This window comes from Streptomyces sp. NPDC055099 (assembly GCF_053607685.1).
In genome coordinates this window covers 639,099-754,441 of the sequence record NZ_JBSGUA010000003.1, presented here as the reverse complement: position 1 = coordinate 754,441, position 115,343 = coordinate 639,099, and the positions used below count along the sequence as shown (strand labels likewise).

The window sequence follows — 115,343 nt, the reverse complement described above, 5'->3', positions numbered from 1 at the left end:
GGCCACGCCCGCGTGCGACCCGACGAGGTTGATGCCGGAGCCGCTGATCGCCGCCATGCGGACGAAGTCATGGGCGCGGGTGAGGAAGGCGGCGAACGTCGACGCGTACGGGACCCAGCCGCGGGCCGCCAACCCCACCGCCGCAGCCACGAGTTGCTGCTCGGCGATGTAGCACTCGAAGAAGCGGTCGGGGTGCTCCTTGGCGAAGTACTCGGTCCGCGTGGAGTCACCGACCTCCCCGTCGAGGGCCACGATGTCGCCGCGTGCGGCGCCGAGCGCGGTCAGCGCCTGGCCGAAGGCGGTGCGGGTGGCGACGGAGTCGCCCACCTCGTGGCGCGGCAGTTCCAGATGGCCGCTGCGTGTCGCGTGCAGCGCACGCGCGGCGGCGGGTTTGCGCACCTCCACGCGCACGTCCTCCCCGCCGCCGGCGCCGCCCAGCTCCTCGACCGCCGCTGCCGCATCGGCCAGGGGTTTGCCGTGCAGGCCCTCGCGGTCCTCGGCGGCGGCGACTCCCTTGCCCTTGACGGTGCGGGCGAGGACGACCGTGGGCTGGCGCGTGGTGGAGCAGGCCTCCTGGAAGGCGCGGTCGATCTCGTCGAGGTCGTGGCCGTCGGCCTCCACGACATGCCAGCCGAAGGCGGCGAACCTGCGGGCGTAGGCGTGCAGGTCCCAGGCGTGGCGGGTGGGGCCGCGCTGCCCGAGGCGGTTGACGTCGACGACGGCGGTCAGATTGTCCAGGTGCTCGTACCCCGCGTGCTCGACGGCCTCCCACACCGAGCCCTCGGCTAGTTCGCTGTCACCGCACAGCACCCAGACCCGGTAGGGAATCCGGTCGAGCCGCTTGCCCGAGAGGGCCATGCCCACGCCGACGGGCAGCCCCTGCCCCAGGGACCCCGTGGCGACCTCGACCCACGGGAGGCGGCGCGGCGTCGGGTGCCCTTCGAGGCGGCTGCCCTGGGCGCGGAAGGTCAGCAGCTCGTCGTCGGTGACGACGCCCGCCGCCTTGTACGTCGCGTAGAGGAGGGGCGAGGCATGCCCTTTGGAGAGGATGAAGCGGTCGTTGCCGGGATGGCCGGGCCGGTCGAAGTCGTACTGCAGGTGGCGCGCGACGAGCACCGCCATCAGATCGGCGGCGGACAGCGAGGAGGTGGGGTGCCCGGAGCCCGCGGCATCGGCGGCCCGGACGGAGTCGACGCGCAACTGCCGGGCGAGTGGGGCGAGTTCGCTGGTGGTCATGGCGGGCGCTCCTCGGGGGGGTGCGGTTGTGGCGGTCCGCCGGGCGCGTCGGCCTTCGGCCCCTGTCGGGCGTGGACCTGCCGACGGCACCGGCACGCGGGCCCTTCGGGTTGCCCTCGCGCCCCGCGGTCAAACACCGCGGGCACGCGGGACGGGTTCCGGGGCAGGTCCGGTTTGCCCGCCGGGCTTCGGGATACCCGTACGGAGCGCCGCCGCAGGTGTGGGGGGGTCGTGAACCGATCCCGCACCGCCCCGCGCCCCCCCCACTCCGCATGTGATCAGGACGGTCCCGATGAAGGACGCAGTGCCCATCGAAATGCCCGCCATGTCCGCCTACTCGATCCCCGCGGACGCCCCCGAGGCGGACGGCACCTTCGCCTGGGAGAGCACCACCATCGTGATCGTCGAGATCACGGCGGGCGACGCGACGGGCACGGGCTGGACCTACGGTCCCGCGTCCATCGTCTCCCTGCTGGCCGAGCAGCTCGTCCCGGTCGTCACGGGCCTCGACGCGCTCGACATCCCCGCGGCGCACACGGCGATGACCAAGGCGGTGCGCAACACCGGCCGCCCCGGTGCCGCCTCGTGCGCCGTCTCGGCGATCGACATCGCCCTGTGGGACCTGAAGGCGCGCCTCCTGGAGATCCCGCTCGTACGTCTCCTGGGCGCCGCCCGCGACGAGGTGCCCGTGTACGGGAGCGGGGGCTTCACGACGTACCACGACACGCATCTGGCGGCCCAGCTGAACGGCTGGGTGCACGGCCAGCGCATCCCCCGCGTGAAGATCAAGGTCGGCGAGGCCTGGGGCCGGGCCGCGGCCCGCGACGTGCTGCGGGTGCGCACCGCGCGCGATGTCATCGGCTCGCAGGCCGAGTTGTACGTCGACGCGAGCGGCGGCTACACCCGCAAGCAGGCGATCCGGGTGGGCCGGGTGCTCGCCGAGCACGGTGTGGGCTGGTTCGAGGAGCCGGTCCCCTCGGAGGATCTGCGGGGGCTCGCTCTGGTGCGGGACGCGCTGGTCTGCGACGTGACGGCCGGAGCGTACGGCTACGACCTCCCCTACTTCGCGCGGATGGTCCCCTCCGTGGACTGCCTTCAGCTGGACGCGACACGCTGCGGCGGTCTGACCGAGTGGCTGCGCGCCGCGGCCCTCGCGCAGGCGCACGGGATCGAGGTGTCGGCCCGCTGCGCGCCGCACGCGCATGCCGCGGTCGCCGCGTGTGTGCCGAATCTGCGGCACATCGAGTGGCTGCACGACCATGTGCGGATCGAGTCGATGTTCTTCGACGGCGCCCTCGATCCGACGGGCGGCGTCGTCCGCCCCGACGGCGGCGTGGGCCACGGCCTGGAGCTCCGGCGCACGGAAGAGGTCGAGGAGTACCGGGTCGCGTAGCCGCGCCCCCGGAAGTCCGCCGAAACGATCTCGGACGGCGGCCGGGCCAACTAGGCTCGCCCGTATGGAGATCCTGGGAGCCACGCTGCGTATCTGCGTCGAGGACCTGGAGTCCTCGGTCGCCTTCTACGAACGCCTCGCGGGCGGTACCGCGCAGCGTTTCGAGCGGGAGGGCGTGTCGGTCGCGGCGGTCGGCTGCTTTCTGCTGATGAGCGGGCCCGAGCGCGAGCTGGAGATCCTCAGGAAGGTCTCGGCGACGATCGCGGTACCGGACGTCGATGAGGCGTACGCCGTCCTGAACGCTTCCGGCGCCCGGGTCATCGCGGGCCCCGTCCCGACGCCCGTGGGCCGCAACATCATCGCGGTGCACCCGGACGGCACGGTGTTCGAGTACGCGGACCGGCGCGGCTCGTCCTGAACCGCGCCCGCGCGGCACTCGCCGTATCCTCCACGGCAGGCAGGCCGAGCAGGCAGGCCGAACGGAGGACGGTGCACGTGGCGGGCAGTACGGCGGACGGTACGGAACGGATCTCGTTGAGCGCCCAGGCGCGCGAGGCCGTCCGGCAGCGCATCGTGGACCGCCGCTACCCGCTGGGCTCGCGTCTGGTGGAGCGTGAGGTCGCCGAGGAGCTGCGGATGTCGCGGGTCCCGGTGCGGGAGGCGCTGCGCGCGCTGGTCGCCGAGGGGCTGCTCGAACTGCTGCCGCACAGCGGGGTGCGGGTGCGCCGCCTGGAACGCTCCGATGTGCGGCATCTGTACGAGGTGTGGGAGCCGCTCGCCGTGCAGGCGTCCCGGCTCGCGGCCCGCCGGGTGGCGCGGAGTGCGCCGGACGAGCCACAGGGTCTCGCCGCGCTGCGAGGCACGCTGCACCAGGCCGAGCAGGCGTCGGACGTGGACGACGGGCCCCGCGAGGTCGCCGCGCACACGGCCTTCCACGAGGGCATCGTGGCCCTCTCCGGCAATCCCCTGCTCGCCCGCACGATGGAGCAGCTGAGCTGGCAGCTCCAACTCCTGTTCGGCATGCGCGCGGAGCCGGACCACATGCGGGCCCAGCATGACCTGATCTACCGGCAGATCGCCTCGGGCGACGAGGAGACGGCCGCGGCGAGCACGCTGCTGCATGTGCGGGACAGCCAGGCGGTGGCGCTGAGGGCGCTTTTCGAGGAGAACGACTCCTAGGTCTTCTGTATACCAAGGCTCGCGGAGTGCCGCTTGGAGTCGTCTCGCCTGACTTGAGGTCTGCCTATACCCGCATATTTCACCGGGCTCCCTTGCGGGCCTCTCCAGCTTGGTATACAAACTGCGGACGCGTTCCCTCCGCCACCCGCCCTGGAGCAGCCCCATGTGCGTCGAGTCCATCCCTCCGCCCTCCTCCCGGCTCACCCGGCGCGGCGTCCTCGCGGGTGCGGCGGCGCTCGCCGGGACCACGGCCGCGCTGGCCGCCGCCGCGCCCCGGGCCGGCGCGAGCCCCGCAACCCCCGCGACCCGGCGGACCGGCGGTGATCTGGTCGTCGAGGGCGGCACCCTCCTGGACCCCGCGACCGGGGAGGTCACCGAGGACGCGGTGGTCGTCATCGTGGACGGGGTCGTGCGCGCGGCGGGCAGGCGCGGGCGTACGGAGGTGCCCGAGGGCGCCGAGGTGCTCGACGCGCACGGGCGCTGGATGCTGCCGGGGCTCGTCGACGCGCACATCCACCTCAACACCGCGGCCGAGGCACGCGACGCGGTGCTGCTCGGTGCGACGAGCGCGCGCAGCGGCTCGACCAACTTCTTCCAGGACATCGCCGTACGGGAACTGGCCCGCCAGGCCCCGGAGCAGGCTCCCCGTCTGCGCGCCGCCGGTGTCTTCGTCACGCCCGACCTGGGCGACACGATCCTCGCAGACCCGGAGCTGACCCCGCTGGCCAGGCTGCGTGACGGCGTGCGCTCGCCCGAGGCGCTGCGCCGTGTCGTCGAGGTCAACCTCGCCCGGGGCGCCGACGTCATCAAGACCCGGGTCAACGAGCGGGCGGGGCTTCCCGAGCAGGACCCGCTGGCCCAGGTGTACGACCGGGAGCAGCTGTCCGCCGTGGTCGCGGCGGCCCGGCGCGGCGGCAAGGGCGTGCTCTGCCACAGCTACAGCGAGAAGGGCTGCCACGACGCCGTCATGGCGGGCATCCGCTCGCTGGAGCACGGGGCGTTCGTCGGCGAGCGCACGCTGCACGAGATGCGGCGCAGGGGCACGTACTTCACGCCGACGCTCACCGCCATCGCGGGCCTCGCCGAGTCCTCGGACCCGGTGCTCGCCGAGCGCGGCCGCCAGTATCTGCCGGTCCTGAAGCGGGCCGTGCTCGCCGCGCACGAGCTGGGCGTGCCGCTGGCCGCGGGCACGGACTCCTCCGGCGGGAAGATCAAGCCCATCGGCCGCGAGGTGGAGCTGATGCGGGCGGCGGGCCTCTCCGCGCTCGACGCGATCCGTACGGCCACCACCGGCGCCGCCAAGCTGCTCGGCGTCGACGGCACGGCGGGCCGCCTCGCGCGTGGCTTCGCCGGTGACGTGCTTCTGGTGGACGGCGACCCGCTGGCCGACGTGACGGTCCTCAAGAAGCCGGTACGCGTGGTGCGTTCGGGCATCGCGGTCTGAACACCCCCGAGCCCCCGGTACTCCCCGCGCACCACTCCTCCGCACCACCCCTCTCGAAGGAGACCCCCATGACGCCTCTCTCCCGTCGCGGCATACTCGCCGGAGCCGCCGCCCTCGCGGGTGCCGGAGCCGCCCTCTCCGCCGCCACCCCCGCCGCCGCGGCGCCTCAGGGTGACAAGCACCGCCCCAAGGCCGTGGTGTTCCGCAACGTGCGCCCCTTCGGCGCGAAGACCCCCGTGGACCTCACGGTCGTCGACGGCCGCATCACGCAAGGCCGGGCGCCCAAGGGCGCCAAGGTGATCGACGGCGGCGGCCGGGTCGCCCTGCCCTCGCTCGTGGACGCCCACATCCACCCGGACAAGACGACGTGGGGCGGCGACTGGGTCACGCGCAAGCCCGCGAGCGGCATCGCCGACTACTGCGCCCAGGACGTGGAGCTGTTCAAGAGCCAGGCCCGGCCGGTCGGCGGGCGCGCCTATGGCCTGATGGCGCACGCCGTGACCCGCGGCACCCGCGCGATGCGCGCCCACGTGGACGTGGCGCCCGCCTACGACCTGGCCGGTGTCGAGGGCGTGAACGCGGCCCGCGAGCGGCTGCGGGACGCCCTGGACGTGCAGATCGTGGCCTTCCCGCAGCACGGCGTGATCCGGACCCCGGGCACGGCGGAGCTCCTGGAGGAAGCGGCCCGCTCCGGCGCCGTCGACCTGGTCGGCGGCATCGACCCGATCAGCTTCGACGACGCGATGGACGAACAGCTCGACCTGGTCTTCGGCCTCGCGGACCGCCACGGGGTCGGCGTGGACATCCACCTCCACGACCGCGACGAGAAGGGCACGAAGGTCCTGCGGGCGATCATCGACCGCACCCGCGCGCTGTCCCTGCGCGGCAAGGTCACGGTCAGCCACGTCTTCTGCCTGCCGAAGCTGTCCGACACCGACCTGGGCAAGATGGCGGCCGACCTGGGTGAGCAGGACATCTCCCTGACGACGGTGGCGCCGAACGAGTCGCTGGTCCTGCCGATCGCGAGGCTGCGTGAGCACGGGGTGCGGGTCGGGCTCGGCTCGGACGGGGTGCGCGACGCGTGGAGCCCGTTCGGCAACGCCGACATGCTGCACCGCGCGCACATCCTCGGCTGGGTCACCGACGTCCGTCTCGACGACGAGCTCACCGACTGCTACGACGTGGGCGCGCACGGCGGCGCCGACGTGATGGGCCTGGACCACGCCGACCTCAAGCCCGGCTCCCCCGCCGACTTCATCCTCGTGCGCGGCGAGTGCCTGCCGCAGGTCCTGGTGGACATGCCGCAGCGGGACATGGTGGTGCACGGCGGCAAGGTCGTCGCCAGGAACGGCGAGCTGGCGTAACCACGGGGTCGGGCGTCACTCCCGCGAAGCTGCCCGCATCCGGAAGTCGTACCGGGCGGGCAGCTCCTCGTCGGTCACCGCGCGCCACAGCTCGCCGAGCACCTCGGCGCCCTCACGCAGGTCGGCGACCTCGAAGCCCTCGTCGAACATCGCCCGCGCGGCGGCCTTCTCGCCCTCCGCCAGGAGCAGTTGAATCTCGACGAGGCGGAAGCGGCCCTCCGCCCGCGTGGCCGGATGCAGGCGCTCCCACACAGCGCGGGCCGCCTCCTTGCGCCCGGCCGCGAGCAGGACACCCATCACCTCCCTGCCGAGGGCGGCACTCGCGGACGTCCACAGGACACCGTCGTCGCGCCGCTCCTGGCACAGGTCGTCGAAGGCTTCCGCGTACCGGTCGGCGGCCCGCTCCAGGTTCCCCGCGTCCTCGTCGGCGACCGCGAGGCAGCGCAGGAACGGCCAGCGCGAGGGGGCGAGTTCGAGGCCGCGCTCCCAGCTGCGCACCGCCTGCGCCAGGTCGCCCGCGTGCCACTGCGCCACGCCCAGGTGGTACTCGGCGGCCGGCCGCGCGGGCGCCGTCTCCAGCATGTCCCGCCAGTGCGGGGCGACCAGGGTCGGGCCGGGCGGCGCCACCCGGCGCGGCTCGGGGACGGCGCCGGAGTGCAGGAGCTCCAGCCACGGTTCCTGATCGGGGCCGAGGGTGGACTCGGCGAACGGCGTGCCCGGCAGCTTGTAGCCCGCGCGCAGGACTTCGAGCGCGCCCCACCCGGACCCGGCGGCGAGCACCTCGCCCGGCTCGGTGTCCGCGCACGGCCGCCACGCGTCGTAGGCTTCCTCCACCGCGCCGCGCGGCAGCGCGTCCGCGAGCCGCGCCCGGGCCTCCTCGCGCGCGGCACGCCAGTCGGGTCCGTGCACGAGGCCCGGGTCAGCCGACAGCGGTCCGTACGACTCCAGCCAGCTGAACTCGCCCTCGGCGTCCAGGCGTACGTGCTCCAGCTGGGTCCGTGCGAGGCCGGCCTGGATCTCCGCGTACCCTCCCGTGCCGGGCTCCGTCAGCCACTCCTGCCAGCGCCGCCCGCCCGTGCCGGAACCCCACACGAAGAGTTTGCGGCCGCGCAGCAGGTCGGTCGACGTCTGGACGAGGCCGTGCCCGTCGTCGTCGAGCGCGGTTATCCAGCGCCGTGAGCGGTCCGGTACGTCGTAGAAGTAGTCGGCGGCGAACTCGCTGCGCGGCGGGTAGGTCCGGTCCACGCCGTCGGTCTCGGGCACCGGCACCTTGCGCAGCGCGCCCGTGTACCCGAAGTGCCAGGCCTCGTCGGCCGGGGCGAGGACCCGGCGCTCCTCGGGCACGGCGATGTTGGACCACCAGTAGACCGGGACCGCCTTCTCGTGCGGGTTGCGTATCCGCACGCCGACGTGGAGGAAGTCGGAGTCCCCGGGCAGCCACAGGTCCACCTGGAAGGGCACGTCGCGCAGCCGCTCCCATTCCCAGAGCCGCAGCATCTCGCCGCCGTCGGGCGCCGTCACGCGCGCGGCGTGCAGGGGTGCGCAGGACAGCGTCGTATGGCCGGTGGCGCCGATGTTCCACTCGATGCCGCCGGAGAACCAGGCGCCGTTCAGCGCGAAGGCGGCGGGTTGCAGCACCGGGTTGCGGTAGAGGAGTTCACGGCCGGTCGGCTTGTGGAAGAGGGAGTGGACGCGGCCGCCGAAGCCCGGCAGGACGGTGGCGCGCAACCGGTCGTTCTCGATGACCAGGGTGTCGAGGGTGGTGTCGGTCCGCTCGCGCCCGTACCCGTCGAGCACCCGCGTCGGCAGGACCCCGCGCAACGGCGCGTATCCGAGCTGGCGCGCCATGTCGCGCGGCAGGCCCTCTCTGTCGCGCTCGTCCAGCGTGTGCACCTCACGGAGCGGCCGCAGCGGCGGCAGCGGGTTCTCGGGGCCCAACGGGGCGGCGGGCAGCGTCAGTACGTCACGTCGCACGGTGGTCGTCACGATCACCATGGAACACGCTCGGCGCCGTCCCGACCAGGGTCTCTCCCGGTCGGGATTCCGCGAAGCCGCTACTTGCGCCGACGCATGAAGTACGCCCCGCACAGCGCGCCGATCAGGCCGGTGCCCAGGAGCGCCACCCACAGGGGCATGGTCACTTCCGGGATCAGAAGTCTGATCTTGGTGTGGCGGGTGTTCTCGAAGATGAAGACCAGGGTGAGGACGGCGATCGCGAGGACGGCGATCCTGCCGGGCGTCATGACGCCACCGCCACCGCCGCCCGAGCCGCCCTTCGGGCCGCCCGTCGAGCTGCTGGGACCCATGCGTGGACCTTCCGTCGGAGCTTCGGCCGGCATCCCCCGGTGACCAGCATGGGCATCTCGGCCGGGTTCGCGCGCGGTGGATGCTCCTCCAGGGTGGGGGCGTGGGCCAAACGGGTGAGGTGCGGCGCGTGCGGCGGGCCTCATGCCAGCGCGGGCGTCTCCAGCGTCAACGTCCCCTTGTCCGCGTCCAGTTCACCCGCCAGGCCGAACGGCACGGTCAGCGCCCCGTCGCAGTGCCCAAAACCGAACTCCTCGACGACCGGCACACCAAGACCGCCCAGCCGGTCGAGCAGCAGCGTCCGCACCGAGTCGTACGGATCGCAGTCCACCCACGAGCCGAGCGCCACCCCGCGCACCCCCTCGAACCAGCCCGCTCGCAGGAGTTGGGTGAGGTAGCGGTCGAGGCGGTACGTCTCCTCGCCGATGTCCTCCAGGAAGAGCAGCCCGCCGCGCGCCGACGCGCGCACCTGGGGGGCGCCGATGTCCGCGGCGAGCAGGGAGAGGCAGCCGCCGAGGGTCACACCTCGCGCGCGGCCCGGCACGAGCGCCGTCCCGCCCGAGGCGATCACCTGGACCTGCTCGGGTGCGAAGAGCGTGGCCCGCAAGTGCTCCTGCGCTCGGGCGTTCTTGAGGAAGTCCATGGCCGCGACCATCGGGCCGTGCAGCGTCGCGAGGCCGAGGCGCGCCGCGAACGCCTCGTGCAGTGTGGTGATGTCGCTGTAGCCGACGAACACCTTGGGGCCCGCGGCCCGCATCGCCGCCCAGTCCAGCGCCTCCACCATGCGCAGGGCTCCGTAGCCGCCACGCGCGCAGAGCACCGCGGAGACGGACGGGTCGCACCAGGCCTCCTGGAGGTCGCGGGCGCGGTCGGCGTCCGTGCCCGCGAGGTAGTCCAGCCCCGGGTGGCGGTCCAGGACGTGCGGGGCGACGACCGGATCGAGGTCCCAGCCCCGCAGGATGTCGAGGCCCGCCTGGAGCCGCTCCTCCGGGATGGGTCCGCTGGGCGCGACGACGGCGACCCGCGCGCCGGGGGTGAGCCGCGCGGGGCGTGTCAGGGGTATCACTTGGAGAGCTCCAGGGTGGGCGTGGTGCCCGACAGCTTCAGGCGGAACACCTGGGCGTACAGGGCGAGTTCGGCCTCCAGGGCCCGGATCAGTGTGTCCGCGCGGCGGAATCCGTGCCCCTCGCCCTCGAAGGCGATGTAGGCGTGCGGCACGCCGCGCCCCTGAAGTTCGGAGACGAACCGCTCGGCCTGTTCGGGCGGGCAGATCACGTCGTCGAGGCCCTGCAGCAGCAGGAAGGGCACGCCGACCCGGTCGGCGTGCTCCGCGGGGGAACGCTCCACGTACCGTGTCGGCACCTCGTCGAAGGGGCCGATCATCGAGTCCAGATAACGCGACTCGAAATCGTGGGTCCCGCCGGCGGCCCACTCCGTGAGGTCGAGAACGGGGTAGATGATCGTGCCGCAGGCGTACACGTCCGTCGTGGTCAGCGAGGCGGCCGTGGTCCAGCCGCCCGCGCTGCCGCCGCGGATCGCGAGGCGGTCGCGGTCGGCGGTGCCCTCGTCGGCCAGGGCCAGGGCGACGGCGGCGCAGTCCTCCACGTCGACGATGCCCCACTGTTCGCGCAGCCGGTTGCGGTACTCGCGGCCGTAGCCCGTCGAGCCGCCGTAGTTGACCTCGGCGACGCCGATGCCGCGCGAGGTGAAGTAGGCGATCTCCAGGTCGAGCACGAGCGGGGAGCGGCTGGTGGGCCCGCCGTGCACCCACACCACGTACGGCGGGAGTTCTTCGTCGGGGGCGACGCAGGCCGGGTGGTGCGGAGGGTAGACGTGCGCGTGGATCTCGCGGCCCGCCGGGCCGCTGAAGGTGCGGATGCGCGGCTCGGGGTAGTACGCGGTGTCCACCGGGTCGTCGTGCGCGGCGCCGATGACGCGGGCGCGGCCGGTGCTGGTGTCCAGCTCCACGACCTCGTACGCGCTGCGGGGGCTGGCCGCGACGCCGACGGCACGGGTGCCGTTCACCGCGACGGTCGCCGCCCACTCGGTCCAGGGGCCCGCCGCGTCGACGACCTCGCCGGTCTCCGGGTCGAGCACGCCGAGCGCGGTGGCACCCTTGCCGTGCACGACGACGACGAGGCCGCTGTCCAGGGGCGCGAACCAGCCGGAGCCGATCTGCCACAGGGGGCCGCCGAACTCCTCTTCGCGCGGACAGACGGGTGCGCCGTCGCCGCCCTCGGATACGTCACCGCGGTAGAGGTTCCACCAGCCCGTGCGGTCGCTCGCGAACAGCAGCCGTCCGTCGGGGGCCCACTCCGCCTGCGCGATGGACTCTTCGGGCCCGCCCGCGAACACCCGCGGGGCGCCGAACGTGCCGTCCGCGCGGACCTCTGCGACCAGGAGTTCCGTGCCGTCCCACGGCATCCGGGGGTGGTCCCAGGCGATCCACGCCGCACGGGCGCCGTCCGGCGAGAGGCGGGGCCCGGTGAGGAAGCGGTGCCGGTCGTCGGAGAGTTCCCGCACCGCCGCGCGGTCGTCGGCCGCCGAACCGTCGAGCGGCACGGCGACGGCGACTCTGCGCACATCGGTCGGCCCCTCCCCGGTGTACTCCTCCAGGACGCACCACACCTCGCCCCGGTCCAGGTGCACGCACGGGTCGATGTACCGCAGGCCGCCGCCCACGCGGGAGAGTGGCGTCAGGGGGCTCGGCTCAGCTCCGGGGACGTCGGGCGTGTACGCGTACAGGCGCTGGTCCGCGAAGTTCGCGAACACGATCAGCGGCCCCTCGGGCCCCGCTGCCCCGGCCCACGAACGCCCCCCGTACTCGATGACCCGGCTGCGCACGTTCCACGGCTGGGGCAGCACGGACTCCTCCGTGCCGTCCGGACGCCGTCGCACCAGGGCGCGCCTGCCGCCCTCGGCGGGCCTGGGCTCGGTCCACCACGCCTCGTCCCCGACGAAGCCCACGGTGGCCGGGGAGCCGTCGTGGGCCGCGGCGAGCGCCGCGTCGATGGGCGACGGCCATGATCCGTAAGCCTGGGTCTCCATCATGTCCTTCTCTTCCCCCATGATCGGTTGTGTTCCCTAGGCCGTTCTCAGATAGCGGTCGAGTACGCGGACGCCGAAGTGCAGCGCGTCGACCGGGACGCGCTCGTCGACCCCGTGGAAGAGCGCTTGGTAGTCGAAGCCCTCCGGTGTCCTCAGCGGCGAGAAGCCGTAGCCGGTGATGCCGAGTCGCGAGAACTGCTTGGCGTCCGTGCCGCCGGACATGCAGTACGGCACGACCTGTCCCTCGGGCGCGAATTCCTCGACGGCTGCCCGCATCTTCGCGTACGTCGACGAGTGGACCGGCGCCTGCAGCGCCACCTCGCGGTGGTGGAACTCCCAGTCGACGTCCAGTCCGGTGAGCCGGTCAAGGGTGGCGGCGAACTCTTCCTCGCCGCCCGGCAGATACCGGCCGTCCACATAGGCGACGGCTTCGCCCGGAATCACGTTCACCTTGTAACCGGCTTGCAGCATCGTCGGGTTGGCGCTGCCCCGCACGGTCGGCGCGACCAGGTCGGCGGCCGGGCCGAGCTTCTCCAGGAGCGCGTCCACGTCGAAGCCGGGCGCGTCCAGATCGGCCTGTTCCCCGTACAGCGCGGCCAGTTCGGTCAGGGAGGCGCGGACCGTCGGCGTGAGCCGCACCGGCCAGCGGTGCTCCCCGATGCGGGCGATCGCCGCTGCCAGCTTGCTCACGGCGTTGTCGGGGTTCACCTTCGAGCCGTGACCGGCCCTGCCGCGCGCGGTCAGTTTGAGCCAGCCGGTGCCGCGCTCCCCCGCCGCGATGGGATAGAGCTGATTGCCGCGGCCGTCGTGGAAGGTGAAGGCGCCGGACTCGCTGACGCCTTCCGTGCAGCCCTCGAAGAGGGACGCGTGCTGATCGGCGAGGAACCCGGACCCGTCCTCGGCGCTGGCCTCCTCGTCGGCGGTGAACGCGATCACGATGTCCCGCCGCGGCCGCACTCCCGCGCGCGCCCAGCCGCGCACCACGGCCAGGATCATCGCGTCCATGTTCTTCATGTCGATGGCGCCGCGGCCCCAGACCACGCCGTCGCGGATCTCCCCGGAGAAGGGGTCCACGCTCCAGTCGGCGGCCTCGGCGGGCACGACGTCCAGATGGCCGTGCACGAGCAGCGCGTCGGCGGAGGGGTCCGTGCCCTCGATGCGTGCCACCACGTTCGTACGGCCCGGTGTCCGCTCCAGGAGCTTCGGTTCGAGCCCGGCGCCTGCCAGGCGCTCGGCCGCGTACTCGGCGGCGGGCCGCTCCCGGCAGTCGCCGCTGCCCCGGTTCGTGGTGTCGATGCGGATGAGTTCGGAGGTGAACCGGACGACCTCGTCGAGCGCCTGCCCGTCGACGTGTCCGGCGCTCCGATGCCCCGGCTGCTCCTCAGCCATACTGCTCCTCCACGGCGGCCGATGCGATCGTCGTGACCGCCTTGAACGTACGAATGCCCTCGTACATGGTGTCGCTGGTGTACGCGATCTTCCGCTCGCCGGTGCGCCGCACGCCCGGCACCACGGTGGACGCCATGGACAGGTGCTCGGCGTCGAATTCGAGCTCCACGGTGAACGGGCCGCCCTGGACCGGTTCGTGCCGTACGGCGAGCGGGGCCGCCTCCTTGGCCGCGGCGCGGATGTCGGAGGCGGTCCGCCGGGGGGTGCGGCAGACCGCCGCGTACCGCGACACGTGGTCCTTCACTGCGACCTTCAGCGCGCCGGGCGCGTAGCCGAGGGCGTCCTCGCAGGCCAGGTCGTCACCGGTGACGAGGACGACGGGCACCCCGTACTCGGCGACGACGTGGGAGTTCAGCAGTCCCTCGCTGGCCCGGTCGCCGTTGACCCACACGCCGGTGATCGAGTTGGCGAGGTAGGTGTGCGCGAGCACACCCTCCATGCCGGCGCCCGCGTGGTAGCCGATGAAGGCGATGCCGTCCACGTCGTCGTGCTGGACGCCCTCGACCATGGAGAGGGCCTTGTGCCGCCCGGTGAGCATCTCGGCCCGCTCGTCCAGGTCCTCCAGGAGCAGGTTGCGCATGGTCCAGTGGGCTTCGTTGATGAGCACCTCGTCGGCGCCCCCGTCGAAGAAGCCGAGCACGGCGGCGTTGACGTCCGAGGTGAACATCGAACGGCACCGCTCCCACTGCGGCGTACCGGGCAGCACGTCGGCCGGCCACGTGACACCCGTGGCCCCCTCCATGTCTGCGCTGATCAGGATCTTCATGCCGCCTCACGCTACGCGTTCGCCAACTCCTGGACCAGATCCGTCGGTGACCGCGTCGCGTGCCGGTTGCCAGAGTGTGCTGCGCAGGTCCGATCCGCGCACCAGTTGGATGCGCCAGGGCTCGATGCGGATCACGTGGTACTCGGGGTCCTCCGGGCCGCCGCGCCAGTAGTGGACGGGGTCGTATCCCACGCCGGGCGGGCCGCCCCGGGTGTAGAGCTCCCAGGCGTGGCGTCTGGATGCCTCGTCCTCGGCCCAGGTGGAGAGGGCGTCGACGTGGACGGTGTTCTGGCGGGGGTTCCAGTAGGAGTAGGTGGTGTGCGGGTTGCCGGCCAGGTGGGCGGCCTTGACGGGGGTCTTGTACGCGGCGAGCCAGCCGACCGGGCGGCCGTCGACGAGCTCCCAGACGGGCAGCAGGACGCGGGCCCGGGGACGGTGCTTCCGGTCGACGGTGATCATCGTGGCGTACTTGATGTCGCGTACGTACGAGAAGAACGTGTCCCGAACCTCGGAGAAGTCGCTGACTTTGGTGGTGGGCATGTCGGGTGCTCCTTGCTGGGGTGGGGTGGCGGATCAGTGGGTCGCCGGAATCTCGGGGGTGTGCCCGGCAGCGGGTTCGCCGGAGGCCGTCACCGTGCCCGGTCGCGAGCGCAGTCCGAAGGCGCTGATCAGCGCGGCGAGCAGGGCCGCCGCGAGCGGGACCCAGAGGGCGGCGCGGTAGCCGTCCAGGAGCGCGGAGGGTGAACTCGACGTGGTGGCCCAGACGTTGACGGCGGTGACCGTGGAGAGGCCGAGGGCGGCTCCGAACTGGAAGGCGGTGTAGAGCAGCCCGCCGGCCAGGCCCTGCTCCTCCTCCTTGACGCCCTCGGTGGCGACGATGGTGAGCGGTCCGTAGGTGAGGGCGAAGCCGAGGCTGAGGATGATCAGGCTGGGGAACATCGCCAGGTACGTCCAGTCGGCGCCGACCGGCAGGAACAGGGCGTAGGAGAGCGCGGCGAGGAGAAGGCCGCCGAAGATGACACGGGCGTTGCCGAAGCGTTCGACCAGCTTGGGGGTGAGCGTGGGCGAGAGCACCGCGTCGGCGCCGATGACGATCATCGCGAGGCTGGTCTGGAGCGTGGACCAGTCCCGCAGCTCCTGGAGGTAGAGGACGACCAGGAACTGGAACCCGAAGAAGCCGCCAGCGAAGAAGAGGCCCGCGAGGTTGGCGCGGACCAGGGCGCCGCTGCGGAAGATCCCCAGGCGGACGAGCGGGGAGGCCGAGCGGCGCTCCACGGCGACGAAGACGGCGAGGAGGGCGAGGCCCGCGGCGAGCGTGCCGATCGTGGCGGCGGCGCTCGCGTGCGATGCGCGCTCCACGCCGAGGACGAGCAGCACGATGGCGCCGGTGACCGTGAGGGCGCCCGCCAGGTCGACGCTCTGCCCGGTGCGGTCGGGCCGCGGCGACTTGGGGACGTAGGCGAGCGCGGCGGCCAGGATCAGGGCGGAGAGCACCACGGGCACGAAGAACACCCAGCGCCAGCCGATCGCGGTGAGCAGACCGCCGACGACCAGGCCGATCGAGAAGCCGCCCGCGGCGGTGCCCGAGTAGAAGAGCAGCGCCTTGTTGCGGCGCGGGCCCTCCTCGAAGCCGGTGGTGATGATGGAGAGGCCCGCGGGGGTCATGAAGGCCGCGGCGACGCCGGTGACGAAACGGGCGACGATCAGTGTCCAGCCCTCGGTGGCGAATCCGCCGAGCCCGGAGAAGACCAGGAAGACGGAGAGCCAGAAGACGAACATCTGGCGGCGTCCGAAGAGGTCGGCGGCGCGTCCGCCGAGCAGCATGAAACCGCCGTAGCCGAGGACGTAGGCACTCATGACCCACTGCAGGGAGCCGGTGGACAGGCCCAGGTCGGCGCGGATGGACGGCAGGGCCACGTTGAGCATGGCGACGTCGATGCCCTCCAGGAAGATCGCGCCGCACAGGACGAGCAGGACGCCCCACTCACGGGGCTTGAACTGTGAACTCATGTCTCTTCTCCGCCAATTCATCGCTGGTGCGGGAGTGTTGCCGCGGGTGTTGCCGGGGAATTTCCCGGCTCACTCAGCCTCGGCCAGGGCGCGGGGACGGAACAACGGCGAAGATCGCAACGTTCGTTCAACCAGGCTTACCGATCCGAGCAGCCTGGGGGGACGTCGATGGAACGCGATGAACTGGAGTGTTTTCTGCTCCTGGCCGAGGAGTTGCACTTCGGCAGGACGGCCGAGCGCATGCGGCTGTCCCGGGCCCGGGTGAGCCAGCTGATCCAGCGCACCGAACGCCGCGTCGGCGCACCGCTGTTCGTCCGCACGAGCCGCCGTGTCGGCCTCACCGCGCTCGGCCGGCAGCTCCGTGCCGACCTGGAACCGCATCACCGGGCGATCGACGAGGCCGTCGAGCGGGCCGCGGCCACGGCGCGCGGCATCGACAGCGTGCTGCACGTCGGTTTCGCCAACCCGCTGGCCGGCGAGATCGTGATGCGGGCGACGGAGGCGCTGCGCGTGAGCCATCCGGGGCTTGCCGTGGAGATCTGCGAGGTGCCGCTCGGCGATCCGTACGGGCAGTTGCGCAAAGGCGAGTTCGACGTGCAGCTGACGGAGTTCCCGGTGCGCGAGGAGGACCTGGGCGGCGGTCCCGCGCTGCTCACGGAGGAGCGTGTCCTCGCGATCGCTTCGGCGCACCCGCTGGCGGCGCGGGACTCGGTCACGCTGGACGACCTGGCCGGTGTGCCGCTCCTGACGATCGCGGGCGAGGTGCCCGACTACTGGCTGGAGCACCACGTCCCCGCACGCACCCCCTCCGGCGAACCGATCGGCCGCGGACCCGGGGTGACCAACATGCAGGAGGCGCTGATGCTGGTCTCGGGCGGCAAGGGCGCCTTCCTGGCCCCCGCGCACACCGGGACGTACTTCACCCGCCCGGGAGTCGCCTACGTGCCCTTCGCCGACGCCGAGCCGGTCGGTTACGGCCTGGTGTGGCGGGCCGGGCACGGCACGGGCGCGGTCGCGGCCTTCGCGCGGACCGCGCGCGAGGTGGCCCACGAGGTGGCGCAGGGTGACCCCCGCAGCGTGGTGCCAAGAGCCGTCACGGCGGCGGGCTGACGGGAGCGGGGGCCGGGGCCCGGTGCGGCGCGCCGCACGGACCGCGCCGACGGCGGTCATGCCGAGGGTTCCCGCTCGTGAGCCTCACACGGCCCGGGGCCTCCCGGCCTGTCGGGGGCCGGCCCGCGCACGGCCTCACCGCCCCACCACCAGCCACTTCGACGGCAGTTCGATGCGTGTGCCGTCCGGTGTGAACTCGGTGGTGGTAAGCGGGAGTTCGCCCTTCGCGAGCACTGTCAGGCCCGCCGCGGTGACGTACTCCGGCACCGCGGCGTCGGCGACCTCGCCGGGCGCGATGCCGTGCGCGAAGACCGGCGCCAGCTTCGGCGGCGGGCCCTCGGGGCTCTGTGCGAGGCCTCGCAGGATCGGGCCCGCGGCCTCGGCGAGCTCCACCACGAACGCTCTGCCGCGCTCGCCGAGCAGCGTCGCGATGCCGTCGACGAGCGGCTGGCGGTCGTCGGGGTCGCACTGGTGGAGCACGCCGCGCATGTAGACGTTCGCGTCGCCGATCTCCGCGTGCAGTTGCTCCGCCTCCGTCTTCTCCGCGGCGTCGACCTGCCGGAACTCCACCTGTCCCGCCGGGTCGGCGTCCCGTGCGTGACGCAGCGCGGCGGCGGCCAGGTCGGCGCCCAGGACGCGCGGATAGCGGTCGGCGAGGAAGCGCGTCTGGGTGCCGTTGCCGCAGCCGAGGTCCAGGAGGGGCAGCCCCGCGGCCACCATGTGCGGTTCGAAGAGGGCGAGGTGGATGCCCGCCGTGAGCACGGGTTCCGCGTCCCAGAAAACGGCTCCCGCTTCGTCGGGGGCGTCCCGCCAGAACCCCTCCCAGGCCTCTCTGTACCGACGCGTGACGCTCATGCCCAGCTCCCCAGGATTGCGACGACGACCGCCGAAGATGACGGCAAGATCGGTCTATCGCGCCCGGGGTGCACGGACAAGTCACCGGCGCCATCAATTGCGCGGCGGCCCCAGCTCGAACCACACGGTCTTGCCGGAGGCCGTACGGCTGGTCCCCCACTCCTTGGCGAGCACGCTGACGATCCGCAGTCCGCGCCCGAACTCGTCGCCGGGGCCCGCGTTCAGCAAGGTGGGCAGGGTGTGGTCGTCGTCCTCGACCTCGCAGACCAGCGTGGCCCCCGAGCGGACCAGGCGGAGTTCGACCCGGCCACCGCGCGAGTGCCGTACGGCGTTGGTGACGAGTTCGCTGACCAGGAGCTCGGCGGTCTCGGCGAGGGCGTCGCGGGACCAGGTGCGCAGTTGGGCGCGGACCAGGTCGCGGGCCCTGCTCACCTCGCTCGGGTCGAGTGCGAGCCGCCAGCTCGCGACGTCCTCGTCCGCGATGCCGTTCAGGCGTGCCATCAGGAGGGCCACGTCGTCCTTGCGCCCGCCGCGGCCCGCGCTAGCAAATGTCACGGCGAGCGCGCGGATGATGGTGTCGCAGGCGGCGTCCATGGAGGCGGCTGGGTGGGCCGCGGACTCGGTGAGCGTGGCGAGGCCGACACCGATGTCCTCGCCGCGGACCTCGACGAGGCCGTCGGTGCACATCAGGAGCCGGTCGCCGGGCGCCACGCGTACGGTGACCGCCTCGAAGGGCACGCCTCCCACGCCGATGGGCGCCCCCGTCGGCAGGTCGAGGAGTTCACTGCGGCCGTCCTCGGCGCGCACGAGCACGGGCGGGATGTGGCCCGCGTTGGCGAGGTGCAGCTCGCTCGCGATGGGGTCGTAGACCGCGTACAGGCAGGTCGCGAGATAGTGCTCGCCGAGCCGCTGCGCCAGGTCGTCGAGGTTGCGCAGGAGCTGGGCGGGCGGCAGGTCCAGGGCGGCCATGGTCTGGACGGCCGTGCGCAACTGGCCCATCATCGCCGCCGAGTTGAGGCCGTGGCCCATCACGTCGCCGACGACGAGCGCGGTGCGCGAGCCGGGCAGCTTCACGGAGTCGAACCAGTCGCCGCCGACCCGGCCGAGGAGCGTGCCCGGCAGATAGCGCGTGGCGATGTCGCAGCCGGTCATGCGCGGCTCGATGTGCGGCAGCATGCTGTCCTGGAGGGTGTCGGCGACGCTCTCCTGGTAGGTGTACATGCGGGCGTTGTCGAGCACGAGGCCGGCGCGGGCAGCGAGTTCGGCGCCGGTGACGCGGTCCATGTCGTTGAAGACGGGCCGCTCCCGGTGGCGCAGCAGGATCATGAATCCGAGCACCACGTTGCGGGCCTTCAGCGGTACGACGAGCATCGAGCGATGGTTGATGAGCGGGCGGATGTCGCGCTTCTCGAACTGCGAGGCGATCGCGTTGCCCATCTCCTCGGTGATGCGCGGCACGAGGACCGGATCGCCGGAGGTCATGCACTGGAAGAACGGGGTGTGCGACGGGAAGGGCATGGACTCACCGACGGGCACGACGTCGTCCCAGCGGCCCGGCTCGTCCGTGTGCTCCACGGCGACCCGGTGCCACATCGTGGTCTCGTCCGGCGGCCCCTCGGGGAAGCCCTCGCCCGCGACGACCTGTTCGCGCAGGTAGGTGCCCGCGACGTCGGTGAAGCGCGGCACGACGGCGCGGCTCACCTCGATGATCGTCTGCGAGAGGTCGAGCGAGGAGCCGATGCGTCCGCTGACCTCGTTCAGGAACTCCAGGTGTTCGCGCACCGCCGCGTACTCGAGGTCCTCGCCCTCGTCGCGGGCGCCGGGCTCGGGTGCGCCGCCTTCCGCGGCGGCCTGCTGGGCGCGCAGCCTGCGCGCCTTGCGCTCGGCGCGCCGGGGCACGCCCCAGTCGGGCGTGACGGGCACGCGGTCGTGCTTGCTGAACTCCAGGACGGGATAGCCCAGTTCGAGGATCTGCGCCACGATGCGGGAGCTCTCGCCCACGCTCATGCTGGGCAGGATCTCGGGCAGCCGGTCGGCCAGCTCGTCCGCTCCGGGGAAGTCCGTGTGCAGGGCGAAGCCCGGCGCGATGCGCTCGACCTGCCCCGGCTCGGGGTCGTCCTCGTCGGCCAGCCGGTCGGCGTCCGCCGCGAGGACGAGCAGCCGCTCCGGCCCGGGGCCGACGAGAGGGTAGGCCCACCACAGGACGTCCACCCTGTGGTGTTCGCCGCCGGGCACGGAGAGTCGCGCGCGCCCGGCGGCGGGGTACGAGATGCGTCCGTCGAGGGAGGTCTCCAGGTCGGGCCCCAGGCCGTCGTACTCGCCGTAGTCGGCGTGGCTCTCGGGGATCGCGCCCGCCACGGGGAGCAGGTCGCCCGCCGGACTGCCGACCGCCGCCTCTTTCGCGTACCCGAACAGCTTGCGCGCGCCGGTGCTCCAGTGCGACACGAGGCCCGCGCCGTCGATGACGACCACGGCGAGTGGGATCCGGCCGGCCACGGCATGCTGCGCCACCGGCCCGTCCGGGGTGCCGTATTCCATGGCCAACGCTCCTTCCGGCGGCACCGCGAAGGCCTGCGCCGCCCCAACCACCGTACGACCGGCACAGGTTGCCGTGCGGTGCAATAAGGGAATTGGGCCCCACGGGGGCGCCTCCGGCGGGTATTTTCCCTCCCTGCCGTCAAATGGGCCCTAGTCCTCGTGGCCCAGCTGGAGATCCCGTTCCGTGCGGCCCCCGCCCGCGACCTGGAGCACGGTCGCCACCGGCGGGTAGCCCGCGGCGATGACGGTGTACTCGCCGGACGACAGGTCGATGAACCGGAAGGTGCCGTCCTCCTTGGTCGTGAGGGTGTCCACGACGTTGCCCGCCGCGTCGAGGAGCGTCACGCGGGCGTCCTCCACGGGCCGGCCGCCGTTGGCCCGCACGGTGCCGCGCAGGACGGCGCCGCCGGCGAGCTCGACGTCCTGCCGTGTCTCGCGGGAGGCCTGCACGCTGACGGGCAGGGCCGCCGGGCGGAAGGCGGGTGCGCTGGCGGCCAGGGTGTACTCGCCGGCCACCAACTCCGTGATCACATAGCCGCCTTCGCGCCCGCTGCGGGTGGTGGCGACGACCTCGCCGCGGACGTCGGTGAGGGTCACCGCGGCGTCCCTGACCGGGGTCCCGTCGGCGGTGACCACGCTGCCGGCCAGGCGTCCCGCGCCGCCGAGCACCACGTCGAGTTCCACCGGGCGCTCGCCGACGGTGACGGTGACCGCCTGCGGCTGGTGCCCTCCGGCGGCGGCGATCAGGACGAACGATCCCGAGCCCGGTGTGGAGAGCGCGTACCGCCCGTCGTCGCCGCTCGCACCGCGGCCGATCTGGCGGCCCGCGACGTCGATGAGGGTGAGGGCGGCGCGGGGCACGACGGTGCCGTCGGGGTGCTGCACGGTGCCGCAGACGGGCACACCGGCGGCGTAGGAGGTACGGGCCTGCGGGACGGGTGTGGCTTCGGCGGTGGGGGCGTCCTGGGACGCTGCGCTGGACAACAGGGGGGTCTCCTTGAGGAAGAAGGTGATCAGCATGCCGAGGACGAGGACCGGCACCAGGTAGAGGAAGATCCGGGGCATCGCGTCGGCGTACGCCTGGATGTAGCCCTCGCGCAGCGGGGCGGGCATCGCGTGGACGAGCTGCGGGGTGATGGCCTCGGGGTCCGGAAGCCCGGCCCCGGCCGGGATGCGGTCGGCGAGCGAGTCCGCGAGGCGGTCGGCGAAGAGCGTGCCGAAGATGGCGGCGCCGACACTGCCGCCGATCTGCCGGAAGTAGTTGTTGGCGCTGGTGGCCGTGCCCAGGTCGGAGGGGCGTACGGCGTTCTGCACCGCGAGGATGAGCACCGGCATGACGAGGCCGACGCCCGCGCCGAGCACGGCCATCCAGATGCTGTAGTGCAGCCGGGGCGTGTCGGCCTCCAGGCGGGAGAGCAGCCACATGCCGATGACGGACAGGATGCCGCCGAGCACCGGGTAGATCTTGTAGCGCCCGGTGTGGCTGATGAGCTGGCCGGAGAGGATCGAGGCGCCGACCACGCCGCCCATCATCGGCAGCATGAGCAGTCCGGACTCGGTGGCGCTCGCGCCGTCGACCATCTGCAGGAACGTCGGCAGATAACTGGCCGCCCCGAAGAGCGCGATGCCCACGACCATGCCGACCAGCGCGGTGATGTTGAAGACCGAGTCGCGGAACAGGCGCAGCGGGATGATCGGTTCTGCGGCGAAGCGTTCGGCGACCACGAAGAGCACGACCGAGACGACGGCCCCGGCCGCGAGCCCCAGGATGACGCGTGAGCCCCACGCGTGCTCGGTGCCGCCCCAACTGGTCAGGAGCACCAGGCAGGTGGAGGCGGAGGCGAGCAACAGCGCGCCCAGCACGTCGAGTCGGGCCTTGACCGCGCGCTTGGGGAGCTTGAGCCCGAAGCTGACGACGAGGAGGGTGACGAGCCCGAAGGGCACGTTGAAGTAGAAGCACCAGCGCCAGGTGACGTGGTCGGTGAAGAAGCCGCCGAGCAGGGGTCCGGCGACCGACGCGAGGCCGAAGGCGGCGCCGATCAGGCCCATGTAGCGGCCGCGTTCCCGGGGCGGGACGATGTCCGCGATGATCGCCTGCACGCCGATCATGAGGCCGCCCGCGCCGATGCCCTGGATGGCGCGGAAGGCGATGAGCTGGTCCATCGTGCGGGACCAGCCGGCGAGCGCGGAGCCGATGATGAAGATGAGAATCGCGAACTGGAAGACGCCCTTGCGGCCGAAGAGGTCGCCCAGCTTGCCGTAGATGGGCAGGCCGATCGTGGACGTCAGCAGGTAGGCGGTGATCGCCCAGGACATCTTGTCCAGGCCGTGCAGCTCACCGACGATCTTCGGGAGCGCGGTGGCGACGATCATCTGCTCGAGGGCGGCGAGCAGCAGGGCGAGCATGAGTCCGACGAACACCATCCGGACACGCCCGGGGCTGAGTCCCGCCGCCGCCGACACATGCTCTTGGGGTGGTGGCGGCTCCTCGACGCCCGCAGGCACCGCCACCACCGCCAAGTCCCCCTGCTCGGCGCCCTTCACCAGCGTCGTGCCGCCCACGTCCTGCTCCCCTCGTCTGCGCCTGCGCCGCATTTCTCGCATTACGCGACAACTGCGAGCAAGCGCGACGAGTCGCCCCTGTCGGGGGTCCGGCACACGTATCTGCCGGTGGGAGCCCTACGCCGTACAATTGGCCCGAACAGAAAACCACTCGAAACGGTGAGCGTGACAACAACCCTGTTGGGCTACCGGAGTTGAGGTCCGGCCGGGGGTCGGTCTACTTCTCGACCTCCGCGGCGAGCTTGCCGAGCACCTCGTCGTAGATCCGGCCGAGCCCCTTGGGGGCGAAGGTCTTCTCGAAGAAGCCGCCGATGCCGCCCGCGCCGTTCCACACGGTGGAGACGACGACGCGTGCCTTGCCCTCCCCCGCCGGGGTCACGGTCCACTTGGTGACCATGGAGGAGTTGCGGTCCTTCTCGACGAGCTCCCCGTCGGTCGGCTCGCTGACCTCCAGGAGGCAGTCCCGGATGCGCTTGCTGGTGGCCTGCAGCTTCCAGTGGACGAGCGTCCCCTCGCCGTCGCCGCCCTCGCGCACCTCGAACTCGCTGAAGTGCTCGGACAGGATCTTGGGACGCGTGCCTTCGTAGTCGGCGAGCGCGTCGAAGACGTCCTCCGGCTGCGCCGCGATGATCCGCTCCGTGGTCGCCTCGACCTGCGCCATGGCACTTCCTCCAGCACTCGGTTGTTCAGGGTGATCCCCGGAAGCCAACCACCCCGCCCGCCGGGCCCCCAAATCGGGGTCACCGAGGTATCCCCTCGCACGATCAAGGGAACATGTGTTCTATTCTGTGGTCAGTGCTACCGAGGAGGCGTCATGCGCTGGGAGAACCTCGCCGACGGGCCGTCACGGGGTGTCGCGGATGCCGCGCTGTTCGGCGCGGACGCGGTCACCACGAGGACCTTCGACACCCCTGAATTCGCCGGCATCACGTTTCACGAGATCCGGGCCAGAACGATCGTGAACCGGGTGCCCGGTGCGTCCCGCATGCCGTTCGAATGGACGGTCAACCCGTACCGGGGCTGCACGCACGCGTGCGTGTACTGCTTCGCGCGCAAGACGCACAGCTACCTGGACCTGGACACGGGGCTCGGCTTCGACAGCCAGATCGTGGTCAAGGTCAACGCCCCCGACCTGCTGCGGCGCCGGCTCGCCTCGCCCCGCTGGCACGGCGAGCACATAGCGATGGGCACGAACGTCGACTGCTATCAGCGGGCGGAGGGACGCTACGGCCTCATGCCCGGGATCATCGCCGCCCTGCGCGATCACGCGAACCCCTTCTCCATCCTCACGAAGGGCACGCTGATCCTGCGGGACCTCGACCTCCTGCGCCAGGCCGCCGACGTCACGGACGTCGGCGTCTCGGTCTCGGTGGGCTTCGTCGACCAGGAACTGTGGCGCACCGTGGAGCCGGGCACGCCCGCTCCCCAAAGGCGCCTCGACGTCGTACGGACGCTGACGGATCACGGCATCGGGTGCGGGGTGCTGATGGCGCCGGTGATCCCCTTCCTCGGGGACCGCCCCGAGCAACTGCTGGCGACCGTACGGGCCATCGCCGCCTCGGGGGCGACGTCCGTGACCCCGCTGGTGCTGCATCTGCGGCCCGGGGCACGCGAGTGGTTCATGACCTGGCTGCACCAGCACCACCCCCACCTCGTACGCCGCTACGAACGGCTGTACGCGGAGGGCGCGTACGCCCCCAAGTGGTACCAGCGCCGCATCACCGGTCAAGTACACGAACTGGCCGAGGAATTCGGCATAGGCCCTTCGCGCGCCGACACCCCCCGCCGCATCCGCACACCCCAGTCCCCCGAGCCCGCATCCCCCGCCGACACCCAGCTCACGCTGCTCTGACAGGGCCCAGGCCCTAGTCCGGCAGGCGGGCGAGGGCCGCCGAGGCTGCTGCTGCCAGGCGGGGGTAGCCGCAGGCCTGGGTCAGGACCGGGCGGGCCCGGGGGTCCCCCAGGGCGCCGAGGCCCTCGACGCAGGCCAGCGCGATCTTGCCGTACGGGTCGTGCGGGGCGAGCCTGCGTTTCAGCGTGGTGATGAGGGCGGGCGCGGATTCGGGCGCGCGCAGCTCGGTGAGCAGACGCACGGGGTACAGGGCGTAGGCGACGCGCAGCTCATTGGTGGCCAGGGCGGCTGCCGCGCGTGCCGTACGCGGATCGCCCAGCCTGGCCAGGGCGTACGCGGCGGCCGCGCAGCGTGAGGGGTCCCGGTGGTTGAGGAGCAGCACGAGGGACTCGAAGGCCCGGTTGTCCCCCGCGGTGCCGAGCCGCACCGCGGCAAGCTCCCGTGCCCACAGTGGCTGACCCGCCGCGGCGAGCACCTCCGCCAGTTCCTCCACATCGCCGGTCGCGACCAGCCTCTCGTAACTCTCCGAGACTCCTGCCTCGCGGCGTAAGCGTTCCGTCACCGTGCGCAACTCCACGTCCATGACGGGGAGCCTATCCGCGATGTAGATCACAAACCCTGGGGACTGGCGCGCTCGTTACTCGCCGGTTAATCTCATGTGAGCGGGGCACACTCCCCGTCAGCAGTAACTGAACCTCGCAGCGGCCTGGTGACGCAGCCGGTGCGAGCGAGTGTTTGTCGGTTCGGTGCTTCGCGCACCTCAGCTCCACCCAGTACGACGTGGCTCCGGGACAGAGCCGGTCGACTCCTCACGGGCGTGTGCTCCATGCCGCCCGGTCACGACACAGCAGCTCACCCTCCGTACGCCGCGCCGCCGTTGCCGCGCACCGTGCGCCCCTCAGTCGTCACTCACTTCCTGGAGTCCACGCATGGACACTCCCCTGAACACCGTCGCCGTGATCGGTCTCGGCACCATGGGCACCGGTATCGCCGAAGTCCTGGCCCGCGCGGGACGCGAGGTCATCGGCATCGACATCAGCGAGGCCGCCGGCGCCCAGGCCGTCGCCGCCATCGAGTCGTCCACCGCGCGGGCCGTGCGCCGTGAGCAGCTCACCGAGGACGAGCGGCGTGACGCGCTCGCCCGCATCCGCACCTTCACCGACCTGCAGGCCGCGGCCGACGCCGACCTGGTCATCGAGGTCGCCCCGGAGTCGTACGAGATCAAGCAGCAGATCATCCGTGAGCTCGACGGCGTCGTGCGCCCCGAGACGATCATCGCGACCGGCACGAACGCGCTGTCCGTGACCCGTCTGGCCGCCGAGTCGCAGCGCCCCGAGCGCGTGCTCGGCCTGCACTTCTTCAACCCGGCCCCGGCGATGAAGCTCGTCGAGGTGGTCTCCTCCGTGCTGACCGCGCCCGCGGCCGTCGCCTCCGTCACCGACCTGGCGTACGCCCTCGGCAAGGAGCCCGTCGCGGTCGGCGACCGCCCCGGTTTCGTCGCCGACGGCCTGCTCTTCGGCTACCTCAACCAGGCCGCGGCGATGTACGAGGCCAAGTACGCCTCACGCGAGGACATCGACGCCGCGATGAGGCTGGGCTGCGGTCTTCCCATGGGCCCCCTCGCCCTGCTCGACCTGATCGGCGTCGACACCGCCCGCACGGTCCTGGACGCGATGTACTCCGAGTCCCACGACCGCCTGCACGCGCCCGCCCCGATCCTCAAGCAGCTCAGCGAGGCGGGCCTGACCGGACGCAAGTCGGGCCGCGGCTTCTACTCGTACGAGGCGCCCGGCAGTTCGGTCGTCGTGCGGGACGCGCTGACGCCGCCGGAGGACGGGCGCCAGGGCGGCGGGCGCACCATCCGCTCGGTCGGTGTCGCGGGCTCCGGCACCATGGCCTCCGGGATCGCCGAGGTCTTCGCCAAGGCCGGCTACGACGTGGTGCTCGCCGCGCGCAGCGAGGAGAAGGCGGAGAAGGCCAAGTCCCGTATCGCCAAGTCGCTTTCGCGCTCCGTCGACAAGGGGCGGATGACGCAGGAGACCGCGGCCAAGACCCTGGACCGCATCACGCCGGCCGGTACGTACGACGCGTTCGCCGACGTCGATCTGGCCCTGGAGGCGGTCGCCGAGGACCTGGAGATCAAGCAGCAGCTCTTCGCGGCGTTCGACAAGGTCTGCAAGCCGGGCGCGATCCTGGCGACCACGACCTCGTCCCTGCCGGTCGTGGCCTGCGCCCGCGCCACCTCGCGCCCCGGCGACGTGATCGGCATGCACTTCTTCAACCCGGCACCGGCGATGAAGCTGGTCGAGGTGGTCCGCACGGTCCTCACGGACGACGACGTGCACGCGACCGTCCGCCAGGTCTGCTCGACGATCAAGAAGCACCCGGTGGACTGCGGCGACCGCGCCGGTTTCATCGTGAACGCGCTCCTGTTCCCGTACCTCAACAACGCGGTCAAGATGGTCCAGGAGCACTACGCGACGCTCGACGACATCGACGCCGCGATGAAGCTCGGCGGCGGCTACCCCATGGGCCCCTTCGAGCTCCTGGACGTCGTGGGCCTGGACGTCTCGCTGGCCATCGAGAAGGTCCTGCACCGCGAGTTCCGCGACCCGGGCCTGGCCCCCGCTCCCCTGCTCGAACACCTGGTGGCCGCGGGCTGCCTCGGCCGCAAGACCGGCCGCGGCTTCCGCGAATATGCCCGACGGTAGGCCGGAAGCGGACGGGAGCGCGCCTGACGGCAGACCACGCGCGGACTGGGGCGGGCTGCTCGAACCGTCGGGCGGCCCCGTCCCGCCGCCGCTCAGCCCCGTCCCGCGGGAGCACTCGGCTGCGCGTATGCAGTACGTTCGGGGCATGCCCAAGGCCGCCAAGTCCTCACGTACGCCCGCTACGCCCGACGCCCCCGAGAGCGCGGCCGGCAGTCGCGCCGCCGCCCAACGGCTCAAGATGCGCCGGGAGCTGGCGGCCGCCGCGATGGAGCTCTTCGCGTCCAAGGGGTACGAGGCGACGACGGTCGACGAGATCGCCGCACAGGCCGGTGTCGCGCGCCGGACCTTCTTCCGGCACTTCCGCTCCAAGGAAGAGGCGATCTTCCCGGACCACGACGACACGCTGACCCGGGCCGAGGCGGTGCTCAACGCGGCTCCGCCGCACGAGCACCCGCTCGACACGGTGTGCCGGGGCATCAAGGAAGTCATGAAGATGTACGCGGCGTCGCCCGCCGTGTCCGTCGAGCGCTACCGCCTGACACGCGAGGTACCCACGCTGCGCGAGCGGGAGATCGCCTCGGTGGCCCGCTACGAACGGCTCTTCACGCGCTATCTCCTGGGCCACTTCGACGAGCAGGCGCACCACGACGGGAACGACGACCCGCTCCTGGCGGAGGTGGCCGCGTCGGCGGTGGTGACGGCGCACAACCACGTCCTTCGCCGCTGGCTGCGCGCGGGCGGACAGGGCGACGTGATGACCCATCTCGACCACGCCTTCGCCATCGTCCGCAGGACCTTCGGGTCGGGCATCGGGGCGGGGCGTGACACCACCACCGCTCCGGCGGCCTCGGTGAGCACCGGGGGCGATGTGCTGGTCACCGTGGCCCGGACGGACGCACCGCTGGACGAGATCATGCGGACGATCGAGAAGGCTCTGCGGGAGTCGTAGATCCCGTTTTCCACCCATTTACCCTCGACTTTTGAAGGGGCGCTACCCACCGGTAGCGCCCCTTCTGTCATGCCGCCACACCCTCTGACCTGCACTGATCGATCATCTATCAAAAATTGCTGGCACTCAGTGTCTTGCCGACTGGCACGCGGTGTCATACGTTGATGTTGTCCGGGCGGCCGGCGTGCAGAGAACCTTCGTACGCCGGCTGTCCCCACAAGCCACGGCTCGTGCGCCCGGACGCCTGCGTCACAGGCAACCTCCCGCGCCACACCAAGCGCTGCCGAGCATCACCTTCGCCGAACCGACGGCACACCCTCCACCACCTGCACCAGCAGCACCCGACGTAACCCTCAAGAGCGTGCTCCCCTCAAAGGGGGCACGAACTTCGCCGGAGGCATCACCGTGAAGGAAATCCTGGACGCGATCCAGTCGCCGGACACCACGTCCGCCGACTTCGCCGCTCTCCCCCTGCCCGACTCGTACCGCGCGATCACCGTGCACAAGGACGAGGCGGAGATGTTCGCCGGGCTCGAGACCCGCGACAAGGACCCGCGCAAGTCGATCCACCTGGACGACGTGCCGGTCCCCGAACTCGGCCCGGGCGAGGCCCTGGTGGCCGTGATGGCCTCCTCGGTCAACTACAACTCCGTGTGGACCTCGATCTTCGAGCCCGTGTCCACCTTCAGCTTCCTGGAGCGCTACGGCCGGCTGAGCGAGCTCACCAAGCGCCACGACCTGCCGTACCACATCATCGGCTCCGACCTGGCGGGCGTCGTGCTGCGCACCGGACCCGGCGTGAACGCCTGGAACCCGGGCGACGAGGTCGTCGCGCACTGCCTGAGCGTCGAGCTGGAGTCCTCCGACGGCCACAACGACACGATGCTCGACCCCGAGCAGCGCATCTGGGGCTTCGAGACCAACTTCGGCGGGCTCGCCGAGATCGCCCTGGTCAAGTCCAACCAGCTCATGCCCAAGCCGGACCACCTGAGCTGGGAGGAGGCCGCTTCCCCCGGCCTGGTGAACTCCACCGCCTACCGCCAGCTCGTCTCGCGCAACGGCGCCGGCATGAAGCAGGGCGACAACGTGCTGATCTGGGGCGCGAGCGGCGGGCTCGGCTCGTACGCCACCCAGTTCGCCCTGGCCGGCGGCGCCAACCCGATCTGTGTCGTCTCCAGCGAGCAGAAGGCGGACATCTGCCGCGCGATGGGCGCCGAGGCGATCATCGACCGCAGCGCCGAGGGCTACAAGTTCTGGAAGGACGAGCGCACCCAGGACCCCAAGGAGTGGAAGCGCTTCGGCAAGCGCATCCGCGAGCTGACCGGCGGCGAGGACATCGACATCGTCTTCGAGCACCCCGGGCGCGAGACCTTCGGCGCCTCGGTCTACGTCACGCGCAAGGGCGGCACGATCACCACCTGCGCCTCGACCTCGGGCTACATGCACGAGTACGACAACCGCTACCTGTGGATGTCCCTGAAGCGGATCATCGGCTCGCACTTCGCGAACTACCGCGAGGCCTGGGAGGCCAACCGCCTCATCGCCAAGGGCAAGATCCACCCCACCCTCTCCCGCGTCTACTCCCTCGAGGACACCGGACAGGCCGCCTACGACGTGCACCGCAACCTCCACCAGGGCAAGGTCGGCGTCCTCGCCCTCGCGCCCCAGGAGGGGCTCGGCGTGCGCGACCCGGAGATGCGGGCCAAGCACATCGACGCGATCAACCGCTTCCGGAACGTCTGAGGGCTGAGGGTTCGCACATGACAGAGCGTCAGAAGGACCGGCCGTGGCTCATGCGGACCTATGCCGGTCACTCCACGGCCGAGGCGTCCAACGAGCTGTACCGGCGCAACCTCGCCAAGGGCCAGACGGGCCTTTCGGTCGCGTTCGACCTGCCCACGCAGACCGGCTACGACCCGGACCACATCCTCGCCCGCGGTGAGGTCGGCCGGGTCGGCGTCCCCGTCTCGCACGTCGGCGACATGCGGCGGCTGTTCCAGGACATCCCCCTGGACCAGATGAACACCTCGATGACGATCAACGCCACGGCCATGTGGCTTCTGGCGCTCTATCAGGTGGTCGCGGAGGAGCAGGGCGTGGACATCACGCAGCTCCAGGGGACGACACAGAACGACATCGTCAAGGAGTACCTCTCGCGCGGGACGCACGTCTTCCCGCCGGGGCCCTCCCTCCGCCTGACCACCGACATGATCACCTACACGGTGGCGAACATCCCCAAGTGGAACCCCATCAACATCTGCAGCTACCACCTGCAGGAGGCCGGGGCCACTCCGGTGCAGGAGATCGCGTACGCGATGTCCACCGCCGTCGCCGTGCTCGACGCCGTGCGCGACTCGGGGCAGGTCCCCGAGGAGAAGTTCGGTGACGTGGTCGCCCGTATCTCCTTCTTCGTGAACGCGGGCGTCCGCTTCGTCGAGGAGATGTGCAAGATGCGGGCGTTCGGCCGCATCTGGGACCGGATCACCCGCGAGCGGTACGGCATCACCAACCCCAAGCAGCGCCGGTTCCGCTACGGCGTGCAGGTCAACTCCCTCGGTCTGACCGAGGCGCAGCCCGAGAACAACGTCCAGCGCATCGTCCTGGAGATGCTGGCGGTCACGCTGTCCAAGGACGCACGCGCGCGTGCCGTGCAGCTGCCCGCCTGGAACGAGGCCCTCGGTCTGCCGCGGCCGTGGGACCAGCAGTGGTCGCTGCGCATCCAGCAGGTGCTCGCCCTGGAGAGCGACCTCCTGGAGTACGAGGACATCTTCGAGGGCAGCCACGTCATCGAGGCCAAGGTGGAGTCCCTCGTCGAGGAGTCGCTCGCCGAGATGGACCGCATCGAGCAGATGGGCGGCGCGATGGCCGCCGTCGAGTCCGGCTACCTGAAGTCGCAGCTCGTCTCCTCGCACGCCGAGCGCAGGGCACGCATCGAGTCGGGCGAGGAGAAGATCGTCGGCGTCAACGCCTACGAGTCGACCGAGCCGAACCCGCTCACCGCGGACCTGGACACCGCGATCATGACGGTGGACCCGGCGGTCGAGAACCGTGTCGTGAACGCCCTCAAGCACTGGCGCGACACCCGCTACCAGCCGCCGTTCAACCACCCGCGCCCCTGCAAGGCCCTGGAGCGGCTCAAGGAGGTCGCCGCGGGCACCGGCAACCTCATGGAGGCCACCCTGGAGTGCGCACGCGCCGGTGTGACGACCGGGGAGTGGGCCGGGGCCCTGCGGGAGGTCTTCGGGGAGTTCCGGGCGCCCACGGGCGTCTCCAGCGCTCCGGTGGCCGTCACCGCGGAGGCGGGCACGCCGCTCGCCCTCGTCCGCGACAAGGTCGCCAAGACCGCCGCCGACCTCGGCACCGGCAAGCTGCGCTTCCTGGTCGGCAAGCCGGGCCTGGACGGGCACTCCAACGGGGCCGAGCAGATCGCGGTGCGTGCGCGTGACGCCGGCTTCGAGGTCGTCTACCAGGGCATCAGGCTCACGCCCGAGCAGATCGTCGACGCGGCCCTCGCGGAGGACGTGCACGCCGTGGGCCTCTCGATCCTTTCCGGCTCGCACGCGCAGCTCGTGCCGGACGTCCTGGTGCGCCTGCGCGATGCGGGCGCGCCCGACATCCCCGTCATCGCGGGCGGCATCATCCCCAACAGCGACGCCGAGGACCTGAAGGCGGCGGGTGTGGCCGCCGTGTTCACCCCCAAGGACTTCGGCATCACCGAGATCATCGGCCGTATCGTCGACGAGATCCGGAAAGCGAACAAGCTCGACCCTCTGGAGGTCCCCGCATGACCGCGCCCATCAACCGTCTGCGCCCCCGCCGCTCGTGTCTGGCGGTACCGGGTTCGAACCCGCGCTTCCTGGAGAAGGCCCAGGGCCTCCCCGCCGACCAGGTCTTCCTGGACCTGGAGGACGCCTGCGCGCCGCTCGCCAAGCCCGAGGCACGGCACACCATCGTCAAGTTCCTCAACGAGGGCGACTGGACGGGCAAGACGCGGGTCGTGCGCGTCAACGACTGGACGACCGAGTGGACGTACCGCGACGTCGTCACCGTCGTCGAGGGCGCCGGCCAGAACCTCGACTGCATCATGCTGCCGAAGGTGCAGACGGCGGACCAGGTCGTGGCGCTGGACTTCCTGCTCACGCAGATCGAGAAGACGATGGGCTTCGAGGTCGGCAAGATCGGCATCGAGGCGCAGATCGAGAACGCGCAGGGCCTGAACAACGTCAACGCGATCGCGCAGGCGTCCCCGCGCGTCGAGACGATCATCTTCGGCCCGGCCGACTTCATGGCATCGATCAACATGAAGTCCCTGGTCGTCGGCGAGCAGCCGCCCGGCTATCCGGCGGACGCCTACCACTTCATCCTGATGAAGATCCTGATGGCCGCCCGCGCCAACAACCTCCAGGCGATCGACGGCCCCTACCTGCAGATCAAGAACGTGGACGGCTACCGCGAGGTCGCGAACCGCGCCGCCGCGCTCGGCTTCGACGGCAAGTGGGTCCTGCACCCCGGCCAGGTCGACGCCGCCAACGAGGTCTTCTCGCCCTCCCAGGAGGACTTCGACCACGCCGAGCTGATCCTCGACGCGTACGACTACTGCACCTCCGAGGCGGGCGGCAAGAAGGGCTCGGCGATGCTCGGCGACGAGATGATCGACGAGGCGAGCCGCAAGATGGCGCTCGTCATCTCCGGCAAGGGGCGCGCCGCGGGCATGACCCGTACCTCCAAGTTCGAGATCCCGGAGGCCTGAGACATGCAGTTCGGCCGCACCTACGAAGAGTTCACCGTCGGGGACGTCTACAAGCACTGGCCCGGAAAGACGGTCACCGAGTACGACGACCACCTCTTCTGCCTCCTGACGATGAACCACCACCCCCTCCACATGGACACGAACTATGCGGAGAAGACGACGGACTTCGGGAAGAACGTCGTCGTGGGGAACTACATCTACTCGCTGCTCCTGGGTATGTCCGTGCCGGACGTCTCGGGCAAGGCGATCGCCAACCTGGAGGTCGAGTCGCTCAAGCACGTGGCGCCGACCTTCCACGGCGACACGATCTACGGCGAGACCACAGTCCTGGACAAGACTCCGTCGAAGTCCAAGTCGGACCGCGGGATCGTCTACGTGGAGACCAAGGGCTACAAGCAGGACGGCACGCTGGTCTGCGTGTTCCGCCGCAAGGTGATGGTTCCCACCGAGACGTACATCAAGGAGCGCGGCGGCGAGCAGCCCGGCCGCCCGGAGCTGCGTGACAACCCCAAGAAGGGCCAGGAGAAGTAGCCATGAGCCGACTCGCGCAGACCGCAGGTCTCACCGACGTCCAGCAGGAGATCCTGTCCACGGTCCGGGACTTCGTCGACAAGGAGATCATCCCGGTCGCCACGGAGCTGGAGCACCGTGACGAGTACCCGCAGCAGATCGTGGACGGTCTCAAGGAGTTGGGCCTCTTCGGGCTCATGATCCCCGAGGAGTACGGCGGTCTGGGCGAGTCGCTGCTCACGTACGCCCTGTGCGTCGAGGAGATAGCGCGTGGCTGGATGTCGGTCTCCGGCATCATCAACACCCACTTCATCGTCGCCTACATGCTCAAGCAGCACGGGACGCAGGAGCAGAAGGACACCTTCCTGCCGCGCATGGCGGCCGGCGAGGTGCGCGGCGCGTTCTCCATGTCGGAGCCCGCTCTCGGCTCCGATGTGTCCGCGATCACGTCCAAGGGCGTCAAGGACGGCGACGAGTACGTCCTCAACGGTCAGAAGATGTGGTTGACGAACGGCGGCACGTCCACTCTGGTGGCCGTTCTGTGCCGGAGTGACGAAGGACACCCCGAGGGCACGGCCCCCCACAAGTCGATGACGACCTTCCTCGTCGAGAAGGAGCCGGGCTTCGGAGAGGTCCGCCCCGGCCTCACCATCCCGGGCAAGATCGACAAAATGGGTTACAAGGGGGTGGACACCACCGAACTCATCATGGATGGACTGCGAATTCCGGCCAATCGTGTGCTCGGCGGGACCACCGGCCGAGGGTTTTACCAAATGATGGACGGCGTCGAAGTCGGCCGTGTGAATGTCGCGGCTCGTGGTTGTGGTGTCGCTCAGCGTGCATTTGAGCTCGGTGTCTCTTATGCCCAGCAACGTCACACTTTCGGCAAGGCGATCGCTCAGCACCAGGCGATTCAGTTCAAGCTGGCCGAGATGGCTACCAAGGTCGAGGCCGCCCATGCGATGATGGTGAACGCAGCACGCAAAAAGGACTCCGGGGAACGAAACGACCTCGAAGCAGGGATGGCGAAGTACCTCGCCTCCGAATACTGCAAAGAAGTCGTAGAGGACGCGTTCCGAATTCATGGCGGTTACGGCTTCTCGAAGGAGTACGAGATCGAGCGTCTGTACCGTGAGGCGCCCATGCTGCTGATCGGCGAAGGTACCGCCGAGATCCAGAAAATGATCATTGGACGCCGACTGCTCGAAGAGTATCGATTCCAGGGCTGAATGTCTGGTTTGGGGCGGTTTCTTCGAGAAGAAGGTCACACCCTGTCAGCACTCTTCGGCCGTCGACTCCGCTTCCTGGCTTGCCCAGTTGTGGCTCGCAACCGATACCATCCGGAAAAAGCCGCCGTCCCCCGTTCACTGCGCGGCATCATCCGCTACGAAGGTCATCCATGCCCCACAGCCAAACCTCTGCACCACGCGACAGCCTCGCTGGCGTACGCCTTGCGCGCGGAGCATCGCCGTGGCTCCTGCCGACTGTCGCCACCGCGGCACTCAGCCTGGTGCGTGCGCGTCGCTCCAAGGGCGCCGCGGCCGTAGCCGTGCCCGCCACCGCCCTGGCGGCGGGCATGCTGTGGTTCTTCCGCGACCCCGAGCGCGACATCGCCCAGGGCCGGGTCATCTCCCCGGCCGACGGTGTGGTGCAGAGCATCATGCCGTGGAAGGACGGACGCACCCGCGTCGCGATCTTCATGAGCCCGCTGAACGTCCACGTCAACCGCGCGCCCCTGGCGGGCACGGTGACGTCCGTGGAGCACATCCCCGGCGGGTTCGTCCCGGCGTTCAACAAGGAGAGCGAGAACAACGAGCGCGTTGTCTGGCACTTCGACACCGAGCTCGGTGACATCGAGATGATCCAGATCGCGGGCGCGGTCGCGCGGCGCATCGTTCCTTACGTGCCCCAGGGCACGAAGGTCGAGCAGGGTGAACGGATCGGCCTGATCCGCTTCGGCTCCCGCGTCGACATCTACCTCCCCGAGGGTGTCGAGACGGACGTCGAGGTCGGTCAGAAGACCGTGGCTGGGGTGACTCGAATTGACCGTGGTTGATCCTGAGACACAAGCGGGCTGGGTGCCCGAGGCGGCCGAGGATGAGGCCGACGAGGAGATGCCTCTCTCACTCCGCCTCTCGATAGCGGACACCCTCACCCTCGGTAACGCCACGTGCGGATTCATGGCGGTGTACTTCACCACCACCGGCATCCTCATCCCGCACCTGCAGGGCAGCAACGAGAGCGGCATGGCCCGGCACTCCGCCGCCACCGCCGTGATCCTGATGCTCTGCGCGGCCGTCTTTGACCTCTTCGACGGGCTCGTGGCGCGCAAGCTGCGGTCCTCGCCGATGGGCGCCGAGCTCGACAACCTGTCGGACCTGATCAGCTTCGGTCTGGCCCCCGCGTACTTCGTGCTCGTCTACGGCATGGTCGCCGACGACGCGCACCAGAGAGTGGCCGCGGTCGGAGCGATCGTCGTGCTGTTGGCGGTGGTGCTGCGGCTTGCGCGGTTCAGCTGCGTGACCGTGAAGGACGGCACCTTCCAGGGCATGCCCTCGCCGTTCGGCGCGCTCACGGTCGTCTCGATCGTGCTCCTGGAGCTGCCCTTCGTGGCGACGCTCCTGGCGATCATCGGCACGGCGTGGCTCATGGTCAGCCGGGTCGAGTACCCGAAGCCGCGGGGTCCGCTCGCGGTGGCGATGCTCGCGTGGATCGTCGCGGCCATGGGGCTGCTCGCGGCCTGGGCCTTCGAGGCACCGGGCGGCCAGCTCCTGTTGCAGACCGGCTGCGCGCTGCAGCTGGTGCTCGGCGCGGTCATCCCGCTGTTCGCCACAGCCCGCCGGGTGAACAACTTCCGGGACAACCGGCGTGAGGCGCGTGCGGCGCAGTTGCCGTAGCGGCGCTTGAACGGTGTAAGAGGGGCCCGAACCTATTGGTTCGGGCCCCTCTTACGTGCCGTCTATCGTCCTCCGGGCTCGTTCTCAAGCGCCGGACGGGCTGAAACCCCTCAGCCCCCCGCGGTGAAGCCCTGCGTCGCGTCGGCGGCGCCCGGCTCGCGGACCACCTTCATGCCGCCCGTCACGCCCTTGTCGGGGCGCAGGATCACGCTCTCCTTCGAGGAGGGCGCCTTGGGGTCGCTGAAGTTCTGGGTGACGCCGAAGCCCGTGTCGTAGGAGTCGATGGTCAAAAGGGCCTTGTCGACGCCCTCACGGGTGAGGTCCTTGCTCTCGCAGGCCTTCTTGAGGGCCTCCCCGAAGATGGACGCCGCGGTCCAGCCGGCCGTCACGCCGTTGTCCAGGGAGTCCTTGGGGTAGGCCGCCTTGTAGTCGCTGACCAGCTTCTTCGCCGCGGGGGTGTCCGCGCCGATCGGGAGGGTCGGTGAGGCAACGTAGTAGTTCTTCGCCAGGGCCGGGCCCGCCTGCGTGCCCAGGAGCTGGGGCGCGAAAGCCGAGTTGTTGCCGATGATCGGGACGTTGAACTTGCCGGCCGCCGCGACACCCACGAGCGAGGCCGCCTGCCGCGGACCCGCGCTGATCACCACGGCCTTCACCCCGGCCTTCTTCAGGGCCGCGACCTGCGCCGTCATGTCGTTGTCGGTCGCCTTGATCTTCTGCTCCACGACGGTCAGGCCCGACTTCTTCGCCATGTACTGCGAGCCCGCCAGGGCGTTCTCGCCGTAGTCGCCCTCGAAGTAGACGTGACCGAGCTTGTCGCCCTTCTTGAGGCCCTTCTCCTTCATCAGGAAGTCGATCGCGTTGATCGTCTCCAGGTCGTACGTCGAGCCCACGACCCGCACGTACGGGCTGCCCAGGAGGTTCGCCGACCAGGCCTGCGGGAGCACGAGGCTCTTGTCCTTGTCGATCCGCTGCTTGACCGCGGCGACGAACGGGGAGCCGATGAACTGGGCGAAGCCGAGGACCTCCGGCTCCAGCTCGGTGTAGGCGGCGACCGCCTTCTGCGGGTCGTAGCCGTGGTCGCGGACCGTCAGCTTGAGCTTGCGGCCGCAGATGCCGCCGTCGGCGTTGGTCTGCTTGACGTAGAGCTGCTGGGCCTGCGTGACGCTCTTGCCGAGGGTCGCGTACACACCCGTCATGTCGGTGAGCACACCGAGCTCGATCTCCTTGGCGGAGACACCGACACCGGACTTGACCCCGCCCGCGCCCTCCTTGTCGCCCTCGTCGTCCCCCGCCTTGGAGCTGCAACCCGCCACCGCGAGCAGTGCGGCGAACGCCGTCGCCGTCGCGGTGGCCCTCTTGAACCTGCGTGAACTCATCGTTCCTCCCCTGGAGTGTGGCCTGACGTCGGCCTGGAGCGCCGGGCGGCAATGCTGGCCAGGCCGCCGGGCAGGAACAGCACCACCGCCACGACGGCGGCGCCGTACAGATACCGGGATGCCTCGCCCGGTGTGATCCCGCCACCGCCGGGGGCCGTGACCAGGGGCAGCGCGTCGCTGTACCGGGTCAGGAGCTGCGGCAGCAGGGACACCACGGCGGCACCGGCCACCGCGCCCGCGACCGAGCCGAGGCCGCCGATGACGATCATGGCGAGGTATTCGAGGGACAGCGTCATGCCGAAGTAGTCCGGCACGGTGCGCTGGAAGACAAGGGCGAGCAGGACGCCCGCGAGGCCCGCGTACATCGACGAGAGGACGAAGACCCCGGCGCGGTACCGGGCGACCGGCACCCCGATCACGCCCGCGGCGATGCGGTGGTCGCGGATGGCGTTCATGGCACGTCCGGGGCGTCCGCGCAGCACACCGCGGGCGAAGAGCCCGCAGCCGACGAGGAGGACGAGGCCCGCGTACCAGAGCTTCTCCGAGGCCCCGAACGGCACGGCCGCCACGACGAGCTCGCTGTCGTCGAAGGTGATGCCGAAGACGCTCAGGGGCGGCACGTCGCGTCCGTTGGAGCCGCCCGTCAGATCGTGCGCGTTGAACAGCACGTGCTGCCCGATGAAGATCAGCGCGAGGGTCGCGATGCCGAGGTAGGCGCCGCGCAGGCGTCCCGCGATGGGGCTGAAGAGCCCGCCCGCGATCCCCGCGACGACGACGGCCAGGGTGGCGGCGATCCAGGTGGGCAGGCCAAGTCCGGTCAGGCCGTCCTCGCCGTCCCCGGCGAAGACGCAGTAGCCGTACGCGCCGATCGCGAGGAAGAAGGCGTGCCCCATGGAGAGCTGGCCGGTCGCGCCGGTGAGGAGGTTCAGGCCGATCGCGCCGATCGCCGCGGCCATGGCGAACAGGCCGGCCTGGAGCCAGAAGCGGTCGAGGTAGAAGGGCAGGGCGAGCAGGATCACGGCGCCCGCGATCCACAGATACACGCGGGGGCGGGTCAGCCTCGTACGGCCTCGGGAGCGCAGCTCCCGTCCACGGGCCAGGACTTCAGACACGGGCGAGCTCCTTCGTGCCGAAGAGTCCGGCCGGCCGGATGAGGAGGATGACGGTCATCACGAGATAGGGCGCGAGGTCGCCGAGACCCCGTCCCAGGAAGGTCAGTTCGCTCTGGTACCCGGTGGCGAGGGACTCGGTGACCCCGACGACGAGCCCGCCGACGAGCGCGCCGGTGGTCGAGTCGAGGCCGCCGAGGATCGCGGCGGGGAACGCCTTCAGCGCGGCCAGGGAAGTGGCCCGTTCGAGCCCCGGCGTCGGGAAGACGGTGAGGAAGAGCGCCGCCACCGCGGCGAGGCCGCCCGCCACCGCCCACGCGCCGAGCGAGACCCGGCCCAGGCGCACGCCCATCAGGGCGGCGGTCTCCGGGCTCTCGGCGGCGGCCCGCATCGCCACGCCCCAGGAGGTGTAGCGGAAGGCGAGCAGGAACGTGGTGATCAGGAGCGCGGCGGCGACGAACGCGGCGATGCGCGTGTGGGCGATGGAGACCGACCCGATGGTGAGCACCGAGTCGCCCCAGGGGTCGCCGAGGGCGAGCACGTCGGTGCCGAGGCGGCGGGTGAGTTCGGTGGTGAGCAGGATGTCGACGCCGATCGTGACGATGGCGAGGACGCTGTGGTCCGATCCTCGGTACCGCCGCATGACGAGGAACTCGATGGCGGCGCCGACGACGGCGGCCCCGGCGATGCCGACGAGCACCGCGGGCCAGAAGCCGATGTCGTCGTGGAGGGACGCGATGAAGTAGCCGCCGGCCAGGAGCAGCGAGGCGTGCGCGAAGTTCACGACCTCGGTGGCCCGGAAGATGACGACGAAGCCGAGTGCGATGAGGGCGTAGACGGACCCCATCGAGAGGCCGTTGAGGAGAAGCTCGACGAAGGTGTTCACGAGGTTGCCCCCTCCCCCAGGTAGGCGCGCACGACCGCGGGGTCGTTCTGTACGGCCGCCGGGGCGCCGTCCGCTATGCGCCGGCCGAAGTCAAGTACGGTCACCGCGTCCGCGAGCCGCATCACCACCCCCATGTCGTGTTCCACCAGGACGATCGAGATTCCGAGGCTGTCGCGGACGCCCGCGATGACGGCGGCCGTGCGTTGCCGCTCGTCCGCGGTCATGCCCGCGACGGGCTCGTCGAGCAGGAGCAGCCGGGGCTCCATGCACAAGGCGCGGGCCAGTTCCGCGAGTTTCTGCTGGCCGTACGGCAAGGAGCCCGCCGGGGCGTGCAGTTGTTGTTCGATGCCGACGAACGCGGCGATCTCCCGCACCCGTTCGCGGTGACCGCGCTCCTCGCGTGCCGCCGAGGGGAGGCGCAGGCCCGCGGCCAGGAATCCGGTGCGGGTCAGCCGGTGGCGGCCGAGCATCAGGCTGTCGGCGACCGTCGCGCGCGGCGGCAGGGCGAGGTTCTGGAAGATCCTCGCGACGCCGAGGTCGGCGATGCGGTGCGGAGGCATCGTCGTCAGGTCGTGCTCACCGAAGTGGACACTGCCGCTGGTGGCGCGGTACACGCCGGACAGGACGTTGAAGCAGGTGGACTTCCCCGCGCCGTTGGGGCCGATGACGGCGTGCACGGTGCCTGGCCTGACGGTGAAACTGATGGCGTCGAGGGCGGTGAGGCCCGCGAAGCGGACGGTCAGATCCCGCACCTCCAGGGCGGGGACGTCGTCCGGCGGTGCCGGCTGCGTGGCCGGGTGGTCCTCGGTCATCGTCGGCCCGCCCATCGGTTGAGGACCGGCAGCGCGCTGACGCCGCGCGAGGCGTCGGCCGCGGCGGTCTCGTCGACCACGCCCAGGTAGCGGCGGCGTACCTCGTCGGACGCGGCCAGCTCGTCCGCGGGTCCCGCGAGTGCCACTTCGCCGACGTCCAGGACGTACGCCCGTGATGCGAGGCGCAGTGCCAGCGCGGCGTTCTGTTCGACGAGGAGGACCGCGGTGCCCTGGCCGTTGATCTCCTGGATGGTGTCGGCGATGCGTGCCGCCATCAACGGGGCCAGCCCCAGGGAGGGTTCGTCCAGGAGCAGCAGCTTCGGTGAGGCCATCAGCGCCCTGCCCACGGCGAGCATCTGCTGCTCGCCGCCCGACAGGAGCCCGGCCCGCTGGCCCGCGCGCTCGGCGAGCACGGGGAAGAGTTCATGGACGCGCTCCAGGGCCCTGGCCTTCGCGGCCCGGCTTCCGGTGGACCCGAGCGCGCCCGACCGGAGGTTGTCGGCGACGGTCATGCGGGCGAACACCCTTCTGCCTTCCGGCACTTGTGAGACTCCCGCGGCGACCACCCGGTCCGCGTGCAGATGGTCGATGCGCCGCCCGCCGAAGTGGATGGAGCCGGTGGTGAGCGCCCCCCGGTGAAAGGCGAGGGTGCGTGAAATGGCGCGCAGGAGCGTCGACTTGCCCGCGCCGTTGCCGCCGAGCACGGCGACCACGGCGCCGTCCGGTACTTCGAGCGACACCTGGCGCAGCGCGCGTACCGGTCCGTATCCGACCGACGCGTCCTCTACGACCAGTCCGGAACCACCCACCTGGGACCCCCTGTCCTCTGCCTGCCCTGTTCGTGTCGCTCGGCCGTCCGTGCCGCTCGGCCCTCCGCGTGGCGCTCAGCCCAGCACCGCCGCGCCCGCCCGTCCACGTCCTGTGTCCGAATCGCTGCGGGTGACCAGCGGGACCGGCCGCCGGTTGTGCACGGGCACAACACCCCGTGTCAGGGGCCTGCCAGGGGTGGCCGAGCGGTGGCATCCTCCCCAGCACCAGGGCACGGCGGGCAGCGGTGACGGGGGTAGGAAGCCATGAGCGGACGCAGGCCTCGGACGGGTCACGACTGGAAGGTGCTCGAGGAGGCGTGCGTGGCGCTCAAGCCCCGCATCCCCGAGCTGGTGGACGAACACCTGCGGCAGCTCTTCGAGCACTCGCCCGTGTACGCGCGGGTGCTGCCGTACGACCAGCAGTGGCGGGAGGCGGAGGACGCGATGCGCATCGGCATCGAGACGATCACCGCGCCGCGCGCGTCGCCGCGCCGCGATCTGGAGTACGCGGAGGAGGCAGGCAGACGCCGGGCCCAGCAGGGGCTGCCGCTGGACCTGGTGGTGCACTCGTACCGCAACGCGGGCTATCTGGTCTGGGACTCGCTGCTCGAAGGCTCCGTGGGGCAGGACCCGGAGAAGCTCGTGGTCCTGATGCGGTCGGCGACGATGGTGTGGGCGGCGGTCGACGCGCAGGCGGCTGCCGCGTCCGAGGCGTACCGGGCGGCGGAGGCGGAGCTTCGGCGCCGTACCGACGAGCAGTTGCAGGCGCTGCTTGACGCGCTCCTGGAGGGTCAGGCCGCTCCCGGCCTCGCCTCGCAGGTGGCCGCGGGGCTCGATCTGCCGGAGCGCGGGCCGTACGCGGTGGTGGTGCTGCGCGCCGAGCGGCGGGACGGGCGGGCCGCGTTCCACCGGCAGATCCAGCGGGCCGGGTTCCGTTTCGTCTGGCGGATGCGGACGGACCGGGAGGTGGGGGTGGTGGCGCTCGGCGCGGAGGAGGGCCTGGACGAGCTGGCCGCGGCGCTCGACGGGCGGTGCCCCGGGCCCGGTGGCATCAGCCCCGTGGTGGCGGGGCTCTCCGAACTCGGCCATGCGCGGCGGCTCGCCGAGCTGGCGCTGCGTACGTGTCCGCCGGACGCGACCGGGATCGTACGGCTGGACCAGCGGATGCCGACGGCGCTCGTGGTGAGCCAGCCGGAGCTGGCGGGGCGCCTTGTTTCGGACGTGTTCGGGGAGGTGCTGGCGCTGGAACCGGCGGACAGGGCGGTGCTCCTGGAGACGCTTGACGCGTGGCTGCTGTGCGAGGGTTCCGCCGGGCGGGCCGCGGGGCGGCTCTACTGCCACCGGAACACGGTGTTCAACCGCCTGCGGCGCCTGGAACAGCTGACCTCGCGGTCACTGGCCCGCCCCAGGGACCTGATGGAGATGACACTGGCCCTCGACGCGTATCGGCTGGCGCCGGGCTAGAGCGAATTTGCCTCGCCCCGTGGCCCGGGGGCGCGCGCCAAAAATCACCGGCTCCGCCGAGCTCGTCCTCAAACGCCGGACGGGCTGAAAACCCCCGGGCCCCGCAAGGCGGGCGGGGAACGACGCGAGCAACGCCCACCGGCCCCGTCAGGGGCGCGGGGAACTGCGCGGGCAACCCCCACCGGCCTCAGGTGTACGCGACCACCACTCGGGCCCCGTAAGGGGCGCGGGGAACTGCGCGACAAGCCCCCACCGGCCGCAGGTGAAGGACCACCGCACAGCCCCCTCAGGGCCCTCAGGGGCGCGGGGAACTGCGCGAATAACCCCCACCGCGCCCCCGGCGAGACACCGCCCCAGCAAAACCCCCTAGCTCAGGAAATCGCGGGCGATTCCCTCCGCCACCGTTTCCAGGATGGGCCCCGCCTCGGCAATGCAGCGGGCCACGTCCGGCTCCACGTCGGTGAGGGCGTAGGCGCGGCGGATGCCTGACTTGCCCAGGGCCTCCGCCGGAAGGGCGAGACGGCCGCAGACCGCCACCACCTCGACGCCCGCCGCGCGAGCCGCCGCCGCGACGCCCGCGGGGGCCTTGCCGTGGAGGGTCTGCTCGTCCAGAGACCCCTCCCCCGTGATCACCAGCGAGGCCCGCGCAAGCGCCGGCGCGAAGCCGAGGACGTCCAGCATGACCTCGATCCCGGGGCGGAAGCTCGCGCCGAGCCCGACCAGGGCCCCGTAGCCGATGCCGCCGGCCGCGCCCGCTCCCGGGGACTCCGCGTGCTCAAGGGCGGCGGAACCCACCGATTCGGCCAGCACCTGCGCGAAGTGCGCGAGGGCCGCGTCCAGCTCGGCGACGTCCTCCGGCGTGGCCCCCTTCTGCGGGCCGTACACCGCCGAAGCGCCCTTTGGGCCGGTCAGCGGGTTGTCCACGTCGCTGGCGAGGACCAGGTCGACCGAGGCGAAGCGCTTGTCGAGCCCCGAGAGATCCGCCGAGGCCAGCGTGGCGAGCGGGCCGCCCCCCGGCGCCACCGGCGCCCCTGCCGCGTCCAGGAAGACCGCGCCCAGCGCGGCCAGCATGCCGGCCCCGCCGTCCGTGGTCGCGCTGCCCCCGACGCCGAAGACGATGGTCCGCGCGCCCGCGTCGAGCGCGGCCCGCAGCAGTTCCCCGGAGCCGTACGTCGTGGACGTGAGCGGTGCGAAGACACCCTCGGGCAGCAGCTGGAGGCCGGACGCCTCCGCCATCTCCACCACCGCGGTGCCGTCCCGCAGCGCGTACGCCGCGGTGACCTCGTCGCCGAGCGGCCCCGTCACCCGTACCTCACGGCGCTCGAAACCGGCCGCGACCGCCGCGGCGACCGTGCCGTCGCCGCCGTCCGCCACCGGCAGGGCCTCGACCTCCACCCGCGGGGCGACCCGGCGGAGCCCGGCCGTCACCCGCTCCGCGACCTGCACGGCCGTGAGTGAGCCCTTGAACTTGTCCGCGGCGATGAGCACATGCCCCGCCGTCCCAGCAGCGTCCGCCACCTTGCATCCCCTTGCTTTCCGGGCCTTGCTCGCGTCAAGGCAGTCGCGCCGCAGCGACCATAACCGGAGGAGGGGCCGCCTGCCCATGGCCGTCCGCATATCGGAGCCCCGAACCCCTCCCTTAAATCCGCGTAAGTGGGGTGATAGTGGTGCGATGAGCTCGCAGGAATGATCGATCACGCGGCTCGGCCGACTTCGAGAACCAGACAAACGTGTCACCCTCCGCGCCGAACCCGTCACGTTGACCGCGCGCGACCGCCCCGGATTCGGTACACCGGACGCATGACCCCAGCACATACGGAACTCGCCGACCGTGTTCTCGGCGGCTGGATCGGGCGGATCGCGGGCAACATGCTCGGCAAACCCATCGAGCGGGGCGACTACTGGACGCGCGAGCGCATCGAGCGCTATCTGCGGCAGGCCGACGCGCTGCCGCTCACCGACTATCTGCCCGAACCCCCCTCCTGGGTCGAGGAGTTCCAGCTGCGGCCCGAGTGGCAGCAGTGCGTGCGCGGCAAGGTGCACGGCAGCTGCCGTGACGACGACATCGACTACGCGATCCTCGGACTGCATCTCCTGGAGACGCACGGGTTCACGTTCAGCACCGAACAGGTCGGCGAGCTGTGGCTGCTGCGCCTGCCCTATCTGCAGACGTTCACCGCGGAGCGCGCCGCGTACCGGAATCTGACCAACGGGCTCAAGCCGCCGCTCACCGCGACGTACGAGAACGCCTGCCAGGAGTGGATCGGCGCCCTGATCCGTGCCGACATCTTCGGCTGGACGAACCCGGGCGCCCCGCGCCGCGCGGCCTCCCTCGCCCGCCGCGACGCGGTGCTCTCGCACACCGGCAACGGGGTCTACGGGGCGATGTGGGCTGCGGCGCTCGTCTCGGCGGCGTTTTCGGCCGCCACCGCGCGCGCCGCCCTGGACGCGGCGTTCGGCGTGATCCCCTCCAGCTGCCGGCTGGCCCGTACGGTGCGCCGGGTCGTCACGCTCCACGAGGCCGGGCTGAGCTGGGAGGAGACCCTCGCCACCACCGAGTCGGAGACCACCGGACTCGGCTGGATCCACGCCGTGCCCAACTCGGCCGTCCTGGCCGCCGGGCTCCTCTACGGCGACGGCGACTTCACCCGCACCATCGCCCTCACGGTGCGCGGCGGCCTCGACACCGACTCGAACGGCGCGACCGCCGGGTCCGTCGCGGGTGTGCTGTGCGGGGCCAAGGCCATCCCGGCGCAGTGGCGAGACCCCCTGGAGGACCGGGTGCGCAGTGCGGTGTTCGGCTTCGACGGGGCGCGGATCAGTGAACTGGCCGCGCGTACCGTGGAGTTGGTGCAGGAGTAGAGGCAGGGAGCGGCAGCGGGGCGCGCCAACGCGGGGGCCGGACCTGCGCCGCCTCTACCCTTTTCACGTGACCATTCAGGATTACGCCACGTACATCGCGGGCCTGCCCCGCATCATCGCCGGGGCCGCCGCGCTCTTCAGGGACTCGGAGGGGCGGGTGCTGCTCGTCGAGCCCAACTACCGTGACGGGTGGGCCCTGCCCGGCGGCACCGTCGAGTCCGACGAGGGTGAGACACCGCGGCAGGGCGCGCGCCGCGAGACCGCGGAGGAGATCGGCCTGGACGTCGCTCTTGGCGCGCTGCTCGCGGTGGACTGGGTGCCGGGTGTCGCACGTCCCCCGCTGGTCGCCTATCTGTACGACGGCGGGGTGCTCGACGACGACCGGCTGAAGTCGATCAGGCTTCAGGAGGACGAGCTGCTCTCCTGGCGTCTGGTGGCCCGCGAGGAGCTGCCGCGTTTCCTGCCGCACGAGTTGGGGCTGCGGGTCGAAGCCGCACTCGCGGCACTCGATGCCGGGACGGGGACCGTGGAGCTGGAGAACGGCGTGCGGGTCGGCTGAACCGGAGAGCCGGAGGTCGGAGTCAGAAGAGGGCGTCCTCCTTGCGTGGTGTGGTCGCGCCCTCGAAGGCCAGCAGCCGCTGCTTGCGGTCGAGTCCACCGCCGTAGCCGGTCAGGGAGCCGCCCGTGCCGATCACCCGGTGGCAGGGCACGATGACGCCGATGGGGTTCTTGCCGTTGGCGAGGCCGACGGCGCGCGAGGCGTTGGGCTTGCCAAGGAGGGCCGCGAGTTCGCCGTACGTACGGGTCTCGCCGTACGGGATCAGTTGGAGCTGCTGCCAGACGGTGCGCTGGAACGGCGTGCCGTCCAGGCGCATGGGCAGGTCGAACTCCTTCAACTCGCCCTCGAAGTACGCCTCCAACTGGCTGGTCGTCTCGCCGAACGGGCCCGCGTCACGGTCGCCGAAGGTCTCCTCGGGCGGGCGGTGCCGCTGCTCTGTCATGTAGAGGCCGCTGAGGACCCCGTCGGTGGCCACGAGGGTCAGGGGGCCGTAGGGGCTGTCGATGACTGTGTGCTGACGGTGCACGGGGCTGTTCCTCTCGAACCGGCGCTCAGGCCGGGATGTGGTTGATGGGGTGCGCGTCGGTGGCCCACAGGTACTGGACCGCGTACGCCCGCCACGGGCGCCAGGCCGCGGCCCGCGCGGTCAGGGCGGCCGGGGTGTGCGGGAGGCCCAGCTCCTGTGCCGCGCGGCGGATTCCCAGGTCGGTGGGGAGGAACGCGTCGGGGTCGCCCAGTGCCCGCATGGCGATGACCTCGATGGTCCAGGGGCCGAAGCCGGGCAGTTCGGTGAGCCGGGCGCGGGCCTCCTCCCAGCCGCTCTCCACGCCGAGCCGCAGTGATCCGTCGGCGAGGTGGCGTACGAGCGTGGTCAGGGTGGTGCGGCGGCTGCGCGGCAGCGCGAGTGCCTCCGGGTCGAGCGCGGCCAGGGCTCCCGGCGCGGGGAAGAGGTGAGTGAGACCGCCCTCGGGGTCGTCGACCGGCTCGCCGTGCGCGGTGACCAGGCGGGCGGCGTGGGTGCGGGCGGCGGCGGTGGACACCTGCTGGCCCAGGACCGCGCGTACGGCGAACTCCGCCTCGTCGACCGTGCGCGGCACCCGGCGCCCCGGGGCCTTGGCCACCAGGGGTGCGAGCTGCGGGTCGGCGCTCAGTTGGGCGTCCACCGCGACCGGGTCCGCGTCCAGGTCGAGCATGCGGCGGCAGCGGCTGATGGCGATCGTGAGGTCGCGCATGTCGGTGAGGCTGAGGCGGCAGGCGATGTGGTCCGGGGCTGGGGTGAGGGCGACGACGCCGTGGCCGTACGGGAGGCGGAGCGTGCGGCGGTACGCGCCGTCGCGCCACTCCTCGACGCCGGGTACGGCGGTGGCGATGAGGTGGCCGAAGAGGTTGTCGGGGTTGAGCGGGGCGCGGAAGGGGAGGCGGAGCGAGAGCGCGCCGGGGGCGCTGACCCTGTTCACGGCCTTCGGGGCGCGGTCCCTCAGCTCGCCCGGGGCGAGGGCGAAGACCTCGCGGACGGTGTCGTTGAAGGTGCGGATCGAGGCGAAGCCGGCCGCGAAGGCGATCTCCGCCATGGGCAGGGTTGTCGTCTCGATGAGCAGCCGGGCGGTCTGGGCGCGCTGGGCCCTGGCCAGGGCGAGGGGGCCCGCGCCGAGTTCCGCGAGGAGCTGGCGTTCCACCTGGCGGGTGCTGTAGCCGAGGCGTACCGCGAGGCCCGGGACGCCCTCGCGGTCCACCACGCCGTCACCGATGAGCCGCATCGCGCGGGCCACGAGGTCGGCGCGCTGGTTCCACTCGGGGGAGCCGGGGCTGCTGTCCGGCCTGCACCGCTTGCAGGCCCGGAATCCCGCCTGCTGGCAGGCTGCCGCGCTCGGATAGAAGCTCATGTTCTCGGGCTTCGGGGGGACCACGGGGCAGCTGGGACGGCAGTAGATACGGGTGGTGGTCACGGCGGTGTAGAACCAGCCGTCGAACCGGGCGTCCTTCGACTGCACCGCACGTACGCAGCGCTCGGCGTCGGAATGCATCGAGGGGAGCGGCGGAGAACTCGTGGTCATGCCTCAAGGATCGGGCATGGGGGTGGAGGTGGCTGGCGAGAATCCGACATGGAGGTCAGGGGGCCGGGGCTGCGGTCAGGGAGCCGGGGCTGCGGTCAGGGGCCCGAGGTCACGGTCAGGGTGCCTCCTCGCGGGTGGGGACCGGGGTCATGTCTCCTTGCCGGAGGCGTTCCTCCGCCGTGTGTTCCACGTGGCCCATGGCCAGCCGCAGGAGGGGCGGTGCCATCAGGGAGGTCACGATGGCCACCAGGACGACGATCGTGTAGACCTCCTCGGTCAGGACGCCGAGCCGCAGGCCCGCCATCGCGACGATCACCTCGATGACGCCGCGCGCGTTCATGCCCGCCCCGATCCCGATCGCCTCCCAGCGGCTGAGCCGGCCCGCGAGCGAGCCGATCAGCGCGCCCGCGAACTTTCCGGCGACGGCCACGAAGAGGACCACGAGCGCCGACAGGAGGACCGTGGGGTCGGCGAGGGCGGACAGGTCCATGCGCAGGCCGGCCGTGGCGAAGAAGACGGGGGCGAGCACCGAGAGGACCACCGTCCGCAGGGGCGCGAGCGCGACCCCGTCCACGGCTCCGCTGGAGCGGATCAGGATGCCGCAGACGAACGCCCCGAACACCGCCTCCAGGCCCATCGCGTGGGTGGCGGACGCGGCGAGCAGGATGGCCACGACGACTCCGGCGGCCCTGACGCCCGGCTCCTGTCCCCTGCCGAGCAGGGTGAGGAACTTCCGTACGACGGGTCTGCCGATGGTGGCGGCGAAGGCGATGACCAGGGTCAGGAAGGTCAGGGGAAGGCCCAAGTCACCCACGGCGAGCCCGGTGGTGGCCATCGCGGACACCACGGAGAGCATGATCCAGCCGGCGACGTCGTCGACCACCCCCGCCGCCAGGATCAGCTGCCCGACGTTGCGGTGCAGGAGCTTCATGTCGAACAGCGTCTTGGCGATGACGGGGATGGCGCTGACGCTCATGGCCACGCCGAGGAAGAGCGCGAAGACCGTGCGGTCGGTGGAGTCCGGCATGAGCTCGCCGGGCAGAAAGTAGCCGACCAGGACACCGAGGCCGAGCGGGACGAGGAAGCCGGCCGCGCTGATCTGCGCGGCCACTCTGCCCCGCCGCCGCACCACCCCGAAGTCCAGCTCGATGCCGGTGAGCCCGACGAGCAGGACCAGGCCCAACTGCGCGAACGCGTCGAGGAGATGGGCCTGGTTCACGTCGGCCGGGAACAGCCATCCGGACAGATCCGGCCAGAGCTGGTGCAGCACCGAGGGGCCGACGAGCACTCCCGCGCAGAGCTCGCCCACGATGGACGGCATGCCCAGACGGCGGGCGAGGCGGCCGAGCGCCAGGGCGAGCAGGAGCAGGAGGCTCACCTGGAGCAGGAGCACCACGAGTTGGTGCTGGCCGAGCGGTGCCACGAGGCCGGATGCGATCAGCATGCTCAGATGGTCGGAGCCGAGGCGCGGAGGCTGCCCAGGTAGGGGTGCCACAGGTGGGTGGGGTCGTTCTCCACGGTGGCGACGAACTCCCGCATCTCCCGCAGGATCTGCGGGTCCTCCTCCCACATGTCGCCCTGCAGCAGCTTGAGGACGCCGATGCGGTAGCGCGGGTCCTGCACGAAGGCGGCGAACAGGACGTTGAGGCGGTAGTAGATGGAGATGAAGTCGTACCAGTTCTGGGCGCCTTGGCGCTGCGCCTTCTCGTACTGACGGAAGCGCTCGTGGGAGAAGTCGCCGGCCTCGAAGGCCGCGATGATGTCCTTCGACGCCAGGCGCGCGGTGTTGAGGGCGATGCTCACGCCGCTGGAGAAGATGGGGTCGACGAAGCGGGCGGCGTCGCCGATCATCACGAAGCGGTCGCCACAGATCTGCTTCAGGTGATAGCTGTAGTCGCCCTCGGTCTTGAGCGGGCGAATTCGCTCGGCTTTCTGGAGTTCCTCGTACAGGTCGGGGCGTGATTTCACGCAGTCCCAGAAGAACTTCTCCCGGTCGGTGTTCGCTTCCTTGAAGCGGTTCTTCTGGGTGACGACACCGAAGCTGGTGACGCTGTCGGTGATGGGGATCTGCCAGACCCACGAGTCATTGATCGGCAGGAAGTGCACGAAGATGTGGTCGATCTCCTCGGGGTCGATGGCGAGTGCCTTGCGGTCCACGCCCTCGAACCACGCGTGCACCGCGTACTGGTCGAAGATGGGGTCGGGTTCCTTCAGCTTTAGCTGACGGCCGAGCAGCGTCTGCCGGCCGGTGGCGTCGATCAGCATGCGGCCGGTCATCGGGAATTCCTTGCCGCCCGCACGGCACATGACGCTGACGCCGTCGGGGTCGTCGAAGTCGGCGCGGGTGACGCGCATGCCCTGGAACACCTTGGCGCCGAGGCTCTCGGCGTTCTTGAGCAGGATGAGGTCGAACTTCCCGCGGTCGACGTGGAAGGTGTACTCGCGGTCCACACCGGGCTGGGCGCGCTCACCGAACCTGACCTGGGCGGTCCAGTCGTACGACATTCCGGTGAAGCCGTTGGCGGGGATCTCGCGGTCCTCGGCCGTCGTCCAGGCTGCCCCGTACTTGCGGGGGAATCCGGCGCGCTCGACCTCGGGCATCGCGCCGGTCTCCAGGAGCACCGCCGTGGTCGCCGGCACCAGGGACTCCCCCACGTGCGGGCGCGGGAAGTTCTCGCCCTCGATCACGGCCACCGAAAGACCGGCCTTGGCGAGGTAGGCGGCGGCCGAAGAACCGGCCGGTCCGCCGCCCACGATCAGGACGTCGAAATCCGCGTTCATAAAACCTGCTTCCATTCCCGGGATCGGAGGCGCACGGCCCTTATTCGACAACGCCTTGATCGTAGGATGGCGACTTGGGGCCGTCAGCCCCTAACAGAGCGTCAAGCGCCCCTAACAGGTGGGCCCGCGCCCCTAATTGGCGGCCCTTTTCTTTAGGGGGAGGGCATGAAAAGCGCCCGCCCCCGGGGGATGTGGGGCGGGCGCCGACAAGGTGGGGGCGGTGCGGTTATTCGCGTCCGCCGCCCGGTGAGGTGACCGCGGGCTCGGCGTGCACGGGCTGCTGTGGCGGCTGCTCCAGCTTGCGCAGCTCGCGGCCTTCGACGTCGACGTCCGGCAGCAGGCGCTGCAGCGGGCCGGGGAGCCACCAGCCCGCGCGGCCGAGCAGGCACATGACGGCGGGCAGCATGGCCATGCGGACGACGAACGCGTCGAAGAAAACGGCGGCCGCCAGTGCGTACCCCACGGCCTGGACCATGGTCGACTCGGCAAGCGTGAAGCCGCCGAAGACGCTCATCATGATGACCGCCGCGGCCGTCACCACACGGGCGTTGTACGAGAATCCGGCGACGACGGATTCCTTGGTGCCCGCCCCGTGCACGTACTCCTCGCGCATCCTGGTCACCAGGAACACCTGGTAGTCCATGGCGAGGCCGAAGACGACGCCGATCATGAAGATCGGCAGGAGGTTGACGGTGACGCCGAGGGAGCTCATGCCGAGGACGTCGGTGAGCCAGCCCCACTGGAAGACGGCCACGACCGCGCCGAAGGTGGCGCCGACGCTGAGCAGGAAGCCGAGCGCCGCGGTCAGCGGAATCAGGACCGACCGGAACACGATCATGAGGAGCAGGAACGCGAGTCCGACCACCAGGATCAGGTAGGGCATGAGGGCGTCCGACAGCTTCTTGGACATGTCGATGTTGAGAGCCGTCTTGCCCGTCACCGCGACGTCCGCCCCGGTCTCGTCCTGGACGGCGCTGCCCTTGTCGCGGATGGCGTTCACGAGGTCGTTGGTGGACTCGGTGGTGGGGCCGCTGGTCGGCACCACGGTCAGCAGGGCGGTGTCGCCGGCCTCGTTCACGACGGCCCGGTCGACGGCGGCGACGTGCTCGAGTCCCTTGACGTCCTTGTACATCCGGTCCGCGACGGACTTGGCGTCGGTGCCTTCGGGGCTGTCGATGGCGACGAGCAGCGGGCCGTTGAAGCCGGGGCCGAAGCCGTCGCTGAGCAGGTCGTACGCCTCGCGCTGGGTGGTGTGCGCGGGTTCGGTGCCCTCGTCGGGCAGGCCCAGGCGCATGGAGAACGCGGGGATGGCGACGACGGCGAGGCCGACGAGGGTCACCAGGAGGATCGGCAGGGGGCGCCGGGCGATCAGGTTGCCGAAGCGCTTGCCGAGGGGCGGCGTAAAGCTGAACAGGGTGCCGCCCGGCAGGGTTTGGTCCTTGTCCCGCGCGGTCTCCTGGGCCGTGTTCCCCGTGGCGGCCTTCTGCTCAGCCTTGTTCGCGCGGGCTCCCGCGCGCCGCCCCGCGATGGCCCTCTTGCCCGCGAAGCCGAGGACTGCCGGGAGCAGGGTGAGGGCCACGCAGACGGTGATGGCGACGGACACCGCGGCGGAGAGCGCGATCTGTGTCAGCGGCGGCAGTTGGACCACGGAGAGGCCGCAGAGGGCGATGATCACGGTGAGGCCCGCGAACACGACGGCCGTGCCCGCCGTGCCGACCGCGTGCCCGATGGCCTCTTCCGGTGTCCGTCCCGAACGCACCTCGTGGCGGTAGCGGAACATCACGAAGAGCGAGTAGTCGATGGCGAGCGCGAGGCCGATCATGATCGCGAGGACCATGGCGTCCTCGGTCAGGTCGATGAAGCCCGTCGCCGCGTAGATGCCGCAGACGCTGATGCCGAGGCCCACGAAGGCCAGGAGCAGGGGCAGTCCGGCGGCGACGAGTGAGCCGAAGGCGATGATGAGGGTCACCGCGGCGACCACCACACCGATCATCTCGGTCAGACCGCTGCCCTGCGGTTTGATCGCGTCGCCGCCCATCTCGACCTTGAGGCCCGCGTCGCGCGCGGGGTCAGGGGCCGCCTTGAGGGCGTCCCTGTCCTTCTCGGTGAGGTCACCGGCCGGCACCTTGTAGCTGACCTGCGCGAAGGTGATGCGGCCGTCCTTGGAGACGAGATCGCTCGCGTACTCGACCTTGGCGACATGGGGGGCGCTCTTGAGGGTGGCGACGGTCTCGTCGATCGCGGCCCTGGCCTCCGGCCCGTCCGTGAGCTTCTCGCCCTTGGGTGCGGCGAAGACGACGCGGGCCGTGGCCCCGTCCGCCGCTGCCTGCGGGAAGCGCTCGGCGAGCAGGTCGTTGGCCTTCTGCGACTCCGTACCAGGGACGCGGAACTCCTCCGAGGTCGGGCCGGACAGGGTGACGGCGCCGGTGATGGCGGCGACGAGCAGCCCCAGCCACACGAGTGCAACCAGTTTCCGCCGCCGGAACGACAGGCGGCCCAGCCTGTAGAGGAAGGTAGACACAACACCCATCCATCGATAGCTAGTGAACAGTCATTTCGGAGCCTACTCTCGTAATTGGCGCCCGGTAAGGCGTTCGGCAAGAAAGAAATAAGATGTGACGCGCCGTCATGCACCGTTCGGGACATGCCAGTTCACCCGCCGGGGCGGGCGAACTGAGGGAAAGTCCTTGCTACGGAAGCTGCCGCAGCGCGGCCCTGTCGATCTTGCCCGTCGCACCCCGCGGCAGCGCCTCGCGTTCGATGCGCAGGTCTTCGGGGATGGCGGCCCGCGTGAGCCGCTGCGCGCAGTACCGGCGCAGCTTCAGCACACCCAGGCCGGAGCCGGGGACGGCGCGGACGAAGGCGCGCAGCCTGTGGCCGGCCAGGTCGTCCGGGACGGCGACGGCCCCGGCCTCCACCACGTCCGGATGGTCGAGCAGCACCTGCTCCACCTCCTGGACGTTGACGCGCGTGCCGCGCACCTTCACCTGGAAGTCGTTGCGGCCGACGAGGGTCAGGCAGCCGTCGGCGTCGCGGTGCACGACGTCACCGCCCGCGAAGTACACGCGCGGCACACCGTCCGCGTCGTCACGGGTGACGAAGCCGCCCTTGGCCGCGCCGGAGCCGAGGTAGCCGCGGCCCTGGAACGGTGTGCGCACGACGAGCTCACCCGTGCCCTCGCCGGAAAGCGGCAGCCCGTCCGCACCGAGGACCAGCGCGTCGACGCCCGGCAGCGGAGTGCCGAGCGCCAGCGGCTCCCCCGCGCTCATGGCCGTACGGTCGGCCTCGTACAGGAAGCTGTCGTTGGTCTCCGTGCAGCCGTACACATTGCAGAAGCGGGCCTCGGGGAAGAGTTCCGGCATGGCGGCGAGCACCTTCGGCGGCATCGTGTCGCCGGTGAACAGGACGTGGCGCGGGGCGGTGAGGCGTGCGGGCGCGGTGGGCCCGGCATCCTGGAGCAGCCGGTAGAGCATGGGCACCCCCTGCACAAGGCGGACGTCGTGCGTGTCGATCAGATCCCGCAGATAGGTGCCGTCCCCGGCCCGGTCGGCGTCCACGCGCACGACGCCGCCGCCCACGGCCAGCGTCGTCCACACCTCCAGGAGGGAGAGGTCGAAGTTGAGCGGGGCGTAACTGAGCACCGGGGTGCCGGGGCCGATGCCGAAGCGCCGGGCGGCCCAGGCGATGAACGCCTCCACGCCGTCGCGGGGAAGGGGGACGATCTTGGGCACACCGGTCGACCCCGAGGTGGTGAGCATCAGACCCACACCGTCGGGGATGACCGGCCTGACGGCGTGATCCGGCGGTGCCGCCACCTTCTGGGCTGTTACGTCACCCACGCGACCCGAGGGTTCGGGCGCGAGAATCCACTCCGCCCCTGCCCTGCCGACGAGCTCGCCCAAGGTGTCCGCACCCAGCTCCGCGGACGGCAGCAGCACCGGGCGGTCGTCGCCGAGGCAGGCGATGGCCAGCCCGACGGTCGCCGCCGAGGTCGGCGCGTACACACAGACCGGCGCGTCGGCGGGGACGTGCGCGTCACGCAGCGCCTCCCCGAACGCCGCGGCCTGCGCGGCCAGTTCGCCGTACGTGACGACTCCGGCGGAGGTGATCAGCGCCGGGGCCGTCGGCGCACGCCCGGCATGTTCCTTGAAGGACGCGAGGAAAGTGAGGGACGGCACGGTCGAGTCAGCCCAATCCGCTTGGTGGGTACGGCACTTGCCGAGGTCAGCAGGTTCCGTACCGGCTGTGTGCGAAGACGAGCGGCCGCTGGTCGTCGAGGGCGCCCGCGGAGACGACTTCACCGATGACGATGTGGTGGTCACCGGCGTCGACGACGCGCGCGAGGGTGCAGTCGAGGTAGGCGGCGGCGTCGGCGAGGACGGGCGCACCGGTCCAGGCGGTGGTCAGCCGCTGGCCGGCGAACCGGTCCACGCCGGTGGCACAGAACTGGCGGGCGATCCGCTCCTGGCCGCTGCCGAGGATGCTCACCGCGAAGTGGCCCGCGGCCTCGATGGCCGGCCAGGTCCGTGACGTCCTGCTGATGCAGAACAGGACCAGGGGCGGTTCGAGCGAGACCGAGGTGAAGGAGTTGATCGACACGCCGGCCGGTCCTTCCGGCGTGTCGGTCGTCACCACGGTCACGCCCGTCGCGAGGCTGCGGAGCACGGAACGCAGGTGCGGGGGTGGCACGACGGGTGTCATCTGGCGCGATGCACCGCGCATGTCCGGCTGTGGCACGTACGTGGGTCCTCTCCTCGGCGGCGTGGGCCCGGCTCAGCCGAGCATCGGCCGGGTCTTCTCCGCGAAGAGGCGCAGGGTGCGCTCCATCATCGCGTAGGGCTGTCCGCCGAAGTCGACCTGCCACAGGATGGTGTCCATGCCCAGGGCGTTCTGCATCTCGTCGACGCGACGGGCCGCGGTCTCCGGTGAAGCGATGATGCCGTTGCCGCCCGCGCCCTTGCCGCCGGCCTCGACGGACTTGGACAGGGCCTGGCTGTAGCCCTTGTAGTCGGGCGAGTCGACGCTCAGGACCGAGTGGGCCGCCTCCTTCCAGACGTCGATGTACTCCTGGAGGTAGGGCTGGGCCGACTCCATGGCCTCCTCGTCGGTGTCGGCGAGGACCAGCGGCACGACCATGGCGGTCTGCGGCGTGCGGCCGGTGTGGCCGTGGTGCTTCTCGAACTCCTCGCGGTAGGCGCTGACCAGGCCGTTGACGTGCTTGAACGTCTCCGGCTGAGGGGAGGCCGTCACGAGCAGGTTGTAGCCCTGCTCACCGGCCCAGCGGAAGCTGCTCTCGGACATGATGGCGCAGATCCACACCGGCGGGTGGGGGCGCTGGACCGAGGCGGGGAAGGAGTTGGCGTTCTCGTAGCGGTAGTACGGGGTGTTCTCGGTGACGTTCTCCTGCGTCCACAGCCGCACGACGGAGTCGACCGTCGTACGGAAGCGCACGATGCTCTCGTCCATGCTCACGCCGAACGCGTCGAACTCGTAGGGCAGGAAGGCGCGGGCGAAGCCGACGTCGAGGCGGCCGCCGCTCATGACGTCGACCTGCGCGGCCTCGGCGGCGATCTGGATGGGGTGGTGGAAGGAGGCCTGGATGCCGCCGGTCAGCAGCCGGATGCGCTGGGTGCGGGCCGCGACGGCGGACAGGAAGGCCAGGGGGCTCGGGCAGTAGCCTCCGGCGGCGTGCAGGTAGTGCTCGGTCATCTTGATGTGCGAGAAGCCCAGTTCGTCGCCGAGCTCCGCGAGACGCAGCACGTCGGCGAAGTACTCGGGAGCCGGGCGCACCTCCGGGCGGCAGTCGGGAAGCAGCGAGATGCCGTAGTTCATCGAACCCTCCTGGGGGCGCGGGTGATCGGATCTGCGGGGCGGTACGTCGGGGGGCGGCACAGCCGGGTCGCCGGCGGAAGCTCGGCCACGCCAGGCGAACCTATGCAGCCACGGTGGCCCCGTCAGCCCCCTACCGGGGAATCAGGACCCCCTTAACTGCCGTGTGGGGCACAGGGGTGCGGGGCTGGGGGGCGGTGGGGGAAGCGGCGGGGGCGGGGGAAGTGGGGGTTACTCGGCCGGGATGGCCGACTGCAGGGCGGGGCCGAGGTCGGAGCGCTGCTTGACCGACAGCTTGCGGTAGATGCGGGTCATGTGCTGCTCCACGGTGCTGACCGTGACGTACAGCTTCTCGGCTATCTGGCGGTTCGTGTGGCCTTGGCCCGCGAGGACCGCCACGCGTTTCTCGGCGGCGCTCAGGACGGTGACGGTGGAGGTCTCCGGCGCGGCGGCGGGGCTGACGCCGGGGCGTTCGGCGCCGCCCGTCATGGGGATCAGCATGGCCTTGAGCGGTCCCGCACCGCACTGGTTGGCCAGTTTGAGGGCGCGCGCCGCGGTGACCTCCGCGTGGTCGTGCTCACCGAGCGCCTTGTAGGCGTGCGACAGGCCGACGAGCGCCTGGGCCAGGCCAAGCCGGTTGCCGACGTGCTGGGACCGCTTGGCGGCTTCCTTGAGCGGGGTCACGGCGGCCCGCGCGTCCTTGGTCGCCGCCCAGGCCCGCAGGGTCAGCCCCCAGGCCTCGTGCTGATCGGGCCCCAGGAGGCTCTGCTGTTCCTTCAGAAGGGCGACGGCCTGCTCCGTCTCCCCCAGGCAGAGGTGGGCGTGGGCGGCGCTGGAGCGCCAGGAGAAGACCGCCGGGCTGTCGAAGCGCCAGCGGGCGAGGGTCTCACCGACCGTGTTGAAGTCCCGTAACGCCGCCTTGAACTGACTGGCCGCCAGGTAGTAGTGGCCGCGTGCGTTGAGGTAGGCGACGCCGAAGAGGGTCTGGGACGCGGCGGGCGGCATCTTCATCGTCAGATACGTGGCGGCCTTCTCGTAGTGGCCCATGGCGGTGGCGGTCTGGATGAGCAGGGAGAACGGCAGTCCGATGACCACGCCCCAGCTCTCGGGGGCCACCAGGGCGAGGGCGGCCTGGGTGACCTGAGCGGATTCGGCGAGCTCACCCCTGCGCAGATGCACGGCCGCCTTGAGGGTCATGAACAGCGCGCGCCACATCGGGGTGTGCTCGACGGTGGTGGCGCCGAGCAGGGAGTCGCACCACGAGGCGGCCACGTCGAGGCGGTCGCCGAACACCATCGTCATGAGCGCCGAGGTGACCGGCAGGAGCGTCTTGTCGTCGAGGTGCGTGGTGAGCAGGATCTGCTCGGCCTTCTGCACCGCCGCTTCCAGGTGACCCTCGCGCAGCACGGCTTCGAGCATGGCCACCGTCTGGTGCTGCGGGGCCCACAGCGCGGAGGCGACCGGGGAGGACGGGTGCGGCGGCTGGGCGGGGCTCCCCATCACCTCGTCGGCGAGACCGGGGAAGAAGTACGGCAGCCACAGTGCCGCCGAGTCGAGTTCGGGCAGCCCGTCGGGGTGCCCGGTGGCCGCTTCGCCGTTGCGGCGTATGTCGCGCAGGGTGTCGAGGGCTTGGTCCAACTGGCCGTCCCACAGCAGGTAGTGGAAGGTGCGTACGGCGTCGTCGCCGGTGAGCACGCCCGCGGAGACGGCTTCGACGAGCTCCGGCAGATAGCGCTCGACGGCACCCGCGGGGTTGCTGCGCCACTCGGCGCTGATCAGCATGGAGGCGAGCCCTGCGCGCTCGACGGGGTCGCCGCAGGCACGGTGGGCACAGCGCAGATAGCGGACGGCGGCGCTCGACCGGCCTTCCGCCAGGGCTTGTTCGGCTGCGATGCGCAAGGTGGCCGCACACCAGGGCTGCTGTTCGCCGGAGGCCAGGATGTGCCTGGCGACGACGGAGGCGGCTTCGCCGGCCTCGTGCAGCAGGTGGGCGGCCTGTGTATGAAGTTTCTTGCGTTCACCGCCGCTCATGCTGCTGAGCACGGCGGAGCGCGCGGCCCCGTGGCGGAAGCGGCAGCCTTCCACGAGGCCGGTGGAGCGCAGGACGTCGATGGCCTGGGCGAGCAGGGAGAGGTCCTGGCCGAGGAACCTGCCGAGCAGAGGAAGGGACGCCTGCTGACCCAGGATGGCGATGCCCTGGGCCGTCTCCTGGACCAGGCGCGAGTCACTGCGGTGCAGCAGGTCGAGTACGGCACGTCGGTGGGCGCTGCCCGCTGCGGGCAGCCCGGATATCAGGTCCGGCTTGGACTGGAAGTCGTCGATGAGCGCCCTGACGAGGAGCGGGTTGCCGCCGCTCATCCGGTGGATGGGGCCCGCGAGGTGCCCTGCCGTGCTCGGCAGGAGCTCCCCAGCGATGGCGGCCGCGACCCCCGCTTCGCTCAGGAGCTCGACCGGTACGCGGGAGCAGCCGGGCGAACGCAGCAGCTCGGACCTGACGTCACGGGGGATCGGGGCGAGGAATTCGGCTTCGCTGAGGACGAGCAGGACCCGGGCCGAGTGGAGCCGGCGGGCCAGGTGGAGCAGGCACTGCAAGGAGGCGTCGTCCGCGAACTGGGCGTCGTCCACGAGGATCACGACGGGCCGGCTGCGGGCCAGGTCCCTGAGCGCCTCGCACACGACGCGCGAGAGCGACATGGTGCTACATCGTCCGCCGGGTGCGGCCCGGTCAGGCAGGAGGCCGTCGGACGTCTCCTTCATCCAGCTGACAATGGCTTCCTCAATGCACGGCGCGCAGGTTTCACAGGCCTGGAAGATCTGTTCAAGTACGCCCAGGAACATGGACTGTTCGGCACGTGAGGCATTGGCGCTCAGGACGGCGGCGCCCCGGCTCTCCGCGTACTCCGCGAAGGTGTGCAACAACGTTGTCTTTCCACTGCTCAACGGACCGCTCACCAGGGCGACCGAAAACTGTCCCGCCATACTCCGCTTCAGTAAGTGATGAAGTTCCATGAACGGAGCATCACGCTCGGTGAGCTCCAGCATCAATCCAGCTTGTCCCATGGCTCCCCCGTTCCTACGGCTTGGACACTTCTTGGCAGACATGACCGGCCGATGTGACAGTGGATGGAGACCAGCACCGTGACCTGAAGTCTGCCGTGTTGATCAAAAACACTTCACCGCGAGTGACAATGACCGAAGCCAGTCGTCGGTGTCGCCACTCAACCGAGAGCACAGTAGCATTTGGTTGACCAGTCACGGAACCCGCAATTTCGCTACCACGGGCCTGGTGACAGATACCCCGAACTGCGCCTAATTACTGGCATCGACAACACCACTGATCGCCGGTGAAGCGGAATTCAACTTTCCTTTTCCGCCCCCTCCGCCCCACCCCCTACTCCGCGCCGACCCCTACTGGGGCGCGGACACATTAGGGGTGACCTACGGGTATGGAGGGACGCCGCCCACCACGGACACTCGCCGTACATCCCTGTCCTCCCTCACCCCTTCCGGAGTGGACTTATGACCGACGCGAGCGCGGGTTTCACCGGCGCGGTACCGGCGCCTGAGCAGATGCACGAGCTCGACTTCATGCTGGGCACAATGTCATGCGTTCTCAATACCGGAACAAAGATCACCGGAGAGATCAAGCCAGTCCTGAGCGGCCACTATTACGAGTTCGAATTGACGGCGAACCGGACGAACGGCGAGCAGCTCAGCGGCAGATGGCTGCTCGGATGGAACTCCACCGACGCGGTGTTCACCAGCTACTACTATGACGACACGGGAATGCAGGGATTCTCCACCGCACCCGGCTGGCAAGACGGTGAGCTGCCCTTCCAGGGACGATACACACTCGCGGATTCACACGTCGAAGTACGCACCGTATTTCGACGGGTCGACGAGGACAACTTTGTCATACATGAATCCATGCTCAAGAATGGCGAATGGGTTCTGCTGGACACCCAGGAGTGCCACCGCACGCGTTGAGGCCTTCCGCTCCGACCGCACAATGGGCTGTGCCCGACCCTGGAGGTCGGGCACAGCCCATTGTGCGGCGGGCCGCGGTCGCCGGACCGCGGCCGGCCGCCTCACGACGTGCCGAACTCCCGGTCGATGAGGTCGAAGAGCTCGTCGTCGGTGGCGAGTTCGTCGGCGGAGGGCCCCTCGGCGGACCCTGCGCCGACGAGGGCCGCCCCCTCTCCCCGCACCGCGCGGGCCAGGGCCTCCAGGCTCCCCGCGATCAGCCGGCGGTCGTCGCCCTCGCCGAGTTCGGCGACCGCGCGTTCCAGCTCCCCGATCCGGGCGAGGACGGTGGGGGCGGCGGACGCGCCGCCGAGTTCGGCGTCGATGTGCAGAGCCAGGGCGTGCGCGGTCGGGTGGTCGTAGATCGCCGATGTGGGCAGGTGGAGCCCCGCGGCGCTGTTCAGGCGGTTGCGCAGCTGGACGCCGGCCAGTGAGTCGAAGCCCAGGTCGCGGAAGGGGCGCCGCGGGTCGATGGCGTCGGCGCCCGGGTGCTGGAGCACGGCCGCCGCCTGGGCGCGTACGAAGTCCAGGAGCGCCGTGGCCCGTTCGGCGGGCGGCAGCGCGGCGAGCCGGTCCTTCAGGGTGCCGGCGTCCGTGCCGTCGCCGTCGGGCCGGGCCGTGGGGTGGGCCGCGCTCACCTCCGGCAGCTCGGCCAGGAGGGGGCGGCGCGGTTGTGCCGTGCCGGAGTAGCGGCGCCAGTCGATGTCGGCGACCATGGCGAGCGGTTCGTCCTGATCCAGGGCCCGGCGCAGCCCCGCGAGGGCGATGCCGGGCTCCATCAGGCGGATTCCGCCCTGCCGCAGCCAGTTGGTGGGGACGCCCGCGGCCATGCCTTTCCCGGCCCACGCGCCCCAGGCTATCGACATGGCGGGCAGCCCTTCGGCGCGGCGTGCTGCGGCGAGGGCGTCGAGGTGGGCGTTGGCGGCGACGTAGTTGCCCATGCCGAAGCTGGGCATCAGGTTCGCGCAGGACGAGAAGAGCACGAAGGCCGTGAGGTCCCGGTCCCTGGTGAGGTCGTGGAGGTGGTCGGCGGAGGTGGCCTTCGCCCGTACGACGGTCTCCAGCTGCTCGGTGGTGAGGGCGGGCAGGAAGCTGTCGTCCACGACGCCGGCCGTGTGGAAGACCGCGGTGAGCGGCCGCTCCGCTGGGAGGGAGTCAAGGAGGGCCCCGAGCGCGTCACGGTCGGCGGCATCGCAGGCGGCGATGGTCACTTCGGCGCCGAGTGCGGTGAGTTCGGCCGTCAGCTCGTCGGCGCCGGGGGCTTTGGGGCCGCTGCGGCTGATGAGCAGCAGGTGACCGGCGCCGGCACCGGCAAGCCAACGCGCGACGTGGGCGCCGAGCGCTCCGGTGCCGCCGGTGACCAGGACGGTGCCGGAGCCGCTGGGCCGCCAGGCCGGGGCCGCGGGCGTCTCTTCGGCGAGCGCGGGCCGTACGAGGCGTCGGGCGAGGATCCCCCGGGGGCGGACGGCCAGTTGGTCCTCGCCCTCGATGCCGGCGAGAACACGGCACAGGCGTTCCCGCGCGGTGGAGCTCACCTCCGGCGGCAGATCAGCCTCGCCTCCCCAGCGCCGCGGGTCCTCCACGGCCAGCGACTGGCCGAGGCCGAAGACCTGCGCCTGGACGGGACGTGGCGGCGCGTCGTGCGCTCCGGTCGTGACGGCGCCGCAGGTGAGCAGCCACAGCCGGGCGTCGGTACCGATGTCGTCCAGGGCCTGGATCAGCGCGAGGGTGCCCGCGAGGCCCGCTGTCAGCGCCGGGTACCGGGGGTGCGGGGTCTCGTCCAGGCCGAGGAGGGAGACGATGCCGACGGGCCGGGTGGCGCCGCCGTCGAGCGCCTCGCGGATGAGTGCGGCGAGCTCGTCACGATCCGCGCCCCCCGCGCTCCCCGTGGGGACGACGACGGCCTTCGGGTCTCCGCCTCCGTCGGCGAGGGCCTGGCGGCAGCCTTCGGTCCACGGGTGGTCGAGGCTCGCCTCGGAGACGATGACGAGCCAGGTGCCGGAGACGTCGGCGGGGGCTCCGTCGCCGCCACGCTTCCGCGGCACGCTCGTCCAGCGGATCCGGTACTGGGAGGCGTCGACGGTGACGTCCTCGCGACGGCCACGCCACCAGGAGGACAGGGCGGGAAGGACGGGGGTGAGGGTGTCGGTGTCGAGGTCCAGGGTCTTGGCCAGGACGTCGGCGTTGCCCTGCTCCACGTCCGCCCAGAACTCCGCGTCGGCGAGGCTCACTTCGTCGGTCACGGCACCGGTACCGGTCCCGGAGCCGGCCGTCGCGGTACGCGTGTCGAGCCAGTACTGCTGGTGCTGGAAGGGGTAGGTGGGCAGGTCGACCGGCCGGGGGCTCATGGGCCACCGCACGGGGGTGCCATGGGTCCATGCCTGCGCCAGGCCGGTCAGGAACGTGCGGGGTTCGGGCTTGTCCGCCCGCAACAACGGCACGACCGCGGTCTCTCGGTCACCGGCGCCCCATTCCGCCACGCATTCGGCGGCCGGTCCGGACAGGACAGCGCTGGGACCGACTTCCAGCAGAACGTTCGCCCCACCCTCGACCAGCCAGCGCACCCCATCGGCGAAACGCACCGCCTCTCGGACATGCCGCACCCAGTACCCGGGGGAAGTGATCTCCTCGGCGGTGACCGGGCGCCCGGTCACATTGCTCACCAACGGGATACGCGGCGCCGACAACTCCACACCCGCCACCACCCGACCGAACTCCTCCAAGACCGGCTCGACGAGAGCTGAATGGAAGGCGTTCGATATGTCGAGGCGACGCACCCGCCGGCCCTGCCCCAGCCACCACTCCCTCGCCCGCTCCAACGCGTCCTCGGCACCGGACAGCACCACCGACCGCGGCCCGTTCACCGCGGCCACCTCGCCACTGGCACCGGCACCGTCACCGGCAGCCAGCCAGTCCCGTACTTCCACCTCGCTCGCCTCGACCGCCATCATCCCGCCGCGCGCGGGCAGCCCATCCATCAACCGCCCACGCTCGGCGACCAGGCGGCACGCGTCCTCCAGCGACATCACACCCGCCACATGAGCCGCCGCGAACTCGCCCACGGAATGACCCATCACAGAGTCCGGGCGCACCCCGAACGACTCCACCAACCGGAACAGCGCCACCTCAAAGGCGAACAACCCCACCTGGGTGAACACCGTCCGGCCCAGACCCTCGACGTCACCGAACACGACGTCCCGCAGCCGCACCCCCTCCACACCCAGGTATGCGTCCAGGTGTCCGCACGCCTCATCGAAGGCTGACGCGAAGACAGGGAAGGCTTCGTACAACTCCCGGCCCATGCCCGGCCGTTGTGCGCCCTGTCCGGAAAAGAGCATGGCCGTACGTGCCTCGCCCTGTGCCACTCCGTCCACGACCGCGCCGCTCGGGTCACCGCCGGCCAACGCGGCGAGGCCCGTCGCCAGCTCTTGGCCGTCACCGGCCACCACCACCGCCCGATGCGCCAGGACCCCGCGCCGCGCGAGGCCCTTGCCCGCTTCCCGCGGGCTCAGCCCCTGTTCCGCCACCGCGTCGCGGACGCGGGCCGCCAGTCCACGGAGGGCCCCCGGTTCGGCTGCCGACATCGGGACCGCCACCAGCGCGGACCCGTGCGGCTCCGACCCATCCGGCTCGTCCAGCTCGTCCGGTCCCCGCGGCGCCTCCTCGACGATCACATGCGCGTTCGTGCCGCTGACCCCGAACGACGACACACCCGCCCGGCGCGCCCGCTCCCCCGTCGGCCACGGCTTGGCATCGCGCAGCAGTTCCACGCCGCCTTCGGACCAGTCCACGTACGGCGTGGGCTCGTCCACGTGCAGGGTCGGCGGCAGCGTCTCGTGCCGCAGCGCGAGCACCATCTTCATCACACCCGCCACGCCCGAGGCGGCGGCGGTGTGCCCCAGGTTGGTCTTCACCGAGCCCAGCCACACCGGCCGGTCCTCCGCACGGCCCTGCCCGTACGTCGCCAGCAGCCCCTGCGCCTCGATCGGGTCCCCCAGCCGGGTCCCCGTACCGTGCGCCTCCACCGCGTCCACATCAATCGGCGAAAGACCCGCGTCGGCCAGCGCGGCGCGGATCACGCGCTGTTGAGACGGGCCGTTCGGTGAGGTCAGTGAACTGCTCGCGCCGTCCTGGTTCACGGCCGAGCCGCGTACGACAGCCAGGACACGGTGGCCGTTGCGGCGGGCGTCGGAGAGGCGCTCAAGCACCAACAACCCCGCGCCCTCGCCCCAGTTGGTGCCGTCGGCCGCCGCCGCGAACGCCTTCACCCGGCCGTCCGCCGCCAGAGCACGCTGCCGGGAGAACTCCACGAAGGCAACCGGTTGCGCCATCACCGCGACTCCGCCCGCCAGTGCGAGGGAGCACTCGCCCCGGCGCAGGGAGTGGCAGGCCGTGTGGAGGGCGACCAGCGAGGACGAGCAGGCCGTGTCGAGGCTGACGGCGGGACCTTCGAGGCCGTACGTGTAGGCGACGCGGCCCGTGATGACGCTGGGCAGGTTGCCGGTGAGGGCGTACCCCTCCGCCTCCTCGGGGACGGAGGCAAGCCCCTGGAGATACTCGGAGGGCGAGGCGCCGACGAAGACGCCGGTGTCGCTGCCCCGCAGCCCGAGCGGATCAAGACCGGCCCGCTCGAACGCCTCCCACGCCACCTCCAGCAACAACCGCTGCTGGGGGTCCATCGCCAGTGCCTCACGCGGTGAGATCCCGAACAGACCGGCATCAAAACCCGCCGCGTCCTTCAGGAAGCCACCCACACGGACATACGACGTCCCCACCCGCTCCGGGTCGGGATCGTAGAGCCCCTCCACATCCCAGCCCCGGTCCTCCGGGAACTCCTCCATCGCGTCGCTGCCCCCGGCCATCAACTCCCAGAGCGCTTCCGGGGATTCGACCCCTCCGGGATAACGGCAGGCCATTCCCACGATCGCCACCGGCTCACGAGAGGCCTCGGTGAGGCGGCGATTCTGGCGGCGGAGCCGTTCGGTCTCCTTGAGCGACGTACGCAGCGCTGCGACGAGTTCCTCGGTCGTTGCGGCCATCAGTGGCTCTCCTCATCGGCCGTAGCCATCTTGATCAGTTCGTCGACGTCGACCTCGTCGATCACGCCGTCGGTCGCCTCTTCGTCCTCGTACGAGCCTGCGGAGGATGTTGTGGCCGCGGCGGCGTCGGTCTTCTGGTCCGCCAGGCGCAGCAGTGCGTCGAGCAGCCCGGCGTTCCGCAGCCGGTCCAGGGGGATGGCCGTGAGCGCGCGGCGGATGTCCTCGTCGCGTTCCGGTGCGGTGCCGCCCGGAGCCGGGGGCTGCGGGCCGTCGTCCCCGGTGAGCTCGGTGTGGATGCGCCGGGCCAGCGCGTTGGGCGTGGGGTGGTCGAAGACGAGGGTGGCGGGCAGGCGCAGGCCGGTGGCCGCGTTCAGGCGGTTGCGCAGTTCCACCGCGGTGAGCGAGTCCAGGCCCAGGTCCATCAGGCCGCCTTCGGGGTCGATGCTCTGGGGTGAGGGGTGGGAGAGGACGGTGCCCAGGTGCGTACGGACCACGTCCAGGAGGAAGTGGTGCCGTTCCGACTCCGGGGTGGCGGTCAGCCGGCGCAGCAGGGAGTCGGAGCTTCCGGTGCCGGTGCCCGCGCTGCGCCGTGAGGAGGCGCGGACCAGGCCGCGCCAGATCGGCGGCAGGACACCGGAGTCGGCGAGTCCGCGCAGCCGTCCCATGTCCACGGGGGACGCGAGGAGGGCGGCCTGGTCGACGCGGCCGCCCGCGTCGAAGATGGCCATGCCCTGGTCGCCCGAGATCGGCAGGGCGCCGGTACGGGCGATGCGGGCCAGGTCGGCTTCGTCCAGGTGCCCGCTCATGCCCGTGGCCTGGGCCCAGATGCCCCAGGCCAGGGAGAGCGCCGGGAGTCCCTGAGCGCGGCGGTGGGCGGCGAGCGCGTCCAGGAACACGTTGGATGCCGCGTAGTTGGCCTGACCGGGGGCGCCCATGGTGCCGGAGGCCGACGAGTACAGGACGAAGGCGGTGAGGTCGAGGTGCCGGGTCGCCTCGTGGAGGTTGACCGCCGCGTCCACCTTGGGACGCAGCACCCGCTCGAACTGCTCCTGCGTCAACGACCCGATCAAACCGTCGTCCAGCACACCAGCCGCATGCACGACACCCCGGAGGGGGAACTCCTGCGGGATCGCGGCGATCAGCTCATCCAGCGCCGCACGGTCAGCCACATCACACGCGGCTACCGTTATGTGCGCGCCGAGGCCCGTCAGCTCCTCCGCCAGTTCCTTGGCGCCCTCGGCCCGGTCACCACGGCGGCCGGCCAGGATCACGTGCCGTACGCCGTGCTCCACCACCAGCCGCCGAGCCACCAACCCGCCCAGCACACCCGTACCACCCGTGACCAGCACACTCCCGTCCCGGTCCCAGCCACCCGGCATCCGCAACACCAACTTGCCCACATGCCGGGCCTGACTCATGAACCGCAACGCCTCAGGAGCCCGCCGCACATCCCACACCCGCACCGGCAGAGGACTCAGCACGCCCGCCTCGAACAGCCCCACGATCTCCGCCAGCATTTGGCCGATGCGCTCGGGGCCCGCCTTGATCAGGTCGCAGACGCGGTAGGCGACTCCAGGGTGTGCGGTGGCGACGGCTTTGGGGTCGCGGAGATCGGTCTTGCCCATTTCGACGAAGCGGCCGCCGCGAGGCAGCAGCCGCAGGGACGCGTCCACGAACTCACCCGCGAGCGAATCCAGGACCACATCGACCCCACGGCCGTCGGTCACCCCGAGGAACTTCTCCTCGAACTCCAGCGTCCGACTCGAAGCGATCTCACTCTCCGCGAAGCCCAACTCCCGCAGCACGTCCCACTTCTTGGGGCTCGCGGTCACCAGAGCCTTGGCTCCCCAGTGGCGTGCCAGTTGTACGGCGGCCATGCCGACACCGCCGGTCGCCGCGTGCACGAGGACCGTCTCGCCCTCGCGCAGACCCGCCAGATCCGCGAGGCCGTAGTACGCGGTGAGGAAGACGGTCGGCACGGTGGCGGCCTGTTCGAAGGTCCAGTCGTCGGGGATCGGGACGACGTAGTGGCGGTCGACCACCACGACGGGGCCGAAACCGTTGGGCATGACGCCCATGACGCGGTCACCGACAGCGAGGCCCGTGACTCCCGGGCCCGTCTCCAGGACGACGCCGGCGCCTTCCGAGCCGAGGCCCTTCTGGTCGGGGACCATGCCGAGGCCCACGACGACGTCACGGAAGTTCATGCCCGCGGCGCGCACGGCGATCCGTACGGTTCCGGGCTCCAGCGGTGCCTCGGCGTCCGGGGCGGGCAGCAGCGCGAGGTCGTCGAACGTGCCGGTGGCTCCGGTGGTCTCCAGGCGCCAGGCGGCTCCCGGCGGCGGCACGAGGGCCCCGTCCGCGCCGACGCGCGCGAGTCGCGGGACGAGCACCCTCTCCTCACGCAGGGCGAGTTGGGCCTCGGATGTGGCGATGGCGGCGGGCAGGGCGGGGCCCCACGCGGCGTCGTCGCCGTCGATGTCCAGGAGCGTGAACCGGCCGGGGTGTTCGGCCTGCGCGGAGCGGATCAGACCCCAGACGGGGGCCGCCGCCAGATCGGGCACGTCGCTGTCGGCGCCGACGGCGACCGCGCCCCGGGTGACCACGACCAGACGGCAGCTCTCGAGGCGATCGTCGTCGAGCCAGGCACGCACCGCCATCAGGAGCTGATCGAGAACGCCACGCACGTCGGCCGCGAGGCCGTCACCGGTCGGGGCAGCCGCGAGGCCGTCACCGGTGCCGGAGGCTCCACCGGTGACCGTGAGCACGGCCGTGTCCGGCAGCGGCTCCCCCGCGTCGATCGCCGCCAGGAGGGCGGCGACCGAGTCGTGGTGGCGGGTGGCCACGGTGCCCGGGATGGCGGCGGCGATCCCCAGTGGGTCGGGGCCGATGAGCGCCCAGGTCCCGGAAGCCGGGCCCTCGGGAGCCTCCGCCGGGGCCCAGTCGAGTTCGAACAGCGAGGCGTTGGCACCGTCGCCGGAGCCGCGCAGATGCCCGGCCGAGACGGGACGGGCCACCATCGAGGCGGCGGAGAGCACGGGCTCACCGGCGGCGTCGACGGCGTGCAGGCTCACGGAGCCCTCGGCGGCCTTGGTGATCCGTACACGCAGTGCGGCGGCGCCGGACGCGTGCAGGGAGACCCCGCTCCAGGCGAAGGGCAGCCAGGTGCCCTCCCTCGGCAGCAGACCGCCGAGGCCCAGGGTGTGCAGGGCCGCGTCCAGGAGCGCCGGGTGCACTCCGAAGCGGGCGGCTCCGTCCCGCACCACCTCGGGCAGCGTGACCTCGGCGAAGAGGGTGTCGTCGGCGCGCCAGGCGGCGGTCAGCCCCTGGAAGGCGTCACCGTATCCGTGCCCCCGGTCCGCCAGTTCCGCGTACATGCCTTCCGCCTGGAGCGGCTCGGCGCCCACCGGGGGCCACGCCCCAAGGCTTTCGAAGGCCGCGGCGTCGGCGGGGCGGTTGGCGGCGAGGAGGCCACTGGCGTGCCGCGTCCAGACGCCGCCGTCCTCGGGCCGGGAGTGCACGGCGGCCTCCCTGCGGCCCCTCTCGTCGGCGGCGCCGACGGCGACCTGAAGGCGGACGCCGCCGCGCTCGGGCAGGACGAGCGGGGCTTCGAGGGTGAGTTCCTCGATGTGGCCGCAGCCGACCTCGTCACCGGCGCGGATGGCGAGCTCGACGTACGCGGTACCGGGCAGCAGCACCACGCCGGCCGCCGCGTGGTCGGCGAGCCACGGATGGGTGCTCAGCGACAGCCGGCCCGTGAGCAACACCCGGTCGTCGTCGGCCTGTTCGACGGTCGCGCCGACCAGGGGGTGGCCGGGTGACGTCAGACCCGCCGCGGAGACGTCGCCGTCCTGAGGGTCGGGGTCCACCCAGTAGCGGTCGTGCCGGAAGGCGTACGTGGGCAGCTCGGCCCGCGGGGTGTCGGCGGGGTGCAGGGCGCTCCAGTCGACGGGCACGCCCTGCGCCCAGGCCTGGGCCAGCGCGGTGCAGAAGCGCCGCAGGCCCCCCTCGTTGCGGCGCAGGGTGCCCAGGGCCACGGCCGACGCGCCCTCGGCGTCGACAGTCTGCTCGATGCCGGGGAGGACCACGGGGTGGGTGCTGATCTCGATGAACACCTCGTGTCCCGCGGCCAGCAGGGTCCGTACGCCGCCTTGGAAGTCGACCGCCTCGCGCACATTGCGGTACCAGTACGCGGCGTTCAGTTCGCGGGTGTCGAGGAGCTCGCCGGAGACGGTGGAGCAGAACGGAATGTGGGCCGTCTCGCCCTGGATGTCGGCCAGTTCGGCGAGCAGCGCCTCCCGGACCTGTTCGACCTGCGGCGAGTGCGAGGCGAAGGTCACCGGCACGACGCGGGCCTGGAGCCCGTCGGCGACACAGGCGGCCACCAGGTCCTCGACGGGTCCGGGCTCGCCTGAGATGACGGTGGACGAGGGGCCGTTGAACCCGGCGACGACGACCGCGTCGTCCTCGGCACATCCCAACCGCGCTATTCGCTCCCGCACTTGATCTGCCGGGAGGCCCACGGAGGCCATGGCTCCCTTACCTGTGAGCACCTCGGCGAGCAGTCGGCTGCGCAGCACGATGACGCGTGCGGCGTCTTCGAGGGACAACGCCCCCGACACACAGGCCGCGGCGACCTCCCCCTGGGAGTGCCCGATCACCGCGGCGGGACGCACACCACACGCCTGCCACAACCGGGCCAACGACACCTGCACCGCGAACATCACCGGCTGCAACACATCAATGCGCTCCAGCCACCCCTCCTCCTCACGACCAAGAACCTCCACCACCGACCAACCGGTCAGCGGCTCGATCACCTCGGCACACGCGGCCACCGACTCCGCGAACACCGGCGAACTCTCCAACAACTCCCGCGCCATACCCCGCCACTGCGACCCCTGACCGGGAAAGACGAACACAGGGCTGACCTCGCCGCGTGCGACGCCGTCCACGACGTTCTCCGCGGAGGTGTCGCCGTCGGCCAGGGCGCTCAGACCGGTGGCCAGTTCGTCCTGGCCGGCCGCGATGACCACGGCGCGGTGCGAGTGGGCGGTGCGGTGCGCGAGGGCGGCGCCGACGGATTCCACCGAGGGCGTCGTGCCGGACTCGGTGAGGAACGCGCCCAGACGGGCGGCCTGGCCGCGCAGCCCGGCCGTGCCCCGGCCGGAGACCGGGGCGGCGGTGAAGCCGAGAGGGGCCTCGACGGGTGGCACGGTCTGCTCGGCGGGGGCCGGTTCCCCGGTGGTGGTCCGCTCGGGGGCGGCGGGCGCCTCCCCCAGGATCAGGTGCGCGTTGGTGCCGCTCATGCCGAAGGAGGAGACGGCCGCGCTTCGCGGGCGGTCACCGGCCGGCCAGGCACGGGCCTCGGTGAGCAGGCTGACCGCGCCGGACTCCCAGTCGACGTGCGGGGTCGGGTCGTCCGCGTACAGGGACGGCGGCAGTGTCTCGTTGCGCAGCGCCATCACCATCTTGATGACCCCGGCGACACCCGCGGCGGCTGCGGCGTGCCCCATGTTCGACTTCACGGAGCCGAGCCACAGCGGGTCGTCGTCCGTGCGGGCCTGCCCGTAGGTGGCGAGCAGGGCCTGCGCCTCGATGGGGTCGCCGAGCTTGGTCCCGGTGCCGTGCGCCTCGACGGCGTCGACGTCGGCGGCCGTCAGGCCCGCGTCGGCGAGCGCCTGTCCGATGACCCGCTGCTGGGAGGGGCCGTTGGGTGCTGTCAGGCCGTTGCTCGCGCCGTCCTGGTTGACGGCCGACCCCCGGATCACCGCGAGCACCGTATGACCCTGGCTGCGCGCCCGCGAGAGGCGCTCGACCAGCAGCATCCCGACGCCCTCCGCCCAGCTCGTGCCGTCGGCGGCCGCGCTGAAGGAGCGGGCCCGGCCGTCGGCGGAGAGGGCGCCCTGCCGGGAGAACTCGACGAAGGCGCCGGGCCCGGACAGCACGTTGGTGCCGCCCGCCAACGCGAGGTCGCACTCGCCCTGGCGCACCGCCTGGCACGCCAGGTGCAGGGAGACCAGCGAGGACGAGCACGCCGTGTCCACGGTGACCGCGGGCCCCTCGAGACCCAGGACGTAGGAGATGCGACCGGAGGCGACGCTCAGGGCGTTGCCGGTGATGGTGTAGCCCTCCAGGTCCTGCGGGACCTGGGTCAGGCGGGAGAGGTACTCGGAGCCGCCCGCGCCGACGAACACGCCGGTACGGGTCGCCTGGAGCGCCGCCGGGTCGAGCCCCGCCCGCTCCAGTGCCTCCCAGGAGACTTCGAGCAGGAGGCGCTGCTGCGGGTCCATCGCCAGGGCCTCGCGCGGCGAGATCCCGAAGAACTCCGCGTCGAAGCCCGCCACGTCGTCGAGGAACCCCGCGCCCTTCGTGTAGAAGGTGCCGGGCCGCTCCGGGTCGGGGTCGTACAGGCGGTCGAGGTCCCAGCCGCGGTCCTGCGGCATGGGCGTGACGAGATCGGCGCCCTCGGCGATGCGCTCCCAGAACGCTTCCGGCGAGTCCGAGCCGCCGGGGAACCGGCAGGCCATGCCCACGATGACGACCGGGTCGTCGTCGGGTGCCGCCGCGTCGCGCGCGGGGGCGAGGGCGGCGGTGACCGGCGTGCGCTGCCCGCCGGGGAGCTGTTCGTCCACGTAGCGGGCGAGCGCGGCCGGGCTCGGGTGGTCGAAGACGAGGGTCGCCGGGAGGCGCAGGCCGGTGGACGCGATGACGCGGTTGCGCAGTTCCACGGACATCAGGGAGTCGAAGCCGAGGTCCTTGAAGGCCTGTGCGGGGGCGACGGCCGTGGGGTCGGCGTGGCCGAGCACGGCGCCGACATGGGCGCGGATCAGCTCCAGGAGCGCGCGCTTGCGCTCCTCCCCGGCCAGTGCGGCGATGCGGCTCGCCTGCGTCGTGTCCTCGCCGCTCCCGCCGCGCGGACCCGTGCGGTCCGCGCGCCGCCGTGCGGCGCGGATCAGGCCGCGCCACAGGGGTGACACGGTGCCCTGCCCGGCCTCCTCGCGCAGCCGGGCGAGGTCGATGCGGGCGGCGAGCGGCGCCGGGTGCGCGCAGGCGCGGGCGGCGCCGAGGAGCGCGAGGGCCTGGGGTGTGCTCATGGGGCGCGGGCCGGTGCGGGCCAGGCGGGCCCGGCCGGGGGCGTCGAGACGGGCGGTGATGCCGCCCGCCTGCTCCCACTGTCCCCAGGCCACCGAGGTGGCCGGCAGTCCGCGGGCGCGGCGGTGGGCGGCGAGGGCGTCCAGGTAGGTGTTGGCGGCGGCGAACGCGGCCTGGCCGGGGCCGGCGAGGAGGCCCGCCGACGCGGAGAACAGCACGAAGGCCGACAGGTCGAGACCGGCGGTGAGTTCGTGCAGGTGCCGCGCCCCGTCGGCCTTGGGGCGCAGGACCTCCGCGAGGCGCTCGGGCGTGAGCCCCTCCAGGAGGGCGTCGTCGAGGACTCCCGCGGCGTGGATCACCGCGGTCGGCGGATGTTCCGCGAGGAGACGGGCAAGCGCGTCGCGGTCGGCGACGTCACACGCGGCGACGGTCACTTCGGCACCGAGCGCCGTGAGTTCCGCGTCGAGTGCGGCGGCTCCCGGGGCGTCGGCGCCCTGCCGCGAGACCAGGACGAGCCGTCGTACGCCATGACCGCTCACCAGGTCCCGGGCCACGGCCGCTCCGAGCGCCCCCGTGCCCCCGGTGATCAGGACGGTGCTCTCGGGGTCCGGTGTGAGGGGCGGTGGCGTGGTCTCGGGCTGCTGGGTCCGGGCGAGGCGTGGCACGAGCAAGGTGTCGCCACGCAGGGCGAATTCGGGTTCATCCGTTGCGAGGGCGGCGGCCAGGTGCGCGGACCAGTCGTCGTCTTCGTCTCCACGTGCGGCGTCGGGGTCCGCGTCGAGGAGGATGACGCGGCCGGGGTGTTCGGCCTGGATGCCGCGTACGAGGCCGGGGACCGCGGCCGTGCCGAGGTCCGGCACGTCGCCCGCACCACCGTCGGCCGCGACAGCGACGGCACCGCGCGTGACGACGACCAAGCGCGGCCCGTGCTCCGCCTGCGGGTTCGCTTCCGGCTTCGGTCCCGCCTGCGGTTCCGATTCCGCTTCCGGTCGCTCCTGGGCGAGCCAGGTCCGCAGGGCGTGGAGCACTTCTCGCGCGGGTGTGTGCGGGTCACCGTCGTCGGTGGCGGCGTTGCAGCGCAGGACTACCGCGGGCGGCAAGGGGGCGCCCGAGGCGAGGAGTTGGGGTACGTCCGCGAGATCGACGTGGCCCAGCTCTGCCTCGCGTGCGGGGCCGGGGGCATCTCGTACGGGATCGGGGGCATCGCCGGTCAGCGGTGTCCAGGTCACGTGGAACAGCGCGTCGGCGAGATGGCCGCGGGCCGTGTCGCCGCTGAGCTGCTCGGGGGTGACCTGGCGTGCCACCAGGACGGGCGCGGAGAGCACCGTACGGCCGCTCGGGTCCGTCAGCAGGAGGGACACGGTGTCATCGGCGGTACGGGTGATGCGTACGCGGACGTCGGCCGCCCCGGTCGCCAGCAGGGTCACGCCCTGCCAGACGAACGGCATCCGGGTGCCCTCCCCACCGTCGGCCGGCATGCCGAGGTCGAGCGTGCCCAGGACACGGTCGAGCAGCGCCGGGTGCAGCCCGAAGCGCTCGGCTTCGGCGCGCAGCTCGTCGGGGAGCGCGACTTCCGCGAAGGTCTCGTCGCCGCGCCGCCAAGCGCGGGCGTCCGCTTCGGTGCCGGGGACGGGCTCGGCTCCCGGCGGCGGCCAGGCGGTGAGTTCCTCGGCGGTGTCCACGGGCGCGGCTTCGCCCAGGATGCCGCCCGCGTGCCGCAGCCAGCCGCTGTCACCCACCCGGGAGTGCACGGCGAAGGCCCGGCGGCCTTGCGGGTCGGCGGCCTCGACGACCACCTGGAGCTGGACCTCATCCGCATCGGGCAGCACCAGCGGCGCCTCCAGGGTGAGTTCCTCGACGCATGCGCAGCCCACGGCGTCACCGGCACGCACCGCGAGCTCGACGTACACCGATCCGGACAGCAGGGGCTGCCCCGCGGGCGCGTGGCCGCCGAGCCAGGGCTGGGCGCGCAGGGAGATACGGCCGCCGAGGACCGTACCGCCCCCGTCGGCCAGCTCCACGGTCTCGCCGAGCAGGGGGTGGCCGGGGGACGACGCCGGGGTGTGGTGGAGCCAGAAGGTCTGGTGCTGGAAGGGGTAGGTGGGCAGGTCGTCGACGGGGCCAGAACGGGCGGGCCACCGCACCTGCGTGCCGTGCGTCCAGGCCAGGGCCAGGCCGGTCAGGAACGTACGGGGTTCCGGCTGGTCCGCCCGCAACAACGGCACGACCACGGCCTCGCGCTCACCGACGCCCCACTCGGCCACGCATTCGGTGGCCGGTCCGGAGAGGACCGCGCTGGGGCCGACTTCGAGCAGGACCCGGGCCCCGTCCTCCACCAGCCACCGCACCCCATCGGCGAACCGCACCGCCTCACGGACATGCCGCACCCAGTAGTCAGAGGTCGTGATCTCCTCGGAGGACACCGGGCGCCCGGTCAGATTGCTCACCAGCGGGATACGCGGTGCCGACAGCTTCACACCCGCCGCGACCCGGCCGAACTCCTCCAACATGGGCTCGATCAGGGAGGAATGAAAGGCGTGGGACACGTCGAGTCGACGCACCCGCCGACCCTGCCCGCGCCACCACTCCCCCGCCTGCGTCACCGCGTCCTCGGCGCCGGAGACCACCACCGACCGCGGCCCGTTCACCGCGGCCACCTCAACCCGAGTGCCAACGCCAGAGCCGGCGTCAGCGTCAGTGCCGGCGGTGAGCCACCCCCGTACCTCGGCCTCGCTCGCCTCGACCGCCACCATGGCCCCACCCGCTGGCAGAGCGTCCATCAACCGGCCACGCGCGGAGACCAGTTGGCACGCGTCCTCCAGTGACAGCACACCCGCCACATGAGCCGCGGCGAACTCGCCCACCGAATGGCCCATCACATAGTCCGGGCGCACCCCAAAGGACTCGGCCAGCCGGAACAGCGCCACCTCAAAGGCGAACAACCCCGCCTGCGTGAACACCGTCCGGCCCAGCCCCTCGGCCTCACCGAACACCACATTCCGCAGCCGCACTCCCTCCACGCCCAGATGCGCATCCAGATGCCCGCACGCCTCCTCGAAGGCGGCAGCGAAGACCGGGTACGACGCGCACAACTCACGTCCCATACCCGCGCGTTGTGCCCCCTGGCCGGAGAAGAGCAGTGCCGTACGCGCCCGTGTGGCCGACACGCCCTCCGTGATCGAACCGCTCACAGCGCCCCGCGCGACGGCATCCAGCCCCGACGCCAGTTCCTGGTCGTCGTCGGCCACCACCACCGCCCGGTGCGCCAGTCCTCCACGCCGTGCGAGGCCCGCGGCGACCGTCGGCGCGGACAGCTCCCGCTCGGCCACCGCGTCGCGCACGAGGCCCGCGAGGTCACGCAGCGCTCCCGGTTCGGCGCCCGACAGCGGCACCACCACCGGCACGGTCACGGACCCGGCCTGCTCCGGCTCTTCCTGCGAGCCGGGGGCCGGAGTCTCCGTCGGCGCCTCCTCCAGGATCACGTGCGCGTTCGTGCCGCTGATCCCGAACGACGACACGCCCGCCCGGCGTGTGCGTTCGCCGGTCGGCCAGGCGCGGGCCTCTGTCAGGAGACGGACGTCTCCCGCGGACCAGTCCACTTCCGGCGTCGGCTCGTCCACGTGCAGGGTCGGCGGCAGGGTCTCGTGCCGCAGCGCGAGCACCATCTTCATCACGCCCGCCGCTCCAGAGGCGGCGGCGGTGTGCCCCAGGTTGGTCTTCACCGAGCCCAGCCACAGCGGCCGGTCCTCCGCGCGACCCTGCCCGTACGTGGCCAGCAGCCCCTGGGCCTCGATCGGGTCCCCCAGGCGGGTTCCCGTACCGTGCGCCTCCACCGCGTCCACCTCGGCCGGCGAAAGACCCGCGCTCGCCAGCGCTGCCCGGATCACGCGCTGTTGAGACGGGCCGTTGGGGGCTGCGAGTCCGTTGCTGCGGCCGTCCTGGTTCACGGCGGAGCCGCGTACGACGGCCAGGACACGGTGGCCGTTGCGCCGGGCGTCCGACAGGCGCTCAAGCACCAAGAGGCCAGCACCCTCACCCCAGTTGGTGCCGTCCGCGGCAGCCGCGAACGCCTTCACCCTGCCGTCGGCCGCCAGTCCGCGCTGCCGGGAGAACTCGGTGAAGAGGGTGGGCGTGGCCATGACGCTGACGCCGCCGGCCAGGGCGAGGGAGCACTCGTTCTGGCGCAGGCCCTGGCAGGCCATGTGCAGGGCGACGAGGGCGGAGGAGCACGCGGTGTCGAGGCTGACGGCCGGGCCTTCGAGGCCGTAGGTGTAGGCGACGCGGCCGGAGACCACGCTGGCGACGTTGCCGGTGAGGGCGTATCCCTCCAGGTGCTTCGGGACGTGGCCGAGACTTCCCATGTACTCCGAGTTGGGCGCGCCGACGAAGACGCCGGTGTCGCTGCCCCGCATGCCCAACGGGTCGAGTCCCGCCCGCTCGAACGCCTCCCACGCCACCTCCAGCAACAACCGCTGCTGGGGGTCCATCGCCAGTGCCTCACGCGGCGAGATCCCGAACAGGCCCGCGTCAAAACCCGCCGCGTCCTTCAGGAAGCCACCCACGCGGACGTACGACGTCCCCGCCCGCTCCGGGTCGGGATCGTAGAGGCCGTCCACGTCCCAGCCCCGGTCCCGCGGGAACTCCTCCATCGCGTCCCGGCTGCCGGCCATCAACTCCCAGAGGTCCTCCGGGGATTCGACCCCTCCCGGGTAGCGGCAGGCCATCCCCACGATCGCCACCGGCTCGCGGTGGGCGGTCTCGGCGTCCTGGAGGCGGCGCCGGGTCTGGTGCAGTTCGGCGGTGACGCGCTTCAGGTAGTCGATGAGGTTGCGTTCGTCAGTCATGTCACCGGTCCTGGTTCTGGCCGAGCTCGTTGTCGATGAAGTCGAGGACCTCGGCGGCCGTCGCCGACTCAAGCCGGGTCAGCACGGTGTCGGAGGTGGTGGCGTCGGAGGAGTCGTCCCTGGCCGCCGCCTGGCCCGTCAGCGCGTGCTGCATGGCACTGAGGCGCAGGGCGATGTCGTGGCGCAGTTCGTCGTCGGCCGGCAGCTCCGCGAGGGCGGCGTCGAGCCGGCCGAGGTCCTCGTAGACCTGCGAAGTGGCCGGTGCGCCGCCCGCCGGGGCCAGTTCGGTCAGGAGATGCCCGGCGATGGCGGCGGGCGTCGGGTGGTCGAAGACGAGGGTGGCGGGCAGGCGCAGGCCGGTGGCCGCGTTCAGGCGGTTGCGCAGCTCGACCGCGGTGAGCGAGTCCAGGCCCAGTTCCTTGAACGGCTGCTCGGAGTCGATGTCCGTGGCGGAGTTCCTGCCGAGTACGGCGGCCGTGTGGTCGCGGACCAGACCGACGAGCAGGCGGTGGCGTTCACTCTCGGGGGTGTCGGCGAGGCGGCGTGCCAGCGAACCGGAGTCGGCGGCGGTACCGGCCGCGGGCCTGGCGGAGGCTCGTACGAGACCGCGCCACAGGGAGGGCAGGACCCCCGAGTCGGCGAGTTCGCGCAGGCGCGCCAGGTCGACGCGGGCGGCGAGCAGCAGGGACCGGTCGACGGCGGAGCCGACGTCGAACATGTCGAGGGCCAGCTCAGTCGGCATGGGCAGGACCCCGTCGCGCCCCAGCCGGGCCCGGCCCTCGCCGCCGATGTGGGCGGACATGCCGCTGACCTGCTCCCAGAACCCCCAGGCCAGGGACACGGCGGGCAGACCCTGGGCGCGGCGGTGGGCGGCGAGGGCGTCCAGGAACACGTTGGCCGCCGCGTAGTTGCCCTGGCCCGGCATGCCCATCACACCCGCTCCGGCGGAGAAGAGGACGAAGGCGGTGAGGTCGAGGTGACGGGTCGCCTCGTGGAGGTTGACCGCGGCGTCTACCTTGGGACGCAGCACCCGCTCGAACTGCTCCTGCGTCAACGACCCGATCAAACCGTCGTCCAGCACACCAGCCGCATGCACGACACCCCGGAGGGGGAACTCCTGCGGGATCGCGGCGATCAGCTCGTCCAGCGCCGCACGGTCAGCCACATCGCAGGCGGCTACGGTTACTTGCGCGCCGAGACCTGTCAGCTCCTCCGCCAGTTCCCTGGCGCCCTCGGCCCGGTCACCACGGCGGCCGGCCAGGATCACGTGCCGTACGCCGTGCTCCACCACCAGCCGCCGAGCCACCAAACCGCCCAGCACACCCGTACCACCCGTGACCAGCACACTCCCGTCCCGGTCCCAGCCACCCGGCATCCGCAACACCAACTTGCCCACATGCCGGGCCTGACTCATGAACCGCAACGCCTCAGGAGCCCGCCGCACATCCCACACCCGCACCGGCAGAGGGCTCAGCACGCCCGCCTCGAACAGCCCCACGATCTCCGCCAGCGTGGCGCCCAGGCGGTCCGGGCCTGCGTCGCGGCCGTCGAAGGCGCGGTAGGTGACGCCGGGGTGGTCGGTGGCCACCTGCTCGGCATCGCGGATGTCGGTCTTGCCCATCTCGATGAAGCGGCCACCGCGAGGCAGCAGCCGCAGGGACGCGTCCACGAACTCACCCGCGAGCGAATCCAGGACCACATCCACCCCACGCCCACCGGTCTCCCCGAGGAACTTCTCCTCGAACTCCAACGACCGGCTCGAAGCGATCTCACTCTCCGCGAAACCCATCTCCGGCAGCACGTCCCACTTCTGCGGACTGGCCGTCACCAGGACCCGGGCACCGAGATGACGTGCCAGTTGCACGGCCGCCATACCGACGCCGCCGGTCGCCGCGTGCACGAGGACCGTCTCGCCCTCGCGCAGACCCGCCAGATCCACCAGGCCGTAGTACGCCGTCAGGAAAGCGGCGGGAACCGACGCGGCCTGCTCGAAGGTCCAGTCATCCGGCATACGGACGAGGAAGCGGCGGTCGACCACCACGACGGGGCTGAACGCGCCCGGCATCACGCCCATGACGCGGTCGCCGACGGCGAGGTCCGTGACATCGGGTCCGGTCTCCAGGACGACGCCCGCGGCCTCGCCGCCGATGCCCTCGTGGTCGGCGACCATGCCGAGGCCCACGACGACGTCACGGAAGTTGACACCCGCCGCGCGCACGCCGAGCCGCACCTCGCCGGGCCGCAGTGGCGCGTGCGCCTCCGGGCGGGACACCAGGGCGAGGTCGGCGAGCGTGCCGTGGCCGCCGGACTCGACCCGCCAGTCCGTCCGGCCCGGCGGCGGCACGAGGGCGCCGTCGCTGCCGACGCGGGCGAGCCGTGGCATCAGCGTCTCGCCTCCGCGCCAGGCCAGTTGGGGCTCGTCGGCATCGATGGCGCGGGCCAGGGCGGGCCTCGGCGCGCGGTCCTCGGCGGGATCGGCGTCGATGAGCACGAACCGGCCGGGGTGCTCGGCCTGCGCGGAACGGATCAGGCCCCAGAGCGGGGCGGCCGCCAGGTCGGTGACGCCGTCATCCGCGGCGACCGCGATCGCGCCGCGCGTCAGCACGACGAGCCGGGTGTCCGCCAGGCGGTCGTCGGCGAGCCAGCCACGCAGCGTGCCGAGCACGTCGAGCAGCAGGCGGCGGGCCTGCGCGGGAACGTCGTCGGCGTCGGGCGCCGCGCAGGTCAGTACGGCGCCCCGCGGTGCCGGTTCCCCCGCGTCGAGGGCCGCCGTCAGTTGCGCGAGGTCCGGGTGCCTGCGTACGCGTGCGCCGCCTGCCGTCAGGGTCTCCGCGGCGGCGAGCGGGTCGGTGCCGAGCACGGCCCATGTGGCGCCGAGGGAGGCGGCCGTGGGGGTGGTGTCGGGCGTCCAGTCGATCTCGAACAGGGCGTCCGCGGCGGGGTTCTGGTGGGCGCGGAGTTGCTGGGCGGAGACGGGGCGGGCGACCGAGGAGTCGATGTGCAGGACGGGCCGCCCCGTGGGGTCGGCGACGTCGACGCGGACGGCGCCCACGCCGCTCGGCGAGATGCGTACGCGCAGGTCGGTGGCCCCCGCGGCATGCAGACGCACACCGTTCCAGGCGAACGGCAGCCACAGTCCCTCGGGGGCGGCACCGCCCACGAGGGCGGCCTGCATGGCGGCGTCGAGTAGGGCGGGGTGGACGCCGAAGGCCGTGGCCTCCTCGCGGGCGGCCTCGGGGAGGCGTACCTCGGCGAGGACGTCGTCACCGAGCTTCCACAGGGCGGTCAGGCCCCGGAAGGTGTCTCCGTAGCCGTAGCCGCGGGAGGTCAACTCGCCGTATATGTCGGTGACTTCGAGCGGCTCGGCTCCGGCCGGGGGCCAGACGCCGAGGTCCGCGGGGGGAGCCTCGGTGGTGTCGCCGAGTATGCCCGTCGCGTGTCGCAGCCAGCCGCCGTCGCCGGTCCGGGAGTGCACAGAGAAGGCCCGGCGCCCCTCGTCGTCCGCGGGCTCCACCGCCACCTGGACCCGCACGTCGCCCGTCTCGGGCAGCACCATCGGGGCTTGCAGCGTCAGCTCCTCGACGCAGGCGCAGCCCGCTTCGTCGGCTGCCCGCAGGGCGAGTTCGATGTAGCCGGTGCCGGGCAGCAGCACCACGCCGGCCGCCGCGTGGTCGGCGAGCCACGGATGGGTGCTCAGCGAAAGGCGGCCGGTGAGCAACACCCTCTGTTCATCGGCCTGTTCGACGGCTGCCGCGATCAGGGGGTGGCCGGTCGCGGTCACGCCGAGTGCGGAGGCGTCCGTGGCGCGGGCCCTGGTGCCGAGCCAGTAGCGGTCGTGCCGGAAGGCGTAGGTGGGGGCAGGTGCGGGGCTGACGCCCTGGTAGGGGGTCGTCCAGTCCACCGGGGTTCCCGCCACCCAGGCCGAGGCGAGCGAGGTGAAGAACTGACGCAGGCCGCCCTTGCCGGTGCGCAGGGTGCCGACGGCCGTGACCTCGGTGCCCACGGCGTGGGCGGTCTCCTCGATGCCGATGGTCAGGACCGGGTGGGCGCTGTTCTCGACGAGGACGCGGTGGCCGTCGCGCAGCAGGCTGCGGACGGCGGCCTCGAAGTCCACGGGTTCGCGGCCGTTGCGGTACCAGTACGCGGCGGTGAGCTCGCCCGGGTCCAGGAGGTCGCCGGTGACCGTGGAGTAGAAGGGGACGGTGGCCGGGGCGGGCCTGATGTCGCCGAGGGCGGTGAGCAGTTCGTCGCGGATCTGCTCGACCTGCACGGAGTGCGAGGCGACGGATACGGGGATGACGCGGGCGCGGATGCCGTCCTCGACACAGCCCGCGACCAGGGACTCCACGGCGGCGCGGTCGCCGGACACCATGGCCTGGCGGGGCGCGTTGCGGCCGGCGACCGCGAGGTCGCCGGGCAGCCCCGCGAGACGCTCGGCGACCCGCTCGGCGGTCAGCGACACCGTCGCCACGGCCCCCTTGCCGGTCAGCGCCCGGGCGAACAGGCGGCTGCGTACGACGACGACGCGGGCGCCCTGTTCGACGGTCAGCGCCCCGGCCACGCAGGCCGCGGCGACCTCTCCCTGGGAGTGGCCGACCACGGCGGCGGGCCGTACTCCGTGGGCCTCCCAGAGCCGGGCCAGGGCCACTTGGACGGCGAAGAGTACGGGTTGGAGTTGGTCGATGCGCTCCTGCCAGCTCTCGTCGTCGCCGCGCAGCAGATCCACCACCGACCAGCCGGTGAGCGCGCGCACGGCGGTGTCGCACTCCTCGACGGCCGCGGCGAAGACCGGTGCGGTGTCGAGGAGTTCGCGTGCCATGCCGCGCCAGTGGGTGCCCTGGCCGGGGAAGACGAAGGCGACCCTGGCGGCGCGGCCGCCCTGGGCGCGTGCGGTGCCGCGCACGACGTGCCGGGGGGTGCGTTCGTCGCCGAGTGAGCCGAGACCGGCGGCCAGCTCTTCGGGACCGTCGGCGATGACCACGGCCCGGTGCGAGAGCGGGGTGCGCCGGGCGAGGGTGCCACCGAGCCCTGGCAGACCCTCGGCCTGGAGGCCGGCCACGTGCCCGGCGAGGCGTTCGCCCTGTCCGCTCAGGCCGTCGGCGCCGACGCCCGAGACGACGTACGGCAGCACGGAGGGCAGCGGAGGCGCCGGCTCCGCCGTGGTGTCGTCCTGCGGGGCCTCGGCGGGCGCCTCTTCGAGGATGACGTGGGCGTTGGTGCCGCTGATGCCGAACGACGAGACGGCGGCGCGGCGCACTCCGTCGGCGCCGGACCACGGGCGGGCCCGGTCGAGCAGGCGCACGGTGCCCGGCTCCCAGTCGACGTGCGGGGTCGGCTCGTCGGCGTGCAGGGTGGGCGGCAGCGTTCCGTGGCGCAGCGCCATCACCATCTTGATGACTCCGGCGACTCCGGCGGCGGCCTGGGCGTGCCCGATGTTGGACTTGACCGAGCCGAGCCACAGCGGCCGGTCCTTGGTGTGCGCCGTGCCGTACGTGGCCAGGAGCGCCTGCGCCTCGATGGGGTCGCCGAGGGTGGTGCCGGTGCCGTGCGCCTCGACCACGTCGACGTCGGCCGGGGTGAGACCGGCGTCCGCGAGGGCCTGGCTCATCACGCGCTGCTGGGAAGGGCCGTTCGGCGCGGTGAGGCCGTTGCTCGCGCCGTCCTGGTTGACGGCGGAGCCGCGGAGCACCGCGAGGACGGTGTGGCCGTGGCGGCGGGCGTCGGAGAGCCGCTCCAGGACGAGCAGGCCGACGCCCTCGCCGGGGCCGAACCCGTCGGCCGCCGCCGAGAAGGCCTTGCTGCGGCCGTCGGTGGCCAGCGCCCGCTGCCGGGAGAACTCGATGAACTGGGCGGGCTGGGCCATCACGGTGGCGCCGCCCACCAGCGCCATCGTGCACTCGCCGCGCGCCAGGGCCCTGGCGCCCAGGTGCAGGGCGACCAGGGACGACGAGCAGGCGGTGTCGACGGTGAACGACGGGCCTTCGAGGCCCAGGACGTAGGAGAGGCGGCCGGAGACGACGCTGAGGGTGTTGCCGGTGACGGCGTAGCCCTCCGCGTCGGGCGGCACGTCGGTGAGGTCGGGCAGGTAGCCGGAGTCGGAGGCGCCGACGAAGACGCCGGTACGGCTGCCGCGCAGCGTCCCCGCCTCGATGCCCGCGCGTTCCAGGGCCTCCCAGGCGAGTTCGAGCAGGATGCGCTGCTGCGGGTCCATCGCCAGGGCCTCGCGCGGCGAGATCCCGAAGAACTCCGCGTCGAAGCCCGCCACGTCGTCGACGAAGCCGCCCGCGCGGCCGTACGTCTTGCCGGGGCGGTCGGGGTTGGGGTCGTACAGGCCCTCGATGTCCCAGCCCCGGTCCCGGGGCAGGTCGCCGATGCCGTCGCGGCCCGTGGCCACCAGGTACCACAGGGAGTCGGGGTCGGTGATGCCGCCGGGGAAGCGGCAGGCCATGGAGACGACGGCGAGCGGTTCGCGGGCCGCGCCGGCCTCGTCGGCCAGTTCCTCGTTCAGGGCGCGCAGCCGCTGGTTCTCCGTCAGTGCGGAGCGCAGTGCCTCGACGATCTCCTCGGTTGATGCGGGCATCGTCAACTCCGTTCCTGGGGGCGGTGCGTGAGCTGGATGAGGTCGTCCAGGGTCATCTCCGCGATGGCGGCGGCTTCGTCGCGGTCACGGGGCGGTGGCGTGCCGTCGGGCGGCTGCGGGGTGTCCGCGGGTTCGGGGGCCAGACGGGTGTCGAGGAAGGCGGCCACGGCGGCCGGTGTCGGGTGGTCGAAGATGAGCGTGGCCGGCAGGCGCAGACCAGTGGCCGTGTTGAGCCGGTTGCGCAGCTCGATGCCGGTGAGCGAGTCGAAGCCGATGCCCTTGAAGGGCTGCTCCGCGTCGACGCTCTGAGTCGCGGGGTACTGCAGCACGGCCGCGACCTGCGCGCACACCTCCTCCAGGAGTGCGTTCTCCCGCTGTGCCGGAGTGAGCCCGGCGAGCCTGCGGACCAGGGCGGCCTCCGCAGTGGAGTCGTCGGCGGCCTCGGGTTCCCAGACGCGGCGCACCTCGGGCAGGTCGCCGATGAGCGGGCGGCGGCGCGCGGCACCGAAGACCTCGGCGAACCGCTCCCAGTCGTTGTCGGCGACGGTGATGAAGGTGTCGTCGTGGTCGAGGACCTGCCGCAGAGCCCGCATCGCGAGGCCGGGGTCCATGAGGCGTACGCCGCGTTCGGCGAGGTGCTCGGCGGCGCCGCTCGACATGCCTGGCCCGTCCCAGGCACTCCAGGCGACGGCGGTGGCGGGCGTGCCCTCGGCGCGCAACTCCTCGGCGAGCGCGTTGAGATACGCGTTGGCCGCGACGTACGCGCCCTGCTGGCCGCCGCCCCACACGCCCACGGTGGAGGAGAACAGCACGAACGCGTCCAGGGACGGGCCGTCGAGGAGGGTGCGCAGGTTGCGGGCGCCCTCCACCTTGGCCGCGAACACATCCGCGTACTCGGCGAGTTCGGCCACGGCCACGGTGTCCCGGGAGCCCTTGAGGCCCGCCGTGTGGAACACCGATGTGACGGGGTGCGCGGCGGGGACGGCGGCGAGCACGGCTGCCAGTTCCGCGGGGTCCGCCACGTCGCAGGCGGCGATCGTCACCTGGACGCCGGACGCGGTGAGTTCGGCCTCCAGGTCGGCGGCGCCCGGAGCCGTGGGGCCGCTCCTGCTCAGGAGCAGCAGGTGTTCGGCGCCGTTGTGGGCCAGCCAGCGGGCTACCTGGGCGCCGATCCCGCCGGTGCCTCCGGTGACCAGGGCGGTGCCGCGCGGGCGCCAGCGACGGACGGGCGCGCGCCCGGCGAGCGGAGCACGCACCAGGCGCCTGCGGTGCAACTGGTCCCCGCGCACGGCGAATTCACTCTCGTCGCCGTCCGTGGCGAGCGCGGCGGCGAGAAGCCGTCCGGCCGTGTCGTCGGCTTCTTCGGGCAGGTCGATCTGGCCGCCCGTGCGCCGTGGGTTCTCCAGCAGCGCGACCCGGCTGGTGCCGAGGACGTGTGCCTGCCGTGGGTGGGCCGGTGGGTCGGACTCGCCGACGGACACGGCCCGGGTGGTGGCCCACCAGACGGGGGCGTCGCTGGCGAGGTCGTCGAGCGCCTGGAGCAGGGTGACGGCGGCGGCCGCTCCCGCGGTGAGCTCCTTGTGTCGGCGGTGTGCTTGCTCGTCCAGTGCGAGCAGGGAGAGCACTGCGGTGGGCTCGGTCTCCTCGGTGGCCGCGCGCAGTTGCTTGGCGAAGGCCTCCCGGTGGGCGTCGGCGGCGTCGAGGACCACTTGACGCACGTCGGCTCCGTGGGCGCCGAGTGCTTCGGCGCAACGGGTCACCCAGGGGTGCTCCACGCAGGCGGACGGCACCACGAGGAGCCAGGGGCCGCCCAGTTGCGAGGCCGGCGGTGTGGGCAGGGGCTGCCACTCGACGGTGTAGCGCCAGGTGTCGAGCAGGGTGTCCGCGTGGCGTTCGCGGCGCCAGGCCGAGAGCGCGGGCAGGGCCGCGGCCAGGGCCTGTGCGGCCTCGCCGTCCAGGCGCAGGGTGTCCGCGAGCTCCCCGGCGTCGGCGCGCTCCACGAGGTCCCAGAACTCGGCGTCGGCGGGGTCCGCCTGCGCGCCGGCCGGTGCGGCGGCGAGGTCGGGCAGGTCGACCTCCGTGGCGGGGGCGGGCGTCAGGGCACGCCAGTCGACGGACACGCCCCGTACCCAGGCCTGGGCCAGGGCGGTACGGAACCTGAACAGGCTGCCGTCCTTGCGGCGCAGGGTGCCCAGGGCCACGGCCGGTGATCCGACCTCGTCCACGGTCTGCTCGATGCCGGGAAGGACGACGGGGTGGGTGCTGATCTCGATGAACGTCTCGTGCCCCGCCGCCAGCAGGCTCCGTATGCCGCCCTCGAAGTTGACCGGTTGGCGGGCGTTTCGGTACCAGTACGCGGCGGTCAACTCCCGCGTGTCCAGGGCTTCTCCGGTCACGGTCGAGTAGAAGGGGGTCTCGGCCCGGCCTCCCTGGATGCCGTCCAGCGCGTCGAGCAGGGTTCCTTGCAGCCGTTCGACCTGCGGCGAGTGGGACGCGTAGGTCACCGGCACGACGCGGGCCTGGAGCCCGTCGGCGACACAGGCGGCCACGAGCTGCTCCACTGCCGCTCGTTCCCCCGAGATCACGGTGGACGAGGGGCCGTTGAACCCGGCGACGACGACCGCGTCGCCGTCATCGAACCCCAATTCGGCGATGCGCCTCCGCACTTGTGCGGCCGCGAGACCCACGGATGCCATCGCGCCCTTGCCCGCGAGTTCCTTCGCCAGGATGCGACTGCGCAGGACCATGACACGTGCGGCGTCCTCCAGGGACAACGCCCCCGACACACAGGCCGCGGCGACCTCCCCCTGCGAATGCCCGATCACCGCGGCGGGACGCACACCACACGCCTGCCACAACCGGGCCAACGACACCTGCACCGCAAACATCACCGGCTGCAACACATCAATGCGCTCCAGCCAGCCCTCCTCCTCACGCCCGAGAACCTCCACCACCGACCAACCGGTCAACGGCTCGATCACCTCGGCACACGCGGCCACCGACTCCGCGAACACCGGCGAACTCTCCAACAACTCCCGCGCCATATCCCGCCACTGCGACCCCTGCCCGGGAAACACGAACACAGGGTCCGTAGCGGCCGAGCGGGTCGACCCGACGACGGTCCTACGGGTCTCGCGCCCTCCGGCGACCGCGGCGAGCCCCTTGAGCAGCTCCTCCCGGCGGTCGGCGAACAGCACGGCGCGATGCGGAGCCGGGGGAAGGGCCGCGAGCGCGGAGCCGACACCGGCCACGGAGGCACCGGGTTCGGAGGCGCCGGGTCCGGAGGCACCGGTTTCGGCGAGCACGAACTCGCTCAACTTCCGTGCCTTGTGGCGCAGTTCCTCGGCGCTGGCGGCGGAAAGGACGCACGGCGTGAGCGCCGCCGCGTCCCGGTACCAGTAGCTGCGGCGCTCCCACGGGTAGACGGGCAGGCTCACCGTGCGTCCGCGTGCGGGAAGGTGAGCGGGCGGCTCGTATCCGCTGACGTAGAGCTCCGCCGCCGCGAGCGCCATCTGCCGTACTGGATCGGGGGTTTCGGCGGTGTCGGGGTCCGGCATCTCGGGGTGGACCGGGAGAGCGCCCGGCGGTATGGCCGCCGGGGCCGCATGGAGGTCCGCGCCGCGCTCGGCCCAGGCCCGAGCTGCGTCGGCGGGCGTCAGACGACCGTTGGCCCAGTCGGCGCTGATCTCTCCGGCGCCCTCCCCCGCACCGCTGTGTGGGACGACGCCGAACGTCGACCAGAGGTGCGTGGCGGCCATGTGGTGGGCGAGCAGTCCGCGTTCACCGACGGCTTCGCTCGCCCGGTCCAGGGCGCGGGCGTAGGCGGGCTGCTTCTCCAGGGCGGCGCACACGGAGGCGACCGGGGCCCGGCCCGCGTACCAGAAGGTGACGGAACGAGCCGTCTCCCCCGTGACGTGACCGGTGCGCAGGTTCGGTGCCGTGCGGCCCGCGGCGGCCGCTTCGAGCGCGGCGGCCATCTCGTCACGGTCACCGACCACCGCGAGCCGGTGTTCCAGGAGGGAGCGGCGGTGGGCCGCCGTGAACACGAGCGCGTCGACGGCTTCCGCGTCGAGGCCCCGCAGGCGGCGCGCCATGCGGCGGGCGGCTTCGGGCAGGGCGGACGCGGTGGCGGCGGTGACGGGCAGGACGTACGGGGCGCCGGAGTCGGAGCCGGTGTCGGCGGGCGCGTTCGGGGTCGGCGGAGCGGCCTCCACCAGGACGTGGGCGTTGCTGCCCGCGAGCCCGAAGGAGCTGACCCCGGCGCGTGCCGGGCGCTGCCGCGCCGGCCAGTCGCGCGGTGCGGTCGGCACGGCGAGGGGCATGGCGTCCCAGTCGACCCGGGTGGTGAGCCGGTTCAGGCGGTGCGGCGGGATGCTGCCGTGGTGCAGGGCGAGGACGACCTTCAGGAGGCCGGCGATGCCGGCGGCGGGGGCGAGATGTCCGATGTTGGCCTTCACGGACCCGATGAGCAAGGGGTCGCTCTCTCCCCTCCCTGGGCCGAACGCCTCGGCGAGGGAACGGACTTCGATGGGGTCGCCGATGCGGGTGCCGGTGCCGTGGGCCTCCACGTAGTCAACCTCGTGCGGCTGCCAGCCGGCCCGGTCGAGCGCCTCCCGTACGACGGCGACCTGGGCGGCGCCGCTGGGCACGGTCAGGCCTCCGCTGGCCCCGTCCTGATTGATCGCGCTGGCGCGCAGCACGGAGTAGACGCGGTCGCCGTCGCGTTCGGCGGCGGCCAGGGGCTTGAGGACGAGCGCGGCCGCGCCTTCGCCCCAGCCGAGGCCGTCGGCGTCGTCGTCGAAGGCCTTGCAGTGGCCGTCGGGGGCGAGGGCGCCGCCCTCGCCGTTCATGGCGACGAGGACGGTGGGCGCGGCGATCACGTTGGCGCCGCCCACCACGGCGACCTCGCAGTCCCCGCCGAGCAGGCCCTGACAGGCCAGGTGCACGGCGGTGAGGGATGCGGAGCAGGCGGTGTCGACGGCCATGCTCGGGCCACGCAGCCCGAGGAAGTACGACAGCCGGCCTGGCGTCGCGGCGAAGGAGGTGCCGGTGCCGTAATAGAGGTTCACGTCCGCCATGTCGCGGGTGAGCATCTGCTGGTAGTCGGCGGTCTCCAGGCCCACGTACACCCCGACGCGGCTGCCCTCCAGATCACGAGGCCGGCAACCGCCGTCCTCCAGGGCTTCCCAGGCGACTTCGAGGAACAACCGCTGCTGCGGGTCGAGTGACTTGGCCTCGCGGGGCGAGATCCGGAAGAAGGGCGCGTCGAACCCGGCGATGTCGTCGAGGTACCCACCACGGGTGGGCAGATCTCCCCCCACCTCATCCCACACGGGGTCCTCCCGCCGCCGCGCGGGCAAGTTCCCGATGGCGTGCCGCCCATGAGCAAGAAGATCCCAGTACGCCTCGGGAGTCCCGGCCCCGGGCAGCCGACAGGCGATGCCGATCACGGCTATGGCGTTGTCGGCGGGGGCGGCGTTGGGGTCCGACTCCGCTGCGGGCTCGGCAGCGGGTGCCGACTCGGCCGTCGCGACCGCCTCCGGTCGTGGCTGCGCTACAGCGGCCTGGGCCGTCGGCGCGGACTCGGCGGCCGGTGCGTCGATGCGTGCGGCTGTCGCGGCGGCGGGGGCGGAGCTCGGGGTGGGCTCGGCGGTGCGGGCTGGCTCCGTCGTCGTCCGGGCCGTCAGCGCGGACTCGGCGACCTGGGCGTCCATGCCCGCGGTCGTCGCGACGTCGGCGGAGGCGGAGCCCTGGGCGGGCTCGGCGGCGCCTGCCGCTTCAGACGTCGCGGGCGCCTTGGTCGTCGCGGCGTCAGCGGAGGCGGAACCCCGGGCGGGCTCGGCAGCGCGTACCGCTTCAGACGTCACGGCCGCCTTCGCCGTCGCGGCGTCAGCGGGAGCAGAGCCAGGTGCGAGCTTGGCTGCAACGACCCTCTCGGCCGTCTCGGCTTCCGGCTGCGCCTCAGCGCCAGAGCGGGTCACGCCCCCAGCCGTCGGCGCGGCCTCGGCCGTCGGTGCGTCAGTGCGTGCGGCCGTCGCTGGGCCGACGGGGTCGGACTCCGCCACGGGCTCGGCGGCGCGTGCCGCCTCGGCCGTCGCGGCGTCATCCCGGGCCAAGCCCGGGACGGGCTCGCCAGCACGTACCGCCTCAGCCGTCGCGGCGTCGTCCGTCGCCGATGCGGCGGCGTCGGTGTCGGTGGGGGCGGCGACCGCCTCCGTCTCCAAGTACGCCGCCAGGTCCTGCACCGTCGGGTGTTCGAAGACGATCGGTACCGGGAGGGCCACACCGAACTGGGCCTGGAGCCTGGTGCGCAGTTCCGCGGCCGTCAGGGAGTCGAGGCCCTGCTCGAACAAGCCGCGTCGGCGCAACAGGCGCTGGTCCGGCGGCAGGTCGAGCACCGCGCGGATCACCTCGGCGACGCGGTCGGCGATGGTGACGCTCTGGTCGGAGGGTGCCGTCGGCGTTATCGGTGCCGTCGGGCTTATCGGTGCCGTCGGTGCCGGTGCGGGTTCGTTCAAGGGCACGGCCCCGTCGGGGACCGGCTCCAGTGACGAGCCGTGGTGGCCCCGCTCGATGCCGGGCAGCCAGTGGCGGTCGCCGCCCCAGGTCGGCACGGGCAGCGTGCGGAACTGTCGCGGCCTGCCGGTGACCCGGTCCCAGTCGACGGGGACCCCGGCCACATGCAGCCTGGCCAGCGTCTTGTGCAGCGCCACCGGGCCCCGCTCGGCGCGGTGCAACGTCCCGGTGACGGGCGCGCGGCGGCCGGTGCGGCGCACGGCGTCGGTGAGGGGCCGTACGAGCATGGGGTGCGGGGCGATCTCGACCAGCGCGTAGTCACGTTCGCGGAGGAGCCGCTCGACCGCGGGCCACAGCTGCACCGGCTCCACGAGGTTGCGCCGCCAGTACGCGGCGTCGGGGCGGCGCAGGTCGGCCGCGGGGTCGACGGTGGACAGCAGCCGGGTGGTCGGCTCGGAGACGGACAGGCCCGAGCCGGCAGACCCGCCGGGCCCGCCAAGCCCGCCGGAGCCACCGGCCCCGCCGGACAACGTTTCGTACAGCTCGTCCGCGCAACCGCTCAAAGCCGGGCTGTGCGCCGGGTATTCACTGTTGAGCCGCTTGCAGCGCAGGCCGGCCGCCCGCAGCGCGGCCACGGCGGCGTCGAGGTCGGGCACCGGGCCCGAAATGACCGCCGAGTCAGGGCCGTTGACGAGGGCGACCACGACCTGGGGCCAGGCCCCGCCGAGCAGTTCGCGCACCTCGTCGGCGCCCGCGGACACCGCGTACATGAAGCCGAGGCCCGCGGCCCGCGAGTGCAGGATGTCCGCCCGCTCGACCACCAGCCGGGTGGCGTCCGGCAGCGTCAGGCTGCCCGCGGCGTACGCGGCGGTGATCTCGCCGAGGCTCTGGCCGATCACGGCGGCCGGGGTCAGACCGCGCTCGGCGAGCCAGCGGGTCAGGGCCACCTGCACCGCGAAGATCGCGGGGTGGGCGCGGTCGGTACGGTCGAGCCGGTCGTCGGTGGCCCGCAGGGTGTCGAGCAGCGACCAGCCCGCGTGGGCGCGGATGAGCTCGTGGCACTCGTCGAGGGTGTCGCGCACGGTGGGATCGGCGGCATGCAGGTCGAGGGCCATGTGGGGCCAGTGGCCGCTCTGCCCGGAGTAGACGAAGACGGCGGGCGGCGGGTCGTCGGGGTCCTCGACCGTCGCTGCGCAGGCGTCCCGGGGCGGATCGTCTGGGTCGACGAGCGTGTCGACGAGGTCCCTGCGGCCGGTGGCCACGGCCGCGAACCGGTGGGCGTCATGGGTACGGCGCGTGGCGGCGGACGCCGCGAGCTCGCCGATGTCGTCCTCCCGCGCCACCTGCTCGCGAAGGAGGTCGACCTGCGTGGCGAGCCCCTCAGGGGTGGAGGCCGACGCCAACAGGACGTAAGGGGCGGGAGGTTGAGGGGCGACCGGCACCACTACGGGAGCGGGGGCCGGAGCCGGGGCGCCCTCCGCGACCAGGTGCACATTCGTGCCGCTCAACCCGAAGGCGCTGACACCCACCCGCACCGGCACATCCGCGCGAGCCACGTCAGTGGTCGTCAGGGGCACGGCGACGCCCGCCGTGGCCCAGTCGAGCGCAGGGTTGAGGCTCTCGATGTGGGGCTGCGCGGGCACCCGGCCCGCGTGGATCACCCACAGGGCCTTGAGCAGCCCGCCGATGCCCGCGGCCGCGTCCATGTGTCCCATGACGGCCTTGAGAGAGCCGATGAGCAGCGCACGGTCACGCCGCCCCGCCCCGTACACCTCGCTGAGCGCCTCCAGTTCGATGAGGTCGCCGAGCGGGGTGCCGGTACCGTGGGCCTCCACGTAGTCGACATCGGCCGCGGCCGTGTCCGCCGCGGCCAGGGCGGCGCGCAGCACCGCGGACTGGGCCTCGCCGTTGGGCGCTGTCAGGCCCGCGCTGCCGCCGTCGTTGTTGACGGCCGAGCCGCGCAGCACGGCGTGGATACGGTCGTGGTCGGCGAGCGCGTCCCGCAGCCGCTTGAGGACGACGATCCCGCAGCCGTCGCCGCGCACGAGCCCGTCGGCGCGCGCGTCGAAGGGGCGGCAGCGGCCGTTCGGCGAGATCGCCCCGACCTGGCTCATGAACACGCTGATGTCGGGGGTGATCTGGAGGTTCACGCCACCGGCCAGGGCGGTGTCGCTCTCGCCCGCGCGCAGGCTCTGGCAGGCCTGGTGCACCGCAAGCAGCGAGGACGAGCAGGCGGAGCTCACGGTCGCGACGGGGCCGCGCAGGTCGAAGCTGTAGGCCAGGCGTCCTGCGGCGAAGCTCGCCTCGACGCCGCTGGCGTAGTGCTGGCCGATCCCGGCGGTGCCGAGGGTCTTGGCGTGCAGCAGCGTGTAGTCGTTGGAGAGCATGCCGACGAACACGGCGGTACGGCTCCCCCGCCACTGGCCGAGCGGGCGCCCCGCGTCGGCCATCGCCTCCGCGCTGACCTCGAGGAGCAGCCGCTGCTGCGGGTCGACGCGTCCGGCCTCACGGGGCGAGATCCCGAAGTACGCGGCGTCGAACCGGTCGATGTCGTCGAGGAAGCCCCCGACATGGCTGACGACCGTGCCCGGCCGCTCGCGCCGTGGGTCGTGGATGGCGGCGCCCCACCGGTCCCGCGGGACCTCGGTCAGCGCGTCGGCACCCGATTCGAGCAGCTCACCGAGCGCTTCCAGGGTACGGACGCCCCCGGGGAAGCGGCATCCGAGTCCTACGACGGCGATGGGTTCGGGAGACCGAACGCTCACCTCGTCTCCCTCCGTTGTCGTACTCCGATACGTGCGGATCCGGTGGGCCCGGGGCCCGCTTCAGGACGCCGGCGCCGCGGCCACCGTGTGGACCAGTGCGGTGATGGACCGCACATTCTTGAAGTTGGCCGCGTTGATCTTGTTCGCGGGAACGGCGACACCGAGCTCGTCGCGAATGAACTGCAGAAGAAGAAGCGTGTGGAGGGAGTTCATGATGCCCAGTTCGAAAAGCGGCGTCGTCTCGTCCAGTTCGGACTCGGCATCTCCGTCCATGTGCTTGTTCCTGATATAGGTGAGGATCTTCTCGGTGATCTCGTCGCCGGGCATACTTCCTCCGCTGCTCGAATGGGGCCCGCAGATTTCGGCGGTGTGGGACGGACAGGCACGACAGAAGCCGATTCGAGGGTAGGAAACCGCCGTCGGGCCCGTCATCCCCTAGATCGCGAGGTGATCCCCTAAAGGCCGCGCGGCGGCGCCGAGGAGCGAGCTAGGGGGCGGTTAGGGGTGGTCCGGGCCCGCTCCCCACTTCTACCGTTCCTTCGGCGGGATTCGGCCACGTGACCGCGGGACATTGCTGACCGGCAGCCAGGGCGGAGCGACCCGAATCGACTTGGCGATGAATACAGGGGGCTGACGGTACGTTGGCGAATGAAGAGAAACTGCGGCAATACCTGAAGAAGGTCACTGCCGATCTCCAGAATTCACGCCGCCGCGTCCAGGAGCTCGAATCGCGCGCGGCCGAACCGATCGCCGTGGTCGGCATGGCCTGCCGATTCCCCGGGGGCGTGACGTCCCCGGAGGATCTGTGGCGTCTCGTCGACACGGGGTCTGACGCCATTTCCCCTTTTCCCGCCGATCGCGGCTGGGACATCGCGGGCCTGTACGCGCCCGATGCGGACGGCCTGGAGAAAGCGGGCACGTACGAGGGTGGATTCCTCGACGACGTCGCCGATTTCGACGCGGAGTTCTTCGGCATCGGCCCGCACGAGGCACTGGCCCTCGACCCCCAGCACCGCCTGCTCCTGGAGACTTCCTGGGAGGCACTCGAACGGGCCGGCGTCGTACCGGAGCGGCTGCGCGGCAGCAGGACCGGGATCTACGCGGGCCTCGTGTACGGCAACTACGGCCCGCACTCGCGCGAGAAGCCGCCCGCGGGCCTGGAACCGTATCTGGGCCTGGGCAGTTCACCGAGCGCGGCCACCGGCCGGATCGCCTACACGCTGGGCCTCGAAGGGCCCGCGGTCACGCTCGACACCGCCTGCTCGTCCTCGATGGTCGCGCTGCACACGGCGAGCCGGGCACTGCGCGACGGAGACTGCACGCTCGCCCTGGCGGGCGGTGTCGCGGTGATGGCGACGCCGGACGCCTTCGAGGAGTTCGGGCGGCGGCACGGTCTGGCGCGCGACGGGCGCTGCAAGGCGTTCTCGGCCGAGGCGGACGGCATCGGGTTCTCCGAGGGCGTGGGCATGCTGGTCCTGGAGCGGCTCTCGGACGCCGAGCGCAACGGCCGTGACGTCCTCGCCGTCCTGCTCGGCTCCGCGGTCGGCCAGGACGGGGCGACCAACGGCCTCACCGCGCCGAGCGGCACCGCCCAGCGGAATCTGCTGCGTCAGGCACTCGCCGAAGCCCGCCTCACCCCCGACCAGGTCGACGCCGTGGAGGCGCACGGCGTGGGCAGCGCCATGGGCGACCGCATCGAGGCGGGCGCCCTGCTCGAGGTGTACGGGCAGGGGCGGCCCGCGGACCGGCCGCTGTGGCTGGGCTCGGTGAAGACCAACATCGGCCACCCGCACGCCGCGAGCGGAGTCGCGGGCGTGATCAAGACGGTGCTGGCGCTGCGTCATGAGCGGCTGCCGGGGAGTCTGTACGCGGACCGGCCGAGCGAGGACCTGGACTGGGCGGCGGGCCCGCTGCGGCTCCTCGCCGAGTCCCGGCCGTGGCCGCGTGACGCCCAGCGGCCCCGGATCGCGGGGGTGTCGTCGTTCGGCATCAGCGGCACGAACGCGCACGTACTCCTGGGTGAGGCGCCGCGCCCCGAGCCGCGCCCCGAGCCACGCGCCGACGCGGCGGCCCCCGAAGGTGTGGCCGTGCCGTGGGTGGTGTCGGCGAGGACTCCGGCGGCGCTGCGCGAGCAGGCCGCCCGGCTGCACGCGCACCTGGCCGACCGCCCCGAACTGTCGCCGCTGGACGTCGGGTTCACCCTGGCCTGCGCCCGGACCTCGTACGCGGAACGGGCGGTGCTCGTCGCGTCGGACTCCGCCGAACTCATGGACCTGCTGTGCGCGGTGGCGCGTGAAGAAGGGCCCGCGGACACCAAGACCGCACTCGACGGCGGCACGTTCTGTCTCGGCGGCGCCGCAGGCGCGGACAGCCGGCGGCTCCACGAGCGGTTCCCCGCCTTCGCACACGCCTGGGACGAGGTCGGCAAGGCGCTGGACGGCAACGACACGGACGACTGCGCCGAGTTCGCGTTCACCGTCGCGCTCCACCGGCTCCTGGAGTCCTTCGGCCTGCGCCCGCGGGCGCTGACCGCGCGCTCGGGCGCCGGGGAGGCCGCCGCCGCGCACTTGAGCGGCGCGCTGTCCCTGGCCGACGCGTGCGCGCTCACCGCCGTGCTCGCCGACAAGGCCGCGCTCGCCTCGACAGTGGAGGGCCTCACCTTCGCGCCGCCCACGACCCCGATCGTCGCGGCAGACGCACAACAGCCGCTCACCGTGGATGAGTTGAGCGCTCCCTCGCACTGGCTGGACCGTTCCGATCCCGGCAACCCCGATCCCTCGCACACCCGCCTGGACGCCTCGCTCGCCGATCCCGCCGCCGTGCTGCGACTCCTGGCGGCGGCCGGGAGCGCGGGTGCCGCCGTCGACTGGCAGGCCGCGTTCGAGGGCACGGGAGCACGCCGCGTCGAGCTGCCCACGTACGCCTTCCAGCGGCGCAGGTACTGGCTCGCGCCCCGGGCGACGGCCGGGGACGAGGGGGTGTGGGCGGCGCCGGACGTGCTGCCCGCCGCGTCCCCCGCGCTGACGGACGAGGAGCGCGCGGAGCTGACGCGGCTCGTCGTCGAGGAGCCCGAGGCCGGGCGCGAGGCGGTCCTGGCCGCGGTGCTCGACCGGGTCGCCTTCGTGCTCGGGCGTGACGCCGTCGATCTGGCCGAACCCCGCAGGACCCGGCTCGCCGAGCTCGGCTTCGACTCGCTGCGCGCCGTACGCCTGCGGCACCGGCTGCACACCGACCTCGGCGTGGGCCTCGCCCTGAAGGACCTGCTCGGCGGCGACAGCGCCCTCGGCATCGCGGACCGCATCTGCGCGCAACTGGTCGCACGCAGTCTGCTGGCGCCCCTCCAGAACGCGACGGAGGGCGACGTCGAAGTACTGAGTCTGTGACGGCCCGGCCCCCGCTCCCTCTTCCTGCCACCGCATCGCGTGAGGACTTCACCCATGGAGCATGAACTGCTCTCCGAACTGCACCGCCGGGGCATCCGGCTCCGCCTGGCCGACGGGCGGCTCGACGTGCTCGCCCCCGCGGGCAGCCTCACGGACGGTCTGCGCGACAGGCTGCGCGCCGCGCGTGAAGAGCTGATCGAGCTCCTGGGCCGCGCCGACCACGGCGGTCCCGCCGCGGCGATCGTGCCCCGGCCCGAGCAGCGGCACGAACCGTTCCCGCTCACCGACATCCAGCACGCGTACTGGGTGGGCCGCAACCCCGCGATCGAGATGGGCGGCATCGCCACCCACGCCTACCTCGAGACCGCGACGGAGGACCTGGACGTCGACCGCCTCGCCCGCGCCCTGCGGAAGGTCATCGACCGGCACGACATGCTGCGCGCGATCATCGAACCCTCGGGCCTGCAGAGGGTGTTGCCCGAAGTACCGGCGTACGAGATCCGTGTCGCGGACCTGCGCGGGCTCTCCGAGGCCGAGCAGGAGGCGCACCTGGAGAGCGTGCGCGAGGAGATGGGGCACCAGGTGCTCCCGGCGGACCGCTGGCCGGTGTTCGACATCCGCGCGAGCCGCCTGGACGACCGGCGGCTGCGGATTCATCTGAGCCTGGACATGCTGATCATGGACGGCTTCAGCATGGACCTCCTCTTCCAGGAGTGGCGCCGCTTCTACGAGGACCCCCGCTGGATTCCCGAGCCCCTCGAACTCTCCTACCGCGACTGCGTGATGGCGCAGCTGGAAGCACGTGACGGCGCGGAGTACGCCCGCGCCGAGCGGTACTGGGCGGAGCGTCTGGACACGCTGCCGCCGGCCCCCGAACTGCCGATGCTGCCCAGCAGGCCCGGCCGAGGGGCGGTGGAGTTCCGCCGCCGGCACTCCATCGTGCCCAAGGAGCAGTGGGCGGCGATCAAGGAGGCCGCTCGGCGCCGGGGCATCACCCCGTCGGCGGCCCTGGTGACGGCGTTCACCGACGTGCTGCGCACCTGGTCCAAGGAGCCCGGTCACACCCTCAACCTGACGCTGTTCAACCGCCCGCCGCTGCACCCCCAAGTCGACGCCATCATGGGTGACTTCACCTCGGTGACACTCCTGTCGACCGACTCGGAGCCGCGGGACACCTTCGCCGCCCGGGCCGGTGTGCTGCACCGGCGGCTCATCCAGGACCTGGAACATCTCTCGTACAGCGGGGTGCAGGTGCTCCGTGAACGGGCGCGGCGGCAGGGCGGGATGCCGGGCGCGGCGATGCCCGTCGTCTTCACCAGCATGCTCGGGGCGTCGTCGGACGCCGGTCTCACCGGGGGCCTGAAGTTCCTCGGCGAGATCGTCAACGGCGTCAGCCAGACCCCGCAGGTGTGGCTCGACCACCAGGTCACCGAGGAGCACGGGGAGCTGCACCTCAACTGGGACGCCGCCGAGGAACTGTTCCCCGAGGGCCTTCTGGACGACATGTTCGCCTCCTACGAGGACCTGGTGGGCCGCCTCGGCAGCGACGAGGGCCTGTGGGACGACCCCGGCCCCGCCGTCGCCCTCCCCGCGTGGCAGGAGCGCGAGCGGCTCGCGGCCAACGACACCGAGGCGCCGATTCCCGAGCGCACCCTGTGTTCCCTGGTGGAGGAGCAGGCCGAGCGGACGCCGGACGCCGATGCCGTGCTCGCCACCGACGGCCGCTACACCTACGGCGAACTCCTGGGCGAGGAGCGCCGCCTCGCGCACCGCCTGGTCGATCTGGGCGCCCGTACGGACGAGTTGGTCGCCGTCGTGATGCCCAAGTGCCGCGAGCAGGTCGCCGCGGCCATCGGCATCACCCGCTCCGGCGCCGCCTATCTGCCGCTCGACCCGCAGTGGCCCGCCGCCCGCCGCGCCCAGCTGTACGACCGCTGCGCGGTGCGCTTCGCGGTGACCACGCCCGAGCTGCGCGAGCGGCTCGACTGGCCGGCCGGCGTCCAGGTGGTGACCTTCGCCGACAGCGAGGTCCGCTCGGCGCCCATCACCCCGCCCGCCGTCGACCCGGCGCCCACCGACCTCGCGTACACCATCTTCACCTCGGGCTCCACGGGGCAGCCCAAGGGTGTGGTGATCGACCACCGGGGTGCGGCGAACACCGTGCAGGACATCAACCAGCGGTTCGACGTCGGGCCGGACGACCGCGTCCTGTCCCTGTCCTCGCTCAGCTTCGACCTGTCCGTGTACGACGTCTTCGGCACCCTGGCCGCGGGCGCCGCCGTGGTGCTGCCCGCTCCGGAGGACGCCCATGACCCGGCGCACTGGACGGACCTGGTGCGGCGCCACAGGGTGACGGTGTGGAACTCGGTGCCCGCCCTCATGCAGGCGTGGACCGACAGCCTCAAGGACGACGACACCCGGTTCCCCGAGGGGAGTTCGACGCTGCGGCTCGCGCTCCTGAGCGGCGACTGGATCCCGGTGGCCCTGCCCGACACCATCCGCGCGCATCATCCGCGCACCCAGGTGATCAGCCTGGGCGGCGCCACCGAGGCGTCCATCTGGTCGGTGTCGTACCCCATCGGCGAGGTGCCCGACGACTGGACCCGCATCCCCTACGGCAAGCCGCTCGCCCGGCAGACCCTGCACGTGTACGACGAGCGGCTCGAACCGTGCCCGGTGTGGGCCACCGGGGAGATCTACATCGGCGGCATCGGTGTCGCGAAGGGCTACTGGGGCGACGAGGAGAAGACCGCCGAGCGGTTCCTCACCCACCCCCGGACCGGCGAACGCATCTACCGCACGGGCGACTTGGGCCGGTACCTGCCCGGCGGTGACATCGACTTCCTGGGCCGCGAGGACTCGCAGATCAAGCTGAACGGCTACCGCATCGAACTGGGCGAGATCGAGGCGACCCTGGCCCGCCAGGACGGCGTGGCCGAGGCGGTCGTCGGCATCGGCACCAACCCCACCACGGGCCGCGCCCAGCTAGTCGGGTACGTCGTGCCCGACTCGGGCGCCGCCGCGGACACCGGGGCGCCGGACGAGGGCGAGCTGCTGCGGCAGGTCACCGAGCGGGCCGAAGAGCGCCGGGAGCGCGAACAGGCCGAGCGTGCAGAGGAGTTGCGTACCGAGGAGCGCACCCATGCCGCGGCGGACGCCCTGTGCCCCCTGGTGATCGCGCGGTCCCTGGCCCGGCTCGGATTCTTCCGCGCGGCCGGCGACAGCGCCCGCTGCGAGGACATCGTGGCGTCCGGCATCAAGCCGGTGTACCGGGAGCTGATCGGGCGTCAGCTCGGCGAGCTCGTGGCGCGCGGCCTGCTGCTGGCCGACGGTGGCAGTGGCGAAGGCGAGACGACGTACCGCTGCGAGCGGCCCTTCGACGCCGACGCCCTGGACGCGGAGATCCGCCGCACCCTGGACGGCATGGACGTGTCCGGGCCGCACGGCGTGCTGCGCGAGTACTTCGCACAGTGCGCGGAGCATCAAGTGGCCATGCTGCGGGGCGAGGTGAGCCCCCTGGAGTTCCTGATGCCCGACGGCGACTGGCGCGTGACGCGGGCCCTGTACGCGGACAACCCCGTGGCGCAGGTGCAGAACCGCACCGTGGCGCAGGCCCTGCGGACGTTCGTGGACGCCTGGCCGGGGTCCGAACCGGTGCGCGTCCTCGAGGTCGGCGCGGGCACCGGCGGGACCACCGAACGGGTCCTGCCCGAGCTGCCCGCGGACCGGGTGCGGTACTGCTTCACCGACATCTCCAGCTACTTCACGTCGCGTGCGGAGCAGCAGTTCAAGGCCGCGTACCCCTTCCTCGAGCACCGCGTGTTCGACATCGACGCGGACCCCGCCGAGCAGGGCTTCGCCCCCGGCTGCGCGGACGTGATCCTGGCCGCCAACGTGCTGCACGACGCCAAGAGCATCGGCCAGACGCTGACCCGGCTGCGGGCGCTGCTCTCGCCGGGCGGTCTGCTCGTGCTCCTGGAGAGCACCGTCAACATGCCCTCCGCGCTGATCACCGTCGGTCTGATCGAGGGCCTGGCCCAGGAACGCGCCACGGACGAGCAGCGGCTGCCGCTGCTCTCGGTGGCGCGGTGGCGGGAAGAGGTCGAGGGCGCCGGCTTCGACGGTTTCACCTCGCTCCCGGCCGAGGGCGCGCCGGACGACCTCTATATGCACGTGCTCGTCGCGGCGGCCCCGGGCGGCGCCACACCGGCCCTGGACGTCGAACTGCTGCGCCAAGGGGTGGAGGAGGCGCTGCCGGAGTACATGGTGCCGCGGCATCTGCTGCTCCTGGACCAGCTTCCGCTGAGTTCCAACGGCAAGGTCGACCGGAGCGCGCTGCCGCTGCCGTGGCAGGAGGCCGCCGCGGTCACGCGGGTGACGCCGCGCGACGCCGTTGAGCAGCGGTTGTTCGAGCTGTGGAGCGAGGCCCTGGGACGTACGGACTTCGGCGTCGAGGACAACTTCTTCGATCTGGGCGGGGACTCGCTGCATGTGGTGAGCATGCTGGGGCCGCTGCGCGAGGAGCTCGGGCTGCACCGCAGCGCCCAGGAGATCGTGGAGGCGCTCCTGGACCGGCCCACCATCGCGGCGCTCGCCGCCTCGGTGCCCGAATGGTCGCGCCCGTAGGGCTGTTCACCGGAAAAGCCCTGTTTCCCGGGCTACGGGCAAGCCGGGGATGGCTGGCTATCATGACGGAAACCTGGGGCGCGCGCCCCGACAGGACCACGCCGCAGTCGCACCGGAGGTGACGCATGTCCTCGCTGTCGAAAGGAGGTCGTCGGCCAGCAGCCGACGCGGGCAGTCCGCCCTCCCCTCGCCCCTCGGGCCTGCGCGAGCGAAAAAAGGCCAGGACCCGTACGGCGATCCAGCGGGAGGCGCTGCGCCTGTTCCGCGAGCGGGGGTACAGCGTCACGACGGTCGAGCAGATCGCGGAGGCCGCCGAGGTCGCGCCGAGCACGGTCTTCCGGTACTTCACGACCAAAGAGGACCTGATCCGGCTCGATGACGACTACTCCCTGCTCACCAAGGCCTTTCGCGCGCAGCCCGCGGAACTGAGCCCCACCCGGGCCCTGCGTTTCGCGCTGCGCGAGATGTTCTCCGGGGAGTCGTCCGACCAGCTGGCGGAGCGGATGGAGCGCGAGATGCTCATCCTGTCGGTCCCGGAGCTGTGGGCGGCGAACCTGTCGAACATCACGGCGACGATACCGAGACTGGCCACGCTGATCGCCGAGCACACGGACCGCTCCCCCGACGACCCCGAGGTGCGCAGCCTCACCGGAGCGGTCTGCGGCGTGATCCTGATGGTGTGGCTCGACTGGGCCAAGGACCCGTCGATGGACGGCCCCGCCGTCCTCGACCAGGCCCTGGCCCATCTGGAGGCGGGCCTTCCCGTGTCCCCCGCTCCGTCCTCGTCCTCCGCTCCGTCCTCGTTCCCCACGCCGTCCCCGTAGCCCGCGCCGTGGCTACGGCGCGGTGTCGGCCGCGGCCGTGCATCCCAGCGCGCGGCGCACATGGCCGCCGAGCAGGGTGATGGCCTCCGCGGGACGCCTGGCCAGACCGCCCCAGGCCAGGAAGCCGTGGTCGAGTCCGTCCCCGTCGACCAGGGTGGTGGGTACGCCGGCCGAGCGCAGCCGTGCCGTGAACTCCCGGATCTGGCCGCGCAGGAAGTCGAACTCGCCCGTGGCGACCACCGTCGGCGGCAGCACGCTCAGATCGGGGGCGAGCAGCGGCGACACTTCGGGGGATGTGCGGTCGCAGTCGCCGACGTACAACGCGATCATCCGGCGCAGGTCATCGGGCAGCGCGCCGGACGGCGGCTCCGCGCGCAGGTCGACCGCCGGGTAGGCGAGCAGCAGCAGGGTGAGCGCGGGGCCGCCGGACGCGGCGAGGCGCAGGGCGGCGGCGAGGGCGATCTGCCCGCCGCCGCTCTCTCCCACCAGGCCGATGCGGCCCGGGTCCAGGCCGAGTTCGGCGGCGTGCTCCGCGATCCACTCGACGGCGGCCACGGCGTCGTCGACGGCCGCCGGGTGGGGGTGTTCGGGCGGGCGCCGGTAGGCCACCGAGAGGTACGCGGCGTCGCAGGCGCGGGTCAGCGAGCGGACCACCGGGTCGTACGAGTCGATGCCGCCGAGCGCCCAGCCGCCGCCGTGGAAGAAGACCAGGGCGGGCTGCGGCTGGGCGGCGCCGTGCGGCCGGTAGAGGCGGGCGGGCCGCCCGGCGACGGTGAGGTCACGGACTTCGGCCACCTCGGGCCGCGGCAGCTTGGACATCATCTGGTCGTGGCGGTCCCGCAACTGGGACACGGTGAGGGGCTCAGGCATGGGGGCGGCTCCCGTCCGGGGCCGGGTCCTCGAGGCCCATCATGGTGGCGATCCTGTTGCGCTGGATGTCGGTGGTGCCGGAGTAGATGGTGCCCGCCATGGCGCTGCGCACGTCGTGCTCCAGGCCGTACTCGGTCATGTAGCCGTAACCGCCGAAGATCTGGACGGCGTGGACGGCCGAGGACAGATTTCCCTCGCTGGCGAGGAGCTTGGCGATCGCGACGTCCACGGTGGCGTCCTCGTCCCGCTGCACCTTGAGCGCCGCGTCGTACAGGGCGCGCCGGGCGGTGTCCACGGCCATGCGCATCTCCACGACGCGGTGGGCGACGGACTGGTAGGAGCCGATGTGCCGGCCGAACTGGCGCCGGCTCCTGACGTAGTCGACCGTGCGCTCCAGGCGGTGCTGCATCTCGCCCACGTTGACGGCGAAGGAGCAGAGCACCTCCCACTTCATCACGTGGTCGAAGATGGCGAAGCCGGAGCCGACGTCGCCGAGGATGTTCCGCGCGGGCACCCGGCAGTCGTCGAAGAACAGCTCGCCGAGCGGCGAGGAGCGCAGCCCCATCTTCCGCATGGGCTTGCCGACGGTGAGGCCGGGCCGGTCGCGTTCCACGACGACGGCCGTGATGCCGAAGGCTCCCGCGCCGGGGTCGGTCTTCACATAGACGACGTACAGGTCGGCGACCGGGCCGTTCGTGACGAACGCCTTGTGTCCGTTGATGACCAGGTCGTCGCCGTCCTGCTCGGCCCGGGTGCGCAGGGCGAGCATGTCGGAGCCCGCTTCCGGCTCGGAGATGGCGTGGGCGCCGATCAGCTCGCCGGCGGCGGCGGCCGTCAGGACGCGTTCCTTGAGCGCGTCGGAGCCGAAGCGGTCGACGGGCAGGCAGGTGCTGATGAGGTGGGTGCAGGCGGAGAAGCTGAGCCCGGTGTCGCGGCACCCCTCCCCCAGGCCCTCCAGGACGTGCATCGTGGTCGTCAGATCCTGGCCGAGCCCGCCCCAGGCCCCGTCGACCGGCAGGCCGAGCAGACCGGACCCGGCCAGGAGCCGCCACTGCTCGCGGGGGAACTCGCCGTCCGCGTCCCGTTCGAGATATCCGGTGCTCAGGGGTTTCCCGAGCCCCAGCGCCGCGTCGCGCAGCGCTCTTTGGTCCTCATTCCACTGAATCAACGGTGCATCCTCTTCCGCGAGCTCGAACGGGACCGGGCGGGCGTGGTGCGGCGGACGGTCAGTACTGCGAGAAGCCGAACTCGTCCAGCCTGTGTGCCTCGTCGCCGCGCAGCGGCGGGTTGAACACACTGATCAGATGCAGGTCCTCGTCGGCGTCGGCCACGAGGAAGTGCGCGTCGTGCTGGTCGAGTACGTAGAGCACACCCGGTTCGAGGCGGTAGGTGACGGCGCCGTCCGCCGATGTGACCTCACCGCGGCCGCCGATGCAGTAACACGCCTCCAGGTGCCGGCGGTACTGCAGCCGGGACTTGGTGCCCGCGCGCACCGTGGTCTCGGCCACCGTGAAGCCCATCCCGTCCGTCTCCACGAGCAGACGGCGGCTGGTGCCGTTGCCCCACTCGACGGCTCTGACCTGTGAACTGTCCCGTATGAACAACGTTGCCTCTCCTCTCTGATTCTCTCTGGGTCTCTTGGGCCGTCACCGGAGGTGGGGGGCCACCGCGGCGGCCATGGCGCGGTATCCGGCGCCGTTGGGATGCACTCCGTCCCCGCTGTCGAGACGGGGGTCCATGCGCACCGGGTCGGTGGGGTCGGCGAGGACGCGGTCGGAGTCGACCACGGCGGCGTAGCGCCGCTCCTGGAGCATCCACGCGTTGACCGCCATGCGGATCTTGTCGTGGTGCTCCTGGTACATGGGCGACGAACCGTACGGCGGCTTCGTGACGCCGATGACCGGCAGCTTGAACTCCGCGGCCTGGCGCAGCAGTTCGCGGTGGCCGGCGATCAGCTCGTCCGGGGTGACCTCGGGGGTCTCGCCGAGGCAGGGGTGGTTTCCGTGGACGGTGATGTCGTTGCCGCCGAGCTGCACGACGAGCTTGCGTACGCCGGGCTGGGTCAGCGCGTCGCGGCGGAAGCGCTTGGTGGCCTTCTCGCCGAGGCAGAAGGTGTCGTTGAGGAGCCGGTTGCCGCTGATGCCGGTGTTGGCCACGGCGTGCGGGGTGCCCTGGGCGGCGAGGAGTTCGGCGAGGGCGTCGGGGTAGCGCTCGTCGCGGTCCACGGCCGAACCGAATCCGTCGGTGAGCGAGTCGCCGAAGCACATCACGGTGTACTGCCGGGCGGGTGCGGCGACGTCGATCGCGGCGAGGCAGTACATCGCCCCCGTGGTCTCGGTGAAGGCGGTGCCGTCCGTGTCGTCCCGGTGGTCTCCGGCCGCCCGGTGGCAGGTGCTCCCGGCCCACGGGTGGAAGGTGACGGGCCCGGTGGCGTCCTTGAAGTACAGGGTGACCGCGACCCGTTCGCGGGCGGCGACCGTCAGGTGGACCGCGTCGCTGGCCAGCGTGCCGCCGGGCTGCACCGTCACCGACGAGGCGCCGTCGAAGGTCAGCCGGCGCAGGGTGCCGGGGCGTATCGCGGCGCCGCCCGCGCTGAGCGCCACGGTGGCGCCGGCCAGCCGCATCGGCCGCGTACCGAAGTGGTGGGAAAGCCGCACGCGCAGCGTCCGGCCGCCGAGGCTGGTGCGGGCGAGCTGGCGGACGCTGTGGTCGGCGAAGCCCTCCTTGGACCAGTTGGTGCCCATGCCGAGGCTGGGCGGCGTCATCGCGGTGGACCAGGTGGTCACCCAGTTCCGGGCTCCGTCCGGGCCCTCCGCGGCCCTCGCGGACGCCGCGGCCGTCAGGCCCGCGGCCGCCGTGGTGCCGATGAGGGCGAGCGCCCGGCGCCTGGTGGTCTCCGTCATGCCTTGCTCCTTCCGCGCGCCGTGGCGCGCCCGTCCCGTGTGCGGGTCTCCACCACGGACCGGTATGCGGGCAAGGAAAAGAAATCAAGGGATTACGTGAACCGACCGCGGTACTTCAACCGTGAAATGGTGGCGCCCTGAATATGCGGAGACGCTAACGCGCGCCTCGGTCGGGCCATAACCCCTAACCGGCCCCTATTGCCCGGCGCGGGCCACCTAAAAAGCAGTCACCGGGAAGTGGGGCACAGCGAGTCGATGATGATTTCGGCGATATCGTCGCGGCATTCCTCGATGAAGAAATGCCCGCCGGGAAAGACGCGCAGCGTGAAGCCGCCCGCGCTGTGGGCACGCCAGTCGCGTACCTCCGCCACGGTCGCCTTGGGGTCGCTCCCGCCGGTGAGCGCGGTGATCGGACAGGTCAGCGCCGGGCCCGGGGTGAAGACGTAGGTCTCGGCCGCGCGATAGTCGCTGCGTACGGCGGGCAGCACGGTGGCGAGGAGCTCCGGGTCCGCCGCCAGGCGCTGATCGGTGCCGCCGACCGAGAGCAACTCCTGCACCAGGCCCGCGTCATCGGAGAGGTGAATCCGCTCGTCACGGTGCCGTGACGGCGCCCGGCGGCCGGAGACGAAGAGCCGCGAGGGCCACGCCGTCATGGCGGCTTCGCAGCGGCGCGCCACCTCGAAGGCGAGGAGCGCGCCCATGCTGTGCCCGAAGAAGGCGAACGGCCGGTCCAGGCACGGCAGCAGCGCCTCGTAGATGTGGTCGGCGAGCCGGGGGATGTCGTCGACACAGGGTTCGCGATAGCGGTCCTGCCGTCCCGGGTACTGCACCGCCAGCACGTCGACCGCGGGGGCAAGGGCTCGGGAGAGGGGGTGGAAATAGCTTGCGCTGCCGCCCGCGTGCGGGAAACAGACGAGCCGCACGGCTTGTTTCTCCGCCTGCTTTTCGGACGTGTTTCCGGCCTGTTGATACGACCTCACCCACAGGCCGGAATGATGCGCCGCCCCGCTCATGCCCGCTGTGCTCCCGGGTTGTGGTGGAACAGATTGATCTGGTCGAGCTTGCGGGCGCGCAGCTCGGGGTCGCGGACTCCGCGGCCCTCGCGGTCGGCGAGGCAGAGCACGCCCACCTTGCCGTGGTGGGTGTTTCCCGCCACGTCGTAGGTGGCGTCGCCCGCGCCTTCGAGGGGGTAGGTCCGCGAGAGCACCGGGTGGATCGCGCCGCTCGCGACGAGGTCGTTGGCGGACCAGGCCTCCTTGTAGTTCGCCATGTGCGACCCGATGATGCGCTTGACGTGCATCCACAGATGGCGGTTGTCGTAGCTGTGCTGGTAGCCGGTGGTCGACGCGCAGGTGACCACCTTTCCGCCGCGGGCGGCCACCATGACGCTGACGCCGAAGGTGTCCCGGCCGGGGTGCTCGATGACGATGTCCGGGTCGTCGCCCGCCAGGCTGCGGATGGCGCTGCGGAAGCGGCCCCACTCGCCGAGGCGTGGGCGGTCCTGCTCGTCCCAGAAGGTGAAGTTGCCCGCGGACCGGTCGATGATCAGCTCCGCTCCCATCCCCCGGCACAGGTCGGCCTTGGCCTGCGACGACACGACGCAGATCGGGATGCCACCGCCGTTGAGGGCGAACTGTGTGGCGTAGGCGCCGACACCGCCGCCCGCGCCCCAGATCAGGACGCGCTCGCCCTGCTTCATCCCCGCTCCGTGGTCGGACACCAGCTGGCGGTAGGCGGTCGAGAGCGCCACCCCCAGCGAGGCGGCCTCCTCCCAGGTGAGGTGGGCGGGCTTCGGCATCAGCTGGTTCGCCTTGACCAGCGAGACCTCCGCGAGGCCGCCGAAGTTCGTCTCGTACCCCCAGACCTTCTGGCCGGGGTCCAGCAGGGCGTCGTCGTGTCCGCCGGGTGTCTGCAGGTCCGGCTGGAGGCAGTGCACGACGACCTCGTCGCCGGGCTTCCACTCGTGGACGCCGGGTCCGGTGCGCAGCACGACGCCGGAGAGGTCGGAGCCGAGGATGTGGTACGGCAGGTCGTGGCGCGCGGCCTCCGGCGAGGTGCGGCCGAGCGTGCGCAGAAAGCGGAAGGTGGGTACGGGCTCGAACAGCGCGGACCACACGGTGTTGTAGTTGATCGAGCTGGCCATGGAGGCGACGAGCACTTCACCGTGCCCGAGCTCCGGGGTGGCGACCTCCTGCACGTGGACCGTCTTGCGCGGGTCGCGGTCCGCGGCGGGTGTCCGGGCGATCTCCTTCTGCTCCGATGCGAGGACGACGGCGGCCCGGAAGGAGGCCGGGACCTCGCAGGCGGCGATGGCCCGCGGGTCGTCCGTGGCCGCGGCGTCGCGGAGTTGACTCATCGACTGGTCCTTGTCTGCCGGGTCGTGGGGCCGGACGTACCGCCGGCGGTGCGGGCGAGGGTGATGACGGGGCCTGCTTCGCCGGGCGGCGGCCCCACGGTGGTTTCGGCTCCGTCGGCGGCGTCGGTGTGCAGCGCCCTGAGCACGCCGAGGATGCCGTCCGCGGCGAGGAAGGTGGGGCCCGTGTCGCCCGTGGTGGCGCCGCAGATGATGTCGGCCGGCGCGTGGGGCGTGGCGGGCCAGGCGGACGTGAGACGGGCGAGGGGGGTGAGTCCGTGGGCGAGGGCGGTGGATTCCCGGCTCAGGGCGAGCAGGAAGACGCCTTCGGCGACGCCTTGCGGGTCGATGCCCATGAAGTGGGCGAACTCGGGCCGCCCGGTGGGGCTGACGCCGAGCACGAGCGCCATGTCGAGAACGCCGCGGGACACCTGCCGGACCGCGGTGTGCACGGCGGTGAGCCCGCTGGTGGCGCCGGTGTCCACCAGCATGGTGGAGCCGCCCAGGTCATGGCGGTTGGCGATGCGGGCCGCGATGACGTTGGGCATGATCCCCGGCAGCGTGTCCTTCGTGGTCGCCTGGGTGCTGGACCTGATCTCGGCGAGGAAGCCGGCGAACGCCGTGCGGTCGGGGCCTTCGAGGACCCGGTCCACCTCGGTGGCGTAGCAGCGCACGAGGTGGTCCATCGCGGACGGCGACGGTCCTGTGGTGGCCGCGACGACGCCGGTGGTGGCGCGCACGGGAGCCCACAGCTCGCCGTGTTCGGCGGCGAACAGGGCCGCCGCGCGCAGCGCCATGAGCTGGCTCGCGTCGGTGGCCCGCACGGTGGGCGGCGGGAGGCGTACGTCCTGGAACGGCGGTGCCGGGTATGCGGCGCCGAACGTGCGCGGCCCCGGGAGGCGGCCCTCGCGCACCAGTTGCTCCACTTCCGCGGGTCCGGGGTCCCCGGGCAGGTGCGCGGTCCAGGCGAGGAGGACCACCGGGTCGGCTTCGGGTTCCGGGGCGGGCCGGGGCGCGGGGGCGCGGTCGGAGACCAGCAGATGGGCGTTCGTGCCGCCGAACCCGAAGGAGGAGGCACCCGCGATCCGGGGGCGCCTGCCGCCTTCGGGCCAGGGGATGTCGGTGACGGGTATGCGTACGCGGTCGTCGGCCGGTTCGGCGGCCTCGCCCGCGGGCTGCGCCGCGCGCTCGGTGTAGCGGCGCTGTGCGGGGATCGCCCCGTGGCGCAGCGCCGTCAGGAGTTCGATGAGCGAGACCACTCCGGCGCTCCAACCGGTGTGGCCGAGCAGGGACTTGTTGGAGCCGCACCAGACGCCGTCGGGGCCGGTGACCTCGGCGAGCGTGCGCACCTCCACCGCGTCGCCGACGGCCGTGCCCGTCCCGTGCGCGACCACCCAGTCGACCTCGTCCGGCGTCACGCCCGCGGCCTGCCGGGCGCGGTCGAGGCAGCGGCGCTGACCGGCCGGATTGGGGGCGTAGATCGCCGCGCCCCGGCCGTCCGACGACCCGCCGAAGCCGAGGAGGACGCCGAGCACCGGGTCGCCGTCCGCACGGGCACGGTCGAGGCGCTTGAGCGCGACGATGCCCGCGCCGTCGGTGAAGAGGGTGCCGTCCGCCGCCTGGTCGAACACGCGGACGTCTCCGGTGCGGCTCAGGCCGCGCAGTTTGGCGAAGCCGATGTTGTAGCGCGGCGTCACCCCCGAGGCGCCCCCGCAGTACGCGATGTCGCTGTCCCCGGCCAGCAGGCTCGTGATGCCCTGGCCGATCGCGTACAGGGCGGAGGAGCAGGCGGTGTCGACCACCGCGAACTCGCAGCCGTCGGGCAGCAGTCCGGCCGCCGCGGCCCGCGCGGCCCGGTCGGGCAGGGTGTCGCGTGCCGGTCCGCTCCCGTGTCCGTAGTGGCGTCCCAGCAGCCCGCGCAGCCGTTCTTCAGCCTCGGCGCGGCGTGCGGGGTCGTCGGGGTGCCGGTGCGCGGCGGTGTGCCGGGCGACGGTCTCGGTCAGGACCGCTTCGTCGGTGCGCTGTCCGACGACGGTGCTGCCGCCGACGTAGTAGGCGTAGCGGTCGATGTCGCGTGCGGTGACCGTGTCGCCCGCCTGGAGCAGGCAGTGCCGCAGCCAGACGGGGTGCTGATCGGCGGCCGAGAAGGCGCCGCTCGCGATCTCCTCCGCGAGTGTGGGGTGCGGCCGGAAGTCGTGCAGGAATCCCGAGGTACGTGCGTAACCGCGGTCCTCGGCCGTGGGGTCGGCGGACCAGAAGTCGTCGAGGCGGTAGCGGTCCGCGGGTTCCTCGAACACGGGCCGGTCGCCGCTCAGCAGCTTCCAGAACTCGTCCGGGTCGCAGGCGCCGGGCACCGCGATACCCATCCCCACGACGGCTACCGCGTCGCCGTACGCGTCTTCGCCGTACGCGCCTTCGTCATACGGGCCGGTGGAGGTCATCACCGGCTCACCGCTGCTGTTCGCGCCGCAGACCGGTGACGTACGCGGCCAGCTCGGCGACCGTGGCGTGGATCTCCGCGTTGGCGTCATGGAACTTGTCCCCCAGGCCGTACTGCTGGAGCACGCGGTCCAGGAGCTCGGTCATCGTCAGGGAGTCGACGCCGAGGTCGGCCTGGAAGTCGGCGTCGTCGGTGACGACGTCCGCCGGGTACTCCAGCATCTCGGCGCACAGGGCGCGTACCTCTTCCAGGATCTCCGCGTCGGCCTCGGGGGCCTCGGTCTCGGCGGACGTGTGGGCGGAAGGTGTCTGCCGGACGGAAGGTGCGGCGTCCGGGGGCGCGAGGGGGCCGAGCCTGGCGGAGAGGTCAGCGGTCGCCATGGGCTCGCGCAGCGGCGCGACCGTGTCCACCGAGGGCAGGAATCCGGACACGATGCGGGTCAGGACGTCCAGCGCGCCGCACTCCACGAACGTGCTGACGCCGTCGGCGTGCAGCGCGCGCACCGCGTCGTCGAACCGCACCGGTTCGGTCATGTCGGACACCAGGAGACCGATGACGTCGTCGTCGGAGGTGAGGTGCCGGCCGAGGCTCTGGGAGTAGAAGAAGCCCTCGCGGGGCGCGGACATCGGTATGTCGCGCATCGCCGTGGCGTAGAGCGCGCCCGCTTCCGCGAGTTGGGGCACGTGGAAGAGGCCGGGGACGTGCAGCCGGGACGTACGGATGCGGGCCTCGCGCGCCGCTTCCTGGAGCTTCACCAGGTCCGCGTCGGGTCCGCTGATCACCGTCTGGTGCGGGGAGTTGTGCGCCGAGACGGCGGACGTGCCGGCGTTCACCGAGGCCAGCAGCTTCTCGGCTCCCGCGGGGTCGGTGTTCACCGCCAGCATGCCGCCCGCGGGCGGCGGCGCCTTGCGCAGCGCGGCATAGCGTTCACAGACCGCCCGGACGGCGTCGGCCGGGGTGAGGACACCGGCGGCGGCCAGCGCCGCGACCTCGCCGTGGCTGTGCCCGATGACGTGGTCGGGCGTGATCCCGTACCGGTCCTCCAGGAGCGTCGCCAGGGCGAGGGAGGTCGCGAGGATGGCCACGTCGAGGCGCTCCGGCTCGGATGCGAGCAGCTTTCCCAGAGCGGGGGCGTCCGGCGAGAACAACAGCGGCTGCACCGGCTTGAGTTGGTACTCCGCGGTGACGGCGTCGATCTCCGCCACCCGGGCCGAGATGCGGTCGGCGTCCGCGCCGATGCCCGCGAAGGCGCCCGGCAGGTACGAGCCCTGGCCGGGGAAGAGGAACGCCACCCGACTGGTCATGTCATCGCCCTTTCGTTGGGATGGCCCGGGCCTGCTCCGCCCGGACAGCGCGAGCCGACGCGGCTCTGTGTCCCCTGCGGAACCCGACACCACAAGCGAAAGCCCCGTATACGGCAACAACGCGAGCGTATGAGCGGGCGATCAGCGCGTCAGCCCCTAACAGGACGGCGCGCGCCCCTAATCGGGCGTGGGCGGATCTCTAGGGGCCGGTACCGCGGCCACCCCTGGTGTGCACGTCAGGACGTGCGCAGTCTGCGCCAGACCGCCTTCGCCGCGTTGTGCCCCGACATGCCGTGCACGCCGGGTCCTGGGGGCGTCGCGGACGAGCAGAGGAAGACGGCAGGGTGCGCGGTGCCGTACGGGAAGAGGGAGGGCTTGGGGCGCAGCAGCAGTTGGAGGCCGCTGGCGGCGCCGCAGCCGATGTCGCCGCCCACGTAGTTGGCGTTGCGGGAGGCGATCGTGGGCGGGCCCGCGGTGGCGCGGGCCAGGACGCGGTCGCGGAACCCGGGGGCGAACCGCTCCAGTTGGCGCTCGATGACGTCGGTGAGGTCGCCGTCCCAGCCGTTCGGCACATGGCCGTACGCCCAGAAGACCTGCTTGCCCGCGGGCGCGCGGGACGGGTCGACGACTCCGGGCTGCACGGTGATCAGGAACGGCGGGTCGGGCGCGCGGTTCTCGCGCGACGCGGCGTTCAGCGCGGCGCCGATCTCGGCGCTGCTGGCGCCGATCTGCACGGTGCCCGCGATACGGGCCTCCTTCGCCGTCCACGGGACGGGGCCGTCGAGGGCGTAATCGATCTTGAAGACGCCCGCGCCGTAGCGGTAGTTCTCATAGCTGCGCCCAAGGCCCGCGATGCGGGCGAGCGCGGTGGGCGAGGTGTCGAAGACGTACGCGCGCGCCGGCGGCAGGTCGTCGAGCCGCTTGACCTCGTAGTCCGTGTGGACCGTGCCGCCGAGGTCCTTGAGATAGGCGGCGAGCGCGTCCGAGATCGACTGCGAGCCGCCCCGGGCGACCGGCCAGCCGCGGGCGTGCGCCGCGAGCGCGAACACCATGCCGACGGCGCCGGTGGCGATCCCGCCCAGCGGCGCCATGACATGGGCGACGAGCCCGGAGAACAGGGCGCGGGCCCGGTCGTCGCGGAAGCGCCGCATCAGCCAGGTGGAGGGCGGCAGGCCCGTGAGGCCGAAGCGCGCGAGGGTCAGGGGGTCGCGGGGCAGGGCCGTGGAGGGCAGCGCCATGAAGTCCCGCAGGATGCCGTCCCACTTGCTGACGAAGGGTTCGACGAGTCGTCTGTACGCCCCCGCGTCGCGCGGCCCGAACGAGGCGGCGGTCTCGGCGACGGAACGGGCGAGCACGGCCGCACTGCCGTCCGTGAAGGGGTGCGCCATGGGCAGCTGCGGCTGGAGCCACTCCAGGCCGTAACGGTCGAGGGGCATGGTGCGGAACACCGGCGAGTTGATGCCCAGCGGGTGCGCGGCGGAACAGGGGTCGTGCCGGAACCCGGGAAGCGTCAGCTCCTCGGTCCGCGCGCCGCCGCCGACGGTGTCCTTGGCCTCGAACACGGCCACCGAGAAGCCGCGGCGGGCCAGCTCGACGGCAGCGGTCAGACCGTTCGGTCCCGCCCCCACGATGACGGCATCAAGCATCGACGGCACCTTCGGACTCCTTTGTCAGCCGATGGCCTCTGCCGCCCAGGATAGGCCGGACCACCGACAGCAACGCGGGCGCGGGTAGCCTCTGACGGGTGACGTACTGGTTCCGCCGCACCGACGCGGTCTCCGAGGACTGGTTCGAGACGGGGCAGGACGGGATCGTCGCACGTCAGGCGTCCTTCTGCGGCCCGGAAGGACCGGCTTCCGTGGCGGCCTCGCGCGACGAACTCGACTGGGTCCTCGACAAGTTCGGACTGCTGACCGCGCAGCTTTACGACGCGCGGTACGGCGTCCTGGCGGAGGGCCCTCTCGACGGCGGGGAGCCGGTCTCCGAGCCGGTCTCCGAGGCGGAGTTCGATGCAGCGTGGTCGCGGGCCCGCCACCATCGGAACACCACGGCACCAGAGACGGGCGGGCCGCTCCCCCAGGGCACCCGCCTGACCGGCACGGTCGAGGCCCCGCCGTGGGGCCCGGGCGTGGTCGGGCTCTTCGTCGACCTGGGGCTTGCGCTCAAGGGCTTCGTGGACCTGGTGCATCTCCCGCTCCCCGCGCAGGACTGGCCGGAGGCCGGCACCGTCGCGGAGTTCGAGGTCACCACCGTGCGCTTCCACTTCGAGCCGCGCAACGCCCCGCAGATCAGGCTGCGGCCGACAGCAACTCC

At 72.0% G+C, this 115,343-nt stretch carries 68 protein-coding genes (3 of these 68 running past the window's edge); 24 read left to right on the top strand and 44 right to left on the bottom strand.

What is annotated here, in order from left to right; all coding sequences use genetic code 11:
- On the bottom strand, positions 1–1,236 hold the 5' portion of the coding sequence (locus tag ACWFRU_RS11145) for a transketolase (protein WP_453685819.1). The gene continues 621 nt to the left of window position 1, outside the view; only the first 1,236 of its 1,857 coding nucleotides appear in the window; its start codon is at positions 1,234–1,236; its stop codon lies off the left edge, out of view.
- Positions 1,237–1,528: 292 nt separating this feature from the next.
- Here ACWFRU_RS11145 and ACWFRU_RS11140 point away from each other — a divergent pair, with 292 nt between their 5' ends.
- The 5 genes from ACWFRU_RS11140 (at position 1,529) to ACWFRU_RS11120 (ending at position 6,616) form a co-directional block, all read left to right on the top strand.
- The gene (locus ACWFRU_RS11140; protein ID WP_453685818.1) at positions 1,529–2,629 is read left to right on the top strand and encodes an enolase C-terminal domain-like protein; all 1,101 of its coding nucleotides are present in this window, start codon (positions 1,529–1,531) and stop codon (positions 2,627–2,629) included.
- 64 nt (positions 2,630–2,693) lie between these two features.
- The gene (locus ACWFRU_RS11135) at positions 2,694–3,047 is read left to right on the top strand and encodes a VOC family protein (protein WP_453685817.1); all 354 of its coding nucleotides are present in this window, start codon (positions 2,694–2,696) and stop codon (positions 3,045–3,047) included.
- Between the two features lie 71 nt (positions 3,048–3,118).
- The gene (locus ACWFRU_RS11130) at positions 3,119–3,808 is read left to right on the top strand and encodes a GntR family transcriptional regulator (RefSeq protein WP_453685816.1); all 690 of its coding nucleotides are present in this window, start codon (positions 3,119–3,121) and stop codon (positions 3,806–3,808) included.
- A gap of 163 nt (positions 3,809–3,971) precedes the next feature.
- Positions 3,972–5,252 (top strand): amidohydrolase family protein, encoded by a 1,281-nt coding sequence (locus ACWFRU_RS11125; RefSeq protein ID WP_453685815.1) that lies wholly within the window; start codon positions 3,972–3,974, stop codon positions 5,250–5,252.
- Between the two features lie 68 nt (positions 5,253–5,320).
- Positions 5,321–6,616: an amidohydrolase family protein gene (locus tag ACWFRU_RS11120; protein ID WP_453685814.1), complete on the top strand. Its 1,296-nt coding sequence runs from the start codon at positions 5,321–5,323 to the stop codon at positions 6,614–6,616.
- A gap of 15 nt (positions 6,617–6,631) precedes the next feature.
- Here the strand turns inward: ACWFRU_RS11120 and ACWFRU_RS11115 are convergent, their stop codons facing one another.
- The 8 genes from ACWFRU_RS11115 to ACWFRU_RS11080 form a co-directional block, all read right to left on the bottom strand.
- Complete coding sequence (locus ACWFRU_RS11115; RefSeq protein ID WP_453685813.1) at positions 6,632–8,611, bottom strand: DUF5107 domain-containing protein; 1,980 nt, start codon at positions 8,609–8,611, stop codon at positions 6,632–6,634.
- A 59-nt stretch (positions 8,612–8,670) separates the two neighbouring features.
- Complete coding sequence (locus ACWFRU_RS11110) at positions 8,671–8,922, bottom strand: DUF1049 domain-containing protein (protein WP_453685812.1); 252 nt, start codon at positions 8,920–8,922, stop codon at positions 8,671–8,673.
- Positions 8,923–9,062: 140 nt separating this feature from the next.
- Positions 9,063–9,986: a S66 peptidase family protein gene (locus ACWFRU_RS11105; protein ID WP_453685811.1), complete on the bottom strand. Its 924-nt coding sequence runs from the start codon at positions 9,984–9,986 to the stop codon at positions 9,063–9,065.
- Positions 9,983–11,968, bottom strand: a complete 1,986-nt coding sequence (locus ACWFRU_RS11100) for a dipeptidyl-peptidase 5 (protein WP_453685893.1) — start codon at positions 11,966–11,968, stop codon at positions 9,983–9,985. The genes ACWFRU_RS11105 and ACWFRU_RS11100 overlap by 4 nt, the downstream gene beginning before the upstream one ends.
- A 36-nt stretch (positions 11,969–12,004) precedes the next feature.
- Positions 12,005–13,357 (bottom strand): M20/M25/M40 family metallo-hydrolase, encoded by a 1,353-nt coding sequence (locus tag ACWFRU_RS11095; RefSeq protein ID WP_453685810.1) that lies wholly within the window; start codon positions 13,355–13,357, stop codon positions 12,005–12,007.
- Positions 13,350–14,183: a M55 family metallopeptidase gene (locus ACWFRU_RS11090; RefSeq protein ID WP_453685809.1), complete on the bottom strand. Its 834-nt coding sequence runs from the start codon at positions 14,181–14,183 to the stop codon at positions 13,350–13,352. The genes ACWFRU_RS11095 and ACWFRU_RS11090 overlap by 8 nt, the downstream gene beginning before the upstream one ends.
- 6 nt (positions 14,184–14,189) lie before the next feature.
- On the bottom strand, positions 14,190–14,723 hold the full coding sequence (locus tag ACWFRU_RS11085) for a pyridoxamine 5'-phosphate oxidase family protein (protein WP_453685808.1): 534 nt from the start codon (positions 14,721–14,723) through the stop codon (positions 14,190–14,192).
- 33 nt (positions 14,724–14,756) lie between these two features.
- A complete protein-coding gene (locus ACWFRU_RS11080) occupies positions 14,757–16,193 on the bottom strand; it encodes an MFS transporter (protein WP_453685807.1) in 1,437 nt (478 codons plus the stop codon).
- Positions 16,194–16,361: 168 nt separating this feature from the next.
- Here ACWFRU_RS11080 and ACWFRU_RS11075 point away from each other — a divergent pair, with 168 nt between their 5' ends.
- Positions 16,362–17,303, top strand: coding sequence for a LysR family transcriptional regulator (locus tag ACWFRU_RS11075; protein WP_453685806.1), 942 nt, complete (start codon positions 16,362–16,364; stop codon positions 17,301–17,303).
- A 135-nt stretch (positions 17,304–17,438) separates the two neighbouring features.
- Here the strand turns inward: ACWFRU_RS11075 and ACWFRU_RS11070 are convergent, their stop codons facing one another.
- From ACWFRU_RS11070 to ACWFRU_RS11055, 4 genes are all read right to left on the bottom strand, one after another.
- Entirely contained in the window at positions 17,439–18,158 is a 720-nt protein-coding gene (locus tag ACWFRU_RS11070; protein WP_453685805.1) for a class I SAM-dependent methyltransferase, read from the bottom strand.
- 93 nt (positions 18,159–18,251) lie between these two features.
- Positions 18,252–20,696: a SpoIIE family protein phosphatase gene (locus ACWFRU_RS11065; protein WP_453685804.1), complete on the bottom strand. Its 2,445-nt coding sequence runs from the start codon at positions 20,694–20,696 to the stop codon at positions 18,252–18,254.
- A gap of 150 nt (positions 20,697–20,846) precedes the next feature.
- Positions 20,847–23,258 carry an MFS transporter gene (locus ACWFRU_RS11060; protein ID WP_453685803.1) on the bottom strand — a complete coding sequence of 804 codons (2,412 nt, stop codon included), beginning with the start codon at positions 23,256–23,258 and terminating at the stop codon, positions 20,847–20,849.
- A 217-nt stretch (positions 23,259–23,475) separates the two neighbouring features.
- On the bottom strand, positions 23,476–23,919 hold the full coding sequence (locus tag ACWFRU_RS11055) for an SRPBCC family protein (protein WP_453685802.1): 444 nt from the start codon (positions 23,917–23,919) through the stop codon (positions 23,476–23,478).
- 153 nt (positions 23,920–24,072) lie between these two features.
- Here ACWFRU_RS11055 and ACWFRU_RS11050 point away from each other — a divergent pair, with 153 nt between their 5' ends.
- Positions 24,073–25,110: an Rv2578c family radical SAM protein gene (locus tag ACWFRU_RS11050; RefSeq protein WP_453685801.1), complete on the top strand. Its 1,038-nt coding sequence runs from the start codon at positions 24,073–24,075 to the stop codon at positions 25,108–25,110.
- A 13-nt stretch (positions 25,111–25,123) separates the two neighbouring features.
- On the opposite strand, the gene ACWFRU_RS11045 is transcribed toward ACWFRU_RS11050, so the two are convergent.
- Positions 25,124–25,693: an adenylosuccinate lyase gene (locus ACWFRU_RS11045; RefSeq protein WP_453685800.1), complete on the bottom strand. Its 570-nt coding sequence runs from the start codon at positions 25,691–25,693 to the stop codon at positions 25,124–25,126.
- Between the two features lie 346 nt (positions 25,694–26,039).
- Here ACWFRU_RS11045 and ACWFRU_RS11040 point away from each other — a divergent pair, with 346 nt between their 5' ends.
- The 9 genes from ACWFRU_RS11040 to pssA all read left to right on the top strand — a co-directional run bounded on the left by ACWFRU_RS11040 (position 26,040) and on the right by pssA (position 36,927).
- Positions 26,040–27,821: a 3-hydroxyacyl-CoA dehydrogenase family protein gene (locus tag ACWFRU_RS11040; protein ID WP_453685799.1), complete on the top strand. Its 1,782-nt coding sequence runs from the start codon at positions 26,040–26,042 to the stop codon at positions 27,819–27,821.
- 145 nt (positions 27,822–27,966) lie between these two features.
- Entirely contained in the window at positions 27,967–28,770 is an 804-nt protein-coding gene (locus ACWFRU_RS11035; RefSeq protein WP_453685798.1) for a TetR family transcriptional regulator, read from the top strand.
- Between the two features lie 405 nt (positions 28,771–29,175).
- The gene (gene ccrA, locus ACWFRU_RS11030) at positions 29,176–30,513 is read left to right on the top strand and encodes a crotonyl-CoA carboxylase/reductase (protein ID WP_453685797.1); all 1,338 of its coding nucleotides are present in this window, start codon (positions 29,176–29,178) and stop codon (positions 30,511–30,513) included.
- Positions 30,514–30,530: 17 nt separating this feature from the next.
- Positions 30,531–32,558 (top strand): protein meaA, encoded by a 2,028-nt coding sequence (locus ACWFRU_RS11025; protein ID WP_453685796.1) that lies wholly within the window; start codon positions 30,531–30,533, stop codon positions 32,556–32,558.
- A complete protein-coding gene (locus tag ACWFRU_RS11020; RefSeq protein WP_363209448.1) occupies positions 32,555–33,520 on the top strand; it encodes an HpcH/HpaI aldolase/citrate lyase family protein in 966 nt (321 codons plus the stop codon). The genes ACWFRU_RS11025 and ACWFRU_RS11020 overlap by 4 nt, the downstream gene beginning before the upstream one ends.
- A gap of 3 nt (positions 33,521–33,523) precedes the next feature.
- A complete protein-coding gene (locus ACWFRU_RS11015) occupies positions 33,524–34,051 on the top strand; it encodes a MaoC family dehydratase (RefSeq protein ID WP_453685795.1) in 528 nt (175 codons plus the stop codon).
- 2 nt (positions 34,052–34,053) lie between these two features.
- On the top strand, positions 34,054–35,259 hold the full coding sequence (locus ACWFRU_RS11010) for an acyl-CoA dehydrogenase family protein (RefSeq protein WP_453685794.1): 1,206 nt from the start codon (positions 34,054–34,056) through the stop codon (positions 35,257–35,259).
- A 170-nt stretch (positions 35,260–35,429) separates the two neighbouring features.
- Positions 35,430–36,086 (top strand): phosphatidylserine decarboxylase, encoded by a 657-nt coding sequence (locus ACWFRU_RS11005; protein WP_363209450.1) that lies wholly within the window; start codon positions 35,430–35,432, stop codon positions 36,084–36,086.
- A complete protein-coding gene (gene pssA, locus ACWFRU_RS11000; RefSeq protein ID WP_249586749.1) occupies positions 36,073–36,927 on the top strand; it encodes a CDP-diacylglycerol--serine O-phosphatidyltransferase in 855 nt (284 codons plus the stop codon). Before ACWFRU_RS11005 ends, pssA begins: the two co-directional genes overlap by 14 nt.
- A 110-nt stretch (positions 36,928–37,037) precedes the next feature.
- Here pssA and ACWFRU_RS10995 read toward each other — a convergent pair whose 3' ends face one another.
- Genes ACWFRU_RS10995 through ACWFRU_RS10975 form a run of 5 tightly spaced genes read right to left on the bottom strand, consistent with a single transcriptional unit; the run spans position 37,038 to position 41,919 of the window.
- Complete coding sequence (locus tag ACWFRU_RS10995; RefSeq protein WP_453685793.1) at positions 37,038–38,303, bottom strand: ABC transporter substrate-binding protein; 1,266 nt, start codon at positions 38,301–38,303, stop codon at positions 37,038–37,040.
- Entirely contained in the window at positions 38,300–39,415 is a 1,116-nt protein-coding gene (locus ACWFRU_RS10990) for a branched-chain amino acid ABC transporter permease (protein ID WP_453685792.1), read from the bottom strand. Before ACWFRU_RS10990 ends, ACWFRU_RS10995 begins: the two co-directional genes overlap by 4 nt.
- Positions 39,408–40,298, bottom strand: a complete 891-nt coding sequence (locus tag ACWFRU_RS10985) for a branched-chain amino acid ABC transporter permease (RefSeq protein WP_363209452.1) — start codon at positions 40,296–40,298, stop codon at positions 39,408–39,410. Before ACWFRU_RS10985 ends, ACWFRU_RS10990 begins: the two co-directional genes overlap by 8 nt.
- Positions 40,295–41,110: an ABC transporter ATP-binding protein gene (locus tag ACWFRU_RS10980; protein WP_453685791.1), complete on the bottom strand. Its 816-nt coding sequence runs from the start codon at positions 41,108–41,110 to the stop codon at positions 40,295–40,297. The genes ACWFRU_RS10985 and ACWFRU_RS10980 overlap by 4 nt, the downstream gene beginning before the upstream one ends.
- On the bottom strand, positions 41,107–41,919 hold the full coding sequence (locus ACWFRU_RS10975; protein WP_453685790.1) for an ABC transporter ATP-binding protein: 813 nt from the start codon (positions 41,917–41,919) through the stop codon (positions 41,107–41,109). Before ACWFRU_RS10975 ends, ACWFRU_RS10980 begins: the two co-directional genes overlap by 4 nt.
- A gap of 264 nt (positions 41,920–42,183) precedes the next feature.
- Here ACWFRU_RS10975 and ACWFRU_RS10970 point away from each other — a divergent pair, with 264 nt between their 5' ends.
- Positions 42,184–43,383, top strand: coding sequence for a PucR family transcriptional regulator (locus tag ACWFRU_RS10970; protein WP_453685789.1), 1,200 nt, complete (start codon positions 42,184–42,186; stop codon positions 43,381–43,383).
- 366 nt (positions 43,384–43,749) lie between these two features.
- Here the strand turns inward: ACWFRU_RS10970 and ACWFRU_RS10965 are convergent, their stop codons facing one another.
- Positions 43,750–44,901: a glycerate kinase gene (locus ACWFRU_RS10965; RefSeq protein ID WP_453685788.1), complete on the bottom strand. Its 1,152-nt coding sequence runs from the start codon at positions 44,899–44,901 to the stop codon at positions 43,750–43,752.
- Positions 44,902–45,183: 282 nt separating this feature from the next.
- Between ACWFRU_RS10965 and ACWFRU_RS10960 the strand changes: the two genes are divergently transcribed.
- A complete protein-coding gene (locus ACWFRU_RS10960; RefSeq protein ID WP_453685787.1) occupies positions 45,184–46,245 on the top strand; it encodes an ADP-ribosylglycohydrolase family protein in 1,062 nt (353 codons plus the stop codon).
- Between the two features lie 67 nt (positions 46,246–46,312).
- Positions 46,313–46,804 (top strand): NUDIX domain-containing protein, encoded by a 492-nt coding sequence (locus ACWFRU_RS10955; protein WP_453685786.1) that lies wholly within the window; start codon positions 46,313–46,315, stop codon positions 46,802–46,804.
- 22 nt (positions 46,805–46,826) lie between these two features.
- Here ACWFRU_RS10955 and ACWFRU_RS10950 read toward each other — a convergent pair whose 3' ends face one another.
- The 9 genes from ACWFRU_RS10950 to ACWFRU_RS10910 all read right to left on the bottom strand — a co-directional run bounded on the left by ACWFRU_RS10950 (position 46,827) and on the right by ACWFRU_RS10910 (position 60,510).
- Positions 46,827–47,330: a methylated-DNA--[protein]-cysteine S-methyltransferase gene (locus tag ACWFRU_RS10950; RefSeq protein WP_453685785.1), complete on the bottom strand. Its 504-nt coding sequence runs from the start codon at positions 47,328–47,330 to the stop codon at positions 46,827–46,829.
- A 25-nt stretch (positions 47,331–47,355) separates the two neighbouring features.
- Positions 47,356–48,828 carry an AlkA N-terminal domain-containing protein gene (locus tag ACWFRU_RS10945; protein WP_453685892.1) on the bottom strand — a complete coding sequence of 491 codons (1,473 nt, stop codon included), beginning with the start codon at positions 48,826–48,828 and terminating at the stop codon, positions 47,356–47,358.
- Positions 48,829–48,973: 145 nt separating this feature from the next.
- On the bottom strand, positions 48,974–50,302 hold the full coding sequence (locus ACWFRU_RS10940; RefSeq protein ID WP_453685784.1) for a cation:proton antiporter: 1,329 nt from the start codon (positions 50,300–50,302) through the stop codon (positions 48,974–48,976).
- Between the two features lie 2 nt (positions 50,303–50,304).
- Positions 50,305–51,639, bottom strand: coding sequence for an NAD(P)/FAD-dependent oxidoreductase (locus ACWFRU_RS10935; protein WP_453685783.1), 1,335 nt, complete (start codon positions 51,637–51,639; stop codon positions 50,305–50,307).
- 226 nt (positions 51,640–51,865) lie between these two features.
- Complete coding sequence (locus ACWFRU_RS10930) at positions 51,866–54,160, bottom strand: MMPL family transporter (protein ID WP_453685891.1); 2,295 nt, start codon at positions 54,158–54,160, stop codon at positions 51,866–51,868.
- Between the two features lie 169 nt (positions 54,161–54,329).
- Positions 54,330–55,817: an AMP-binding protein gene (locus ACWFRU_RS10925; RefSeq protein ID WP_453685782.1), complete on the bottom strand. Its 1,488-nt coding sequence runs from the start codon at positions 55,815–55,817 to the stop codon at positions 54,330–54,332.
- A 46-nt stretch (positions 55,818–55,863) separates the two neighbouring features.
- Positions 55,864–56,340: a flavin reductase family protein gene (locus ACWFRU_RS10920; protein WP_453685781.1), complete on the bottom strand. Its 477-nt coding sequence runs from the start codon at positions 56,338–56,340 to the stop codon at positions 55,864–55,866.
- A 72-nt stretch (positions 56,341–56,412) separates the two neighbouring features.
- On the bottom strand, positions 56,413–57,471 hold the full coding sequence (locus ACWFRU_RS10915; protein WP_453685780.1) for an LLM class flavin-dependent oxidoreductase: 1,059 nt from the start codon (positions 57,469–57,471) through the stop codon (positions 56,413–56,415).
- A gap of 228 nt (positions 57,472–57,699) precedes the next feature.
- On the bottom strand, positions 57,700–60,510 hold the full coding sequence (locus ACWFRU_RS10910; RefSeq protein ID WP_453685890.1) for a helix-turn-helix transcriptional regulator: 2,811 nt from the start codon (positions 60,508–60,510) through the stop codon (positions 57,700–57,702).
- 477 nt (positions 60,511–60,987) lie between these two features.
- Between ACWFRU_RS10910 and ACWFRU_RS10905 the strand changes: the two genes are divergently transcribed.
- Complete coding sequence (locus ACWFRU_RS10905) at positions 60,988–61,455, top strand: DUF1579 family protein (protein ID WP_453685779.1); 468 nt, start codon at positions 60,988–60,990, stop codon at positions 61,453–61,455.
- Positions 61,456–61,556: 101 nt separating this feature from the next.
- On the opposite strand, the gene ACWFRU_RS10900 is transcribed toward ACWFRU_RS10905, so the two are convergent.
- From ACWFRU_RS10900 to ACWFRU_RS10880, 5 genes are read right to left on the bottom strand one after another with little or no spacing between them, the layout of a single operon-like run.
- On the bottom strand, positions 61,557–66,497 hold the full coding sequence (locus ACWFRU_RS10900) for a type I polyketide synthase (RefSeq protein ID WP_453685889.1): 4,941 nt from the start codon (positions 66,495–66,497) through the stop codon (positions 61,557–61,559).
- A gap of 32 nt (positions 66,498–66,529) precedes the next feature.
- Positions 66,530–78,466, bottom strand: a complete 11,937-nt coding sequence (locus ACWFRU_RS10895; RefSeq protein ID WP_453685778.1) for an SDR family NAD(P)-dependent oxidoreductase — start codon at positions 78,464–78,466, stop codon at positions 66,530–66,532.
- 1 nt (position 78,467) lies between these two features.
- The gene (locus ACWFRU_RS10890; protein ID WP_453685777.1) at positions 78,468–85,046 is read right to left on the bottom strand and encodes an SDR family NAD(P)-dependent oxidoreductase; all 6,579 of its coding nucleotides are present in this window, start codon (positions 85,044–85,046) and stop codon (positions 78,468–78,470) included.
- Between the two features lie 2 nt (positions 85,047–85,048).
- Entirely contained in the window at positions 85,049–94,327 is a 9,279-nt protein-coding gene (locus tag ACWFRU_RS10885) for a type I polyketide synthase (RefSeq protein ID WP_453685776.1), read from the bottom strand.
- Between the two features lie 60 nt (positions 94,328–94,387).
- On the bottom strand, positions 94,388–94,654 hold the full coding sequence (locus ACWFRU_RS10880; protein WP_453685775.1) for an acyl carrier protein: 267 nt from the start codon (positions 94,652–94,654) through the stop codon (positions 94,388–94,390).
- Between the two features lie 314 nt (positions 94,655–94,968).
- On the opposite strand from ACWFRU_RS10880, the gene ACWFRU_RS10875 reads away from it, so the two are divergent.
- The 3 genes from ACWFRU_RS10875 (at position 94,969) to ACWFRU_RS10865 (ending at position 103,160) form a co-directional block, all read left to right on the top strand.
- A complete protein-coding gene (locus ACWFRU_RS10875) occupies positions 94,969–97,710 on the top strand; it encodes a type I polyketide synthase (RefSeq protein ID WP_453685774.1) in 2,742 nt (913 codons plus the stop codon).
- Between the two features lie 54 nt (positions 97,711–97,764).
- Positions 97,765–102,336, top strand: a complete 4,572-nt coding sequence (locus ACWFRU_RS10870) for an amino acid adenylation domain-containing protein (RefSeq protein ID WP_453685773.1) — start codon at positions 97,765–97,767, stop codon at positions 102,334–102,336.
- Between the two features lie 125 nt (positions 102,337–102,461).
- Positions 102,462–103,160: a TetR/AcrR family transcriptional regulator gene (locus ACWFRU_RS10865; protein ID WP_453685772.1), complete on the top strand. Its 699-nt coding sequence runs from the start codon at positions 102,462–102,464 to the stop codon at positions 103,158–103,160.
- 12 nt (positions 103,161–103,172) lie between these two features.
- Here the strand turns inward: ACWFRU_RS10865 and ACWFRU_RS10860 are convergent, their stop codons facing one another.
- The 9 genes from ACWFRU_RS10860 to ACWFRU_RS10820 form a co-directional block, all read right to left on the bottom strand.
- Positions 103,173–104,030, bottom strand: a complete 858-nt coding sequence (locus ACWFRU_RS10860; RefSeq protein ID WP_453685771.1) for an alpha/beta hydrolase — start codon at positions 104,028–104,030, stop codon at positions 103,173–103,175.
- A complete protein-coding gene (locus tag ACWFRU_RS10855; RefSeq protein WP_453685770.1) occupies positions 104,023–105,198 on the bottom strand; it encodes an acyl-CoA dehydrogenase family protein in 1,176 nt (391 codons plus the stop codon). The genes ACWFRU_RS10860 and ACWFRU_RS10855 overlap by 8 nt, the downstream gene beginning before the upstream one ends.
- Before the next feature lie 58 nt (positions 105,199–105,256).
- Positions 105,257–105,634: an ectoine synthase gene (locus ACWFRU_RS10850; RefSeq protein WP_453685769.1), complete on the bottom strand. Its 378-nt coding sequence runs from the start codon at positions 105,632–105,634 to the stop codon at positions 105,257–105,259.
- Positions 105,635–105,676: 42 nt separating this feature from the next.
- Positions 105,677–106,933: a GDSL-type esterase/lipase family protein gene (locus tag ACWFRU_RS10845; RefSeq protein ID WP_453685768.1), complete on the bottom strand. Its 1,257-nt coding sequence runs from the start codon at positions 106,931–106,933 to the stop codon at positions 105,677–105,679.
- A 227-nt stretch (positions 106,934–107,160) separates the two neighbouring features.
- Complete coding sequence (locus ACWFRU_RS10840; RefSeq protein ID WP_453685767.1) at positions 107,161–107,856, bottom strand: thioesterase II family protein; 696 nt, start codon at positions 107,854–107,856, stop codon at positions 107,161–107,163.
- An 86-nt stretch (positions 107,857–107,942) separates the two neighbouring features.
- Complete coding sequence (gene ccrA / locus ACWFRU_RS10835; RefSeq protein WP_453685766.1) at positions 107,943–109,289, bottom strand: crotonyl-CoA carboxylase/reductase; 1,347 nt, start codon at positions 109,287–109,289, stop codon at positions 107,943–107,945.
- Positions 109,286–111,727, bottom strand: coding sequence for a beta-ketoacyl synthase N-terminal-like domain-containing protein (locus ACWFRU_RS10830; protein ID WP_453685765.1), 2,442 nt, complete (start codon positions 111,725–111,727; stop codon positions 109,286–109,288). The genes ccrA (ACWFRU_RS10835) and ACWFRU_RS10830 overlap by 4 nt, the downstream gene beginning before the upstream one ends.
- Positions 111,728–111,734: 7 nt before the next feature.
- Positions 111,735–113,030, bottom strand: coding sequence for an acyltransferase domain-containing protein (locus ACWFRU_RS10825; RefSeq protein WP_453685764.1), 1,296 nt, complete (start codon positions 113,028–113,030; stop codon positions 111,735–111,737).
- Between the two features lie 236 nt (positions 113,031–113,266).
- Positions 113,267–114,676, bottom strand: coding sequence for a phytoene desaturase family protein (locus ACWFRU_RS10820; RefSeq protein WP_453685763.1), 1,410 nt, complete (start codon positions 114,674–114,676; stop codon positions 113,267–113,269).
- A 98-nt stretch (positions 114,677–114,774) separates the two neighbouring features.
- Here ACWFRU_RS10820 and ACWFRU_RS10815 point away from each other — a divergent pair, with 98 nt between their 5' ends.
- Positions 114,775–115,343: the 5' portion of a hypothetical protein gene (locus tag ACWFRU_RS10815; protein ID WP_453685762.1), read on the top strand. It continues 40 nt past the right edge of the window; 569 of the gene's 609 nt are visible here — the first part of the coding sequence; it begins with the start codon at positions 114,775–114,777; its stop codon lies off the right edge, out of view.
- Positions 115,319–115,343, bottom strand: partial view of an inositol monophosphatase family protein gene (locus ACWFRU_RS10810; RefSeq protein ID WP_453685761.1) — the 3' portion only. It continues 806 nt past the right edge of the window; 25 of the gene's 831 nt are visible here — the last part of the coding sequence; the start codon falls outside the window, past its right edge; its stop codon occupies positions 115,319–115,321. The genes ACWFRU_RS10815 and ACWFRU_RS10810 overlap by 65 nt on opposite strands.

What these genes read in the sequence shown, in the direction of transcription:
- ACWFRU_RS10910 (WP_453685890.1), bottom strand. Translation starts at nt 60,510, where the DNA reads ATGCTGGAGCTCACCGAGCGTGATGCTCCGTTCATGGAACTTCATCAC.
- ACWFRU_RS10860 (WP_453685771.1), bottom strand. Translation starts at nt 104,030, where the DNA reads ATGCCTGAGCCCCTCACCGTGTCCCAGTTGCGGGACCGCCACGACCAG.
- ACWFRU_RS11110 (WP_453685812.1), bottom strand. Translation starts at nt 8,922, where the DNA reads ATGGGTCCCAGCAGCTCGACGGGCGGCCCGAAGGGCGGCTCGGGCGGC.
- ACWFRU_RS10845 (WP_453685768.1), bottom strand. Translation starts at nt 106,933, where the DNA reads ATGACGGAGACCACCAGGCGCCGGGCGCTCGCCCTCATCGGCACCACG.
- ACWFRU_RS10970 (WP_453685789.1), top strand. Translation starts at nt 42,184, where the DNA reads ATGAGCGGACGCAGGCCTCGGACGGGTCACGACTGGAAGGTGCTCGAG.
- ACWFRU_RS11070 (WP_453685805.1), bottom strand. Translation starts at nt 18,158, where the DNA reads ATGAGCGTCACGCGTCGGTACAGAGAGGCCTGGGAGGGGTTCTGGCGG.
- ACWFRU_RS10865 (WP_453685772.1), top strand. Translation starts at nt 102,462, where the DNA reads ATGTCCTCGCTGTCGAAAGGAGGTCGTCGGCCAGCAGCCGACGCGGGC.
- ACWFRU_RS10960 (WP_453685787.1), top strand. Translation starts at nt 45,184, where the DNA reads ATGACCCCAGCACATACGGAACTCGCCGACCGTGTTCTCGGCGGCTGG.
- ACWFRU_RS10895 (WP_453685778.1), bottom strand. Translation starts at nt 78,466, where the DNA reads ATGACTGACGAACGCAACCTCATCGACTACCTGAAGCGCGTCACCGCC.
- ACWFRU_RS10830 (WP_453685765.1), bottom strand. Translation starts at nt 111,727, where the DNA reads ATGACCTCCACCGGCCCGTATGACGAAGGCGCGTACGGCGAAGACGCG.
- ACWFRU_RS11090 (WP_453685809.1), bottom strand. Translation starts at nt 14,183, where the DNA reads ATGAAGATCCTGATCAGCGCAGACATGGAGGGGGCCACGGGTGTCACG.
- ACWFRU_RS11135 (WP_453685817.1), top strand. Translation starts at nt 2,694, where the DNA reads ATGGAGATCCTGGGAGCCACGCTGCGTATCTGCGTCGAGGACCTGGAG.
- ACWFRU_RS11085 (WP_453685808.1), bottom strand. Translation starts at nt 14,723, where the DNA reads ATGCCCACCACCAAAGTCAGCGACTTCTCCGAGGTTCGGGACACGTTC.
- ACWFRU_RS10935 (WP_453685783.1), bottom strand. Translation starts at nt 51,639, where the DNA reads ATGAACGCGGATTTCGACGTCCTGATCGTGGGCGGCGGACCGGCCGGT.
- ACWFRU_RS11065 (WP_453685804.1), bottom strand. Translation starts at nt 20,696, where the DNA reads ATGGAATACGGCACCCCGGACGGGCCGGTGGCGCAGCATGCCGTGGCC.
- ACWFRU_RS10905 (WP_453685779.1), top strand. Translation starts at nt 60,988, where the DNA reads ATGACCGACGCGAGCGCGGGTTTCACCGGCGCGGTACCGGCGCCTGAG.
- ACWFRU_RS10870 (WP_453685773.1), top strand. Translation starts at nt 97,765, where the DNA reads ATGGAGCATGAACTGCTCTCCGAACTGCACCGCCGGGGCATCCGGCTC.
- ACWFRU_RS10880 (WP_453685775.1), bottom strand. Translation starts at nt 94,654, where the DNA reads ATGCCCGGCGACGAGATCACCGAGAAGATCCTCACCTATATCAGGAAC.
- ACWFRU_RS10820 (WP_453685763.1), bottom strand. Translation starts at nt 114,676, where the DNA reads ATGCTTGATGCCGTCATCGTGGGGGCGGGACCGAACGGTCTGACCGCT.
- ACWFRU_RS10995 (WP_453685793.1), bottom strand. Translation starts at nt 38,303, where the DNA reads ATGAGTTCACGCAGGTTCAAGAGGGCCACCGCGACGGCGACGGCGTTC.
- ACWFRU_RS11010 (WP_453685794.1), top strand. Translation starts at nt 34,054, where the DNA reads ATGAGCCGACTCGCGCAGACCGCAGGTCTCACCGACGTCCAGCAGGAG.
- ACWFRU_RS11025 (WP_453685796.1), top strand. Translation starts at nt 30,531, where the DNA reads ATGACAGAGCGTCAGAAGGACCGGCCGTGGCTCATGCGGACCTATGCC.
- ACWFRU_RS11140 (WP_453685818.1), top strand. Translation starts at nt 1,529, where the DNA reads ATGAAGGACGCAGTGCCCATCGAAATGCCCGCCATGTCCGCCTACTCG.
- ACWFRU_RS11080 (WP_453685807.1), bottom strand. Translation starts at nt 16,193, where the DNA reads ATGAGTTCACAGTTCAAGCCCCGTGAGTGGGGCGTCCTGCTCGTCCTG.
- ACWFRU_RS11050 (WP_453685801.1), top strand. Translation starts at nt 24,073, where the DNA reads ATGCGCTGGGAGAACCTCGCCGACGGGCCGTCACGGGGTGTCGCGGAT.
- ACWFRU_RS10945 (WP_453685892.1), bottom strand. Translation starts at nt 48,828, where the DNA reads ATGCATTCCGACGCCGAGCGCTGCGTACGTGCGGTGCAGTCGAAGGAC.
- ACWFRU_RS10825 (WP_453685764.1), bottom strand. Translation starts at nt 113,030, where the DNA reads ATGACCAGTCGGGTGGCGTTCCTCTTCCCCGGCCAGGGCTCGTACCTG.
- ACWFRU_RS10920 (WP_453685781.1), bottom strand. Translation starts at nt 56,340, where the DNA reads ATGACACCCGTCGTGCCACCCCCGCACCTGCGTTCCGTGCTCCGCAGC.
- ACWFRU_RS11045 (WP_453685800.1), bottom strand. Translation starts at nt 25,693, where the DNA reads ATGGACGTGGAGTTGCGCACGGTGACGGAACGCTTACGCCGCGAGGCA.
- ACWFRU_RS11035 (WP_453685798.1), top strand. Translation starts at nt 27,967, where the DNA reads ATGCCCAAGGCCGCCAAGTCCTCACGTACGCCCGCTACGCCCGACGCC.
- ACWFRU_RS10940 (WP_453685784.1), bottom strand. Translation starts at nt 50,302, where the DNA reads ATGCTGATCGCATCCGGCCTCGTGGCACCGCTCGGCCAGCACCAACTC.
- ACWFRU_RS11125 (WP_453685815.1), top strand. Translation starts at nt 3,972, where the DNA reads ATGTGCGTCGAGTCCATCCCTCCGCCCTCCTCCCGGCTCACCCGGCGC.
- ACWFRU_RS11040 (WP_453685799.1), top strand. Translation starts at nt 26,040, where the DNA reads ATGGACACTCCCCTGAACACCGTCGCCGTGATCGGTCTCGGCACCATG.
- ACWFRU_RS11095 (WP_453685810.1), bottom strand. Translation starts at nt 13,357, where the DNA reads ATGGCTGAGGAGCAGCCGGGGCATCGGAGCGCCGGACACGTCGACGGG.
- ACWFRU_RS10915 (WP_453685780.1), bottom strand. Translation starts at nt 57,471, where the DNA reads ATGAACTACGGCATCTCGCTGCTTCCCGACTGCCGCCCGGAGGTGCGC.
- ACWFRU_RS11115 (WP_453685813.1), bottom strand. Translation starts at nt 8,611, where the DNA reads ATGGTGATCGTGACGACCACCGTGCGACGTGACGTACTGACGCTGCCC.
- ccrA (WP_453685766.1), bottom strand. Translation starts at nt 109,289, where the DNA reads ATGAGTCAACTCCGCGACGCCGCGGCCACGGACGACCCGCGGGCCATC.
- ACWFRU_RS10890 (WP_453685777.1), bottom strand. Translation starts at nt 85,046, where the DNA reads ATGCCCGCATCAACCGAGGAGATCGTCGAGGCACTGCGCTCCGCACTG.
- ACWFRU_RS11075 (WP_453685806.1), top strand. Translation starts at nt 16,362, where the DNA reads ATGGAACGCGATGAACTGGAGTGTTTTCTGCTCCTGGCCGAGGAGTTG.
- ACWFRU_RS11015 (WP_453685795.1), top strand. Translation starts at nt 33,524, where the DNA reads ATGCAGTTCGGCCGCACCTACGAAGAGTTCACCGTCGGGGACGTCTAC.
- ACWFRU_RS11100 (WP_453685893.1), bottom strand. Translation starts at nt 11,968, where the DNA reads ATGGAGACCCAGGCTTACGGATCATGGCCGTCGCCCATCGACGCGGCG.
- ACWFRU_RS11005 (WP_363209450.1), top strand. Translation starts at nt 35,430, where the DNA reads ATGCCCCACAGCCAAACCTCTGCACCACGCGACAGCCTCGCTGGCGTA.
- ACWFRU_RS10980 (WP_453685791.1), bottom strand. Translation starts at nt 41,110, where the DNA reads ATGACCGAGGACCACCCGGCCACGCAGCCGGCACCGCCGGACGACGTC.
- ACWFRU_RS11120 (WP_453685814.1), top strand. Translation starts at nt 5,321, where the DNA reads ATGACGCCTCTCTCCCGTCGCGGCATACTCGCCGGAGCCGCCGCCCTC.
- ACWFRU_RS11020 (WP_363209448.1), top strand. Translation starts at nt 32,555, where the DNA reads ATGACCGCGCCCATCAACCGTCTGCGCCCCCGCCGCTCGTGTCTGGCG.
- ACWFRU_RS11055 (WP_453685802.1), bottom strand. Translation starts at nt 23,919, where the DNA reads ATGGCGCAGGTCGAGGCGACCACGGAGCGGATCATCGCGGCGCAGCCG.